Source organism: Rhodococcus sp. WWJCD1 (assembly GCF_002258735.1).
In the GTDB taxonomy this organism is placed as follows: domain Bacteria; phylum Actinomycetota; class Actinomycetes; order Mycobacteriales; family Mycobacteriaceae; genus Rhodococcoides.
The window spans coordinates 57,390-172,119 of the sequence record NZ_NOXY01000031.1 but is presented as its reverse complement, the minus strand read 5'-3'; the positions used below and the strand labels follow the sequence as shown (position 1 = coordinate 172,119).

Here is a 114,730-nt window from a genome sequence, read left to right as displayed (position 1 = left end):
CCGTCCACTGGTTTCAATCTGATCGGACGTGTGCGCACCAGAGCCGTCGGATCGAGGTATTCGCGGCCCCGCCTGATGCCCCAGTGCAGACATGCGGACGAGCAGCCCTCGTGTCCGGACGCCAGTGAACCCAGCACCGTTCCGCGGCGGACCCGGGTTCCTGCTGTAACCGAGGCCGTCACCGGCTCGTACGTCGATCGCAGTCTTCCCGGATGGTCCACCGACACGACGGGTTTTCCCGCGACCGAACCGGCGAAGACCACCGTGCCGTCGGCCACCGCCAGTACCGATCGGCCCTCCTCGGCGGCCAGGTCGACACCGCGGTGTCCGGGAAGCCAATTCTGGTCGGGGCGGTCGAACGGGGTGACGATTCGGGGCTTCGGTTGCAGCGGCCAGGCGAAGTCGCCCGGGGCGGCCGATGCCACCGCCGTCGAGAGCGAGAGGGCGACCACGACGCCGATCGACGATGCTCGTAGTGCGAGACGAATGTTCACCCGTCGACCATCTCCCGAATCCGAGCACACAAACGACAGCGAACGTCGATTGTGGACGGCGGACTTGTTTGTCCACAGGTAGCGGAATCTCTTGACAGTCGAGCCTGGTTATGACGGGGGGCGCGGCAGGTCTACACTCGTCGATGCGGCCTGTGCGTGCACGGGTCGACTTCGCGCGTCCGCTTTCTTCGCATCGACTGCCACGGCAGAACTACCGATACGAGAACCGGTTGTCGGCGGTCCTGAGGATCCTCGAGATCCGCAGGTCCGGCAACTCCAGCGGCCGCCAGGGCAGAGGTCACCGACACTCTGCGTCAACCGCACCATCGAAAGAGAGTTCTTCAGCCATGGCTGTAGTAACAATGAAGCAGCTGCTCGACAGCGGCACACACTTCGGACACCAGACCCGTCGCTGGAACCCGAAGATGAAGCGATTCATCTTCACCGACCGCAACGGCATCTACATCATCGACTTGCAGCAGACTCTGACCTTCATCGACAAGGCCTACGAGTTCGTCAAAGAGACCGTCGCCCACAATGGCACGGTTCTGTTCGTCGGAACCAAGAAGCAGGCACAGGAGTCCATCGCCGCTGAGGCGACCCGTGTGGGCATGCCCTACGTGAACCAGCGCTGGCTCGGTGGCATGCTCACCAACTTCCAGACGGTGCACAAGCGTCTGCTCCGCCTCAAGGAGCTCGAGGCCATGGAGCAGACCGGTGGCTTCGAGGGACGCACCAAGAAGGAAATCCTCATGCTCACGCGTGAGATGACCAAGCTCGACCGCACCCTCGGTGGCATCCGGGACATGGCCAAGGTTCCGTCGGCCATCTGGATCGTCGACACCAACAAGGAGCACCTCGCCGTTGCCGAGGCTCGCAAGTTGAACATCCCGGTCATCGCGATCCTCGACACCAACTGCGATCCCGACGTGGTCGACTACCCGATCCCGGGCAACGACGACGCGATCCGTTCCGCTGCGCTGCTGACCAAGGTCGTCGCATCCGCAGTCGCCGAGGGCGTGCAGGCGCGAGCAGGTCAGAACACTGCATCCGACGCCAAGCCCGAGGTCGGCGCAGGCGAGCCCCTCGCCGAATGGGAGCTCGAGCAGCTCCAGCAGGCGTCACCGGCAGCCGACGCACCGGCAACCGAGGCTGCGGCAGCAGAGGAAGCTCCGGCAACCGACGCTCCCGCTGCAGAGGCTCCGGCAGCAGAGGAAGCACCGGCCGCTCAGGCTTGATCGAATTCGGTCCCGGTTCACCGAAGTGGGGTGGGCCGGGGCCGCTTCGGTGTGTCAGGGTGGTCGTCGCGTCAGCTCTGAAGTGAGCCCGTCGATCACGCCCTGAGAACAGCATTTTTCGTCAACGCCCGTAACCAGACTTTGAGGAGGCTCGCCCACGATGGCGAACTACACTGCCGCCGACGTCAAGCGGCTCCGTGAGCTCACCGGCTCCGGAATGATGGACTGCAAGAACGCGCTCGCCGAGAACGACGGCGACTACGACAAGGCCGTCGAGTACCTGCGTATCAAGGGTGCCAAGGACGTCGGCAAGCGCGCCGAGCGCAACACCGCCGAGGGCCTCGTCGTCGCCGAGGGTGGCGTGCTCGTCGAGATCAACTCCGAGACCGATTTCGTGGCCAAGAACGACGAGTTCCAGACGTTCGCCGCGTCCGTCGCGTCGACGGCTGCAGCAGGCAAGCCGGCCGATGTCGACGCACTCAAGGCGCTCGACCTGAACGGCAAGACCGTCGAGACGGCCCTGAACGAGTTGTCGGCCAAGATCGGCGAGAAGCTGGAAATTCGCCGCGTCGTGTCCTACGACGGCCACACCGCGACGTACCTGCACAAGCGCAGCGCGGACCTGCCGCCTGCCGTCGGCGTGCTGGTCGAATACACCGGTGACGGCGACGCCGCAGGCGATGCCGCTCGCGCGGCCGCCATGCAGATCGCCGCGCTCAAGGCCAAGTACGTCAGCCGTGACGAGGTCCCCGAGGATCTGGTTGCGGCCGAGCGTCGCATCGCCGAAGAGACCGCTCGCGAAGAAGGCAAGCCGGAGCAGGCTCTGCCGAAGATCGTGGAAGGTCGCGTCAACGGATTCTTCAAGGACGTCGTTCTCACCGAGCAGAAGTCGGTGCAGGACGGCAACAAGACCGTGAAGGCCATTCTCGACGAGGCCGGCGTGACCATCACCCGCTTCTCTCGATTCGAGGTCGGCGCCAGCTAGTCTGCGCACCTGTCGGTCGAGGCGATGCCGTTCATTCGATTCCATCGAGTGGGCGGCATCGTTCGTGCGCAGGGCAGGTGGGTGTGCAGGTCGGAGCCGTGTCCACCGATCGGGTGTCGATAGGGCAGGATGATCGGTGAGTAAACCGTAGTGTTCGACGAGTACCGAGGAGAGCTATGACCGATCCGGCCCCTGACCGTCCCGGGTTCCGACGTGTGATGCTCAAACTGGGTGGGGAGATGTTCGGTGGCGGCCAAGTGGGGCTCGACCCGGATGTCGTGAACAACGTTGCCGAACAGATCGCCGAGGTGGTGGCCACCGGAGTTCAGGTCGCCGTGGTGATCGGTGGCGGAAACTTCTTCCGTGGTGCCGAACTGCAGCAGCGCGGAATGGATCGATCTCGCTCGGACTACATGGGCATGCTCGGCACGGTCATGAATTGCCTTGCGCTGCAGGATTTCCTGGAAAAGCAGGGAGTGGCAACCAGGGTGCAGACGGCAATCACCATGGGCCAGGTCGCGGAGCCGTACTTACCACTACGCGCGCGCAGGCACCTGGAGAAGGGCCGCGTCGTGATCTTCGGGGCCGGGATGGGGATGCCGTACTTCTCCACCGACACCACGGCCGCACAGCGCGCTCTGGAAATCGGAGCCGAGGTGCTGCTGATGGCAAAGGGCGTCGACGGCGTCTACTCGGCCGATCCGCGTCTGGACCCCGACGCGACGATGTTCGACACGATCACTCACCGCGAAGCGATCGAGCAGGGACTCAAAGTCGCCGACGCGACTGCCTTCAGCCTCTGCATGGACAACCAGATGCCGATGTTGGTGTTCAATTTGTTGGTTCAAGGAAACATTGCTCGCGCCGTGGCGGGCGAGAAGATCGGCACGCTGGTCACGTCGTGAACGTCACCGACAAGACCGCGGGTGAATCGAGAACGAAGACGATGGAGGACAGATCGTGATTGACGAAGCGCTCTTCGACGCCGAAGAGAAGATGGAAAAGGCCGTATCGGTTGCACGTGACGATCTGTCCTCGATCCGTACCGGGCGTGCCAACCCCGGAATGTTCTCGCGCATCGTCATCGAGTACTACGGAGCGCCGACGCCGATCACTCAGCTGGCGAGCATCAGCGTTCCGGAAGCTCGTCTGGTCGTGATCAAGCCGTACGAGTCGAATCAGCTGGGGCCGATCGAAACTGCGATCCGCAACTCGGACCTCGGGGTGAACCCCACGAACGACGGCAACCTGATTCGTATCGGTGTGCCGCAGTTGACCGAGGAACGCCGCCGCGAATTCGTCAAGCAGGCGAAGGGCAAGGGCGAGGACGCGAAGGTCTCCATTCGCAACGTTCGCCGCAAGACGATGGAAGAGCTCAAGCGGATCCAGAAGGACGGCGAAGCGGGCGAGGACGACGTCGTACGCGCGGAAAACGAGCTCGACAAGACGACCGCCAAGTACACCGCGTCGGTGGACGAACTCGTCAAGCGCAAAGAGGGCGAGTTGATGGAGGTCTGACCTCCGAGAGGAATGGCTTTCACGACGGCAGACGATGAATCGCGAGGAGTTGACGACAGTGGTGGGACCGGATCGGCAGGAGGGCAGCGGTACGCCCGCTGCCTCGTCCGGGGTCGCTGCCGCGAAGTCCGCCGGGAAAGCCGGCCGTAATCTGCCTGCCGCGATCGGCGTCGGCGGCAGTTTGGGTATCGGGTTGATTCTCGTGCTCGTGTTCGTCCCGCTGGTGTGGATCGGAGTCGTCGCGGTTGCATTGGCCGTCGCGACGTACGAGGTATCCAAGCGGCTCCGTGAGGGCGGTGTGCTGGTTCCGCGCATCCCGCTGATTCTCGGCGGTCAGGCCATGATCTGGCTGGGCTGGCCGTTCGGTGCCGTCGGAGTACTCAGTGCCGCGGTGGGCACCGTTGTGGTCTGCATGGTGTGGCTGTTACTCCGTCAGGGGTTCGGCACCGCACCGAAGAATTACCTCGAAGAACTCTCGGTCACCGTTCTGGTGGCCTGTTGGTTACCGCTCCTGGCCTCGTTCGCCGTTCTGATGGTTCTGCAGGACAACGGTGCCGGCCGCATCCTGGTGTTCGTCATCGGCGTCGTCTGTTCGGATGTCGGCGGTTACATCGCCGGCGTGTTGTTCGGCAAACACCCGATGGCACCGGCGATCAGCCCGAAGAAGTCCTGGGAGGGGCTCGTCGGGTCGCTCATCTTCTGCGTCATCGGTTGCCTGCTGACGGTGACCCTGATCCTCGAGGCGAACTCGATGATCGGTGTGTTGCTGGGAGTCGTGCTGGTCGTCACGGGCACCCTGGGCGACCTCATCGAATCGCAGGTCAAGCGCGACCTGAGAATCAAGGACATGGGCTCGTTGCTGCCCGGGCACGGCGGCATCATGGACCGACTCGACTCGCTGCTGCCGTCGGCGTTCGTTGCCTGGCTCGTCTTCACCGTCTTGCTCTGAAACGACTCGATCGGACGATGCGCGCAGATCGCGGCGGGGTGATACCCAGTCCCAACATCTGGCACTGGCCACACTTGTACGAGGCAGAGAACCGTGCTCAAGATGTCGACGGTGCCGTGTTCGAGGCAATCAGGTCGGTCGCGAACTGGGCGTCCAAGGCAGTTGTCGACGTGGGCTGCGGAAGCGGATTTCACCTTCCGATCTTTGCCGCCGACGCCGCCGATGTGCTGGGCGTGGAGCCGCACGAACCGCTTGCGGCCGCGGCGAGATCGCGGGTGGCCGGCCTCCCGAACGTCGATGTGAAGGTCGGTCGAGCAGATTCGCTACCCGTCGCCGATGGGAGCATCGACCTCGTTCATGCCCGCACGGCGTACTTCTTCGGCCCCGGCTGCGGTCCGGGTATTCGCGAGGCGATGCGCGTCCTCCGGCCCGGCGGCGCACTGGTCGTGGTCGACCTCGACGCGACGGCGTCGCCGTACGGTGACTGGATGCGTGCGGATCTTCCGCAGTACGATCCTGCGGCCGTCGAGGCATTCTTCGATGCGCAGGGGTTCGAGCTGCTTCGCGTCGGCACCAGATGGGCGTTTCCCGACCGTCGGACCTTGCGCGAGGTAATGGGAATCGAGTTCTCCCCGCGAGTAGCGCGTATGGCAGCACGGGAGGTCGACGGACTCGCTCTGGATGTGCGCTATCGCATCCACGTTCGGTGCAAACCGGCGGGAGTCGAATTGCGCTGAGGTGGGCCCGCGCACCTCAGCGCCGGGTGATCAGGACGCGCCGGAGATTCCGAAAACCTCGGCGAGTTCGCTGATCTTGAGCGCCTTCGCCAGCCGAGGCAGGTCGCTACCGTCTTTGACGTGGGCACCGTCGGCGCCGAGAGCATCGATCACGTCGCGTGCCCAGGACACGTCCGTGGGTGAGGGTGCCAATTCGCGGTTGACGATGGCCACCTGATCGGTGTGCATGCACAGTTTGCCTGCCATGCCCATCGACAGCGTCAAGGCTGCATCGCGTCCGAGGATGCTGTCGTTCGCGGTCAACGTCGGACCGTCGATGGGTCCGGGCAGTCGTGCCACCCGTGAGGAGACGACCAGGCGCGAGCGGGGGTAGGCCATGGCCAGTGGATCGTCACTCATACCGGTGTCGCGTCGGAAGTCGCCGCTGCCGAAAGCGAGACGGAAGGTCGAATCCGCGCGGGCGATCTCGGTAGCCGCTTCGAGGCCCATGGCCGACTCGACCAACGCCAGAATCGGGGTACCGGGCGCCAGGCGGGCCGCGGTTGCCTCGACCTGGCCACCGCTTTCGGTCTTGGCGAGCATGACGCCGACCAGACCGGGGAGACCGGACAACGCGGCGAGATCGTCGGCCCAGTACGGGGTCGTTGCATCGTTGATGCGCACCCATGCGGAATTGCCCTGGCTCAGCCACTGAACAACAGCCTCGCGTGCGGCGGGCTTCTTGGCCGGAGCGACGGCGTCCTCGATGTCGAGGATGACGGCATCGACTCCCGACGCGACTGCATCGCCGAAGGTGTCGGGCTTGGTTGCGGGCACCAGCAGCCAGGAGCGCGCGCGGTCGGGGGCAACGCCGGATGCCACTGGTGTCTCCATGAAAGTTGTCACGTCATGCTCCTCGAGTGAAGTGGGGCACCCACAGCCTGATCGATTCAGTGAGTCAGCGCCAGCTTCTGTACATAGTGTTCACGAGCCGCGCTACTTCTTTTTCGCGGAGCGCCGTACCTGAAGGATTCGAGCCCCTCCCACCATGGCCATCACCAGTGCGCCCGCGATCGCGGCCAGCAACATGCTGATGCCGAGCGGAAGATCGAGCTGCCACGCGAAGATCTGCACGGTGACCGAGTCGAGGTTCTGCACGATGAACACGAGAAGAATGACCAGAACCACGGCTCCCACCACGAGGCCGGTCCACAGGGCAGCGGTGCGAGTGTGGGCGATGTCGTTCGAGGCGGCGGCCTGCCGCTCGGGAACGAACTCCGGATCGGGCGCCGAGTGACCGTCCGAATCCGGGGTGGTGATCGGAGCGAGGTCGCCCGAGGCCCTGTGTTCGCCGGGGAGGCCCGCGCTCGACTTGTCGAGCGATGTCTCGTGACTGTCTTCAGCTCTGGTGGCCATGTCGATGATCCTTCCGCACGTGGAGGTCGAATGCACGCGCATCCGGCCACGTCGCCAGTACCCGTCGCACAACGGTCGGAAACCGACGCGAATAGGACTGCGAGGCAAACGGGTGGACAATGGAGGCATGAGTGAGGCCGCCGACGCAACGAACACCTCGACCGAGCAGAAGAGACCGAATCTTCCCTTGGTCTTCACTGCGCCGCGCCGGGGCATGCCGTCGCGTCACCTCGCCGACCTGGACAAAGAGGGCCTCCGGGAGGCGGTGAAGGCGCTCGGACTGCCTGCGTTCCGGGCGGATCAGCTGGCGCGCCACTACTACGCGCGGCTCGAAGCCGACACCACCAAGATGACCGACCTTCCGGCCGAGGCTCGCGAGAAGGTCGGTGCCGATCTCTTCCCCACGTTGCTGACGCCGATCAAGCACCTGGCATGTGACGACGGTGACACTCGAAAGACCCTGTGGAAGGCCAACGACGGGACGTTGCTCGAGAGCGTTCTGATGCGATACCCGGATCGGGCGACTCTGTGCATCTCCAGTCAGGCCGGGTGCGGAATGGCCTGTCCTTTCTGTGCGACCGGCCAGGCCGGTCTGACGAGAAACCTGTCGACCGCCGAGATCGTCGACCAGGTCCGTTCGGCTGCGGCCGATCTGCGTGACGGCGTGGTTCACGGCGGCGAAGGCCGACTGTCGAACGTGGTGTTCATGGGGATGGGCGAGCCGCTGGCCAACTACAAACGCGTCGTCGCTGCAGTGCGCAAGATCGTCTCACCGGCACCCGACGGTCTGGGACTCTCCCAACGTTCGGTCACCGTGTCGACGGTCGGTCTGGCTCCGGCCATTCGCAAGTTGGCCGACGAGGGATTGTCCGTCACGTTGGCTGTGTCCTTGCACACGCCCGACGACGAGCTTCGCGACACGTTGGTTCCGGTCAACAACCGGTGGTCGGTGGCGGAGGTTCTCTCCGCCGCTCGGTACTACGCCGATCAGACCGGTCGACGCGTCTCGATCGAGTACGCGATGATCCGGGACGTCAACGATCAGCCTTGGCGAGCGGACATGTTGGGCAAGAAGCTGCACAAGGCGCTCGGATCCCGGGTTCACGTGAACCTGATCCCGCTCAATCCGACTCCGGGCAGCGAGTGGGATGCCAGCCCGAAGCCGGTGGAGCGAGAATTCGTCAGACGAGTGATTGCGCAGGGTGTCTCGTGCACGGTGCGCGACACCCGTGGCCAGGAGATCGCCGCGGCGTGCGGTCAGCTGGCAGCCGAGAACTGACCGGCAGCTAGCGGGGCTTGCGGCGAACGATCACGTCACGCACGACCAGTCCGACCAGACCGACGGCGAATCCGATCAGCCACAGGTCCTCGACCTTGCCGGTGTGGTTGCCGATGATCATGAAGAGCAGGAACGCGGCGACGACGATGGCGGCCACTCGCATCGCACGGTTCGACTCGCCACTCCATCCCCACTCGGCGGACGGCACGTCCGGAACCTCGTGACGGGTATCGACGACCTGGTCGTACGAAGCGGTTTCCAGTTCGTTGTTTGCCACCGGTCGGTCCTCTCGAGTGATGATTCACGTTGACGTGCGCACGAGGCGTCGAGGCTGCCGCGTTGCGACAATATTGGCATACGACCGCCCGTCGTAGCCATCAGGGTTGCGCTCACCCGGCGCGAGTATCTACTTCGGTGAGAGACTGCCTCGGTGACGTCCGAGCGCCTTCCGCACCCGCTGACCCAGTTTCCGCTGAGCTACCCCCGTGACATGGTCGGGTACGGCCGAACACCACCGGATGCCCAGTGGCCGGGAGAGGCGAACATCGCCGTCCAATTCGTCCTCAATTACGAGGAGGGCGCGGAGAACAATGTGCTCGACGGCGACACCAAGTCCGAGACGTTCCTGTCGGAAATGATCGGGGCACAAGCGTTTCCGAACCGTCACATGAGCATGGAGTCCCTGTACGAGTACGGATCCAGGGCAGGTGTGTGGCGAGTACTGCGAGCATTCGAGAAACGAGATCTACCTCTGACGGTGTTCGCCGTCGCGAAAGCCATGGAGCGAAATCCGGAAGTGGTTGCCGCGCTGGCAGAGCTGGGCCACGAGATCGCCTGCCACGGCCTGCGGTGGCTGTCCTATCAGCAGATCGACGAGAACGTCGAGCGCGAGCACATGGCCGAGGCCGTGGCGATCCTGACGGAGCTGACCGGCTCGGCCCCGCTGGGGTGGTACACCGGCCGCGATTCACCGAACACGCGATCACTCGTCGTCGAGCACGGCGGATTCGTGTACGACTCCGATTCCTACGCCGACGACCTGCCGTACTGGGAGAAGGTGTCCACGGGCAATGGGGCGGTCGATCACCTGGTGGTGCCGTACACCCTCGACACCAACGACATGCGATTCGCCTCACCGGGAGGCTTCTCGACCGGGGACGAGTTCTTCGCACATCTTCGGGACGCGTTCGACGTGCTCTATGCCGAAGGCGAGCACGGCAGCCCCAAGATGCTCTCGGTCGGATTGCACTGTCGACTGGTCGGCAGGCCGGCTCGTATCGCGGCCCTCGAACGGTTTCTCGATCACGTGCAATCCCACGAGAAAGTATGGGTCGCCAAGCGAATCGACATCGCCGAGCACTGGCGCGCCGTACACCCGCCCGGCTCCTGACTCAGCGCGGCGAACGGCAGGCCTTCGCCAGCGCAGTCAGATACCGGTCGGTGAACAGAGCCTGGACGCGCCTTCCCACCGGGCCGCCGAGCCTGGTGTACCAGCGGCCGGGGCTCGAGAACGCGGTGATGTGAGCGGTGACGGTTCCGTCCGCGGGGGAGTAGTCGACGTGGAACAGCTCCTCCCCGGACTCGGGATGTCCGTCGAGTGTGCCGTAGGCGAAGCCCTGTCGGTTGGCCTCGTCGATGACGTAGACGACCTTGCACGGGATACGGATCGGACCGAGCGTGAGAACGACCACCGCGTCGGGAACGGCGGAATCTTCGCTCGAATGGATCTTCAGACCGGCACCGCGATGCATGTCCCACCGCATCAGGGCATCCGCTGCGGCCAGGAAGTCGTCGAGCCCCGACCCGACCACTCGCGACCTCTCGACGTAGTGGTAACCCGCTGGGAAGGGTCCCTTCGTCGCCCCCACATCGGTGTAGTTGAACGATGCTGCGCTGTACTTCGAGACGTCCATGCCTTCCACCCTGCCAGCATCGGCGGAGCGCATAGGGGTTTCTCAGGCTCGGTAGGCAACAATGGACCGGTGCCAGACCATAGTGAGCGAACGACCACCTCGGATCGCCCCGAGCCGATTCGGGTGCTGCTGCTGGGGAGTACCGGTTCGATCGGCACCCAAGCGCTCGACGTCATCGCAGCCAACCCGGATCGCTTCGTTGTGGTCGGTCTCGCAGCGGGCGGCGGAAACATCGACCTGCTTCGTCGTCAGATCGCCGAAACCGGTGCCCAGCGTGTCGCAGTCGCCGACTCGGACGCCGCCGCCGCACTCGATTTTCCCGGAACACTCAGTGGGCCACGGGCAGTCACCGAGCTCGTCGAGACGACTCCGGCTGACGTCGTGCTCAATGCGCTGGTGGGTTCGCTCGGTCTCGAACCGACGCTCGCGGCGCTGAAAACCGGTGCCCGGCTCGCATTGGCCAACAAGGAATCACTGGTGGCGGGCGGCGAGCTCGTACTGGCCGCTGCCGCCCCCGGGCAAATCGTGCCGGTCGACTCGGAGCACTCCGCCTTGGCGCAGTGCCTACGAAGCGGCACCCGCAGCGAGGTGGATCGGTTGATCCTGACTGCGTCGGGTGGACCGTTCCGAGGGTGGACCGAGACCGAACTGAAGTCGGTCACCCCGAAGCAGGCCGCGGCCCATCCCACCTGGTCGATGGGTCCGATGAACACCTTGAACTCGGCGACCCTGGTGAACAAGGGGCTCGAGTTGATCGAGGCGCATCTGCTCTTCGGAGTGCCCTACGACAAGATCGACGTGACCGTTCACCGGCAATCCATCGTGCATTCCATGGTCACGTTCGTCGATGGCTCCACCATCGCCCAGGCCAGCCCGCCGGACATGAAGCTGCCGATCGGTCTGGCGCTCGGGTGGCCCGATCGGGTGCCCGATGTCGCTCGCGCACTCGACTTCACCTCGGCGTTCTCCTGGGACTTCGAGCCGCTGGACGATCGAGTGTTTCCCGCCGTACAGCTCGCACGCGAGGCCGGCATTCTGGGTGGTTGCACGACTGCGGTGTACAACGCGTCCAACGAGATCGCGGCGGAGGCATTCTTGGCCGGGCACATCGAATTCCCGCAAATCGTGCACACGGTACGCGCGGTGGTCGACGACGGCAGGGCGGACTGGTCTGCGGTGCCGACTACCGTGGACGATGTTCTCGCGGCGGATTCCTGGGCTCGCGCACATGCGCGTGAGCTCCTGAAGCAGAAGGGCCTCTGACTCACATGGTGTTCGCACTCGGCGTCGTGCTGTTCGCCATCGGCATCGGTGTGTCGATCGCACTGCACGAGGCAGGACACATGTGGACCGCAAAAGCGCTCGGCATGAAGGTCCGTAGGTATTACATCGGTTTCGGTCCCAAGATTTTCTCCTTCCGGCGCGGCGAGACCGAGTACGGCCTCAAGGCGATTCCAGCCGGAGGATTCTGCGACATCGCCGGAATGACGGCGATCGACGAGCTCGCACCCGACGAAGTCGAGCGAGCCATGTATCGCCAGAAGACGTGGAAGCGGATCGTCGTCATGGTCGGCGGCATCGCGATGAACTTCGTGCTCGGCATCGTGCTGGTGTACGCGTTGGTGCTCGGCTGGGGCACCCCGGATCGGGTGACGCCGCCGACCGTCCAGGTCAGCGGTGTCGTGTGCATCGCACCCTCGCAAACCGAGGACGGCGAACTCGCGCCGTGCTCGGGAGCGAGCCCGGCTGAGCAAGCGGGGCTCCGTAAGGGCGACGTGGTCACCGCAGTGAACGGCGAGCCGGTGCAGTACTGGTCCGAGGTCGTCGAAACTGTGCAGGCGTCGTCGGGGCCGTTGGATCTGACCGTCGAGCGAGACGGTTCGTCGCTGGACCTGACTATCCCGGTGACCGAGGTTCAGCGCTACGTCACCGATCCGGACACCGGAGCCAAGGAGTCCACGACCGTAGGCGCGGTCGGCGTCAGCGGTTCCACGATCGCGCCGCCGAATGTTCGGTACAACCCGATCGAGGCGGTACCCGAGACGTTCGTCTTCACCGGCGACATCTTCGTCCAGACCGGCAAAGCGCTCGTGCAGCTTCCCACCAAGGTGCAGGCGCTGTGGGAGTCGATCTTCGGTGGCGAACGTGGCCTCGACACCCCGATGAGCGTCGTGGGTGCGAGCGTGATCGGAGGTCAGGCCGCCGAGAACGACAACTGGGCAACCTTCGTGGGACTGCTCGCCTCGTTGAACTTCTTCCTCGGAGCGTTCAACATCGTTCCGTTGTTGCCGCTCGACGGTGGACACATCGCCGTGACCATCTACGAGCGCATCCGCAACATCTTCCGCAACCGCCGCGGCCTACCCGACGGCGCTCCGGTGGACTACATGAAACTCATGCCGGTCACCTACGTGGTCATCGTCGTTTTCATCGGGTTCTCCTTGTTGACGCTCACGGCGGACATCGTCAACCCCATTCAGATCTATCAGTAGACTCGTCAGTCGTAGCTAGGAAAGAAGGCCACTGTGACCGTGTCAGTCGGATTGGGAATGCCGGCACCGCCGGTGCCCGTGCTCGCGCCACGTCGAAAGACCAGGCAGCTCCAGGTCGGCACGGTGGGAGTGGGTAGTGACAGCCCCATCTCGGTGCAGTCCATGTGCACCACCAAGACTCACGACATCAACGCCACGCTGCAGCAGATCGCCGAGCTGACGGCGTCGGGCTGCGACATCGTGCGTGTGGCGTGCCCCACACAGGACGACGCCGATGCGCTGTCGATCATCGCCAAGAAGAGCCAGATCCCGGTGATCGCCGACATCCACTTTCAGCCCAAGTACATCTTCGCCGCTATCGATGCGGGCTGCGCCGCGGTCCGCGTCAATCCCGGCAACATCAAGGAATTCGACGGTCGCGTCAAGGAAGTCGCCAAGGCCGCAGGCGATGCGAACATCCCGATCCGCATCGGTGTGAACGCTGGATCCCTCGATCCCCGCCTGATGAAGAAGTACGGCAAGGCCACTCCCGAGGCACTCGTCGAGTCGGCGCTGTGGGAGGCCGGACTGTTCGAAGAACACGGATTCGGCGATATCAAGATCTCCGTCAAGCACAACGACCCTGTCGTGATGGTCGCCGCGTACGAGCAGCTCGCCGCGCAGTGCGACTACCCGCTGCACCTCGGCGTCACCGAGGCCGGGCCCGCGTTCCAGGGGACCATCAAGTCCGCAGTCGCCTTCGGTGCGTTGCTGTCCAAGGGGATCGGCGACACCATTCGCGTCTCCTTGTCGGCACCGCCTGCGGAGGAGATCAAGGTGGGCAACCAGATTCTGCAGTCCTTCAATCTCCGCCCCCGCAAGCTCGAGATCGTCTCGTGCCCGTCCTGTGGGCGTGCGCAGGTCGACGTCTACACCCTCGCCGACGAGGTCACTGCGGGCCTCGAAGGCATGGAGATCCCGCTGCGCGTTGCCGTGATGGGCTGCGTCGTCAACGGACCGGGCGAGGCGCGTGACGCTGATCTGGGCGTGGCATCGGGCAACGGCAAGGGCCAGATCTTCGTCAAGGGCAAGGTCATCAAGACCGTGCCCGAGGCGCAGATAGTGGAGACCTTGATCGAGGAAGCAATGCGCATCGCCGAGGAATTCGAGAAGGACGAGTCTGCAGACGGTGGCGCTCCGGTGGTGACCGTCAGCTGAGCAGGACGAACCCGGTCGTCATCCGGTTTGTCGCACTGCCACCGGGGGAACACGTTCTCTGGAATGATTCGGTGCACGCTCGGTCGATGTGTACGCGGTAGGTGGGTCAGGAGGTCGGTAGGTGCTCAAGCTCCTCGGTGCGAAGCCTCTCGGTAATCGAGACACCGCACACGTGCTGCGCGTGCTCGACGCCGACCCGGTCGCGACCTGCATGGTTGCCGCCCGGGTGCAAGAATCCGGACTGGATCCCAGGTCGTTTCACGGTGAGATGTGGAGTAGGGGCGGCCCGGACGAATCGTTGTGCTTCTACGGAGCGAACCTCGTCCCACTGCTCGGATCGGGCGACGACCTCCGGTCGTTCGCAGACCGTGCGTGCCGCGGCCCCCGATTGTGTTCCTCGCTGGTCGGGCGGGCCGAACTGACGCTGCCGCTGTGGGAGATGCTCGAGACCGACTGGGGCCCCGCCCGGGAGGTCCGCGGTGAGCAACCACTGCTGGCCACGTCGGTGCGCTCGTCTTTGCCACCCGATCCTCAGGTCCGTCTCGTTCGACCCGACGAGCTCGACGTGTATCTCACTGCGGCCGTCGCCATGTTCATCGAGGAAGTCGGAGTCGACCCCCGGCAGAACGACGGCGGCCGTGGATACAGACGCCGGATCTCGAGTCTCATTGCGGCGCAGCGCGCCTGGGCTCGATTCGAGGACGGCCGAGTGGTGTTCAAGGCCGAGATCGGATCGCAGTCGGCGACGGTGGGCCAGATTCAGGGCGTGTGGGTACACCCCGACCGGCGTGGACACGGTCTCGGTGCGTCCGGTACCGCCGCAGTGGTCGACTCGGTCGTTCGTCAGGGCCGCACCGCCAGCCTGTACGTCAACAGCTTCAACTACGTCGCCCGGCGGGCGTACGCGAAAATCGGGCTGACTCAGGTGGCAACCTTCACCACGGTATTGCTCGATTAGCTTGTCGCGAACCGCGTTTCGTTGCCATCGGTCAGGGGTGCGCCCTATTACGATGGGGCGCAATGAGATCACGTGGTGCAACCGAGATGCGGTATCGAGTCGGCGTGGTGCTGGCGATCGGAGCCGTGGTTGCTGCCTCGCTCACCGGGTGTACCCCGAAGCCCGACGGCCCGGAGCCCGCGGCCCAGGCATTTCTTGCCGCCTTCGAGTCCAATGACATCGCAGCCGCCGCAGCGGACACCGACAAGCCTGATGCTGCCGCCACCGCACTGACCGAGGCGTGGACCAATCTGCAGGCCGAGTCCTTGGACGCGCAGACGACGTCGGTGCAGGTCGACGGAGATACCGCCACAGTCGGTTACACGTACACGTGGCAGCTGCCGAAGGACCGGGTGTGGACCTACGACGGTCAGCTGAACATGGGGCGCAGCGAGGGCGACTGGGTGGTGCGCTGGACGGCGTCGGACATCCATCCCAAGCTCGGAGACACTCAAACCATGTCGCTGCGCTCGACGGCGGCCCCGAGGGCCCGCGTCAACGAGCGTTCCGGAACCGACGTTCTGGTGCCCGGTGTCGTGCATCGAATCAAGTTCGACGCAGCGAATGCGAACAATGTGGTGGCATCGGCGACTGCGCTGTCGACGCTGCTGACTCCGTTCGACGCGTCGATCACGGCTCAGTCCATCGTGGAGTCGGCCACCTCGGTCGACGGCGACTATCCGGTGGCGTTGCTGCGTGAGAGCGACTTTCAGCCCATCTCGGCCGCGCTCACCGAGATTCCCGGTGTCACGGCATCCGACGAGTCGGATCTGGTGTCCACCGACCCCACGTTCGCGCCGGATCTGGTGGGTCAGGTCAAGAAGGCCGTCATCGACGAGGTCGACGGTCAGGCGGGCTGGAGCGTGGTGACCAGCAACCGCAACGGCGTCGACGTCGACGTTCTGACCGATACTCCGCCGCAGCCCGCTCCATCCTTCTCGATCAGCCTCGATCGCAATATCCAGGTCGCGGCGCAGCGAGCAGTGAACGCGCGCACCGAGCAGGCGATGACGGTGGTCATTCAACCGTCGACGGGTGCGATCCTGGCGGTAGCGCAGAACCCGGCTGCCGACCGGGACGGACCGGTGGCGTCCGCCGGTCTCTACCCGCCCGGATCGACGTTCAAGATCATCACCGCCGGCGCTGCCATTTCGAGCGGACTGGCGACCCCGGGCAGTACCGTTCCGTGTCCGGGTCGCATCGAGATCGGCGAGCGCAGTGTGCCCAACTACAACGAGTTCGCGCTCGGCGACGTGACGATGAGTACCGCGTTCACTCGATCGTGCAACACCTCGTTCGCGAAACTGGCCAGCGAGATGTCGCCCGACGCGTTGACCGTCGCGGCATCTCAGTTCGGCGTCGGCCCGGATTACGACGTCGTCGGGCTGCCGACCGACTCGGGTTCGGTGCCCCCGGCGGACGAGCTCGTCCAACGGACCGAGGACGGCTTCGGGCAGGGCAAGGTGGTCGTCTCCACCTTCGGCATGGCCTTGGCCGCGGCGACGGTGGCCCACGGTTCGACTCCGGTGCCGAACCTGTTGGTGGGACGCGACACGGTGATCACCGGTGATCACCCGCCGATCGAACCGGCGATGGTCGACGGACTACGCGGGATGATGCGATCGGTGGTCACCAGCGGTACGGCCGAGCGCATCGCAGACCAGGGTGAGGTCTACGGAAAGACCGGTGAGGCCGAGGTCGAGGGCGGCTCGCACTCGTGGTTCGTCGGCTATCGAGGCGACATTGCGTTCGCCACGCTCGTGGTGCGCGGGGGCAGCTCGGACAACGCTGTCGCGGTGACCCGGGAGATGTTCGAGCAGCTGCCGCCGGGGTACTGAGAGCGACCGGCCGGTGCGGCGGGTCAGGACGTCACGATGCCCAGCCGACGGCACGCTACCACGGCTTCGTATCGGGTATGCGACTCGGTTTTTCGCATCACGCTCCGCAGGTACGACTTGACCGTTTCGGCACCGATCGACAGGCGCTGTGCAACCTCGATGTTGGTGCAGCCCAACGCAACCTGTGAGATCACGTCGATTTCGCGTGGTGTCAACAGGGGTGGAGACTGCGGTACGGTGCCGTCCGGCTGTATCTCTGTGGACGACACTCCCTGGCCGAGGGTCGCTGCCATGCGAGCAGTGACCAGATCGAGTCTGCGCCGGATCTTCTCGTCACCCACGGACCGAGCGAGATCGGCCAGCTCCTCGTGAACGCTGCGCAGTTCGGCGGCCCGCGACAGGTCCGATTCGACAATCGAACGGGTGGTCGCCAGTAGACGAACCCTGCGGTCGACCTCGTCGCGAACGGCGATCTCCTGCCCGAGGCGTCGCGCGGCTGCCGTCATGATGTCGCCGACGCGATCGCCGAGCGGGCCTCGCTCGCGTACCGCGGCATACATCACTATCCGAGCGACTCCCGCCACCACCACAGGCATCGCGAGGATCGATTTGAGGCCTTCGCCGAGCACCGGTCGATCGAAGTGATGGGTGATCGACATGGACGATCCGTAATCGCTCACGGCTGCCGGTCTGCGCTGCTCCATGACGCGTCCACCGAGGCCCGACCGGGGTGGGATGGCGAGTCCGTCGAGACCACGGGTGCGGGTGCCCTGGAACTCGCTCAGATACAGAGTCTCCGAAGAGACTTCGCCGCCGAACACGACGGGCACATTCGACGTTGCCGCCACCTGGCGTAGTTCGGCGCGCAGAGCGTCGCCGTCACGAGGGCGCAGCAGATTCGAATGAACCATGGTCCTTCCCTCCTTCGAGTCGGCAATCAGCGTCGGCAGTCGGCATTGAACGTGACCCAGATCATATCCGCTCGAGAGAACGATGATTCGATTGCCCGGGCATCCTGCGCTGGGCGGAGTGTCGGTACGGGGCCGACTACTCTGGGGCACATGTCTGTGACCGCCGAGAGCAAGCCCCGTCAGCCACTCGTACCAGGCGTCGTATCGCCCGTCCTCGCGGTGCCCAAGTCGATCGAGCGGCCCGAGTATGCGTGGAAGTCGACTGTCGCCGAAGGCAGCGAACCGTGGGTGCAGACTCCCGAGGTCATCGAGAAGATGCGGGTGGCATCGAAGATTGCGGCCAGGGCCCTACAGGAAGCGGGCCGGGCGGTGGCACCGGGAGTGACGACCGACGAGCTCGACCGCATCGCTCACGAGTACATGATCGATCACGGCGCATACCCGTCGACGTTGGGCTACAAGGGTTTTCCGAAGTCGTGCTGCACCTCGCTCAACGAGGTCATCTGTCACGGCATCCCCGACTCGACGGTGATCGAGGACGGCGACATCGTCAACATCGACGTCACCGCGTACATCGACGGAGTACACGGCGATACCAACGCAACGTTTTTGGCCGGCAACGTCTCCGAGGAGGCCCGCCTACTCGTCGAGCGCACGCACGAGGCCACCATGCGGGCCATCAAGGCCGTCAAGCCGGGTCGCGCACTGAACGTGGTGGGCCGCGTCATCGAGTCGTATGCGCACCGGTTCGGGTACGGAGTGGTCGAGGATTTCACCGGACACGGCATCGGTACCACCTTCCACAACGGTCTCGTCGTTCTGCACTACGACCAGCCGTCGGTGGACACCGTCATCGAGCCGGGAATGACCTTCACGATCGAACCGATGATCAACCTGGGCACGATCAACGCCGAGATTTGGGACGACGGCTGGACGGTGGTCACACACGACAAGAAGTGGACCGCGCAGTTCGAGCACACCCTTGTGGTCACCGAGACGGGCAGCGAGATTCTGACCCTGCCGTGAGCGGAGCCCGCGGAGTGAACAGAAAACCAATGCCGTGAGCGGAGCCTGCGGAGTGAACAGAAAAAAACGAATGCCGTGAGTCTGAAAGGTGCCCTGCTGGTTGCAGGGACGACGTCGGATGCTGGTAAGAGCGTGTTGGTTGCCGGTCTGTGTCGCATGTTGGCGAGACGGGGCGTGCGAGTGGCTCCGTTCAAGGCGCAGAACATGTCCAACAATTCGGTGGTCACGCTCGACGGCGGTGAGATCGGTCGGGCGCAGGCGATGCAGGCGGCGGCCTGCGGCCTCGAGCCGAGTGTCCGCTTCAATCCGGTGTTGCTCAAACCAGGAAGCGACCGGACCTCGCAGTTGGTGGTGCGCGGGCGCGCGGTGGCGCAAGTGAGTGCGAGCAACTACATCGAGCATCGGACAGCGCTGCGAACCGTGGTGGCCGACGAGCTGGCCTCTCTGCGTGCAGAATTCGATGTGGTGATCTGCGAGGGAGCGGGTTCGCCCGCCGAGATCAATCTGCGTGCAACCGATTTGGCCAATATGGGACTGGCGACGGCGGCTGCTCTGCCGGTGATCGTGGTGGGCGACATCGACCGCGGGGGAGTGCTCGCCCACCTGTTCGGCACTGTTGCCGTGCTGTCTCCGGAAGATCAGGCGCTCGTCGCGGGATTCGTGATCAACAAGTTTCGAGGCGATCCGGCGCTGTTGGCACCTGGTCTCGATCAGTTGCGTGCACTGACCGGGCGGCCGACGTACGGAGTCGTTCCGTTCGCGGACGGATTGTGGATGGATGCGGAGGATTCCCTCGGTACGGTTGCCGACGCTCCGGTGGGCAGGCCGCGTCCTCCCGTCGGGTCCCAGTGGCTACGGGTGGCGGCGGTGCGGTTGCCGAGAATCTCCAATACGACCGATGTCGAGGCGCTGGCGTGCGAGCCCGGAGTGTCGGTGCACTGGGTCACCGAGCCCTCTCGGCTCGACGATGTGGATCTGGTGGTCGTCCCCGGCAGCAAGTCCACGGTGTCGGATCTGGAGTGGTTGCGGCGCAGCGGTCTTGCTCGTGCCATTTCCGAGCGCGCCGCCGCGGGTCGGCCGGTTCTGGGTATCTGCGGCGGATACCAGATGCTCGGTCGAACCATCTCGGACGCGGTGGAGTCGGGTGTCGGTGTCGTCGAGGGGCTGGGTCTGCTCGATCTCGATATCGAGTTCGCAGCCGACAAGGTACTCGCGCAGGTGACGGGTCGGGCACAGCGGTTCAGCGCACATTCTTTGTCCGGGTACGAGATTCATCATGGACGAGTTGTTCGTAGCGGGGACGATGCACTGCTGACTGCAGCGTCGGGTGTTCGCGAGGGCAGTGTGCGTGGCAGCGTCGTCGGAACTCACTGGCACGGCCTTCTCGAGTCCGACGATTTCAGACGATCCTTCCTTGCCTGGGTAGCGGCGAAGTCGGGTCGCGAGGGATTTCTGGTGGCCCCTGCTACGTCGGTCGCGGCACTGCGGGAGCAGCAGTTGGACCTGCTGGCCGATCTTGTGGAAGATAACCTCGACGTCGACGCCGTACTCGATCTTATCGAGCACGGCGTCGACCCTGCGTTGAAAAAGATTGTCACGCAGTTGCTTTGAGAAGTCCGACCCAGCTGGCTGCGGACAGCACCGCGGTGATGATCAAGGGGATGATCACGAGCAGCAGGATGCGTGGGGTGTCGGTGAAGAAGCTTCCGACGTTGGGCCACCAATTCTGCCAGGTCACGAGTACCGAGCCGCCGCCGAAGAGCACGAGCGCACCGAGTCCGAGGGTGAACAGGCCATTGGTGCGGTAGCGCCGGTAGACGACGCCGATGAATGCGCCGATCCCGCCGATCAACAGCAATCCGGTCACCAGAGTTGCCCACTGTAGAACTTCGTTGTCGGTCGCATAGCGGGCGAGGCCGAACATGCGAAGCTTCTTCCCGAAGCCTCCCGTCGCGGCCTCGACTACCGACAACAGGTACACGATGGTGCCGATCGCGACCGATTGTGTGATACCCACGAGAGCTGTGGCACTGAGGAATTCGCGCCGTGTGACACTCAGGCCGAGCGCGTACGGAAAGCATTGTGTGATAGCGGTGATATAGAACGCGATCCCGAATCCGTACACGGAGAACACTCCACCGGTGAAGGTGAACTCGGATTCGTTCACGGGAACCACGAGGAAGATGCCGTACGTGATCACGAAGACGACCGCGAGAATTCCCAGTGGCCACGCGAATGTGGTTGCCCAGGAGGTGTTGTGGATTCGAGCGACGTTCAGTATTCGTTTCATGACGCTGCCTCCTCGCTTGCGACATTGGTGCGTTCGATGATCAACTGCTGCAATGGAATTGCTTCGATAGTGAGCCCCGCTGCGGCACCGTCCGATTTTTGTCTGTCGGTGAGTCGGCCGTCGATCGTCGCCCGCGCGCTGGCTCCGAGGCTGGTTCGGTGCAGAGTTCTGTGTCCCGAGATGAACGAGTCGACCGCCTTGGCGGGACCGGTGATCTCGAATGCGCCCTCGCGCAGCGCATCCGAGTCGGCGTCGAGCACGATTCTGCCCTTGTCGATGAGGATCACGTGTTCGATCAGATCACTGACCTCGTCGATCAAATGGGTGGACAGGATCACTGTCCTGGGATTCTCGGCGTAGTCGGCCAGCAATCTGTCGTAGAACATGTGACGCGAGACCGCGTCCAGGCCCAAGTAGGGCTCGTCGAAAAAGGTCAGTGGTGCACGCGACGCGAGTCCGATGACGATTCCGAGAGCCGACGTCATTCCTCGCGAGAGCTTCTTGATCTTGCGGCCCAGGGGCAGGTCGAAGTCCCGCAGTAATTCGGCCGCGAAGTCGTCGTCCCAGTGCGGAAGAATGTGGGATGCCTGCGAGATGGCGTTCTTCACCTTCAGATCGTCCGGATACTTCTGGCTTTCCTTGACGAAGCACACGTGACTCAGGGCATGTGGGTTCTCCCACGGCCGCTGTCCGAGTACCGACACTTCGCCGGCGCTCTGGCGCATCTGCGCGGTCATCATCTGCATGACGGTGGTCTTGCCCGCGCCGTTGCGGCCGAGAAAGCCGTAGATCTTGTTCCGTTCTATCTCGAAACTGACATCGTCGACAGCGGTGAACGTGCCGAACTTCTTGGTCAGGTGAGTGGCCGACGCGGCGATGGTGCCGGGTTCGCCGATCGAGCCGAGAGTGTGGACGCTCATCGTGCTGCCTCCCAGTTGTCGAGCATGGTCTTGAGTTCGTCGACGGTCATGCCGAGCTTGCGTGCCTCGGTGACCAACGGATCGATGTACTGACGGGCGAAGAGGTCGCGGCGACGGAACCGGAGAGCGTCGCGAGCCCCTGTGGTGACGAACATGCCGATTCCTCGCTTCTTGTAGACGACGCCGTCGGCGACGAGTTTGGCGAGCCCCTTGCCCGCGGTTGCCGGATTGATTCGATGGAACGCGGCGAGCTCGTTCGTCGAAGGGACCTGCTCTTCCTCGGCCAACGATCCGTCGATGATGGAGTTCTCGACGAGCTCGGCGATCTGCAAGAAGATCGGCCTGCCCTCGTCCATCAGAACTGCCGCCGATGCGTGGAGGTTGATTGCCTCACTGGTTCATTACTCATGTAACTAACCATAGAACCGATGCGGAGCATGCGCAAGAGGCAGTACCGTCGTCGTCATGGAGTTCACGCATGTGAGTGCTGCGGGCGGGCAATGTTCGGTGCGAGTGGCGGGCCCCGACAGCAGGCACGCCGTCCTGTTGCTTCCCGACGCAGGTGATCCGGTGGATGTGTACGACGCAGTCAGTGAACGGCTGCACAACTCGGATCTGAAAACCGTTGCGCTGGAAAGCATCGACGGCGTGAGCGACGAGGCCATCCTGGCTGTTCTCGACGAGCTGAAGCTCTCGTGGGTGCACCTCGTCGGCAGCGGCGCGGGCGCAGAACCTGCGTGGACGCTGGCCGCGAAAACCTTCGGACGGTTCGCCAGCCTGATCGCGGTGAACCGTTGCCACCCCGCAATCGCGGACGAGCAGGGCACCGTCCGCGCGGCGGATTGCCCCCCTGTCGAGCTACCGACGACATTGCTCGTCGGGTCCTCGTTGGGTCGCGCATCCGCCGACGCGAGTGGCCGGTTCGTCTACTCGGATTTCCGAGTGGTTCAGCTCGACGGGGCCCGGAACATCCCCGTCGACGCATCGGCCGAGCTGGCCACCGAGATCGTGCTCCGCACCAGTCCCTGGTAGACGGTCGAAATTACAGTTCGAGACCGAGCAGAGCGTTCTCGACCACCTCGGGCAGTCCTGGATGAATCCAGTACTGGCCCCGAGCCATGTCCTGGGCAGACAACCCGAAGCTCATGGCCTGGATGAGTGGCTGAATCACCGTGGGTGCCTGTGCGCCGATGATGTGAGCTCCGAGGATCTTGCCGGTCCCCTTTTCGGCAATGATCTTGCACAGACCTTCGCTGTCCTCCATCGCCCAGCCGTAGGCGACGTCGCCGTAGTTCTGCACTTTGACGGTGATGTCCAACCCCGCGTCGCGGGCTTGTTCCTCGGTCATGCCCACCTCGGCGATCTGTGGATCGGTGAACACCGCCGCAGGAACGAACCGATGGTCGTACTCGCGCAGTGTCGAGGTGTCGCCGTGCCACGCGTCCTGCAGCAGGTTGTACTGCACGGCCCGAGCTTCCTGGTTGGCCACGTGCTTGAGCTGGTAAGGGGACGAGACGTCGCCGAGTGCGAACACTCCCTCGGCCGTGGTGCGGCCGAATTCGTCCACCACGATGCGGCCCTCGTCATCGAGCTCGATGCCTGCCGTGCCCAGATCGAGTCTGTCTCCGTTCGGTTCCCGGCCCACGGCGACGAGAAACGCGTCGCCCAGGACCTTGGTGCCGTCGGCCAGTTCGACGCCGTGCAGCGTCCCCTCGGTCACAGCACGGGTCTCGCCGGCGTCGAGATGGACGTCCCACTTGGCGCGCGCCAGTTCGGTGAAGCGCTTGGAGATATCGGCGTCGAGCGCGCGTAGGAGCCCGTCCTTCCTGGCGACGATCGAGACCTTGGACCCGAGGGCCGAGAACACGTGCGCGAATTCTGCTGCGATGTAACCGGATCCGAGAATCACCAGATGCTCGGGAAGCTCCGGCAGTCGCATCACGTCACTGTTGGTGTGATAGGAGACACCCGAATCGGCAATGGCCTGTGGCACCGTCGGACGTGACCCGGCCGCAATGACAACCTGGTCGGCGGTGATGACGGTGCCGGTGCCGGTGTCGATCGTGCGGGGGCCGACGAACGTCGCGTGGCCCTCGAACAACGTGACGTTGGGGCTGCCCTCGGCGCGGTATCGCTTACCGCCCTCGGAGATGGGGTCGATCCGTCCGAAGACGCGGTCGACGATGTCCCGCCAGCGCACCGCGTCGACGTGGGCGTCGACTCCGTACTTCGCCGAGTCTCGCACCGTCCGAGCGACTTCGGCTGCATAGACGAACATCTTGGTGGGGATGCACCCGACGTTGAGGCACGTGCCACCGAACGTGGAATTCTCCTCGAGCAGAGCGATCTTCTTGTTGTCGAAGCGTGAATCGGCGATCGAGTTTCCCGATCCGGAGCCGATGATCGCGATGTCGAAATGCTCGGTCATGAAATGTGCCCGCTCTCGCTGTGGTCCTTGCCCGACGCATGGTCGGTGCTCTCTCCTCGGTGCAACCACTCGAGCCATTCGTCCATTTCCTCGAATGCCCGTACCCGTGGGCCCTCGGTGGACAGAAACACGTCGTGGCGGGCTCCCTCGATGGGCACGATCGTCGTACGGTCGCCCAGGCAACCGGCCCACCGCGCGATCTGTCGAACGTCCAGAACGGCATCCGCGGCGTCGACGGCCGAGCTGTAACGGCGGGAGAAGTGCGTCACCTTCGACCGAAGAATCAGCGAGGGAATGCCGATGTCGAGGCCCCGGTGCAGCTCGGCGTGTCCGTGGCGGACAGCGCGAATCCACCCGAAGGTGATGGGAAAGCCCGCGAGCGGTTTCCAGTCGAGGTCGTAGTCCCATTCGCCGTTCTCCGACGCAGCGAGCGACAGCCCGTATGTGTCGAGCCCGCTACCGGGGACCTGCGTCTTGGATCGGAATCGGCCGATCACATCGATCGCTGCGGTGCCGACACTGCGAATGGCGGGTGGGCCCTGCAGGTCGAACCACGGGCTGTTGAGAACGACTCCTGCCAAGCCCGATCCGGCCGACCCGCCTTCCTGACGGTTGAGGCGGTTCAGCCACAGGGGGAGAACGAGGCCGCCCGTGGAGTGCGCCATCAGCAGCACCGAGGCGTCCGCGCGCTCGGCTCGTACCAGGCTCAGTGCTTCGTTCAACTCGGCGTCGTACATCGCCAGATCGGTCACGAAATGCGCAGTCTGGCCCTCGCGGCGCGAACGCCCGCACTTACGCAGGTCGAGGGCGTAGAACGCGTATCCCTTCGCCGCGAAGTGCTCGGCGATGTGTCGCTGGAAGAAGTAGTCGGTGAAACCGTGAACGTAGATCACCGCACGCTCGAAGTTCGAGGCACCGGACGGTTGATACCGCACCAGAGTGGCCTCGACCTGCCCCTCTCCGTCCGGATCGTCACCGAGTGGAATGGTCGTCTGTTCGTAGCCGTCGCCGAGGACGTCGGGCACCCAGGTAGTCACAGATCACAACTGTAGTGGGCGCCGTGAGCGGCGTCCGAGGAGCACAATCGAGAGCAGGTTGACGTGGTGTCCGATGGGGTAGGCCCAGCTAGTAACCTGACCGCATCGGGTGAATAGCCCTCTACAGCAGAGTTCTCCGGTCGAGACCTCCACAGACAAGGAAGTCGATTCTCCAGTGTCCAAAGAAGAGCAGGGTAAGCGGATCAAGACCGACGTCGTTCTGGTCGGTGCCGGAATCATGAGCGCCACCCTCGGTGCGCTGCTCCGTCAGCTCGAGCCGAACTGGTCGATCGACGTCTACGAGCGCCTCGATGCTGCCGCGGCCGAGAGCAGCGACGCGTGGAACAACGCGGGTACCGGCCACTCGGCACTGTGCGAGTTGAACTACACGCCGCAGAACAAGGACGGCAGCGTCGACATCGCCAAGGCGCTCAACGTCAACGAGCAGTTTCAGGTCTCGCGTCAGTTCTGGGCCCACGGTATCGAGACCGGCGTGCTCTCCGACGCCAAGAACTTCATCAACCCCATTCCGCACGTGAGCTTCGTGCACGGAGCAGACAACGCGAAGTACCTGCGCGCGCGGTACGAGGCGCTCGTCGGCAACCCGCTGTTCGCCGGAATGGAGTTCATCGATTCCAAGGACGAGTTCTCGGCGCGACTGCCGTTGATGGCGAAGGGCCGCGACTTCTCCGATCCGGTAGCGCTGAACTGGAGCCAGGAGGGCACCGACGTCGACTTCGGCGCACTTACCAAGCAGCTGCTCAACTACCTCTCGTCCGCGGGCGGCACCGTGCACTTCGGCCACGATGTGCGCAACATCACCAAGCAGTCCGACGGCACGTGGGACGTCAAGGTCGCAAACCAGCGGACCGGAGCCAAGAAGACCGTCAACGCCAAGTTCGTGTTCGTCGGCGCAGGCGGCGGAGCACTGCACCTGCTGCAGAAGTCCGGCATCGCGGAGATCAAGGGATTCGGCGGCTTCCCGGTCAGCGGCGAGTGGCTGCGGTGCACCAACCCCGAACTGATCGAGCAGCATTCGGCCAAGGTGTACGGCAAGGCCTCGGTGGGCGCGCCTCCCATGTCCGTGCCGCACCTCGACACTCGGGTGATCAACGGTGAGCAGGGTCTGCTGTTCGGCCCGTACGCCGGCTGGTCGCCCAAGTTCCTCAAGCAGGGCAAGATCACCGACCTGCCCGGCTCGGTCAAGCCCGGCAACCTGATGTCGATGCTCGGCGTCGGTGTGACCGAACTCGGGCTCGTCAAGTACCTCGTCAGCGAGCTGGCGCAGTCGCAGGCGGATCGGGTGGAGACTCTGCGAGAGTTCGCCCCCTCGGTCATCGGTAAGGACTGGGAGCTCGTCACCGCAGGTCAGCGAGTGCAGGTCATCCGCAAGAAGGGCCGCGGCGGTGTGCTCGAGTTCGGCACCGCTGTGGTCAACGCTGCGGACGGCACGATTGCCGGATTGCTCGGTGCCTCGCCCGGTGCGTCCACCGCCGTCCCGGCCATGCTGGACGTGCTCCAGCGGTGCTTCGGCGACAAGTACGACGCGTGGCAGCCCAAGCTCAAGGAAATGGTCCCGTCGCTGGGGGTCAAGCTGGCCCAGAACAGCTCGTTGTTCGACGAGGTCTGGGCCTGGACCTCGAAGACACTGGAGCTGGAAAACTCGCGTGAGCTCGCACAGCCCACGGGTGTGTGATAGCAAAAGGTATGAATACGCAAGCAGCAGCTCTCAAACGATCATGGGCACTAGACCTGTCCAACAACACGTTGTACGACCTGTTGAAGCTGCGTGTCGAGGTGTTCGTGGTCGAGCAGGCATGTGCTTATCCGGAGTTGGACGGGCGTGACCTGCTGACCGAGACACGACACTTCTGGCTCGAACGAGACGGCGAGGTGGTGTGCACGCTCCGTCTGCTCGAGGAGCACGACGACGGGGAGAAGGCCTTCCGCATCGGTCGCCTGTGCACCCAGCGCTCGGCCCGAGGGCAGGGCCACACCACGCGGATCCTGCGGGCCGCGCTGGCCGAGGTCGGCTCCGCGCCGTGCCGCATCAATGCTCAGAGCTACCTCGTCGACATGTATGCCAAGCACGGCTTCCTGCCCGACGGTGAGGAAGTTCTCGAGGACGGTATTCCGCACACCCCGATGCGTCGGGGCGGCGGCACCGCCTGGAGCGAGGCCTGACCTTCCGCATTACTCGACAATCGGTGAGGTCGTTCCGCAGGCTCCACTCCCGGAACGAATGCCACACACGGACCTACCGTGTGTGGCATTCGTTCGTTCGGCGGTAGTGTTCCGTTCGAAGTCGGTTGCGGAGAAGTCCTGTACGAATCAGGCGCGGTCCCGCCACTGTGTTCAGGAGTTTCTTCGAGTAAGCAGATTCTCCTGTCAGCCAGATCGCCGCCCGGCTTCGCGTTTTTCTACCGAACGCCCGGCGCGGAACTCCGGGCACGAAGGGACATAGCTGTGCAGCAAGGTGGAAGTGTTCCCGAACCGGGATATCCGTTCAGTGCGATCGTCGGTCAGGACCAACTGCGCCTGTCGTTGATTCTGTGCGCCGTGCATCCCGGCATCGGCGGTGTGCTGGTCCGCGGCGAGAAGGGCACCGCCAAATCGACGGTGGTGCGTGCGCTCGCGACGCTGCTGCCGGCAGTGGACGACGAGGACGGATCCCGACCGGCAAAGCTCGTCGAGCTTCCGGTGGGAGCCACCGAGGATCGAGTGGTCGGGTCCATCGACCTCGAAAAGGTGCTGCGTGACGGCGAACGCGCCTTCCAGCCCGGCCTGCTCGCAGCTGCGCACCGCGGAGTTCTCTACGTCGACGAAGTGAATCTGCTGCACGATCATCTGGTCGACGTACTGCTCGACGCGGCCGCAATGGGCCGCGTACACGTCGAGCGCGACGGTGTATCACATTCGCACCCAGCACAATTCGTCTTGGTCGGCACGATGAACCCCGAGGAGGGTGAGCTGCGACCGCAGCTGCTCGACCGGTTCGGTCTCGCAGTGGACGTGACGGCCTCGCGCGATGTGGATGTTCGGATGAACGTCGTCCGCCGCCGGATGAACTACGAGCGCGATCCGCACGCGTTCGCGGCCCAATTTCGCGACGACGACATCGCGGTGGCCGAGCAGATTCTGGCCGCCCGGAAGATCCTCGACGATGTGGAGTTGAGCGACAAGGAACTTCGGCGCATCGCTGCGTTGTGCGCGTCGTTCGACGTCGACGGCATGCGCGCCGATCTGGTGCTGGCACGCACTGCGTCCGCCCACGCCGCGTGGCGGGGCGCGAGCGAGGTGGCAGAGGAAGACGTACGGGTCGCTGCAGAACTGGCGCTACCGCATCGGCGTCGACGCGACCCGTTCGACGAGCCGGGCATCGACGACAAGCAGTTGGACGACGCCATGCGCGACGCCGCGGAACAGGCAGAGCAGCAACCGGATCCAGATCCAGACCCGACGCCCGACGGCGACGGGGGAGCGCCGGTGCCGGACAGTGCCGAAGGGACCGAGCGTTCGGAGTCGTCCCCGTCGTCGCCCGACACCGAGACCTCGGGCACCCCTGAGCCACAGCCCTCTGGAACGGGCAAGAACAAGCAGGCAGGAACTCCGGGTGCCCAGTTCAAGGCCCGGCTGCTCGAGGTTCCCGGAGTAGGAGAGGGCGCGCCGGGTCGACGCTCGCGGTCACGCTCCTCGCACGGGCGGTCGGTGCGGCCCACTGTCGAGCGAGGCAAAGGCCTGCATCTGATCGGCACGTTGTTCGCCGCCGCCGAGCATCAGGTCGTCCGCGGCCGTACCTCCGGCCGGCTGAAGCTCGAGCCTGCAGATCTTCGGGGCGCGATCAAGGAGGGGCGCGAGGGCAACTTGATCGTCTTCGTCGTCGATGCCTCGGGATCGATGGCTGCACGAGATCGACTCTCGGCGGTGACCGGTGCGGTGCTGTCACTGTTGCGCGATGCGTATCAACGCCGTGACAAGGTCGCCGTCATCACCGTGCGCGGCAAGGAAGCCGAGACGGTATTGCCGCCCACGTCTTCGGTGGATGTGGCCGTGACGCGGTTGCGCAACATGAAGACCGGTGGTCGGTCTCCGTTGGCGCAGGGATTTCTGAAGGCGCGGGATCTGGTTCTGCGAGAACGGGTTCGAGACCCGCTGCGCCGCGCGCTGGTGGTTGCGCTGACCGACGGCCGAGCGACCGGAGGTACCGACCCTGTCGGCCGAGCGCGCATTGCCGCAGGACGTATCGCGTCGGACAAGATCGCCTCGGTCGTCGTCGACTGCGAATCGGGAATGGTCCGTCTCGGCCTGGCCGCCGATTTCGCAGCCCGTCTCGGTGGTGGCTACGTGGCGCTGGAGGATCTGTCGGCCGAACAGGTCACCGCCGTCGTCCGCGCAGCGGCGTAGGGGCGCGCGATGCCTCAGGGTGTACCCGCTCCCGGCACCGTTCCGCAGGACGGACTCACGACGCGTCAGCGCCGCAATCTGCCCGTCCTCGCCGTTCATACCGGCCCGGGCAAGGGGAAATCGACCGCTGCGTTCGGCATGGCGTTGCGGGCGTGGAACCAAGGGTTCGACGTCGGAGTGTTCCAGTTCGTCAAGAGTGCCAAGTGGAAAGTCGGCGAGGAAGCAGCGTTCAGGACTCTCGGCGACCTGCACGAGAGCACCGGTGTCGGCGGAGCCGTCGAGTGGCACAAGATGGGCGAGGGCTGGTCGTGGACTCGAAAGAAGGGCAGCGACGTCGACCACGCCGAGGCGGCAGCAGAGGGCTGGCGGGAGATCGCCCGGCGGATGGAGCAGGAGTCACACCGCTTCTACGTGTTGGACGAGTTCACCTACCCGCTCAAGTGGGGTTGGGTCGATGTCGCGGAGGTGGTCGAGGTTCTGACCCATCGACCGGGCAACCAACACGTCGTCATCACCGGACGGGATGCGCCCCGTGAGCTGATCGAGGCCGCGGATCTCGTCACCGAGATGGCCAAGGTCAAGCACCCGATGGATGCCGGCCGCAAAGGACAGCGAGGCATCGAATGGTGACTCCGTCGTGCCCCGCCGTGGTCATTGCGGCCCCCGCTTCGGGCAGCGGAAAGACGACGGTGGCCACCGGGCTGATGGGCGCACTACGTGCTGCCGGCCGAAAGGTCGCACCGTTCAAGGTGGGTCCGGATTACATCGACCCCGGCTATCACGGTCTGGCGGCCGGGCTGCCCGGACGCAATCTCGATGCGGTCATGGTGGGTGCCGATCGAATCGGGCCTCTCTTTCGGCACGGCAGCCGGGGCTGCGACATCGCGGTCGTCGAAGGAGTCATGGGACTGTTCGACGGCAAGATCGACATGACCGGCCCCGGGGAGGCGTCCGCCGAGGGATCGACCGCACGGGTGGCGGCGATGCTCGGTGCCCCGGTCATTCTTGTGGTCGATGCCCGCGGCCACAGTCAGTCGCTCGCGGCTGTGCTGCACGGGTTCTCGACGTTCGACCCCAGCGTCCGCATCGGCGGGGTGATCCTCAACCGGGTCGGCAGCGAACGCCACGAGGATGTGCTGCGTCGAGCGTGTGAGCGGGTGGGTGTGCCGGTGCTCGGCGCGTTGCCGAGAATGAGCGAATTGGTTGTGCCGTCACGACATCTGGGCCTGATCACCGCCGTCGAGCACGGTGGTGCCGCCACCGATGCGGTCGACGCGATGAGCGCGCTGGTGGCGCAGTTCGTCGATGTAGAGGCAGTGAGCGCCTTGGCTCGCTCGTCGATACTCGCGCCGGAGTGGGATCCGGTAGACGAGGTTCGTAGGTCCGAAGGATCGCCGGTCGTCGCGGTGGCAGGTGGTCCAGCATTCACCTTCGGCTACACCGAGCATGTGGAACTTCTGCGCGCAGCCGGGGCCGACGTCGCTGTGTTCGACCCACTTCGCGACGGATTGCCCACCGGTACAGCAGCAGTCGTGCTGCCCGGTGGATTCCCGGAGGAACACGCTGCCGCGCTGGCAGCGAACGAACTGTTGCTGACCGACATCAGGACGGCCGCGGCCAGGGGTCTGCCCGTTCACGCAGAATGCGCCGGATTGCTCTATCTGGCGACACAATTGGACGGTCATGCAATGGCAGGCGTCATCGACGTCGACGCGGAATTCGGGAACACGCTCACTCTCGGGTATCGAGACGCGGTCGCCCTCGAGGCGTCGTCTCTGTTCGACGCGGGAACCCGTGTCACCGGCCACGAGTTCCATCGCACGAAGCTCGTCGCAGTGCGCGAGCCCGCCCCGGCGGCCTGGGGTTGGCATCGGCAGCGACCGGACGGCAGAACCGCCGCTCGCGAAGGCTTCGTCCGCGGCGGAGTGCACGCGTCCTACCTGCACACACACGCTGCGGGCAATCCCGAGTCCATCACTCGATTCGTTTCCGCCGCAGTCGATTACGCGCGCGTCTAGGGCTCGTCGACGATGCGGGTCGTGGTCGGAATCGGTGCCCGGTCGGGTGTTGGGGCCGACGAGATCGTGCGCGTGATCTCGACCGTCCTGCAACCGAATTGGCGCGTCGAGGCCATCGCCTCGATCGACCGGAAAGCGGATCTGGTGGCGGCGGTGGCGTCGAGCATGGGGGTTCGGGGGGTGACCTACTCGGCCGATGAACTGTCGACCGTCGTCACGCCCACCGTGTCGGTCCGAGTGCTGCGTGCCGTCGGAAGTGCCAGCGTCGCCGAAGCAGCGGCACTGCTGGCCGGCGGTTCGACGGAGTTGACGGTACCCAGGTTCGGTCTGGACGGTGTCACCGTTGCCGTTGTCGAGCTCTGCCTTGACGGTGGACAGGGGGGTCGGGCCATCCTGTAGGTATGACCGAGACGATGAAAGCCGTTGCCTACACCCGCTCGCTCCCGATCGACGATCCCGCCAGCCTCACCGATGTGGTTGTCGACGTGCCGAGCGTGCGACCGAGGGACATATTGGTAGATGTCAGAGCCGTGTCGGTGAACCCGGTGGACGTCAAGGTCCGCGCAGGCAACGACCCGCACGGCGAACCGAAAGTCCTCGGGTTCGACGCGGCCGGTGTTGTGCGTGCCGTCGGTGCCGACGTCTCACTGTTCACCCCGGGCGACGAGGTCTACTACGCGGGCGACCTCGGCAGACCCGGGACCGACTCGGAGTTGCATGCGGTGGACGAACGGATCGTGGCGAAGAAGCCGACCACTCTCGATTTCGCAGAGGCCGCGGCGTTGCCACTCACTGCGATCACTGCCTGGGAAGGATTGTTCGACAAACTCCGCATCACTGCCGAGTCCACCGGCACGTTGCTGATGGTGGGGGCCACCGGTGGCGTCGGATCTCTGGTGCTGCAATTTCTTCGGGTTCTCGCTCCCCGAGTGAGGGTGATCGCGACAGCAGCGGACGAGGATGCGGAGAAGTGGGTCCGTTCTCTCGGCGCAGCCGAGGTGGTGAACCATCGGCGCGATCTTCGGGGCGACGTACGTCGAGTCGCTCCGGACGGCATCGACTACGTGTTCACTGCTCATTCCTCCGGCCAGGTCGAGATCTATGCGGACCTGTTGACGCCGTTCGGCCAGATTGTGGCAATCGACGATCCCGAGACCCTCGATGTTCTCCCGCTCAAGACGAAGGCGATCTCGTGGCACTGGGAGTTCATGTTCGCGCGTCCGATGCACGACGCTTCGGATCTTGTTCGCCAGCACGAGTTGTTGACCAGGGTGGCCGAGCTCGTCGACGCGGGTGCGGTGCGGACAACTGTCACGACTGTCCTGTCTCCTATCGATGCCGAGCAGCTGCGCGAAGCGCATCGGTTGGTCGAGACCGGGCACGTACGGGGAAAGGTCGTGGTGGCGGCCCGCTCGTGAGGACCGATCCGCGCCACTGACTGGCGAAAGCGGGCCGACGCAGGCAATGTGGATCCAATGACTTCCGACAGCCTTGTCCTGCTCGGCCCGATCGTCCGGTACGTCGGCACCGAGACCGCGACCCTGTGGTTCGAGATGGCCGAAGCGTCGACCGTAACGGTCGTCACCGATGCCGGCGTCCGCGCGGCGGAACGCACGTGGGGTGTCCACGGCCACCACTACGCGCTGGTTCCACTCGAAGGCCTGCCCGCCAATTCCGCGGTCTATTACGAGGTGTTCGTCGATGAGCGCAAGGTCTGGCCGCGTGAAGGCCACACTGCGGCCATCCACACTGTCGACGCCCAGGGACCCGTCACATTGGCCTTCGGATCGTGCCGGCGAGGTGACAACTACAGCGAGGAATCTCTGAAGCAGATCGGAGCCGACGCGTTGGCCGGACTGGGCAACGCCTTGATCGAGGAGGATCCGAGTCGGTGGCCGCAGGCATTGCTGCTTCTCGGTGATCAGGTCTACGCCGACGACCCGTCGCCCGAGATCGTCGAACGGCTGCAGGCTCGGCGTCGATCCGGCGAGGGCCCGCGGAGTGCCGTCGGAACCGACGCGGAGAACGAGATCTGCGACTTCGAGGAGTACTCGTGGCTGTACAGGGAGTCGTGGGGACTGGAGCCGGTACGGACACTGATGGCGAGCATCCCGTCGTGCATGATCCTCGACGACCACGATCTGCGGGACGATTGGAATTCGTCCGCGTCCTGGCGTCGGGACATCGAAACTCGGCCGTGGTGGAACGATCGCGTGATCGGCGCGTACTCGTCGTACTGGGTGTACCAGCACCTGGGCAATCTGTCGCCGAAGGAATTGGCGCAGGACGAGATGTACGCCGCGGTCCGGTCCGCTGCCAGTGACGCGGATCGCGAGAAGTTGTTGGCCGATTTTGCATTACGGATCGACCGCAATCCCGAGACGGGGCGCTGGAGCTTCTACCGCGATTTCGGTGACACGCGTCTGATCATGATCGATTCGCGGTGCTCGCGAAATCTGGATCCGAACAACCGAGAGATGGTGGACGAGAAGGAGTGGGCGTGGGTACGCGAGCGCGCGCTCGAAGCCACTCCGCGACACCTGCTGTTCGGTTCTTCGCTGCCCTACCTCATGCTGCCCGCTCTGCACTACCTGGAACAGTGGAACGAGGCTGTGGCGCAGGGGAGTTGGGGTTCCATGCCGGCGAAGGTGGCCGAGAAGATGCGGATCGGCCTCGACCTCGAACACTGGGCGGCGTTCACCAATTCGTTCAACGACATGGCGGCGTTGACGCGTGAGCTCTCCCGCGGTGAGAACAAGCCTGCGTCCATCATGTGGCTGTCCGGCGACGTGCACTGCTCCTACGTGGCGAACGCGAACTTCGGTGTCGGTGGGCGAGATGTGCCTGCCACCTATCAACTGACCATGTCTCCGTTCCGCAATCCGCTCGATCTCCCTATCCGCGCGGTCAACAAGCTGGCCATCAAACGTCCAGCAGCTCGGATCCTGTCGAAACTCGCTCGAGCTGCGCACGTGGGCCCCTCGGGAGTCGAATGGGAAGCGGAGGCGGGACCGTGGTTCGACAACGGCGTCATGTTGCTGACCCTGCACGGTGATTCGGCGCGGTTGCAGGTGCGCCATGCTCACGTCGACGATGCCGGTGAGCAGGTTCTGACCGAGACGTCGACCCTGGCCCTCGCCTAGAGAAGACTTGGCCCTCGCCTGAAGATACGGGCGCAGTGGTAAACGATTGGCCATCGCGGTGCCGATGAGGTTGGCTGGTTCGTTGTGGCCCACCTCGAACTCAACGACATCGTGTATTTCCTGCCCGACGGCAGGCAGCTGTTGAACGGAGTCGGATTTCGAGTGGGCGACGGTGCCAAGACGGCATTGATCGGCCCGAACGGAACCGGCAAGACGACGCTGACGCGGATCATCGCCGGCGACGAGACCGCCGACGAGGGTTCGGTGTCGAGTTCCGGCTCGCTCGGAGTGATGCGACAGTTCGTCGGCCAGTTGCGCGACGACTCGACCGTGCGCGACCTGCTGCTCTCGGTTGCGTCGCCGGCCGTCCGCGCGGCGGCTGCGGCACTCGACGACGCCGAGAACACGATGATCGAGATCGACGACGAGAAGACCCAGATGAAGTACGCCCAGGCACTGTCGGATTGGGGTGACGTCGGCGGTTACGATCTCGAGCCGTTCTGGGACAAGGTCACCACCGCCGCACTTGGCATGCCGTTCGACCGGGCCAAGTGGCGTGCCGCATCGACGCTCAGTGGCGGTGAACAGAAGCGTCTGGTGCTCGAAGCACTCTTCGCCGGGCCCGACAACCTGTTGCTGCTCGACGAGCCGGACAACTACCTCGACGTGCCGGGCAAGCGTTGGCTCGAGGCGACCATTCGCGACTCGGACAAGTCGGTGCTGTTCATCAGCCACGATCGTGAGCTGATCGCCAACGCTGCGAATCGGATCGTCACCCTCGAACCGGGAGTGAGCGGTGCTACGTCCTGGGTGCACGGTGGGGGATTCGCGACCTATCACGCCGCCCGCGAGGACCGGAATGCTCGGCTCGACGAATTGCGGCGGCGGTGGGACGAGGAACTGGTCAAACTTCGTGCGCTGGTGTTGCGACTGCGTGAGAAGGCGAAGTTCAACGACGGGGTGGCCGCCCGATACCACGCGTCCCAGACCCGTTTGGCCAAGTTCGAAGAGGCCGGACCCCCGGAGGCGGTGCCGCTGAAGCAGCACGTCACCGTTCGACTACGAGGCGGTCGGACGGCCAAACGAGCGCTGGTGTGCACTGCTCTGGAACTGACCGGTCTGATGAAGCCCTTCGACACCGAAATCTGGTATGGAGACCGCGTTGCGGTGTTGGGGTCCAACGGTTCCGGCAAATCGCACTTTCTGCGGCTGCTCGCCAACGGTGGCACCGATCCGGAGAAGGAGCACGAGCCGGTCCAGGAACTGGCACTCGACCCGGTGCCCCATACCGGCACGGCGGTCCTCGGTGCGCGCGTGCGTCCGGGACTGTTCGCGCAGACACACACTCGCCCGGACCTTGCGGGCAACACGTTGCTCGACATCTTGCACATGGGCAACGAACACCGTGACGGCATGGGGCGGGAGGCCGCGGGCCGGGCACTGGACCGCTACGGTCTGGCCCGTGCTGCCGAGCAGTCCTACGACAATCTCTCGGGCGGTCAACAGGCCCGCGTGCAGATCCTGCTTCTCGAACTCTCGGGCGCAACGCTGTTGCTGTTGGACGAGCCGACCGACAACCTCGACCTCATGTCCGCCGACGCCCTGGAGGACGCGATCGCGGCGTTCGAAGGCACGGTGATCGCGGTCACTCACGACCGCTGGTTCGCCCGCAGTTTCGACCGATTTCTGGTGTTCGGCAGTACCGGGCAGGCTTACGAATCCGGTGAGCCCGTATGGGACGAAAAGCGAGTGCAGCGCGCGCGGTAGCGTTTCTTCCCGTGAACGCGACTGACTCTCCCTATCTGGTCGGCCTGAATCTGGACGGTCGACGCGTCGTCGTGGTCGGAGGCGGCACCGTCGCGCAGCGCCGATTGCCGCTGCTCATCTCCTCCGGCGCCGTGGTGCACGTGATCACTCGCGAGGCCACGCCTGCTGTCGAGGCCATGGCGACCGCGGGCCAGGTGACGCTCGAGTTGCGCGACTACCGCGAGGGTGACCTCGCCGACGCCTGGTACGCCATCGCCTGCACGGACGAGGCCGACACCAATGTCGCCATCGTCGCCGAGGCCACCGCGTCCAAGATCTTCTGCGTCCGAGCCGACATCGCCAAGGACGGAACGGCGGTCACTCCGGCCTCGGCCGAGTGGGACGGCCTGACCCTCGGTGTGCTCGCGGGCGGCGAGCATCGGCGTTCCGCGGCGGTGCGCAACGCGGTGATCGAGGCCCTGCAGTCCGGGGTCGTCGCCGACTCGGCCCACGCGCCGATGACCGGCGTCGCGCTGGTCGGTGGAGGACCGGGCGACCCGGATCTCATCACTGTCCGGGGCCGCAGACTGCTTGCCTACGCGGACGTCGTGGTGGCAGATCGCCTTGCTCCCCCCGAGCTGCTCGCCGAACTGGGTCCGCATGTCGAGGTCATCGACGCCTCGAAGATTCCGTACGGCCGTGCCATGGCGCAGGAAGCGATCAATCGGGCATTGATCGACGGTGCGAAAGCGGGCAAGTTCGTCGTTCGGCTCAAGGGCGGCGACCCCTATGTGTTCGGCAGAGGATACGAGGAGCTCGAAGCCCTCGCTGCCGAGGGAATCCCGGTGACCGTGGTACCCGGCATCACCAGTGCCATCTCGGTGCCTTCGTCCGCAGGCATCCCGGTGACGCATCGCGCCGTCACCCACGAGTTCGTGGTCGTCAGCGGCCATGTTGCACCCGATCACCCCGATTCGCTGGTCGACTGGGACGCCCTCGCCAAGCTCAAGGGCACGATCGTGCTGCTGATGGCCGTCGAGCGGATCGGGAAGTTCGCCGAGGTGCTCGTCGCCGGTGGACGGCCGTCCGACACCCCGGTCATCGTTGTGCAGGAGGGCACCATGCGTACGCAGCGTGAAGTTCGGGCGGACCTGAGCACCGTTGCCGAGGCCGTTCGTGAAGCAGGGATCAGGCCTCCTGCCATCGTCGTTATCGGGACCGTTGCCGGTTTCTCCGTGAACGCCGGTAACGTGAACGCTCGTGCCTGAGTCATCGATGTCCCAGACCTCCGCCACCGAGATCAAATATCCGGTGACGACCCGAGCGTTCGGGATGGCGATCATCGTCCTGAGTGGCCTGCAGCTGATGGTGGTGCTCGACGGCACCGTCGCCAACCTGGCCCTGGCACCCCTGCAGGCCGATCTCGGGCTGTCCGACGCCGGCCGCAACTGGGTGCTGACGTCGTACGCTCTGGCGTTCGGCGGACTGATGCTGCTCGGCGGCAGGCTCGGCGATGCATTCGGGCGCAAGAAGATGTTCCTGGCCGGTGTGGTGCTGTTCACGATCGCGTCGCTGTTGTGCGGTCTCGCGGTCAACGAAGCCACGCTCGTCGCTGCCAGGGCCCTGCAAGGGGTCGGGGCCGCGGTGGCGTCGCCCACGGCGTTTGCGCTGGTGGCTACCACCTTCGCGCCCGGCCCGGTGCGCAATCAAGCCATTGCGATCTACGCGGCCATGACGGGTGTCGGCTCCATTGCCGGGCTCATCATCGGCGGCGCGTTGACCGAGGTGTCCTGGCGCTGGATCTTCCTGATCAACGTGCCGATCGGCGTGGTCATCGTGGTGCTTGCGGTCGTGTCGCTGCAGGAGACGGTGGGCGCAAAATTGCCCCTCGACGTTCCCGGCGCGATTCTGGCCACACTGGGTTGCACCGGCGTGGTCCTGGCCTTGAGCGAGGGCACCGAACTGGGCTGGACCAACCCGATCGTCATCGTCTCGCTGATCGCGGGGTTGCTCTTCCTCGGACTGTTCCTGCTGGTCGAGCGTCGTGCCGACAATCCGCTGCTGCCGTTTTCGCTGTTCCGCAACCGGGATCGGGTCGCGACCTTCGTGGCCATCTTCTTCGCCGGCGGCGTGATGTTCTGCCTCGCCGCGTACGTGGCCCTGTTCGTCCAGGACATCCTGGGATACAGCCCGCTTCATGCCGGTCTGGCGTTCGTGCCGTTCGCCTTCGGACTCGGTGCCGCGGCGTTCCTGGCCTCGCAACTGGTGACCCGAATCGCTCCCCGCTGGTTGATTCTGAGCGGTGCCGTCATCATGGTCGGCTGGCTCATGGTGTCGGTCACGACGATGAACGCGGACTCGTCGTATTTCCCCGGACTGTTCTTTCCCGTCATCGGCATCGGCTTCGGTGTCGGCCTGACGGTGGTGCCGCTACCGCTGTGCGCTATCGCCGGGGTGAGCCCCACCGAGATCGGGCCGTTGACGGCGATTTCCCTGGTTGCCCAAACCCTCGGTGGCCCGTTGGCCCTGGCCGTCATCGGAGCGCTGGTCACCTCGCGCACCATCTCGCTGGGCGGAATCTCCGGGCCCGCGACACTGATGAACGAGAGCCAACTCGATGCACTGAGCTCGGGCTACATGTTCGCTTTGTTCTGCTGCGCCGTCTGCGCCGTGATAGCCGGCTTCGCGGCCCTCTTCATCCGATTCACCCCGCAGCAGGTCGCCCAGGCCCAGGCAGCTCAGGAAGACGCCCAGAATGGCTGACGAGCAGGGCTGATCACACGCCGAGAACAGCCTTGGCGATGAGGAAATACACGATCAGACCCGTTGCGTCGCAGAAGGTCGAGATGAACGGCGTCGAGAACACAGCCGGATCGACGCCGATCTTCTTGGCAACCAACGGCATGGCACCGCCGACGGTGGCCGCAATGGTGCAGATCGACAGCAGAGTGGTTCCGATGACGACCCCGAGGTGCCAGTCGTAGACGAGTCCTGTGATGGCGAAGCCGAGGGTGCCGAGCATCGCACCCATGGTCGCGCCGACCCGAACCTCTCGAAACAGCACTGCGGCAATGTCGCGCGGACGGACGTCGCCCAACGCGAGGGCTCGGGTGACAGTGGTCGCTGCCTGCGAGCCCGTGTTGCCTCCGGTCCCGGTCAACAGAGGGATGAACAGGGCGAGAGTGACCACGGCGGCAAGAGCATGCTCGAAGATCTCGAGTACCTGCACCGTGAGAATTGCCGACAATGCCAGGACCAGTAGCCACACCACACGGGAGCGAACGATGGCGAGCACCGGCGTGGACAGGTAGGGACGCCGTAGTGGCTCCGAGCCGCCTGCCCGGGCGGCATCCTCGTCCTCTGCCTCCTCGAGGATGCGCGCGGACTGCTCGAGAGTGAGAATGCCGATCAGCCGTTCCTCGGAATCGACGACCACCACCGCGGGACTCCGGTGCTCGAAGCACAGCCGGGACGCGATCTCGGCGGACGAGTCCGCCTTGACCACCGGGTGATCCGAGTACAGATCGCCCACCGGGGTCGTCGGTGCCGCGGTCGCCAGGTCGGCAAGAGTCACCACACCGACCAGCGTGCGGTGCTGGTCGGTGATCGGTAGGAGGTAGACCGATTCGGCATCCGCGCCGGTACGACGAACGGCATCGAGTGCCTCGACCACCGTGGTATCGGAGTGCACGCGTACGTATTCGGGGCTCATCCGCCGACCGACCGATCCACGGTCGTAGCCCAACATGGGTGCCGTCAGCGCTCGCTCCGCGGCGGACAGTCCGCTCATCATCCGGTGCGCGACATTGGACGGAAGTTCGTCGAGCAGTTCGACTCGGTCGTCCGGGTCGAGGTCCTCGAACAGCGCGATGACGTCGTCGCTACGCAGGCTCTCGAACAACTCGCTGCGCACCGTGGCGTCGAACCGCTCGAACACCGACACCGCCTCGTCCTTGGGCAGTAGGCGAAAGAGCACCGCGCGGCGAGCGGAGTCGACTCGCTCGAGTATCCGCACCGCGTCGGTGGTCGACACACCTGCCATCAACGTCGACAGCGCGGCCATGTTGCGCTCGGAGAGCAATTCCGAGGTTCTTGTCATGATGTCGTCGAGAGTGTCGGGCACAGAATCATTTTGCCTTGCGGACCGGCAGTGACATCACACCTCAGCGCGAGAGGTCGGCCCGATCCGCAGCCGCCTGGCCCGAGTCCCAGCCCTCCGCGTCCAGACGCGGACCGCGCATCGGCTTCGCCGTCGGGAACAATCGATCGAACTCGGCCTCCACTGCGACCGTTTGCGCCGCCAGTATCGGTAGTAGATCACCGGAGTCGTGGCGCGCCTCCTCGAGTGCGTGCGCATCGGCGTCGGTCAAGCGATCTCCGACTCGGATCGCATATGCGTACAGGAAGGCCTTACCGAAGGCAGCCGAGCCGGCTTTCTTGCGCTTCTTCGCTTCCGGCGAATGACCGAGGGCGCGGGTTGCCTGGACCAGCAGGGAGGTGAACAGCAATTCGGTCTGTTCCACGTCCACCGGGGCACCCACCAGGGTTGCGACGGCGAACTCGGAGTCCCAGATCGCCTTGACGCGGTTGGCAGTTCCGACGACATGCAGCAGTTGCGCCTTGGCTGGGGCATGGGGGCCGTCGACATGTACCCGTCGGCCGTGAATGTCGATGTGTCCCTGGGAGAGCAGCATGGTGTCGATCGAGTAGCGCGTCATCAGCTCCTGCGCCTTGGCCGTCAACGTCTCGGCTTCCTCCTCGAAGTCCGTGGCGTCGGCTTTGGCCAACAGGCCACGAATCTTGCTCAGCATCTTGGTGTTCGGTGAGTCGGGGCCGGCGACACCCGACACCGTGGGACGAGTGCGCGGCCACTGGGACGGCTTGGGGCCGAGCTGAGGCCACCGGGGGAGTGTCTGCCATTGACCGAGCAGGGTCAGCACGTCGAGCCACTGATCACTGGCGGCGATGTAGTCGGACTTGCCGGAGGAGGTGAGGTATGCCGTCAGGAAGTCGGGGGTGGACTCGACCCTCGTCGCAACTTTCGGGAACTGCTCGCAGATCGACGACATCTGATCCACCCAGTCCTGTGGGGCCCGTGAATCCGCATCGGTGAGATCGGCTTGATGGAGTAGTGCCGCCGCCGCGAGGGTGGTCACGGCCATCGTGTGCTGACGCCGCACCACGTGCACCAGATCCAACGGCTGCCAACCGTTTTCGTACAGGGTCTCGATCATGTTCGTCAGTGCCAGAGAGCCGAGTGCGGTCGCGTCCATCGACACCAGCCGATCGGCCACGTCGTCGGCGACGCGTTGGCTCTTGGTCTTGCCCACGGACGCGTCGGCTCCCGTGCGGAGCAGACCGGGGACATCGCTCATTCGGTGAGCACGATCAGTTCGGTCGTCGACGCCACTTCGACTCGAAGCCCCGCTTTCGATGCCACGCGTGCAACGGCTTTCACATCCTTGGGCTCGGCGGTGGTCAGGGTCAATGCGCGTGCCAACAGTCCCTTGTGATGCTTGTTGAAGTGGCTCACCACCGATCGGCTGCCGTCGGGCTTCTCGGTGAGCACCGTAGCGGTGATCGCGCCGGGAACGGGACCGAGCTGTTGATAGGTGCCGGAGCGGAGGTCGACGACGATGCCCTCGTCCTCGGCGAGGATCGCGTCGGACAGTTCCGGCTTCCAATGCGATCGCAGTGTGCCGAAGTCGGGAATCGTCGATCCGCCGGAGAGCCGGTACGACGGAATCGGATCGGACGCCCGGACGGCCCCGAACAGCGCCGATCCGATCCACAGTCTCGCGTGTGCTCGGGCGCGACCGGCCCTGGTGAACGACGGCGCATCGAGTGCGTCGTAGAGCACGCCGGTGTACCGCTGCAGGGCGGGCGTGGTGGGGGAGGTCCACAATCGGGCGTTGCGTTCGATCTCGTCGACCTGGGTGGGACCGAGGCCGAGCGCCGTGATGGAGGCGTCGACGTCGCCGGACAACTCGACCAGGGCATCGGCGAGCTTTCTGCGAAGGGGCAACAACGACGGCAACGCCAATCGGTCCAGATCGAGGGGTGCTCCGGAACCGCCGTCGGACTTCGTCTCGGAGGGAGGAAGGAGAATCAGCACGGTAGTCAAGGCTACTCACTGCACGGCCACCTGCTCACAGGTGCTGCGCAACCGACTAGTCTGACAACCCGTGATCACCCGTCTTTCGCAGTTGTTCCTCCGTACCCTTCGCGACGACCCGGCCGACGCCGAGGTCGACAGCCACAAGCTGTTGGTTCGCGCCGGCTACGTTCGTCGTATCGCGCCGGGTGTCTACTCGTGGCTTCCCCTCGGTTTGCGGGTCCTTCGCCAGGTCGAGCGCGTGGTACGCGAGGAGATGAACGCCATCGGTGCGCAGGAGATCTCGCTGCCCGCCCTGCTGCCGCGCGAGCCCTACGAGACCACGAATCGGTGGACCGAGTACGGCGACGCACTGTTCCGGTTGCAGGACCGCAAGGGCAACGACATGCTGCTGGGGCCCACCCACGAAGAGCTGTTCGCGCTGACGGTGAAGGCCGAGTACAACTCCTACAAGGATCTTCCGGTCACGCTGTACCAGATCCAGACCAAGTACCGCGACGAGGAGCGTCCCCGCGCAGGCATTCTGCGCGGGCGTGAATTCGTCATGAAGGACTCGTACTCCTTCGATATGGACGAGGACGGACTGAAGAAGTCCTACGCCGCCCACCGTGAGGCCTACCAGCGTATCTTCGCCAGGCTCGGCGTCTCCTACGTCATCGTCGCTGCGACGTCCGGTGCCATGGGCGGCAGTGCATCCGAGGAATTTCTCGCCGAGAGCGACATCGGCGAAGACACGTACGTTCGATGCGTCGAGTCGGGTTACGCGGCCAACGTCGAGGCCGTCACGACACCGGCACCCGAGCCGCTCCCCATCGAGGGGCAGCCGGCTGCAGTCGACTACGAAACGGGCGATACCCCGACCATCGCGACTCTGGTCGAGTGGGCCAACGGTGCCGATCTGGGCCGTACCGTCACCGGGGCCGACACTCTCAAGAACATTCTGCTCAAGGTTCGTAATGCCGAGGGGGAGTGGGAGTTGCTCGCCGTCGGGCTGCCCGGCGACCGCGAGGTGGACGAGAAGCGGCTCGAAGCATCGCTCGAACCCGCCGAGTTCGCCTTGCTGACCGACGCGGACTTCGCGGCCAATCCGTTCCTGGTCAAGGGGTACATCGGACCGCGCGCGTTGCAGGCCAACGGTGTTCGCTATCTCGTTGATCCGAGGGTCGTCGACGGGACGTCGTGGATCACCGGCGCGGATGTCAAGGGCAAGCATGTGGTGAACCTCGTGGCCGGTCGTGACTTCGTTCCCGACGGCACCATCGAAGCGGCCGAGGTACGCGACGGTGACATGTCTCCCGACGGTCGTGGTCCGCTCGTCAGTGCCCGCGGGATCGAGATCGGACACATCTTCCAGCTCGGCTACAAGTACACCGACGCGTTCTCGGTCGATGTCCTCGGCGAGGCCGGTAAGCCCGTCCGCCTGGTGCAGGGTTCCTACGGCGTCGGTGTCTCGCGTCTGGTCGCTGTGATCGCCGAGCAGATGCACGACGACAAGGGCCTGCGGTGGCCGTCGGAGGTAGCGCCTGCCGATGTTCATCTGGTGATCGCGAACAAGGACGACGCTGCGCGCGCCGGTGCGGAATCCATTGCAACGCAACTGGATACGCAGGGAATAGAGGTACTGTTCGACGATCGCAAGGCGTCGCCGGGAGTGAAGTTCAAGGACTCGGAACTGATCGGCGTTCCGCTCGTGGTCGTTCTCGGCCGCGGCTGGGCCGACGGCAAGGTCGAGATCCGCGACCGCTTCTCCGGTGAGAGTCGCGAACTGGACATCGATTCGGCGGTCGAGGAGATCGTGAAGGCCGTGCGGCACACCCCGTAGGACTTCTCTCGCGATCTTTCTGCGCGGTCGTTTACCCCGCTGGTAGCTTCGGGGCAACGACTAGGAGAGGTCACACCGTGGCTCAGTATGCGCTGTTCGATCCGACGACTTTCGACCCGGCCGAGCTCGACGAAGACTCTCGCCGACAGCTGCGCGCACTGATCGAGTGGTTCGAGAGCCGCGGTAAAGGCAGGCTGCTGGCGGACGATCTCGACAGCGTCTGGCCCGCAGACTTTCTGGAATTCGTCGCCGAGCAGAAGTTGTTCGCGACGTTCTCCACACCCGCCGCGTACGCCGACGGATTGCCGAACACACGATGGGACGCCGCGCGCAACGCTGCGCTCAGCGAGATTCTCGGGTTCTACGGTCTTGCGTACTGGTACACCTGGCAGGTCACCGTCCTCGGGCTCGGGCCGATCTGGATGAGTGCGAACGACGACGCCAAGCGCCGTGCCGCAGCCGAGTTGGACCGCGGCGGAGTCATGGCCTTCGGCTTGTCCGAGCGGGCACACGGTGCCGACGTGTATTCCACCGACATGCTGTTGACGCCCTCGGCCGACGACCCCGACCTCGAGTTCACCGCGTCGGGGGAGAAGTACTACATCGGAAACGGCAACGTGGCCGGGATGGTGTCGGTGTTCGGTCGGCGCACCGATATCGAGGGACCGGATTCGTACGTGTTCTTCGTAGCCGACAGCGCGCATCCCGCGTATCAGTTGCGCGAGAGTGTCGTGCACGGCCAGATGTACGTCAGTACGTTCTCGCTGGAGAGCTACCCCGTCCGTGGGCAGGACATCCTGCATACCGGTGCCGATGCCTTCTCGGCGGCACTCAACACGGTGAACGTCGGCAAGTTCAATCTCTGCACCGGTTCGGTCGGCATCTGCGAGCATGCGTTCTACGAGGCGATCACACATGCGAACAACAGAATTCTCTACGGAAATCGCGTCACCGATTTTCCGCACGTGCGCAGCGCATTCGTCGACGGTTACTCGCGTCTGATCGCGATGAAACTCTTCAGCGCCCGCGCGGTGGACTACTTCCGCGCTGCCGGACCCGAGGACCGGCGCTACCTGCTGTTCAATCCGATGACGAAGGCAAAGGTCACCTCGGAGGGCGAAACCGTCGTTCGGCTGTTGCACGACGTCATCGCAGCCAAGGGGTACGAGAAGAATACCTACTTCCGTGAGGCCGCCCAGCTGATCGGAACGCTTCCCAAGCTCGAGGGCACCGTGCACGTCAACGTTGCGCTGATGCTCAAGTTCATGCCGGCGTACATGTTCTCGCCCACCGACTACCCCGACGTCGGCACCCGAACCGAGCCGGTCGACGACAGTTTCTTCTTCGCTCAAGGCCCGGCCAGAGGCGCGAGCTCGGTGCGGTTCCACGACTGGAATCCGGTGTACCAGAAGCACTCCGGTATCCCCAATGTCGGACGGTTCTACGAGCAGGCGCAGGCGTTCAGGTCGTTTCTCGCCGAGTGCGCGCCCGACGAAGCGCAGCAGAAGGACCTCGATTTTCTACTCGTGGTGGGCCACCTGTTCTCGCTCGTCGTCTACGGCCACCTCCTGCTCGAGCAGGCCGACGAGATCTCGAACGAGATGATGGACCAGATCTTCGATTTCCAGATCAGGGACTTCTCCGGCTATGCCGTCGCGCTGTACGGGAAGCCGTCGTCGACCGCTGCGCAACAACAGTGGGCTCTGGATTCGATTCGTAAACCGGTGGTCGACGGCCACCGTTTCGAGACGGTGTGGAACGAGGTCGTCTCGTACGACGGTCGGTACGAGATGCGTCCCTAGCCTTCAGAGCAGTCCGGGATCGGCTGGAACGAGCTTGGTTCCGAACGCGCACATCGTCATCTCGTGCAGTCCAGCGCTGTCCTCCGGATGCTCCGGTGCCTGCATCGATATCAAGACATTGAGCAGCATTCCGTGCGCGATGAATTGCCGAGCCTGATCTTCCGAACACCCGGTCCCGTTGCGGATCTGGCTGTAGATCGCGCCCATTCCTTCTCGTGCCTGACGGCCGATCTCGGGTACCGACCCTGCGCCGAACCCGTGCATCATGACCATCAGCAGGTCGCGATCGGCCACCAGATCGGCGTAGGCACCGCCGAGGTCGGCCCAGGTCTCGTCGTCTGCTGGGTCCAGGGGCCCCGAGGCCAGCACCGCGTCGAATGCCGTCATGATGCCGTCGATGGAGCGTTGGAAGACCAGCCGAAACAATTCGACTTTGGTTCCGAACATCCGGACCACGTACGGCTGCGACACGCCCGCTTCCTTCGCCACTGCATCGGTACTCGTTCCGGCAAAGCCCCCGCGTGCGAACGCACGTGTTGCGGCGTCGAGGACGAGTTCTCGACGGTCGGCCGCGTCCATCCGGGTTGCTCTGGGCTTGGGCGTGGGAGTGTCGGACATGTTGACAGGTTATCAGTCGATAACTTACGGTCGTTCGTAAGTAATCATTCGATGCTTACAAACTCGAGACGGGACGTTCGCCGTGACCGCTACAGCCTCTCCGCCTGCACATCATCCTGTCGCTCGGTCGATTCCGGTGTGGCTCGGAATCCTCGCGGCTTCCCTACCGATGTTCATGGCAACACTCGACAATCTGGTGATGACCAGCGCGCTGCCGGTCATTCAGCAGGATCTGAACGCGTCGGTCGGCCAGCTGCAGTGGTTCCTCAACGCCTACACCCTGAGCTTCGCCACGTTCATGCTCACCGCGGCGACGCTCGGTGACAGGTGGGGCAGACGGGCGGTGTTCCTCGGTGGCATCGCGATCTTCACCGTCGCCTCGGTGGCCAGTGCACTCGCCACGAGCCCGGCCATGCTCATCGCGGCGCGGGCTGTGCAGGGCGTAGGTGCTGCCGCGATCATGCCGTTGTCGTTGACCCTGCTGGCCGCGGTGGTACCGATGGGCAAGCGCGCCATGGCAATCGGGATCTGGGGCGGAGTCTCCGGCCTCGGTGTGGCCCTGGGGCCGGTCGTCGGTGGAGCCGTCGTCGACGGCATCTCCTGGCAGGCGATCTTCTGGATCAACGTTCCAGTGGCACTGGTTGCAGTACCGCTCGCCTACACAGCGCTGAAAGAATCGACGGGACGGACCCAGCCGCTCGATCTGCTCGGTGTGCTGCTTGCCGGCGGTGGCGTCTTCCTGTTGGTGTGGGCGGTGGTTCACGGCAACGACGACGGATGGGCGTCGACCACAGTGCTCAGCAGTGCCATCGGGTCTGCGGTGTTGCTCGTCGCGTTCGTCGCGCGAGCGTCTCGCACCCGGTATTCCGTACTGCCGTTGGCGCTGTTCCGATCACGCAGTTTCACCCTCGCCAACGTCATCGGAATCACGTTCTCGCTCGGCATGTTCGGAGCTGTGTTCCTTCTTGCGCAGTACCTGCAGATAGTCATGCACTACACACCGTTCCAGGCAGGCCTGCGTACGCTGCCCTGGACCGCAGCGCCGATGGTGGTCGCGCCGATTGCGGGCCTGTTGGCGGAGCGCGTCGGGCTCCGTGGATTGCTGGTCAGCGGCTTGGCGCTGCAGTCGGTGTCGCTGGTGTGGATGGCTCTGATCCTCGGGCCCGACACCGAGTACCTGTCCATGGTCCCGGCGCTGCTCATGGCCGGCGTGGGCATGGGCCTGACGTTCGCGCCGTCCGCGACGGCAGTGTTGCGAGACATGAAGGTCGACGATCACGCCACGGCGAGCAGCGCGAACTCCACGATGCGCGAAGTGGGTATCGCGCTGGGGATCGCGGTGCTGACAGCCGTGTTCATCGGTAACGGCGGATCGTTGACGCCCACCGGCTACACCGACGCTCTGGCACCGGCCCTACTCGTCGGCGCAGGAGCAGTCGGGATCGGACTGGTCGCGGCACTGTTCATGCCGGGTCGTTCCGCCGCTGGGGCGGAGGCCGTCACGGTCGACCGGGAAATGCCGTCGACGACGGTGTGACTCCCAGGATCTGTTGCCACGTCGCGAGCCGAACCGCGGCGTCGGTCAACGCCTGGACTCCCATCTCGCGCGTACCGCCGGACTGGCTGCGTTCGATCAGCGAACGCCACGCCACACACGTGTCGATCTCGGCCTGGGCAGCCAACCGAGTGGCCGAGATCGCGTCGGTTACCGGAAACGGTGATGCGTATGCAGGATCGGGGAGGGGGACGGCGACACTGGCTGCCTGGAGCGCGTCGATGGTTGCGTCTCTGCGTGCACGATGGGCAGCAGTGTTCGTTGCGACCAGGTCGGCGCGCGTGGGGTTGGAGAACGCCGCGACGACGCCGTAGGCGAATACCGCCGCGTACTCGGCTTCGAGGGCGTCGACCAGACCTTGCTGTTCCGGACCGAGATCGCTCATGCCAGCACCACCAGAGCCGACACTGTGCACGACGCACTGATCGAACCGAGAAGACCGGCCCGATAACCGCTTTCGTTTCGAGCCGCGTCCGCTGCATTGCGAGCGGACGTGGTCAACATCTCCCGCACCGCCGCGATGTCCGGTGGCGGAGCCGGGGGAGCGACGGTGGTCGTGCTGGCTGACGTGGAGGTGTCGGTCGTTGCACCGGTGGCGCGGGCGATCTCGGTGTCGAGCGCATCGGCGTGCTCTGTCCGCTGAGCCGCAACGACTCCGAGCGCAGCTGCGTAGTCGGGAATCGCGGTCGCTGCCGCTGTGGCATCCGTTGCGTCGCTACGGGCAGCACGCAGCTGTGCGGTCAGAGAATCGAGCGCGGGGCCGGAGATCTCGTCCTGGGCGCAAGCCGCAACGGTGGAGACGGTGGCCGCAGACAGGGCTGCGGCACCGGCGAGTCGGAACAACCCGCGGCGACTGAGCGCAAAGGGGGCGATCGGCGTGGGCACCCCGACATCGTGCCAGACCGCAGCGCCTGCACGTGCCATGCCCGCGTGTCGTGACGGCGTGCGTGGTCACGAGCAGTGTCTGCGGGGCGGTACTCTGTTGGTTCGGCAAACGCAGTCCGGCTGCCGCTCGTCGGACCGCCCACAACTACACACGAGGAGTTCGCGACATGCCTGTTCCGTCCAAGGAGAGGGTTGTCGAACTACTCGCCGACCTCGTTCGAGAACGGGGCTACGACCTCGAAGACGTGAACGTCGTCGCAGCAGGCAAGCACAGCGCGGTGCGCATCATGGTCGATCGAGAAGAGGGCATCGACCTGGACGCGCTCCCGGAGCTGAGCCGAGAGATCTCCGACGCCTTCGATGCGGTGACGGATTTCGGTGAAGCGCCGTACACGCTCGAAGTCACCACTCCCGGAATCGACCGGCCCCTGACCGAGCCGCGGCATTGGCGTCGGGCCCGCGGACGCAAGGTGCGCATCGAGTTGGCCGAGAGCAAGCTGGACGGTCGGGTCGGTCTACTCGACGGAGATTCGGTCACCGTGGTGACCAAGGAGAAGGGCGTGCTGTCCACGCGGTCGATAGTTCTGACAGACGTCGTGAAAGCTGTTGTACAGGTGGAATTTTCAAGGCCCACCGCCGAGGAGATGGACTTGGCGGGTGGCGTGGTCGGCAGCAGGCCCTCGCCTGCGAACACCGACGAAATCGTGGATGTGGAAGCACCGGAAGAAGGGTCGAACAAGTGAATATCGACATTGCCGCACTGCGGGCGATCGAGGCGGACAAGGGAATTCCGATCGAGATGGTGATCTCGACTATCCAGACCGCGTTGTTGACCGCCTACCGGCACACCGAGGGGCACCAGTCCAACGCGTGGATCGATGTCGATCGCAAGACCGGATCCGTTCGCGTGATGGCCAAGGAAATCGACGCCGACGGCAACGTGATCTCCGAGTGGGACGACACCCCGGAGGGCTTCGGGCGTATCGCAGCCACCACCGCGCGCCAGGTCATTCTGCAGCGCCTGCGCGACGCCGAGCACGAGCGGTCGTTCGGTGAGTACTCCACTCACGAGGGTGAGATCGTCAACGGCGTCATCCAGCGCGACACGCGCGCCAACGCCAAGGGCACCGTCATCGTGCGCATCGGCAGCGACGCCAACGGGGCCGACGGACTCCTGCCTCCCGCCGAGCAGGTTCCCGGTGAAACGTACGAACACGGCGAACGCATCAAGTGCTACGTCGTCGGAGTCGCTCGGGGCAACCGGGGCCCGCAGATCACACTCTCACGCACCCATCCGAATCTGGTGCGCAAATTGTTCGCCCTCGAGGTACCCGAGATCGCCGACGGTTCCGTGGACATCGTGGCGGTCGCACGCGAGTCGGGTCATCGGTCGAAGATCGCTGTCGCCTCCACGGTGTCGGGCCTCAATGCCAAAGGTGCCTGTATCGGACCGATGGGGCAGCGGGTGCGGAACGTGATGAGTGAACTGGCGGGCGAGAAGATCGACATCATCGATTTCGACGAGGACCCGGCCACGTTCGTCGGGAATGCGCTCTCACCGTCCAAGGTTGTCTCTGTGACGGTCGTGGATGCTGCTGCTCGCGCGGCTCGTGTGGTGGTTCCGGAGTACCAGCTCTCTCTTGCGATCGGCAAGGAAGGACAGAACGCTCGACTGGCTGCTCGACTGACCGGTTGGCGTATCGATATCCGCAGCGATGCGGCGGCACCCGAGACGACCAGCGCATAGGGCCGGAATGCGGAGTTCGAGGCAATACAGCGGTAGAGTGGTCGATGGTTCGGTAACGAAGTCTCTTCCCAGAAGCATGAACGCGAGTATCCGGTTGTGAAAGCCCGGCCGATTCGTACATGCGTCGGGTGCAGGGAGCGAGTTCCGGCCGCCGATCTGTTGAGGATCGTGGTTCGAGAAGCTGGTTCGCACGAATTCGCTCTCGTCCCCGACATCCGGCATTCGATGTCCGGCCGTGGTGCGTGGTTGCACTACAGCCGAGAATGCCTGCACAATGCGGAGCGACGCCGAGTTTTCGGTCGTGCGTTTCGGATATCGGGAAATGTGGAATCGTCCGCAGTGGCAGCCGTGCTCGAAGAGCACGGCCCACTACCGGCCGAGGATACGACAAGAGCAACACCCGTCGACAAGAACAGGCAACAGCACTGATGAGCACACCGTGAAGCACCAACGATGAACGTCCATCGGAGATAACCCGAGGTCGTGCGGGCACCAAGCCTCGCTCGGCCTCTCAGTGAGGAGAGCAGTGGCAGGCAAGGCCCGCGTGCACGAGTTGGCAAAAGAACTCGGTGTCACCAGTAAGGAACTACTCGCACGGCTCAAAGAGCAGGGTGAGTTCGTCAAGTCCGCATCATCCACAGTCGAGGCCCCGGTGGCCCGTCGACTTCGTGAGTCCTTCCCGTCCGAGAACGCGGACGCGTCGGCACCCGCCGCAGCAGCACCCAACGGTCGCGCAGCGGCCGATCGCGCCGCCAGCAGCACCGCGAAGCCGGGCGCAGCGAAGCCCGGTGGACCCCGTCCGGGCCCCAAGCCTGCACCCCGCCAGGCAGAGCCGGAAGCACCCGCAGCTCCGGTAGCACAGGAACCCGTCGAAGCAGCTCCGGCTGCACCCGCTGTTCCGGCACCGGCCGCGCCCGCCGCGCAGCCCGCTGCTCCGGTCGAGCAGGCTCCGGCCGCGTCGGCCGACACCGCCGACGCAACCCAGGCCCCGGCAGCACCCAAGCCCGCAGGTCCCGGCCCCAAGCCAGGCCCCAAGGCTCCGCGTGTCGGCAACAACCCCTACTCCTCGGCCCCCGTGGAACGACCGGCTCCTCGGCCGGCTCCCGGAGCCCCGCGTCCCGGCGGCGGACGTCCCGCGCCCGGACAGGGTGGGCCTCGTCCCGCCACACCGTCGGCCGGCAGCCGTCCGGCTCCCGGTCAGGGTGGGCCTCGTCCCGCTCCGGGCCAGGCCGGACCTCGTCCGAGCCCGGGCTCGATGCCTCCTCGCCCCAATCCGGGTGCGATGCCGACCCGTTCGGCTCGTCCGGGACCCGCAGCAGGACGCCCCGGTCGCCCCGGTGGCGCACCGGGCGGACGTCCGGGTGGCGGCGGCGGCGGTGGCTACCGCGGCGGTGGCGCTCCGGGTGCTCCCGGTGGTGCCCCCGCAGGCGGCGCTCCCGCAGGCGGCTTCCGTGGCCGTCCCGGCGGCGGTGGCCGTCCCGGTCAGCGCGGCGCAGCAGCAGGTGCATTCGGTCGTCCCGGCGGAGCAGTTCGTCGTGGCCGTAAGTCGAAGCGGGCGAAACGCGCCGAGTACGAGAGCATGCAGGCTCCCGCAGTCGGCGGCGTCAGGCTGCCCCGCGGCAACGGCGAGACCATTCGTCTCGCCCGCGGCGCTTCGCTGTCGGACTTCGCGGACAAGATCGACGCGAACCCGGCCGCACTGGTGCAGGCCCTGTTCAACCTCGGCGAGATGGTCACTGCGACGCAGTCGGTCAACGACGAGACGCTGGAGCTGCTCGGCGGCGAGATGAACTACGTCGTTCAGGTCGTCAGCCCCGAGGACGAAGATCGTGAACTGCTCGACTCGTTCGACCTCACCTACGGCGAGGACGCCGGCGGCGAGGACGATCTCGAACAGCGTCCCCCGGTGGTCACCGTCATGGGCCACGTCGACCACGGCAAGACTCGACTGCTGGACTCGATTCGTAACACCACGGTGCGCGAAGGCGAAGCAGGCGGCATCACGCAGCACATCGGTGCATACCAGGTGTTGACCGAGCTCGAGGGCAACGAACGTCTCGTGACGTTCATCGACACCCCCGGTCACGAGGCCTTCACGGCCATGCGTGCCCGTGGTGCCAAGGCCACCGACCTCGCGATCCTGGTGGTTGCAGCCGACGACGGCGTCATGCCGCAGACGGTGGAAGCCATCAACCACGCCCAGGCGGCCGATGTGCCGATCGTGGTTGCGGTCAACAAGATCGACAAGGAAGGCGCGAACCCGGACAAGATCCGGCAGCAGCTGACCGAATACGGTCTGGTCGCCGAGGAATACGGCGGCGAGACCATGTTCGTCGACATCTCCGCCAAGCAGGGCACCAACATCGATGCCCTTCTCGAAGCGGTGCTGCTGACGGCCGACGCGTCGCTCGATCTACGCGCCAACCCGGACATGGACGCTCAGGGTGTTGCCATCGAGGCCCACCTCGACCGTGGTCGTGGGCCGGTCGCGACCGTGCTCATCGCCCGCGGAACGCTGCGTGTCGGTGACTCGATCGTTGCCGGTGACGCGTACGGACGCGTCCGCCGAATGGTCGACGAGCACGGCGAGGACGTCACCGAGGCGTTGCCGTCCCGGCCCGTTCAGGTCATCGGCTTCACGTCGGTGCCCGGTGCAGGTGACAACCTTCTGGTCGTCGACGAGGACCGGATCGCCCGTCAGATCGCCGATCGTCGGAATGCACGCAAGCGGAACGCGCTCGCAGCCAAGAGCCGTAAGCGCATCAGCCTCGACGATCTCGATGCAGCTCTGAAGGAGACTTCGCAGCTCAACTTGATCCTCAAGGGTGACAACTCGGGAACCGTCGAGGCTCTCGAAGAGGCGCTGCTCGGGATCCAGATCGACGACGAGGTCGAACTGCGGGTCATCGACCGCGGTGTCGGTGGCGTCACGGAGACCAACGTCAACCTGGCGTCGGCATCCAACGCGATCATCATCGGCTTCAACGTTCGAGCGGAGGGCAAAGCCACCGAGCTGGCCAACCGCGAAGGCGTCGACATCCGGTACTACTCGGTGATCTACCAGGCGATCGACGAGATCGAGAAGGCCCTCAAGGGCATGCTCAAGCCGGTGTACGAGGAGGTTGCCCTCGGGCAGGCCGAGATCCGCGCGCTGTTCCGTTCCTCCAAGGTCGGAAACATCGCCGGTTGCCTCGTCACCTCCGGTACGATCCGTCGCAACGCGAAGGCACGACTCATCCGAGACAGTGCCGTTGTTGCGGAAACCGTCACGATCTCCTCGCTCCGCCGCGAGAAGGACGACGCGACGGAGGTCCGTGAGGGATACGAGTGTGGTTTGACGGTGACGTACTCCGACATCAAGGTGGGCGATGTCATCGAGGCGTACGAACTCCGTGAAAAGCCGCGCGACTAGAACAGATGCGGAGCCGTTCGGCTCCGCATCCGGTCGCGTCGGCTCGGTGGTGAAGCCAGGGGAGTGACACTGCGCTCCGACTTTCGAGCCGGTGGTGGTACGACAGTTGTACCGCCACCGGCTTTGTCGTCGGAGCCGATCGAAGGACGTCAGCGTGTATCTGGGTGCTCTGGAGTTGGACGTGTTGTTGGGGGACGTACGTTCGCTGGCCGAGAAGCGGTCGATGATGGAACCGGTACTGGGTGATCTGCAAAGGCTGGGAGTGTCGGCTGCGGAAACCGGTGAACGAGAACGTATTCGACGGTCGTTGCTGGGAGTCGCGGCCGCTGGTACCGATGTGGACCTGCTGCACGACAAGCTGGACGAATGCGAACGGCACGTCGCCGAACGCCACGATCTGGAATTGTTGGCAGTACGTCGGAGAATATTCGGACCCGAGGATTGATTCGGGAAGTCCTGTCGAGCACTGTTCGGCAGGCGTGTACATCGCAGCCGCCGGGACGTCGCACTTCGGTCGACGTCCGGCCATGAAAGAGGAGTGTGATTGTCGTGGTGGATCAGGCCAGGGCTCGTAAGTTGTCCAAGCGAATCGCTGCCATCGTTGCGACGGCGATCGATCACGAGATCAAAGATCCGCGGCTCGCGTTCGTGACCATCACCGACACCAAAGTCACCGCTGACCTGCACGACGCCACGGTGTACTACACCGTGATGGGTGAAGACCTCGATACTCCGCCCGACCTGCAGGCTGCCGCGGCAGGACTGGAGAAGGCCAAGGGTGTGCTGCGCTCGAAGGTCGGAGCCGGAACGGGTGTGCGGTACACACCGACCTTGACGTTCGTGACCGACACGGTGCCCGACACCGCGCGCCACATGGAAGACCTTCTCGAACGCGCCCGCGTGGCCGACGAGGAACTGGCCCGTGCGCGTGCGAACGCCAAACCTGCCGGAGACCCGGACCCGTACAAAGCTCCGCGCGAAGTCGCAGACTTGGATGGTCATTCCGCAGGCTCCACTCCTGCAGACGTCGAGCCGGCCGAAGCCGACTGACATGTCCGATGGTTCGGGGGCAGAGTCGCAGCAGGACGAGGATCTGGCGCGGGCGATCGAGATGCTCGAACGTGCATCCTCGGTGACCGTTCTGTGCCACGTGCAGCCCGACGCAGACACGATCGGTAGCGGGCTGGCGCTCGGCTCGGTACTCGAACGTCGTGGCACCGATGTGCAAGTGGCCTTCGCAGCGCCGGCTTTTCTGCCCGAGTCGATGAACGAGCTGCCCGGCCGGCACCTGCTGGTCGACGCCGACAAGGTGGCCGACACGGTGGATCTGGTCGTCACGGTCGACGCCGGAAGTCGGGGCCGGCTGGGGTCGTTGGGTGACCGGCTCGATTCTGCGTCGACCAGCCTCGTCATCGATCATCACCGCAGCAACACCCGATTCGGAACGGTCAACGTGGTGCATGCGTCAGCGGAGTCGACGACTGCTGTGATCGCGCGGCTGTTCGACCAGTGGGGTGTCGAGATCGACGCCGATCTGGCGCACCTGCTGTTCGCCGGCCTGGTCACCGACACCGGTTCGTTCCGATGGGTTCGCCCGGGTTCGCATCTGCTGGCCGAGCGACTGCTGGCGACGGGGATCGACGGCGCACACATCGCGCGCAAGCTGCTCGATACTCACCCGTTCGAGTGGCTGCCGATGCTCGGGTCGGTGCTCGGTTCGGCATCGTTGATTCCCGAGGCGGCCGACGGGCGCGGGTTGGTGTACGCGGTCATCCGCAGTGAAGACGCGGCCGGATTGCGGTCGGAAGAGATCGAGAGTGTCATCGACATCGTCCGCACCACGTCCGAAGCCGAAGTGGCTGCCGTGCTCAAGCAGCAGGACTTCGGCACGGTCTGGGTGGTGTCGTTGCGGTCCAAGACCGAGGTGGATGTGTCGGCGGTGGCGTGTGCCCTCGGAGGTGGCGGACACCGCAACGCGGCCGGCTACACCGCGACCGGTGAACTCGGCGATGTGATCGACGCTCTGCGCGGAGCCTTGTCCACGTCGTGAGTTCCTCGCCGGTCACTGCTCGTCGAATACTCGGCTTGTCCCTTCCCTCTCTCGGCGTCCTCGCCGCAGAGCCTCTCTACCTGTTGTTCGATGCCGCGGTGGTCGGCCGACTCGGCGCTCTGGCGCTCGCCGGCTTGGCAATCGGTGGTTTGGTACTCGCACAGGTCAGCACCCAGTTGACCTTCCTGTCCTATGGCACGACTGCCCGAGCCGCTCGTATGCACGGTGCCGGGCGCGAACACGACGCCGTAGGCGAGGGGGTTCAAGCAACCTGGTTGGCATTCGGGCTCGGGGTCGTCATCGTGGCGGTCGTGCAACTCGCGGCCGAGCCGGTGGTGTCGGTGTTGACCGGAGGTGGCGACATCGCCGCCGAGGCGATCGCGTGGCTGCGCATCGCGCTGTTGGGTGTGCCGTTCATCCTGATCTCGTTGGCCGGAAACGGGTGGATGCGCGGTGTTCAGAACACCGTGACACCGCTACGTTTCGTTGTGCTCGGCTTCGGTGTGTCGGCGGTACTGTGCCCGCTTCTGGTTCACGGGTTGTTCGGATTCCCACGATTGGAGCTGGTCGGATCGGCTGTGGCCAACGTGATCGGTCAGGGCGTCGCCGGTGCATTGTTCGTCGTCGCGGTGGTTCGAGAAAGCACCGAACTGCGTCCGCGATGGTCGGTGATGCGTGCGCAGTTGGTACTCGGTCGCGATCTCATCGTGCGCAGCCTCGCGTTTCAGGCCTGCTTCCTCTCTGCAGCCGCGGTCGCGTCGAGATTCGGGGCCGCCTCGGTCGCCGCGAACCAGGTGGTGCTGCACATGTGGAACCTGGTGTCACTCATGCTCGATTCGTTGGCAATTGCCGCGCAGACCCTCGTCGGGGCTGCGTTGGGTGCCGGCCGAACCGAGGATGCGCGCGCACTGGCATGGCGCTTGACGGCATGGTCGACCGTATTCGCTGTGGTCCTGGCCGGTGTGTTCGCCGTCGGGCGTTCGTTCGTCCCAGGCCTGTTCACCACCGATGCGTCGGTCGTCGATCAGATGCATGCGATCTGGTGGATCCTCGTGGCGATCATTCCCATTGCCGGCGTGGTGTTCGCGTTGGACGGAGTGCTGCTCGGCAGTGGCGATGCAGCGTTCCTGCGGAACGCCACCATGGCATGTGCCGTCGTGGGGTTCCTGCCGTTCATCTGGTCCGCTCTGGTCTTCGACTGGGGCTTGGTGGGGATCTGGATCGGACTCGGTGTTTTCGTCGCCTTGCGCATGCTCGCGGTGGCCGGACGAGTGCTGTCCGGTAAGTGGCTGGTGATCGGCAGCGATCGTCAATTACGACGGTGACGGCAACGCGGGATGCAGAGCAACTTCGAGGCTCTTCACCACGAAATACACGCTGCGCCCCGGCTCGAGCCCCAGATCGGAGACCGCTGCGGGGGTGATGTCGGCGGCCATTCCGGGCGAGCCGTCGGGATGCGGACGAGATCGGACGCGAATGCCGGAGCCCTGCACCTCCATCTCGTCGATCACGACCTCGAAAACGTTCCGTGGGCTGGCATGGGGGGCTGTCGGGTGCACCGAGACAGCGGCGGGGGAGAAGACCGCGACCAGCGACGTCCCGGTGACGTGTTGCCCTGATCCGTGGACCGTCAAGCCCCAGCTCGTGGTCAGTGCGGTCGTGCCGTCGGCGTCGGCCGCACGGCCGGAGAGCAGGTTGACTCCGGCGATTCGGGCACCGAATTCGCTTCGGGGAGCCGCGAGTACCTCGGCAACCGAGCCCCGCTCCACCACGCGCCCGCCGTCGACGATCGCGACGGAATCGGCCAACGCGACGACGTCGAGCAGATCGTGGGTGACGATCAGCGCCGTGCGGGACCTGTCGCGCACTACCGATCGCAGCACTCTGCGGAGCGCCGGTGCTGTCTCGACGTCCAACGCCGCAAGGGGTTCGTCGAGCAGCAGTAGTCGAGGATCGGCGGCAAGAGCGCGTGCGATCGCTATGCGTTGGGCTTGGCCACCGGACAATTGGTCCGGGCGACGGTCGGCCAGATGAGAGGCTCCTACCGCGGCCAGCCACGTATCGGCCACAGTCTTCGAGGACGCTCGGCTCTCACCCGCGCTCCGCGGCGCGAAGGCGACGTTCGTTCGAGCGTCCATGTGGGGAAACAGGAGTGCGTCCTGCGCGAGAGTGGCAACACCTCGCGCGTGGATCGGAACGAAGGTCTTCGACGAGGTGTCGGTCAACGTGTCCTCGCCGAGTCGGACGATGCCGTCGTCGGGCACCACCGACCCCGACACCAGCTCCAGCAGTGTGGATTTGCCGGCCCCGTTGGGGCCGAGGACGGCGACCGTTTCACCCTCTTCGACGTCGAGTTCGATGTCGACGCCGCGGACATCGACAGTGGCGCGAACGTGCAGCGAGCTCACAGCGAACCCGACGATCGAGTACCGCGCGCGGTGACGACGACGACGGCAGCAACCAGGATCAGCACCAGCGACAGCGCCACCGCGGCATCGGGATCGGCCTCGCGCTGTAGATAGATCTCCAGCGGCAGGGTTCGGGTGACTCCTTCGAGCGAGCCCGCGAAGGTCAAGGTCGCTCCGAATTCGCCGAGTGCGCGTGCGAACGCGAGAACGGTACCGGATATCAATCCAGGCAAGATCAAGGGAACGGTGACGCGGCGTAGAACAGTGGTCGGCGTTGCCCCCAGAGTCGCCGCAACCACGTCGTAGCGACTTCCGGCCGTACGCAGTGCGCCTTCGACGCTCACGACGAGAAACGGCAGCGACACGAACACCTGCGCCAACACGACGGCGGAGGTGGTGAACGCGATTCGGATTCCGAACGCTTCGAGATGTTCGCCGAGCAGGCCTTGACGGCCGAATGTGTAGAGCAACGCGATACCGCCGACCACCGGAGGCAGGACCAGAGGGAGTACGACCAGGGAGCGGAGTACCGACAGGCCACGAACAGTGCTGCGGGAGAGCACGATTGCCATCGGTACACCCAGCAGCACGCACATCACCGTACTGGCTGTGGCCGTCTTCAGGCTCAGGACCAGCGCTGCGACCGCAGACTCCGAGGTGACGAGACCGACGAAGTTCGACCAGTCGATGCGGGTGAACATCGCGGCAAGGGGTGCCACGACGACCAGCGCGCCGACGGTCGCCGGAACGAAGATCCACAGCGGTACCCCTACCGCCGATCGCCCGCCATCGGCGACGCGTACGGTCACGGAGCGGCGAAGCCGGCTCGGGCGAGGACGTCTCGGCCGACCGGTCCGGTGACGAACTCGGCGAACGCGCGAGCGGTGGCGTCGTTCTCGGACCCATTCATTGTCGCAACCGGATAGGTGTTGACGGCTTCGCTCGATTCCGCGAACGGCACTGCTGTCACGGAGTCACCCGACCCTGCTGCGTCTGTGACGTACACCAGCCCGGCATCGGCTTGACCCGACGTGACTTTGCCCAGTACATCGGTGACCGACGATTCCTCGCTCACCGCCGGGATGTCCGTGCCGGTCGCGGCTTCCACGGCTGCCGTCGCCGCACCGCACGGCACCTGAGGTGCACAGATCACCGTCAGAATGTCGGGGTTCGCCAGATCGGCGAACGACGTGATGCGATCCGGGTTGCCCGGCGCGGTGACGATGGTCAGGGTGTTCGAGGCGAAGTCGACGGGATCACCTGCCACCACGCCGGCGTCGACCGCCTTCGTCATGTTCTTCGTATCCGCGGAGGCGAAGACATCGGCGGGTGCACCGGAGATCAGCTGCGTGGCCAGATCGGAGGATCCGGCGAAGCTGAACTCGACCGAGGTGCCGGGGTGCTCGGCCTCGAAGCGCGTACCCAGTTCGGTGAACGTCGCTCGCAGGGATGCTGCGGCGAAGACGGTGATGTCACCCCCGACGGTATTGCCGGTCGCGGCCGGATCGGAGGCACCGGATTCGGATGCCCTGTCGCATCCGGTGAGGACAAGAGTGACGGCAACGAGAGCCACGAATGCCGGTCTGAGTGTCTGCACTGAAATCTCCTGCGATCTAGGGTGTCTCGACGATGACCGTGGTGGCCTTGACGACCGCGACGGTCACCTTGCCCGGCTCCAGTCCGAGTTCACGAACGGACTCGGTACTCATCAGGGACACGATGGAAAAGGGCCCACACTGCATGGTGACCTCGCTCATCACCGTGTCCGAGACGACCCCGGTGACGAGCCCGACCAGTCGGTTGCGGGCAGAACTGCCGCCGGAGGCCACTTCGGGTGGGGGCGCGGCATGCTGGCGGGCATAAGCGGCGAGGTCACTGCCGGCGATCACCTTGCGCCCTGTCTCGTCCTCGAACGAGGCGAGTGTGCCGCCGTCGATCCACCTCCGCACGGTGTCGTCACTGACGCCGAGCAGTGCGGCAGCGTCTCGAATGCGGACCGGAGGCACCGTCATCGCGACACCCGCGCTGTCTTGGTCGTCCGCAAAAAAGTCATGAAAGGCACCATATACCCGAATCTGCGGTGACGACGAGCGGATTGCCTCCAGTGCGGCCGGGACCGTCGGTCATGACGGGAGCTACCGCTTCACCCCGCCTGGATGCGCCGCGGAATCTCCGTGGAGGATTGAGCGTTGATACGTTCTCGGACGGTTCGGCGACTCGACGTCGACGGCCGAACGGATCGGAAGGGGTCATCAGTGGCAGCGAAGCTGTGGGCAGTGAGCGACATTCACGTCGGACATCGGGGCAACAAGCCCGTCACCGAGGACATCTTCCCCGAGTCTCCCGACGACTGGCTGATCGTGGCCGGTGACGTGTCGGAGAAGACCGACGACATCAAGTGGGCGCTCGAACTGCTGCGCAGTCGTTTCGCGAAGGTCATCTGGGTTCCCGGAAACCACGAGCTGTGGACGACGGTGAAAGATCCCGTCCAGATCCACGGAGCAGCCCGATACGAGTACTTGGTCAACCTGTGCCGTGAGATCGACGTCGTCACTCCGGAGGATCCGTACCTGCTGTGGGAGGGAGAGGGTGGTCCGGCGACGATAGTGCCGATGTTTCTGCTGTACGACTACACCTTCCTGCCGCAGGGAGCTCGGGACAAGGAGCACGGGCTGGCGATCGCGCGAGAGAAGAACGTCGTCGCCACGGACGAATTTCTGCTGTCCTCGCAGCCGTATGCCACGCGGGATGCGTGGTGCCATGCGCGCATCGACGCCACTCGTGACCGGCTCGATGCCCTCGATACAACCGTTCCCACGGTGCTGATCAACCACTTTCCGATGGTCCGTCAGCCGACCGAGGTGCTCTTCTACCCGGAGTTCGCGCTGTGGTGCGGGTCGACTCTCACGGCGGATTGGCACACGAGGTACAACGCGATCTGCTCGGTGTACGGGCACCTGCACATTCCGCGTACCACCTACTACGACGGCGTTCGCTTCGAGGAGGTGTCGGTGGGCTACCCGCGCGAGTGGCAGCGCCGTGGACTGCCGAAGAACGTTCTGCGGCAAATTCTTCCGGTTCCCGAGTATCCGCCGGGGTCGTTGAACAAATGGGGCGGGCACTTCACCGTGACTCCCGAGATGGAAGCAGAAGTAGAGAAGATGAGGGCGGGCAAGTGATCGAATCCATACTTCCGAACGGTGTGGTCTCGGCCGAACTGTTCGTCGACCCACCGGATTTGGTGCCCCATCCACTCGAAGCCCCGTTGGTCGCCAAGGCTGTGGACAAGCGCAAGCGTGAGTTCACCTCGGCTCGGCACTGTGCTCGAGTGGCGATGGGAAAGCTGGGCGTGGAGCCCGCACCGATCATGCGAGGCAAATCCGGTGCGCCACAGTGGCCGAAGGGTGTGGTCGGATCGTTGACGCACTGCGACGGTTATCGCGGTGCCGTATTGGCCTATTCGATGCAGGTGCGATCGGTCGGCATCGACGCCGAGCCGCACGGGCCTCTACCCGACGGTGTGCTGGAGGCGGTGAGCCTCGAGGCAGAGCGAGACTGGCTCGCGACCGCGGGCCGCGAGGACGTGCACTGGGATCGAGTGTTGTTCTGCGCCAAGGAAGCGACGTACAAGGCCTGGGAGCCGTTGACCGGACGGTGGCTCGGTTTCGAGGACGCGCACATCACCTTCGAGCGCACCGGCTCCGGTGACGACATCTCCGGGACGTTCAGATCCGAACTGCTGGTGCCCGGCGATACCGTCTCCGGGCCTCCTCTGACGTCGTTCGACGGTCGATGGATGGTGGCCAACGGACTGGTGATGACGGCAATCTCGGTGATGTGACGACCGGCTGGTCGCGCCTGGCACAATGCTCTCTTGTGAGTGCTCGCGAAAAGATTTCGTCCGGTCTCGTCGGTGCCGGCTTATTGGTGGTCGACAAAGGACCGGGCGTGACGAGTCACGATGTCGTGGCGTCGTGTCGAAAACTGTTGCGCACCAGAAAGGTCGGCCATGCGGGAACTCTCGACCCCATGGCGACCGGAGTGCTGGTGCTCGGTGTGGAGCGGGCGACCAAGATGCTCGGACTGCTCTCACTGACCACCAAGTCGTACACCGCGACGGTGCGGCTCGGCCGCAGTACGACGACAGACGACGCCGAGGGTGACGTTCTGGCGGATGTCTCGGCCTCGCACCTCTCCGATTCGGACATCGCGACCGCGATCTCGGCGTTGACCGGTGACATCGAGCAGGTGCCGTCGAGTGTCAGTGCCATCAAGGTCGACGGACAGCGAGCGCACAAGCTGTCTCGAGCCGGCGAGGAGTTCACCCTTGCCGCCCGGAACGTCAGTGTCACCCGATTCGATGTGACGGCCAGGCGTGATGTCGTCGAACACGAAGCCACCTTCGTCGACCTCGATGTGGAGGTGGAGTGCACGTCGGGGACGTACGTGCGCGCGCTGGCGCGAGATCTCGGTGCGGCGCTGGGCGTCGGCGGTCACCTGACCGTGCTGCGCCGCACACGCGTCGGTCCCTTCACCCTCGAGCATGCCCGGACGCTCGAGGAGTTGGCCGAGGACCCGGCCGTCAGTCTCGATATCGACGAGGCCGCACGCACCGCTTTTCCGCACCGGCAGATCGATGCGGGCGAGGCGGAATCGCTGAGTCAGGGCCGCTGGCTGGATCCGATCGGAATCGATGGGGTGTACGCGGCCGTCGATCCGACCGGTCACACCATCGCTCTGCTTCAGGAGAAGGGCAAGCGCGCCAGTTCGGTCATGGTCGTGCGGCCCGCGACCTTGCGCGGGCACTGAACCGGCCCGGCAATCAGTTCGCGGGAACCATCCAGATCGCCTCGGCGGCGCGATGGCCCAGGTCGATGGAGTCCGTGGCATCGTCCCGCGCGAGTTCGATGGCAACCGTGCCGGCGTAGTCACGTCGTTCGATCACCGTGATCGGCAGGTCGAGCGTGATACCGACCGAATCGAAGTAGCGAAGCATCGCAGGATCGGAGTCGGAGATTCTGGCGACTCGGCCGGACTGTCCGTCGAGGTACTCGCTCAGGCGGGTCGCGGACGGAGTCTCGATCGCACCGTCGACCGACGGAATCGGATCTCCGTGCGGATCGCGTTCGGGGTGGCCCAATTTGGCGTCGATCCGGTCCATCATCAGGTCCGAGACGGCGTGTTCGAGAATCTCCGCCTCGTCGTGCACTTCGTCCCAGCCGTAGCCCAGTTCGCGGACTAGATAGGTCTCGATCAGCCGGTGCCGACGCACCATGCCGATGGCAGCCAGGCGACCCTTCTCGGTCAGTGAGATGGCTCCGTAGCGGGCGTGGTCGACCATGCCCTGATCGGCGAGCTTGCGAATCGCCTCGGACACCGTCGAGGCGGAGACGCCGATGCGCTCGGAGAGCATCTTGGTGCTGACGGAGTCCTCGCTCCATTCGCTGGCCGTCCAGATGACCTTGAGATAGTCCTGCGCAACCGCGGACAGCTGGACGCCCTCGTCGGCCGGTGCGGGATCGGTTCTTTGTTGCGCCACGCCGCCGAGCTTAGGCAATCCAATGGAAAAAGACATCTCACCCGGCCGGAGCAGCCGGCACCTGTCGGCGTTGTCGCAGGGCGCGGACGACGATGCCCTGTGATGGGCTCAGCAGGTAGGCAAGCACGAAGACGAGTCCCTGGGTGAGCACGACGCTGCCTCCCGAGGACACGTCGAGGTAGAAGCTGGCATAGATCCCCACCAGCGCGCACCCCACCGAGATCAGCGGTGCCAGCACGAGCATGCGGCCGAAGCTGTGTGTGAGCAGGTACGCCGACGCGCCGGGAGTGATGAGCATCGCGACGACGAGAATCACTCCGACGGCCTGGAGTGCAACCACGGTGGTCAGCGCCAGCAGGGTCAGCATCACGGCCGAGATCACCGTGGGATTGATTCCGACGGCGCGTGCCTGGGTGCGGTCGAAGGCGAAGAGCGTGAAGTCGCGACGCTTGACGATCATGACGGTCAGCGCGATTCCACCCAGGACGAACACCTGCACCATGTCGGCCTGAGAGACGCCCAGCAGATTGCCGAACAGGATGTGATTGAGGTCGATCTGGCTGGGAAACTTCGAGATCAGGACGACGCCGAGCGCGAACAAGGTGGTGAAGACGACGCCGATCGCAGCGTCCTCCTTGACGATGGTGGTGTTGCGGACGACTCCGATGGCACCGACCGCGATGAGAGCGAACAGCAGCGCTCCGATCGCGAACGGTGCACCGAGCAGATACGACAACGCGACACCGGGCAGAACGGCGTGCGAGACCGCGTCGCCCATCAGAGACCAGCCGATGAGGACGAGCCAACAGCTCAGCACCGCGCACACGATCGAGGCGGTGACTGTCACCAGGAGCGCGCGTTGCATGAAAGTGTATTCGAGTGGGTCCACGAGAAAGTCGATCACGTACACGGTTCAGCTCGCTTCCGAGGTTCGGGCCGGTCGTGGAGTGCCTGCGCCCAGCTCGTCGATCCTCGTCGGATCTATGCCGAATGCCAGAGCGAGGTTCTCGGGGCGAAGTACCTCGACCGGACTGCCGTGCATCAGCACCCGCTGTTGGAGCAGGATCGCCTCGTCGCACAGGTCCGGCAGGGCATGCAGATCATGGGTGGACACGAGAACCGATGCACCGTCTGCTGCGAGTTCGCGCAGCAGCCGGGTAATGGTTGCCTCGGTCTTCTTGTCCACTCCGGCGAAAGGCTCGTCGAGCAACAGCAAAGACGCCTCCTGGGCAATGGCGCGGGCAACGAACGCGCGCTTGCGTTGGCCACCCGAGAGCTGGCCGATCTGTCGGTTCGCGAGATCGGCGAGGTCGACGCGCTGCAGGGCCTCGTCGACGGCGCGCCGATCGGCCGCTCGAGGAGTACGGAGAAGATTCTGCTTTCCGTATCGGCCCATCATCACCACGTCTCGCACACTGATCGGGAACGTCCAGTCGACCGATTCCGCCTGGGGCACATAGCTGACAGTGCCTGCTTTGCGCGCCTGGGCGGGGTCGCCGCCGAACACGGTGATCGAGCCGGAGTTGGGCTTGACCACGCCCATGACGGCCTTGAACAGCGTCGACTTGCCCGATCCGTTCATGCCGACCAACCCGCACACCCGCCCTGGTGCGAGCGTGAGGCTGGCATCGACGAGAGCCACGACGTCGCGGTATCGCACGTTGACGGTGTCGACCGTCAGCGCTGCTCCGTTCTCGTGCGGGGCCCTGTCGTGCTGGGTCCCAGTCTTCCGGGTCATTGTTCTCCTACCAGTGCGTCGGCGATCAACCGTGCGTCGTAGCGCAGTAGATCCAGGTATGTGGGTACGGGGCCGGACGCATCGCTCAGCGAGTCGACGTACAGCTTTCCCCCGAATCGAGCGCCGGTGTCCTCGGCGACCTGCAGCTGCGCCTTGTCCGAGACGGTCGACTCGCAGAACACGGCGGGTACAGCGTTGTCGCGAACGAAATCGATGGTGCGCACCACCTGCTTCGGCGTTCCTTCCTGCTCGGCGTTGACCGGCCACAGGTAGGCCTCCTGCAAGTCGAAGTCACGGGCCAGATAGCCGAAGGCACCTTCACAGGTGACGAGTGCACGCTGACGTTCGGGCAGTGCGGAGAGGTCGGCGTCGAGTTCGGTACCGACCTCGCGGAGTTGTCCGATGTACGCGACCGCGTTCGCTCGGTAGTCGTCGGTGTTGGCGGGGTCGAGTGCGACGAACGCGTCGGCGATGTTCTGCACGTAGGTCTCGGCGACGACCGGCGACATCCAGGCGTGTGGGTTCGCCTTTCCCGCGTAGGCATCGTCGCGAATGTAGACCGGCTCCACGTCCGCACTCACTACGGCGTGCGGTGCGGGAACACGTTCGACGAACTTCGCGAACCATGATTCGAGTCCGAGTCCGTTGTCCAGGATCAGCTCGGCCTGCTCGGCAGTGCGGAGGTCTCCCGGGGTCGGCTCGTAGCCGTGAATCTCCGCACCGGGTTTTGTGATCGATTCCACTCGCAGGTGTTCACCGGCGACGTTCGCGGCCATGTCGGCGAGGACGGTGAACGTCGTCAGTACGAGCGGTCTGCCGTCGTCGAGTGCAGTCGGATCGTCGTCGCCCACGGCGCGGGCACAGCTGGTCGACGCCACGACCAGGAGACCGGCCACCACCCAGCTCACGACGACGCGTCGAGTGCGAAATCCACTCGTGCGAAGAAAAAAGTTAGGCACCCCGAAATATTTACCGTGGGGATACCTTTTTGTCCATACCTGCCATGTGCGACACGCCTGGCCGAGAGTGACCGAGCGGCCGTCGGGCCGTAGGCTTCGCGGTGTGCAGAGATGGCGAGGTCTCGACGATGTACCTGCCGACTGGGGTCGGTGCGTGCTCACGATCGGCGTCTTCGACGGCGTTCATCGCGGACACGCGCAACTGATCGGCCGAGCGGTGGCCGCTGCGAAGAAGCGCGGCGTTCCCAGCGTGCTCATGACGTTCGATCCTCACCCGATGGAAGTCGTGCGGCCGGGGAGTCACCCTGCTCAGTTGACGACCCTGACGAGGCGAGCCGAACTCGCCGAGGAACTGGGAATCGACGTGTTCTGTGTCATGCCGTTCACGCCCGAGCTGATGAAACTGACCCCCGAGCGATACGTCCACGAGATCCTGATCGAACGCCTGCACGTTGCCGAAGTGGTCGTAGGCGAGAACTTCACCTACGGGAAGAAGGCACTCGGTACCGTCCCGATGCTGCGCAAGATCGGCGAACGGTCCGGATTCGCAGTCGACGGAGTCAACCTGCTCGCCGAGCACGCCGTGACGTTCTCCTCGACGTACATCAGATCGTGCGTGGACGCCGGTGATGTCGCTGCAGCCACTGCCGCGCTCGGGCGACCGCACCGCGTCGAGGGTGTCGTTGTGCACGGTGACGGCCGAGGTCGCCAAATGGGTTATCCGACAGCCAATGTCGCGCCGCCCATGTACTCCGCCATTCCCGCCGACGGCGTCTACGCGGCATGGTTCACCGTGCTGGGGCCGGGTCCGATCATGGGGACGGTCACGCCGGGGGAGCGACATCCTGCCGCGGTGTCGGTGGGCACCAATCCCACGTTCTCGGGTCGTACCAGGACTGTCGAGGCGTTCGTGCTCGACGGTGAGGCCGACCTGTACGGGCAGCATGTGGCGGTCGATTTCGTCGAGCGGCTGCGCGGGATGGAGAAATTCGATTCGATGGAAGCGCTCGTGGAGGAAATGGGCCGCGACGCCGATCGTGCCCGCTCCATTCTGGCGACGAGCACAGCCTGATAGGCTGTCCCCTCGGTGCTCGCTGCGGTCCGCGGCGGCTGTACCGGCTTCGATCCCGCTCGTTCGTTCGGCGGGACGCGTTGCTTCCTTTCACGCGGACGTCATTGATCAGGAGTAGTACCAGTGGCATTGACCACCGAACAGAAGAAGGCCGTTCTCGGCGAGTACGGCTTGCACCCCACCGACACGGGCTCGCCCGAGGCGCAGGTTGCAATGCTCACCAAGCGCATCGTCGACTTGACCGAGCACCTCAAGATGCACAAGCACGATCACCACTCCCGCCGCGGCCTGTTGCTGCTGGTCGGACGTCGTCGTCGTCTGCTCAAGTACATCGCCAAGGTCGACGTCACCCGCTACCGCTCGCTCATCGAGCGTCTGGGTCTGCGTCGATAATTCGCATCGACGCGAGGTTGTCACCGATGCACGGTTCGACGCGCCGGTGTACACCGGACTCGCAGCAATAGTGCAGTAGCCAACGAGGCAGTGCTTAGACTGTTCCTCGTTGGCTATCTGTGTTTGTACCGCAAGAACAGTTTCGCCAGCACGAGAAAGCGGATGCACGGCATCCGCACACCGCCGTGTATGCCTGTCACGCCGTGGTGACGGTCTTCGGTAGTGGCCTTTCGGATACGAGATCCGGTGGGCTTCGATCGATGGCCGCCTCCGCGCAGCCGCGTCCCGAGAGATCTCGGAGATGGACGGCACAGGTATGCCGCCACAGCCAGGAGGGCTCGTGGTGTGTCCACGCGGGCACGGCAAAGACGAGAGGACGAGAACAGAACACATGTCGGAAACCACAACCTTGGACGTCGAAGAAGGCGTCTACGAAGCCACTGCGATCATCGACAACGGCACGTTCGGCAAGCGGACCATCCGCTTCGAGACCGGCCGCCTCGCACAGCAGGCCGCTGGCGCAGTCGCCGCGTACCTCGACGAGGACACCATGCTGCTGTCGGCAACGACCGCAGGCAAGCACCCCCGTGAGGGATTCGATTTCTTCCCGTTGACGGTCGACGTCGAAGAGCGCATGTACGCCGCGGGCCGGATCCCCGGATCGTTCTTCCGTCGTGAGGGCCGTCCGTCCACCGACGCCATCCTCACCTGCCGCCTGATCGACCGGCCGCTGCGTCCGACGTTCGTCGACGGACTGCGCAACGAGATCCAGGTCGTCATCACCGTCCTGAGCCTCAACCCCGCCGATCTGTACGACGTCGTCGCGATCAACGCGGCATCGGCCTCGACTCAGATCGCCGGCCTGCCGTTCTCCGGCCCGATCGGTGGCGTTCGCGTCGCACTGATCGACAAGCAGTGGGTCGCCTTCCCGACCAACGAGCAGCTCGAGAAGGCCGTGTTCAACATGGTCGTCGCGGGTCGCATCGTCTCCGGCTCCGGTGCCGACGCAGATGTCGCCATCATGATGGTCGAAGCCGAGGCCACCGAGAACGTCATCGAGCTCATCGAGGGTGGCGCTACCGCCCCCAACGAAGCAGTCGTCGCCGAGGGCCTCGAGGCTTCGAAGCCCTTCATCGCTGCCCTGTGCACCGCACAGCAGGAGCTCGCGTCCAAGGCCGCCAAGCCCACCGGCGACTACCCGGTCTTCCCGGCGTACCAGTCGGACGTCTTCGAGGCCGTCGAGAACGCCGCGAAGATCCCGCTGAACGAGGCGCTGACCATTGCAGGCAAGGCCGAGCGCGAGAGCAAGCTCGACGAGGTCAAGGCTCAGGTTCTCACCTCGGTCGGAGACAGCTTCGCCGGCCGGGAGAAGGAGATCGGTGCCGCATTCCGTGCACTGACCAAGAAGTCGGTTCGCCAGCGCATCCTCACCGACCACTTCCGTATCGACGGTCGCGGCATCACCGACATCCGGTCGCTGTCCGCCGAGGTCGCGATCATCCCGCGTACCCACGGATCGGCTCTCTTCGAGCGCGGCGAGACCCAGATCCTGGGCGTCACCACCCTCGACATGGTCAAGATGGCGCAGCAGGTCGATTCGCTCGGGCCCGAGACGTCCAAGCGCTACATGCACCATTACAACTTCCCGCCGTACTCCACCGGTGAGACCGGCCGCGTCGGTTCGCCGAAGCGTCGCGAGATCGGTCACGGCGCGCTCGCCGAGCGCGCTCTGCTGCCGGTTCTGCCCAGCCAGGCAGAGTTCCCGTACGCCATCCGCCAGGTCTCCGAGGCACTGAGCTCGAACGGCTCGACCTCGATGGGCTCGGTCTGCGCCTCGACCCTGTCGCTGCTCAATGCCGGTGTGCCGTTGCGTGCCCCGGTTGCGGGTATCGCCATGGGCCTCGTGTCCGACGAGGTCGACGGCGAGACCCGTTACGTCGCCCTCACCGACATCCTCGGTGCCGAGGATGCGTTCGGCGACATGGACTTCAAGGTCGCCGGAACCAAGGACTTCGTCACGGCGCTGCAGCTCGACACCAAGCTCGACGGCATCCCCTCCAAGGTGCTCGCCGGCGCGCTGTCGCAGGCCAAGGATGCTCGCACGACGATCCTCGAGGTCATGGCCGAGGCCATCGACACCCCGGACGAGATGAGCCCGTACGCACCTCGCGTCACCGCGATCAAGGTGCCGGTCGACAAGATCGGCGAGGTCATCGGGCCCAAGGGCAAGATGATCAACTCCATCACCGAGCAGACCGGTGCCAACATCTCGATCGAAGATGACGGCACTGTCTACGTCGGTGCGGCGGACGGCCCGTCCGCACAGGCCGCGATCGACATGATCAACGCCATCGCCAACCCGCAGCTGCCGAAGGTCGGCGAGCGATTCCTCGGAACCGTCGTCAAGACAACGGCTTTCGGTGCGTTCGTCTCGCTGCTCCCGGGCCGCGACGGACTGGTGCACATCTCGAAGCTCGGTAACGGCAAGCGCATCAACAAGGTCGAGGACGTCGTGAGCGTCGGATCCAAGTTGCGCGTCGAGATCGCCGATATCGACAACCGCGGCAAGATCAGCCTCGTTCCCGTCGAAGACGACAACGCAGCTGCTCCTGCCGACGCTCCCGAGGCACCCGCCGAGGCCAGCGCTGAGTAAGAAGCAACCGAGCCGAACGGTACGTCCCCTCGGGTCGTACCGTTCGGCCGTTACGGACAACGTCGCCATCGATGCCGGCGTGCAACGCACGACTCTGCCCGGCGGGCTTCGGGTCGTCACCGAGTTCGTTCCCGGCGTTCGCTCGGCGTCGGTCGGAGTGTGGGTCGGAGTGGGCTCACGCGACGAGCAACCGAGTGTTGCCGGAGCCGCGCACTTCCTCGAACATCTGCTGTTCAAGTCGACGCCGACGCGCAGTGCGCTCGAGATCGCCCAGGTGATGGACGGTGTCGGGGGAGAGCTGAACGCATTCACCTCCAAGGAGAGCACGTGTTTCTATGCGCACGTGCTCGACGAGGACGTGGCACTCGCCATCGATTTGGTCAGCGATGTGGTGCTTCGCGGTCGGTGTAGATCGGCGGATGTGGACGTCGAGCGGCAGGTGGTTCTCGAAGAGATCTCCATGCGCGACGACGATCCCGAGGATCTGCTGGGAGATGCCTTCCTGGAAGCGATGTTCGGTGATCACCCCATCGGGCGTCCGATCATCGGATCCGTCGAATCCATCGAATCGATGACCCGTTCCCAACTGCACTCGTTTCACGTTCGCCGCTACACCCCGCAGCGCATGGTCGTGGCGGTCGCAGGCAACGTCGATCACAAGCAGATCGTCTCGCTCGTGCGCCGCGCATTCTCCGGCCATCTGGAGAAGGGTGCGCGGCCGGCCGAAAGGCGCGGTGGCACAGCACGATTACGCAACGCTCCCACGTTGAGCCTGACCACCCGTGAGAGCGAGCAGGCGCATCTGTGCCTGGGTGTGCGGGCGTTCGGTCGACACGAAGGGCATCGCTGGGCGTTGTCCGTGCTCAATTCGGCTGTCGGCGGTGGGCTCAGTTCTCGCCTGTTCCAGGAGATCAGGGAAGAGCGCGGACTGGCTTACTCGGTGTACTCCTCGGTGGACACGTTTGCCGACAGCGGTGCGTTCTCGGTGTACGCGGGATGCCAGCCGGATAACCTCGGCGAGGTCACCACGGTGATTCGTGAGGTCTTGGCCAAGGTTGCGGCCGAGGGCATCACCGATGCGGAGTGTGCTCGCGCGAAGGGCTCGTTGCGCGGCGGACTGGTTCTGGGCCTGGAAGATTCGGGCTCCCGGATGAACCGTATCGGTCGTAGCGAACTGAACTACGGCAATCACCGCGACATCACCGACACGCTCTCGCGTATCGACAGCGTCGGCAACGACGAGGTGCGCGAGGTCGCCGCCGTGCTGCTCGATCGTCCGTTCGGTGCCGCGGTGGTCGGTCCGTACAAGAACGCTCGTCAGTTGCCGGCATCGGTCAGGTCCCTGGTTCGCTAGCGTCTGCGATCACGTCGCGCACTGCACAGCGGATCAGGTCCGGCACTGCCGAGGTGTCAGTGATCGGTTCGAATGCTCGGGTGGAGTGCAGCGCGGCTATTCCGTGCACGGAGGTCCACAGTCTCATCGCTGTGAACTGTGGATTTTCCGGCGCGACGGTGCCGAGTGTCGAGGTGAGTGCTTCGAAGAGGGGGCGCGACTGTTGTCGCAGATTCTCACCGGAGCCGGCGAGCAGGTCGTGTCGAAAGATGAGAGCGAACATCGCCGGGCGCTGCGCTGCGAATTGCACGTACGCGTGCGCCATCGCATCCACAGCATCTCTGGGTGAATCCGACTGTTGTGCAGCAGAATTCAGCGCGGTCCCGAGATCGACGAGGCCGACTCGGGCCACGGCCGCGGCGAGTGCGCTCAGCGTCGGAAAGTACCGCCTGGGAGCGCCGTGAGAGACGCCGGCCTCGCGAGTGACCGCTCTGATGGTCAACCCTTCCGGTCCCTCGCTGTCGAGTAGGCGTACACCCGCGTCGATCAGCCGCGTCCGAAGGTTGTCTGGCACGTAGACATTGTCTACTCTCGGCCGTGACGATGTCCAGCCGAGAGGATCGATCGATGTGGTATCTGCTCTTCAAATATGTGTTGATCGGCCCGATTCTCCGAATCCTCGGACGCCCGTCGGTGGTCGGTGGAGGCAATCTCCCGACGACGGGACCGGTGATCATCGCCGGCAACCACCTCACGGTCGTCGACTCGTTCTTTCTCGTCCTCCTGGTTCGTCGCCGGGTCACGTTCATCGCCAAGAGCGAGTACTTCACCGGCCGGGGAATCAAGGGCGCGGCGCTTCGTTGGTTCTACAGCGCGACTGGTCAGGTTCCCGTCGACCGCCGCGGGGCGGATGCTTCTGCTCCGGCGCTCGATGCTGCGAAAAACATTCTGCGACAACGGAAGGTGTGGGCGGTGTACCCGGAAGGGACGCGATCTCCCGACGGCCGGTTGTACAAGGGCAAGACCGGGCTGGCGAGAGTGGCGATCGAGACCGGAGCGCCCGTAGTGCCGGTGGTGATGCACGGGACGCTCGGAGTCAACCCGGTGGGTTCGAGGATGTGGCGTCCGGGAAAGGTGCGCATGGTCGTCGGCGAACCATTGGATTTCACGAGATACGCAGGGGGAGAGAACAGTAGAGCCATTCTGCGGGCTACCACCGATGAGGTGATGGCAGCGCTGGCGACCCTGTCGGGGCAGGAGTACGTCGACGTGTACGCCGCGACGGTCAAGGACGCGGCATGACCTCGGACGCGCACGCACGCGGCAGAACAGTCCTCGTGACCGGTGTCGGTCGGCGGGAGGGAATCGGTTTCGCCATCACCCGCCGGCTGTTGCGTGACGAGAGCACCCGCGTCTTTGCGCACTCGTGCGACGGCTACGACATCACCGAGCCGTGGGGAGCCGGCACACCGGGAGCACAGGAGGTGTTGGCCGAGTTGTCCACCGCCACCGACAGGCTCGGCCACCTCGACATCGATTTCGTGGATCCGGCGGCACCGGCAACCCTGTTCGACGCGGCGGAATCCACGCTCGGCAGCATCGATTCTCTGGTGGTCAACCATGCGCGGTCGCAGCTGGGTGATCTGGGTTCGATGACGGCGGAATCGCTCGACCGGACGTGGGCGGTGAATGTGCGAGCGTCTCTGCTTCTGGTGCAGGAATTCGCGCGGCGCTACGTCGATCATCCCTATGGTGGTCGCGTCGTACTGTTCACCTCTGGCCAGGACCAGGGGCCCATGCCGACAGAGATTCCTTACGCGGTGAGCAAGGGTGCCATCGCGTCGATCACCCCGACCCTGGCCGATGCGGTGATCGAGCAAGGCATCACGGTCAACACGATCAATCCGGGTCCCACCGATACCGGCTGGGCCAGCGCAGATCTGAGCGAATTCGTAGAGCGTCACATGCCGCGCGGTCGGTGGAACTCACCGGAAGAGGCCGCCGCCGTCGTGGCGATGTTGCTCTCGCCCGATTCGGGTTCGATCACCGGTCAGGTCATCGGGGCCGAAGGCGGATTCCGACGCTTCACGCCGTGATGGCGGCCGGTGCGCCGGTTACAGCTTCTTCTTGCCCAGCAACAACTTCCACGGCACCAAGGCCGATTCGAGCTGGACCGACAGGCTCATCTTGGATTCGCCCTCGCTACGCTCCTCGAACGTGATCGGCACCTCGGCGAGAGTGAGGCCGTGCTTGACGGTCCGGTAGTTCATCTCGACCTGGAACGCGTACCCGTTGCTCTCGACCGACGCCACATCGATGGTGCGCAGGGTGCGTGCGTGCCATGCTTTGAATCCTGCTGTCGCGTCCTTGACGCCGAGTCGCAGAATCGTGTTGACGTAGAAGTTCGCCCAGGCCGACAGCGCTTTGCGGTGCCAGGGCCAATCTGCGGCAACGGCACCGCCGGGAACGTATCGCGATCCGAGAACCACGGCCGCATCGGTGGTGTTCAGCTTGTCGATCATCGCCGGGATCACCTCGGTGGGGTGCGAGAGATCGGCATCCATCTGGATCACGATGTCCGCGCCTTCGTCGAGAGCCCGCGTCATACCCGCGACGTATGCGCGGCCGAGTCCGTTCTTCTCGGTGCGGTGGAGAACACTGATGTCGAGAGGGCCGTCGATGGCCAGTTTGTCGGCAATGTCGCCGGTGCCGTCGGGTGAATTGTCGTCGACGACCAGCACGCCGAGCCCCTCCACCTTCAACCCGGCGAGCAACTCGACGAGCTTGGGAAGGTTCTCGCGCTCGTTGTACGTCGGTACAACGACGGTGGTCTTCGGGGCGACTCGTTCCGTACTCACCACCGTATGATCCGTGATCAGGGGTCCCGATCCAAATATCGGACATAATCGGCCGTGTCGGCTCGGCGATTCAGCTCTCTGTCGAACCCGCGATCGTCCGTCGACGAGTTGCGTCGACGAACATTCCGTCGCGCAGAATCGGAACGCAGCCACTCGAGCCGGTCTCGGCGGCGATCACCACGTCCTCGGGATGCCCCATCGCGTTCAATTCCTGTCCGGACGCGCATCGCAGCAGCTCGGAGGCCACATCCTGCTTCACGGCCCGCCACGCCGCTGCTGCCGCCACCGCCTCCGCAGACGCGTCGGCTGCTCCGGAATCGAGAAGTTCGGCGATGACCGCACCCGCTCCCCACAGGTCCTCGACTGCGGGACGAAGTGATGCGTCGGGCCACCGTTCACCTGACGCTATGACGGCAATCACGGCGGTCGGGTTCTCGGCACGTATCCACGTCGCGACCGCCGCGGCATTTCTCAACGATGCGCCTATGAACAGCCCGGCCCGGCTCGCGAGTTCGTAGGCGATGGTGGAGCCGTTGGGTGACGGCAACACCAGACGGGCTGGTGGTGGAGTGTTTCGGATACTGGCCGGGCACAGGCTGATCCGGCCCGGAGAGCCTGCCGATCGGCCGACGGCGAGGACTGCGTCGAACTCCTCGGCCAGCTGCGAAGCTCGGTCGTCGCGCCATCGGCACGGAATCACGTCGATACCCGCATCCATCGCCACCGTCAGCGTCGTCGTGAACGACAGGACGTCGACGATCACGGCGATGTCCGCCCCGTCGACGATGGAATCGGCCCCCGAGAGACCCCACTCGAATCTGACTCCGTGCGCGCGCTGGGACAGTCCGGGATCGACAGGCATTGCCGAACGGTAACAAAGCAGGCGACGGTGCTACCTTCGGCGCGTAATCGAGTGGGGGAGCCGAAGATGCAGTTGGAGCTGGATACGAAGGTGATCGTCCTCGCGGCCGGTCTTCTGTTGCTGTGGGCTCTGGGGTTGGGGGTGCTGAAATATCGCCAGATGTCGACCTCGGCGGACGGGACGGCGCATCGATACGTCGACATCGCCCACCGAGCGGCGCTGATGTACTCGTTCGCCGCGCTGGTGCTGGCAGTCCTGGCGCACTTCAGTGCCTGGCCGGTTCCGGTCGATCTGACCGCGGCATCGGTGGTGTTGCTGTTCTTCGTGGGCGCGATCGCCGGATACACCGTGCACGGTATTCGGCGTGACACCGAGAACCAGTTCGTCCACCCGGTCGCGGGAACTCACGTGTTCATGGTGGCGCTGATCATCGGCGAAATCGGAGGAACTGCCGTGTTGGTGAGCGGCTTCGCAGTGGGGCAGTTCCGCCCGATCTGAGGACCGTGTGACGACAGCTACTACCGGGGGTCGAGGTAGAGCTCGGCGGTCTCGGTGGCCACCGCAGAGACTGCGGCGGCCAGTTCGGGCTCCAGGTCGAGTGCCCGGGTGAGACCTTCGCCGCGAAGGCCCTGTGACCGAAGGAGCTCCCAGGCCTGTTCGACGAGCCGAACCGAGGTGGGATGATCCAATTCGGGGCGGTTGGACCGCAGTGCTGTCGCAGCCCAATCTGCGTCGAACGTCCCGTTGGGTGGACCGAACACACGCTCACCGGACGAATAGCTTTTCGGCTCCATGCTCCGACGCTAGCAGGATCGACAGTCGGCGCAATCGTGACCGAATCGCGTCGAAGCACCACTACCGAACCGAACGGTTTCTTCGGTACGGTACGGCGATGCACGAAGGTCACCGCAGCGAGCCGGCCGCGTCCTTGGCGGCCTGGCCACTACTGGTCGTCCTGCTCGCCGGCTGCTCCGGTGCCGACGTCACCACCGGGATCGACGAGGTCTCGGCCGGCACGAACTACACCACGGTCACGGGTTCTCTGGATGTCGGAGATCCGTTCGCTGTTCCGGGTCCCACCGCCGCTCCGACGGCCGTCATTCCCTACGTCGACGAGCTTCCTCCAAGTCTCGAAGGTGCCCGTTACCCGGGAATGTCGCCGGTCGGTGTCACCGATGTCGTGTTCGTAGGGGCTTCGGCCGTCGAATATCGGCTGGCAGGCAACGGTCCGGTGTCGTACACCGTGAGGTACGTCGACGAGGCGGTGCGGTACGGCACGAGTGAACCCGTCGCGGTGCCCGGGAAATCGGTAGTGCAGGTCGACCTGTCGGGCACATCGACGGAATCCGACGACAGCGTGGCGGATTATGCCGGGCCGGAACGAATTCGCAACGATGCAGGTTCCGCCGTGGTCTCGGTCGACTTTCTGGCCGATCCCGGCGGAATCTCGCAGTCGTTCATCGGTGTGGGTACCGATCGACCCGAGTTCACGGTGACCACCACGGAAAATCCCGCCGCGGTGGTCGTCACCATCGCATCCTGATCGACACTGTGAACGTCGAATGCACTTCCGCCCCGGCTGTTTCGGCCCCTCCTCGTCGGCCGCGCGGTAGCATCGCCGGTGTGTCCGACGCCACTGCGAGAGAGAATCGACCAGCTCGTGTGCGGGTGCTCGTCTACAGCAGCAACGCCGAGACTCGCGCTCAGGTGGAGTCTGCAGTGGGAACTCGACCGGATCCGGCGCTCGGCGAGATCGACTACGTGGACGTCGCTACGGCGGCCGTCGTCATCGAGCACTTGGATGCGGGCGGAGTCGACTTGGTCATCCTCGACGGTGAGTCCTCCCCGGTCGGGGGCCTCGGCCTGGCGAAGCAGCTCAAGGACGAGATCGACCCGTGCCCGCCGGTGCTGGTTCTCATCGGACGCCCCGACGACAGATGGTTGGCAGACTGGTCACGCGCCGAGGCTGCTGTTCCCCATCCGCTCGATCCGATTCGGCTGGGACGGGCAGTGGTCGATCTGTTGAGGCAGCACTCGGTACGCGTCGGTGCCCCGGTCTCTCGATCGCGGTAGGTCAGACCGTCTTTTCCGATGCGGGCACCGTCAGCACGAACCGGTGGATCGAGCCGGCGATGACAGCTCCGAGCACGGGAAAGACTACGAACACCCACAGTTGTGACAGGGCAGGACCGCCGGCGACGAGGGCTGGGCCGAAGGACCGAGCAGGGTTGACCGAGGTCGAATCGATTCCGATGCCAAGCAGGTGGACCACGGTCAGGGTCAGGCCGATCGGGATGCCGGCCGCCACGACGGGGTGAACGGTGGGGGCCGTGGTGGCCAGTACGACGAGGACGAGCAGGCCGGTCGCGATCGTCTCGAACACCGCTACCGACGCCAGCCCGTATTCTCCGGGCGAGGAGGTGCCGAATCCATTGGTGCCCAGACCGTCCGACGACATGTCGTATCCGGGACGGCCGGACGCGACGAACAGCACGATCAGCGCGCCGATCACTGCACCGACGGCCTGGGCGGCGATGTAGAACACAGCCTTGATCGGGGTGATGGCGCGAGCTATGAGGGCTCCGATCGTCACGGCCGGGTTGATGTGGCAGCCGGAGATCGGGCCGATCGCGTAGACGAGGGCGAGCAAGGTGAGCCCGAACGCCAGTGCGATGCCAGGGGTCCCGACGGTGTCTCCGGCGATGACGGCAGTGCCGACACCGAAAATGACCAGCAGGGCAGTGCCGAGTCCCTCAGCGGCGAGCGCTGAGACGGAAATCGACTTCATCGTGTCTCCTTCGTGATGTCGGCAGCCCGGGTCGGGCGGCCGGAAATGTTCGCAGATTGGTCGTCACCCGTGGAATGGACCGCATGTGAAGGTCACGTGATATAGGTCACACTCATGAACGGGGCCGGAGGCTGCGCGGCCCATGCGCGTCAACGGTTTACGAAACTGGACTGCTCGAAATCCCGCGAGATCCGTACCGAACCCATACTGTGTGGTTCAGGTCACATTGGTACGGTCGTCGCATTTACCTCGCGTCGGCGCGGACGTCGATCGAGGGAGCGGATGCCCGAATGAACGCCTACGTTCCGATTCTCGTTCTCGGTGTCATTGCGATCGCGTTCGCGGTGTTCTCGGTGATGGTCGGCACCATGGTGGGGCCCGCGCGATACAACCGCGCCAAATTCGACGCCTACGAATGCGGTATCGAGCCGACGATGCATGCGCCTACGGGCCAACGATTTCCGGTGAAGTTCTACCTGACCGCGATGCTGTTCATCATCTTCGACATCGAGATCGTCTTTCTCTATCCGTGGGCGGTCCACCTCGACGTGTTGGGAGCATTCGGGCTCGTCGCCATGGCGCTGTTCGTCGTCAACGTGTCGGTCGCCTACATCTACGAATGGCGGCGAGGCGGACTCGGTTGGGACTGATTCGACGAAGAACGGTGCTTGTTCTCAATTCTGCGAAAGCGAAAGAGCGTGATCGATGGGACTCGAAGAGAAGCTACCCAGTGGATTTCTGCTGACCACCGTCGAAGGGTTGGCCGGATACGCCCGTAAGGGTTCGCTGTGGCCGGCCACATTCGGTCTCGCGTGCTGCGCGATCGAAATGATGGCCACTACGTCCGGTCGGTTCGACCTCGCCCGATTCGGTATGGAAGCGTTTCGCGCATCTCCGCGCCAAGCGGATCTGATGATCGTGGCGGGGCGCGTCAGCCAGAAGATGGGTCCGGTGCTGCGGCAGGTGTACGACCAGATGGCCGAACCCAAATGGGTGCTGGCCATGGGGGTCTGCGCGTCCTCGGGCGGAATGTTCAACAATTACGCGGTGGTCCAAGGCGTCGACCACATCGTTCCCGTCGACATCTATCTGCCGGGTTGCCCGCCGCGGCCGGAGATGTTGCTCAACGCAATTCTGGAGCTGCACAAGAAGATTCAGGAAATGCCGCTCGGCGTCAATCGAGAGCAGGTGCGCGCGGCAGCCGAAGCCGCGGCGCTGTCGTCCACCCCGACGATCGATCTCAAAGGCCTGCTGCGATGACCGCGCACGGACCCCGCGGGATGTTCGGTGTCCAGGGCACCGGTGACACATCCGGTTACGGCCGACTGCAGCCTCCGGTCGCAGCGATCGACACCGCCGTGCGGCCCTACGGCGGCTACTTCGATGCAGTGGTCGACCGGCTGGCCGCGGTTCTCGAAGCCGGTGCTGTGTCGTACGAGGACGCAGTCGAACGCGTGGTGATCCATCGGGGCGAGTTGACCGCGCATCTCACGAGAGAACACGTCTGCGCGGTGGCCCGTGCGCTGCGTGACGACGAGGAGCTCCGATTCGAGTTGTGTACGGGCGCGTCGGGTGTGCACTACCCGGATCAGGTCGGCCGCGAATTGCATGTGGTCTATCACCTCGTCTCCATCACACACGGACGTCGCCTGCGACTCGAAGTCGCCGTGCCCGATGCAGATCCGCACACGCCCTCGCTCTGCGGGGTGTATCCCACCAACGACTGGCACGAACGCGAGGTCTACGACTTCTTCGGCATCGTGTTCGACGGTCACCCTGCACTGACGCGTATCGAGATGCCCGACGACTGGGTCGGTCACCCGCAACGCAAGGACTATCCGCTGGGTGGAATTCCCATCGAGTACAAGGGCGCTCGGGTCGCGCCCCCGAACGAGCGCAGGTCGTACAACTGATGAGCGCAACAGACGAAACCATCTACGCGGTATCGGGCCAGGACTGGGACGACGTCGTCGAACTGGCCCGCGGGTCCGGCACCGAACGGATCGTGGTGAACATGGGTCCGCAACACCCGTCCACCCACGGGGTACTGCGGTTGATCCTCGAGATCGAGGGCGAGACCGTCACCGAGGCTCGATGCGGGATCGGCTACCTGCACACCGGAATCGAGAAGAACCTCGAGTATCGCAATTGGACCCAGGGCGTCACGTTCGTCACCCGTATGGATTACCTGTCGCCGTTCTTCAACGAGACGGCGTACTGCCTCGGCGTGGAAAAGCTGCTCGACATCACCGACGACATTCCCGAGCGCGCGACGGTGATCCGGGTGATGCTGATGGAGCTGAATCGAATTTCGTCCCACTTGGTTGCATTGGCAACGGGCGGAATGGAATTGGGTGCGGTAACAGCGATGCTGTTCGGCTTCCGTGAGCGAGAACTGATCCTCGACGTCTTCGAGGCCATCACCGGGCTCCGGATGAATCACGCCTACATCCGTCCGGGAGGGCTGTCTCAGGATCTCCCGGACGATGCGATCGAGAAGGTGCGCGAGCTTCTCCGGGTGCTGCCCGGACGCCTTCGAGATCTCGAACTCATGCTCAACGACAACCCGATCTGGAAGGCCAGAACCGAGAACGTCGGCTACCTGGACCTGACCGGATGCATGGCCCTCGGCGTCACCGGCCCGGTGCTTCGATCGACCGGACTGCCCTACGATCTGCGCCGCGCCGATCCCTACTGCGGATACGACAGCTACGAGTTCGACGTGGTGACCGACACCGGAAGCGACTGTTACGGGCGCTATCTGATCCGGGTCGAGGAGATGAAGGAGTCACTCAAGATCGTCGAACAGACCCTCGATCGCCTCCGTCCGGGGCCCGTCGTCATCGACGACAAGAAGATCGCCTGGCCTGCCGATCTGGTGTCGGGACCCGATGGCCTCGGCAACTCGCAGGATCACGTGCGCACCATCATGAACACCTCGATGGAATCACTGATCCACCACTTCAAACTGGTGACCGAGGGGATGCGAGTCCCGGCCGGGCAGGTGCTGTCGTCGGTGGAGTCACCTCGCGGTGAGCTGGGCGTACACATCGTCAGCGACGGCGGGACACGGCCGTACCGAGTGCATTTCAGAGACCCTTCCTTCACCAATCTGCAGGCAGTGGCCGCGATGTGCGAGGGCGGCATGATCTCCGACGTCATCGCCGCGGTCGCCAGTATCGACCCGGTGATGGGTGGGGTGGACCGATGACCGCGCAGCCGCACTCGGAGCCGGTGCTGATTCAACTCGGAGCCCGCCCGGACGAGGCGGTGCAACTGGCCGGCCGCGGTGCACGAACGTCGTATGCCCCCGAGGTGCTCGCCCGGCTGCACGCCGACGCCGCCATCGTTGTCGCGCGCTATCCGCAGGCCAGATCGGCACTGCTGCCGTTGTTGCACCTCGTGCAATCCGAGGACGGCTTCCTCACCCCCGCAGGAATCGAATTCTGTTCCGACGTACTCGAACTCACCGGTGCGGAGGTCACTGCCGTCGCAACGTTCTATTCGATGTACCGCCGCGAGCCCACGGGGACGTACCGCGTCGGCGTGTGCACCAATACCCTGTGCGCCGTCATGGGCGGCGACGCCATCATGGACACCCTGCGCGACCACCTCGACATCGAGCATGGCGAGACGACCGCCGACGGCACCATCACTCTCGAACACATCGAATGCAACGCCGCGTGCGACTACGCACCGGTGATGATGGTCAATTGGGAGTTCTTCGACAACAGCACCCCGTCGTCTGCGCGGGATCTGGTCGATGCACTTCGATCCGGTGCTCAGGTCACCCCGACGCGTGGAGCGCCACTGTGCACGTTTCGTGAGACCGAACGAATTCTCGCCGGATTTCCCGATGACCGCCCCGAGGCGGTCGAATCATCCGGTGGCGCAGGCGAAGCCACTCTCACCGGTCTGCGCTACGCCCGAGAGCACGCGATGTCTGCTCCCGAGGTCGCATCGAATCGGGACTACGGGCACCCCGATGTCGAGACCCCCGATGTCGGAGCCGAAGCAGTAGCGGAGACGGTGCGAGACAAGCCTGCGCCGGCGCCCTCGGCCACCGTGCCACCACAGCCGAACACCACCGAGACCGATCCATCGACGAAGGGGGAGTGACATGGCCCTGACGCCGGTCTTGAGCGAGTTCTGGGACGAGAAGGACTCGTGGACTCTCGACACCTACCGAAGTCACGACGGATACGCGGGGCTCGAGAAGGCCCTCGCGATGGACCCCGACGACCTCATCGCCTTCGTCAAGGAATCCGGCCTACGTGGCAGGGGTGGTGCGGGCTTTCCTACCGGAACGAAGTGGAGCTTCATACCCCAGAACGACGGCAAAGAGCACTATCTGGTGGTCAATGCCGACGAGTCCGAGCCGGGTACCTGCAAGGACATGCCGCTGCTGATGGCGAGTCCGCATACGCTGATCGAGGGAATCGTGATCGCCGCGTACGCAATTCGTGCATCCCACGCCTTCGTATACGTCCGAGGTGAAGTGGTGCCGGTGCTGCGCAGGCTGCAGGCCGCAGTCGCCGAGGCCTACGCAGCGGGCTATCTGGGAAAGGGTGTTCTCGGATCGAGTTTCGACCTCGAGTTGGTGATCCACGCCGGAGCCGGTGCGTACATCTGCGGCGAGGAGACAGCCCTGCTGGATTCGTTGGAGGGTCGGCGGGGGCAACCTCGGCTGCGGCCACCGTTCCCCGCAGTGGCGGGCCTGTACGCGCGTCCGACCGTGGTGAACAACGTCGAATCGATCGCCAGCGTTCCAGTGATCCTGCGCAAGGGAATCGAGTGGTTCCGGTCGATGGGCAGCGAGAAGTCGCCCGGATTCACGCTGTATTCCATCTCTGGCCACGTCTGCCGTCCGGGCCAGTACGAGGCACCGCTGGGAATCACGCTGCGGGAGTTGCTCGGCTACGCGGGCGGGATCAGACCGGGACACGAACTGAAGTTCTGGACGCCGGGAGGATCCTCGACACCGATGTTCACCGGCGACCATCTCGATGTCCCACTCGACTACGAGGGCGTCGGTGCCGCCGGATCGATGTTGGGTACCAAGGCACTGCAGATCTTCGACGACACGACATGTGTGGTGCGAGCGGTGTTGCGGTGGACCGAGTTCTACGCACACGAATCCTGCGGCAAATGCACACCGTGCCGGGAGGGGACCTACTGGCTGGTGCAGATCCTCAGGCGCCTCGACGGTGGTACCGGTACCGAGGGTGACCTGGCCACTCTGCTCGACATCGCGGACGGCATCGCCGGAAAGTCCTTCTGCGCGTTGGGAGACGGTGCCGCCAGCCCCATCGTGTCCTCACTGAAGTACTTCCGCGACGAATACATCCGTCACGTCACCGAGCAGGGATGCCCATTCGACCCGCACCGATCGACCCTGATGGCAGAGGAGCTGACGTCATGACTGCACCGACACCCGGTCGTTCCGCTGGCTCCACTCCTGCTAGCCCCGATCAGTCGGTCACCGGGGTAGAGATGGTGACGTTGACCATCGACGACCACGAGGTCAGTGTTCCCAAGGGCACATTGGTGATTCGCGCTGCCGAGTTGATGGGAGTGCAGATTCCGCGTTTCTGCGATCATCCGCTGCTCGATCCGGTGGGGGCCTGCCGGCAATGTCTGGTCGATGTCGAGGGGCAACGCAAGCCGTTGGCGTCCTGTACGACGACGGTGGCCGACGGCATGGTCGTGCGTACTCAGGTGACATCGGAGGTCGCGGACAAGGCACAGCGCGGGGTCATGGAGTTGTTGCTCATCAACCACCCCCTCGATTGCCCGGTGTGCGACAAGGGCGGTGAATGTCCACTGCAGAACCAGGCAATGGCTGCGGGCCGCACCGAGTCCAGGTTCACCGAGACCAAACGTACCTATCCCAAGCCGATTCCGCTGTCGGCCGAGGTTCTGCTCGATCGGGAACGTTGTGTGCTGTGCGCTCGGTGCACTCGCTTCGCGGCTCAGGTTGCCGGAGATCCGTCCATCGAGTTGCTCGAACGAGGTGCGGTGCAGCAGGTGGGCATCTTCGGTAACGAACCGTTCGACTCCTACTTCTCGGGAAATACCGTCCAGATCTGCCCGGTGGGGGCACTGACGAACACCGAGTATCGGTTCCGAGCCCGACCCTACGACCTGACCTCGTCGCCGAGCGTGTGCGAGCACTGTGCAGGAGGTTGCGCTCAACGTACCGACCACCGACGCGGCAAGGTTCTTCGACGTCTGGCGGGAGACGATCCCCAGGTCAACGAGGAATGGAACTGTGACAAGGGCCGCTGGGCGTTCCATTACGCCACCGAGCCGGACCGCATCACCGCCCCGATGATCCGAGACGAGTCGGGCGCTTTGATCGAGACGTCGTGGTCGGCTGCACTGGCGGCCGCAGCAGCCGGATTGGCCGCGTCCATCGGTCGTGCCGCGGTACTCGTGGGCGGAAGATCGACCCTCGAAGACTCCTACGCGTACGCCAAGTTCGCTCGAACGGTTCTGCACACCAACGATATCGACTTTCGCAACCGTAGTCACAGCGCAGAGGAAGCCGACTTCCTGGCCGGTCGAATCGCAGGGACCGGGTTGGGAGTCACCTATACCGACCTCGAAAATGCGCCCGTGGTGGTGTTGGTCGGCTTCGAGCCCGAAGAAGAATCGCCTCTGGTGTTCCTGAGACTGCGCAAGGCGCACCGTACTCGGGGTCTGGTGGTGGCTTCGATCGCGCCCTGGGCCAGTCGAGGTCTACGCAAACTCGATGGTGTTCTGCTGCAATCGGTTCCAGGCGACGAGCCACACTGGCTCGACGCATTGCACGTCGGCGATCGAGGCACCGAATCCATTGCCCAACTCCTCCGCGAGCCCGGATCGATCGTTCTCGTCGGAGAGCGGCTCGGCGCAGTCTCCGGCGGACTGTCCGCAGCGTCGAAGTTGGCCGACGACACCGGAGCGCAGTTGGCGTGGATTCCGCGACGTGCCGGAGAACGCGGCGCGCTCGACGCCGGCACACTGCCGAATGTGCTGCCGGGCGGGCGGCCTGTGGCCGATGCGTCGGCGCGCGCCGAGGTGGCAGCCCTGTGGGGAGTGGCAGAACTACCCGCTGACTCCGGTCGCGATACCGCCGCGATACTGGCGGACGCCGGTCCCGATCGCGTTCTGATCACTGCTGGAATCGACCCGCACGATCTACCCGATCCGCGCGCCGCGCTCGACGCAGTGGATCGATCGGCGTTCGTGGTCAGTCTCGAACTTCGACACAGCGCGGTCACCGAACGCGCCGACGTGGTGTTCCCGGTGGCACCGGTAGTCGACAAACAGGGAACCTTCGTGGACTGGGAGGGAAGACCGCGCGCATTCGACACTGCACTCGGGGCAGGCGCGGTACTGCCCGATCAGCGCGTTCTCGATGCCATCGCCGAACAGATGGGGGTCGAGCTGTTGCTGCCCGACGCGGCTGCAGCTCGCGGTGAGCTGGCCCGTCTGGGTGGCTGGAACGGATCGCGGATCGCCGTGGCCCGAGTGCGTCCGCGCGCCGAAACGCCGTCGCTCGCGCCCGGGGAGGCGATTCTGGCGACGTGGCGGATGCTCATCGATTCGGGGCGGATGCAGGACGGCGAGGTCGATCTCGCGAAGACCGGTCGCCCACCTACGGTCCGACTGTCCGCTGCGACTGCGTCGACGATCGAGGCGATCGACGGTGATCGGGTGAGTGTCGAGACGGACGGTGGCTCGATCACGTTGCCGCTGAAAGTAACCGATCTACCCGACAACGTGGTGTGGGTACCGATGAACTCGCCCGGTTCCTCGGTGTACCGCTCACTCGGCGCGGAGTCGGGTGCGGTGGTCAGGCTGCGCAGGGCGGAGCCTACACAGATGGTGGAGCCACGCGAAAGTGAGGCATTGTGATCGTCTCCGCGCCGACCGATCTGTCGATGTTCGGCACCGACCCGTGGTGGTTGGTGATCGGCAAGGCCTTGGCGGTCTTCGTATTCTTGGTTCTCACACCGCTCGTTGCGATCTATGCCGAACGCAAAATCATGGCGTGGATGCAGATGCGCGTCGGGCCCAATCGGGTCGGTCCGTGGGGACTGTTGCAGTCGCTGATGGACGGGATCAAGCTTGCTCTGAAAGAGGGAATCACTCCGACCGGCGTCGACAAGCCCATTTACATTCTGGCTCCCATCATTTCGGTGGTCCCTGCCTTCATGGCGTTTGCGGTGATTCCGTTCGGGCCCGAGGTGTCGGTGTTCGGTACCACGACTCCGCTGCAGATGACCGACCTGCCGGTGGGGGTTCTGTACATCCTCGCGGTCACCTCGGTGGGTGTGTACGGAATCGTCCTGGCCGGCTGGGCGTCGAATTCGACATATCCGTTGCTGGGTGCACTGCGTTCGACGGCGCAGGTCATTTCCTACGAGGTTGCGATGGGCCTGTCGTTCGCTGCGGTATTCCTGTACGCGGGGACCATGTCGACGTCCGGAATCGTTGCTGCGCAACAGAACACCTGGTACGTGCTCTTGCTCTTGCCGTCGTTCCTGGTGTACGTGACGGCGATGGTCGGTGAAACCAACCGCGCTCCTTTCGACTTGCCCGAGGCCGAAGGGGAACTGGTGGGCGGGTTCCACACCGAATACTCCTCCTTGCGATTCGCGATGTTCATGCTTGCCGAGTACATCAACATGGTCACGGTGTCGGCGCTCGCGACCACGTTGTTCCTGGGCGGCTGGCGGGCTCCGATTCCGTTGAGTCTGTGGAGCGGTGCCAATTCGGGATGGTGGCCGGTGCTGTGGTTCGTCGTCAAGGTGTGGGTGTTCCTGTTCGTCTTCATCTGGTTGCGGTCGACGTTGCCGAGGCTGCGGTACGACCAATTCATGAACTTCGGCTGGAAGATCCTCATTCCCGTCGCCCTGATCTGGGTGATGGTGATCGCGACGGTGCGCGTACTCGGTGCCGGTAGGTACGACGTGCCTCTGGTCACGTTCGTCGTGTCGATGATCTTCGCGGTCGCCGTTCTGGGTTCTCTGCTGCTCATGCTGCGAAGGCGCGCAGGTGTCCGGAACCTTCCGCCTCCGCCGCCCACCGAAGAATTCGATGCCGCGGCAGGCGGATTCCCGATTCCTCCCATCCCCAAGCAGGGCGCGACGATTGCGAGCCGGCACGCCGGAGCGCGGTCACACCCGGCCCGGTCACAGAAGGAGAACGCCGATGCCTGAATTCCTCGGTCCCATCGCCGGATTCGGTGTCACCTTCGCCACGATGTTCAAGAAACCCGAGACCGAGCTGTATCCGGAGGAGAAGAAACCGACCGAGGTTCGGTACCACGGTCGGCATCAGCTCAACCGCTACGCCGACGGCCTCGAGAAGTGCATCGGCTGCGAGCTCTGCGCGTGGGCCTGTCCGGCCGACGCGATCTACGTCGAAGGAGCCGACAACACCGAGACCGAGCGATTCTCGCCGGGCGAGCGGTACGGCGGGGTCTACCAGATCAACTATCTTCGATGCATCGGCTGCGGATTGTGTGTGGAGGCCTGTCCCACAAGGGCTCTGACGATGACCAACGAATACGAGCTCGCCGGTGACAACCGAGCCGACCTGATCTACGAGAAGGATTCACTGCTGGCACCGCTGGAGCCGGACATGGTGGCACCACCGCACGCGATGGCACCGGGGCGTTCGGCCGAGGACTACTACCGCGGCACCGTCACCGGTGTCGAGAGCGAGGCCGACACCGATCGCGGTCCGGTTCGATGACTGCCACAGTGCAGCTCGCCCTCCAGGCAACGTCCACCGGTGAGGCCGTGCAGTTCTGGACCCTCGGTGTCGTTGCGGTCCTCGGCGCTCTGGGTGTGGTGATGAGCACGAAAGCTGTCTATTCTGCACTGTTTCTCGCCGCAACCATGGTGGTGCTCGCAACCTTCTACATGGCGCAGGGGGCGCTGTTCCTCGGTGTCGTGCAGATAGTCGTCTACACCGGCGCGGTCATGATGCTGTTTCTGTTCGTCCTGATGCTCGTCGGGGTCGACACCTCGGAGTCGTTGACCGAGACATTGCGAGGGCACCGTATCGCGGCCGTCGTCATCGGAATCGGCTTCGGGCTGTTGATCATCGGGGTGCTGCTGCGCGACTCGGCACGCGCCGGTCGACTCGATTTCGTCGGGCTCGACGCGGCCAACTCCACCGGAAACGTCGAAGGCCTGGCCGAGCTGATCTTCGTCGAGTACGTATGGGCGTTCGAGCTGACCGGAGCGCTGTTGATCACGGCCACCATCGGGGCGATGATCCTGGCGCACCGGGAGGCTCTGGGACCGGTGAAGGGTCAACGCGAGATGTCGCAGGACCGATTCCGCGACGGCTCCCGGGTGACGCCGCTACCGAGCCCCGGTGTGTTCGCCCGTCACAACGGCGTGGATCGCCGCGCTCTGCTGCCGGACGGAAGCGAGTCGGAGTCTTCCGTCAACGCCCTGTTCGCCGATCGACGGAGCCAGTACAAGGTGGACGGGGGTGACGACCGATGAATCCCGAGAACTACCTCTATCTGTCGGTTCTGCTGTTCACGATCGGCGCGGCGGGAGTCATCGTCAGGCGCAACGCCATCATCGTGTTCATGTGCATCGAATTGATGCTCAACGCAGTCAATCTCGCGTTCGTCACGTTCTCGCGCATGCACGGCAATCTCGACGGCCAGTTGTTCGCGTTCTTCACCATGGTGGTCGCTGCTGCCGAGGTGGTGGTGGGCCTGGCGATCATCATGGCCATCTTCCGTTCTCGTCGCTCGATCTCGATGGACGAGAACTCTCTGATGAAGAACTGACGGGGGAGCAGAAACGATGTCGATCCTGTGGCTTCTCCCGGCTCTGCCGGCGTTCGGCGCGGCCGTCCTGCTGCTCGGTGGCCGGCGTTGCAATCCGTGGGGGCACCTGGCTGCGACGGCAGCAGCGGTGTCGTCGTTCGTGGTTGCAGCACTGGTGTTCGCCTCGATGCTCGGGCGTGACGAGTCGAACAGAGCGGTCACGGAGACTCTGTTCCGCTGGGTTCCCGTCGACGAATTGCAGGTCGACTTCGGACTGCGCGCCGATCAGCTGTCGATCTGTTTCGTCCTGTTGATCACCGGAGTCGGGTCGCTCATTCACGTGTACTCGATCGGATACATGAGCCACGACGCAGAGCGTCGGCGCTTCTTCGCGTACCTCAATCTGTTTCTCGCTGCCATGCTGCTGCTGGTGCTGGCCGACAACTTCCTCGGCCTGTATCTGGGGTGGGAGGGTGTCGGCCTGGCGTCGTACCTGCTCATCGGATTCTGGCAACACAAGCCGTCGGCCGCTTCGGCAGCTCGAAAAGCGTTCGTGGTCAACCGCGTCGGCGATATCGGCCTGGCCATCGCCCTGATGATCATGTTCGTGAACTTCGGATCGGTGCAATACGACGTGGTGTTCGCCGGAATCGGGGATGCGAGTGAATCGGTGGCCACCGCGATGGCGCTGATGTTGCTGCTGGCCGCCTGTGGGAAGTCGGCGCAGATGCCGCTGCAGTCGTGGCTCGGCGACGCCATGGAGGGCCCCACTCCGGTCTCCGCACTCATTCACGCGGCGACGATGGTCACCGCCGGGGTGTATCTCATCGTCCGATCCGGACCGGTGTTCGAGGCGTCGCCGGCCGCCCGTGCAGCGACCGTCACGGTTGGTGCGGTGACATTGCTGTTCGGTGCCGTGATCGGTTGTGCGAAAGACGACATCAAGAAGGCGCTCGCGGCCTCGACTATGAGTCAGATCGGGTACATGGTGCTCGCGGCCGGACTCGGCCCGTCCGGCTACGCCTTCGCGATCGTGCTGTTGCTCTCGCACGGGTTCTTCAAGGCAGGCTTGTTCCTGGGTGCCGGCTCGGTGATGCACGCGATGAACGACGAGACCGACATGCGACGGTTCGGCGGGCTCCGCGCCGCGATGCCGATCACGTTCGTCACGTTCGGTCTCGGCTACCTCGCCATCATCGGAGTACCGCCCTTCTCCGGCTTCTTCGCCAAGGATCCGATCATCGAGGTCGCGTTCGCGGCGGGGGGAGCGGCAGGTGTGGTGCTCGGCTTCGTGACGTTGCTCGGTGCAGGTCTGACGGCCTTCTACATGACTCGAGTGATGCTGATGACGTTCTTCGGCCCGAAACGGTGGGCAGCGCAGGCACATCCGCACGAGGCGTCGGCGACGATGACGGCTCCCATGATTCTGTTGGCCGTGGGCTCGGTGGCATCGGGAGCTTTCCTCGCGGTGGGTGGACGCCTCGAGAGCTGGCTGGAACCGGTGGTGGGATCGGCGCACGAGGAGCACGCGATTCCTGCCTGGGTCGTCACTGTCGCAGTTCTGGCAGTGGTACTCGTGGGCGCAGGCGTCGCTTACCGGAAGTACATCGCCCGAGACGTTCCCCCGACCCCACCCGAGGACGTATCGGTGCTGACCAGAGCCGCACGCGCCGATCTGTACGGCGACGCCTTCAACGAGGCAGCATTCATGCGACCCGGTCAGAAGCTCACGAGCACAATGGTATACGCCGATACAGCTGGTATCGACGCGGTCGTGGATGGGGTGGGGAGATCGATCGGCGGAGTGTCGAGTCGATCCAGGGGGCTCCAGACCGGTTTCGTACGGTCCTATGCGTTGGCGATGTTCGCCGGGGCCGTTCTCGTCGTGCTGATGGTGGTGGTCCTGTGACGATCCCCTGGTTGACCGTCCTGTGGGTTCTGCCGGTACTCGGCGCGATCGTCGTCGCCCTGGTGCCGGCGGATCGTCCGACGATCGCGCGTGGTGTCGCCGTGGGTTTCGCCACCGGCACACTCGCGGTGTCGGTGGTACTCGCGGTCGCGTTCGACTCCGGTGGCGATCGATACCAGTTCCTCGAAGACCATTCCTGGATAGCGGCATTCGGTGCGCGCTACACGCTCGGCCTCGACGGAATCGGTCTCGTGCTGGTGTTGCTCACCACCGTCCTGACCCCACTGCTCCTCGTTGCGGGCTGGAACGACGGCAGCCGCGTGGCGAACTACGGTTCGCGCCGGGTCTCGCACACCTACATGGCGTTGATCCTGGTGGTCGAGTCCATGGTGATCGTCTCGTTCCTCGCCTTGGACGTACTGCTGTTCTACATCTTCTTCGAGGCGATGCTGATTCCGATGTACTTCCTCATCGGTGGTTTCGGCGGTGTTCAGCGCACGCGCGCCGCGGTGAAGTTCCTGCTGTACAACCTGTTCGGTGGCCTGGTGATGTTGGCTGCCGTCATCGGGTTGTACGTCGTCACCGCCAGGGCGGGTGGCCCGTTCGACGGCGGTACGTTCGATCTACGGACGATCGCGGATGCGGCGGCATCGGGCGGGCTCGGCGTGGATCCGGTAGTGCTGAACGCGTTGTTCCTCGGTTTCATGCTTGCGTTCGCGATCAAGGCGCCCCTGTGGCCGTTCCACACGTGGTTACCCGACGCCGCAGTGCAGTCCACCCCCGCAACGGCGGTGCTGATGATGTCGGTGGTGGACAAGGTCGGCACCTTCGCGATGTTGCGCTTCTGTCTCGAGCTCTTCCCCGAGTCGTCGCAGACGTTCGCCCCGTGGATCATCACGCTCGCTGTGATCGGCATCGTGTACGGCGCGATACTGGCGATCGGTCAGACCGACATGATGAGACTCATTGCCTACACCTCTATTTCGCACTTCGGTTTCATCATCCTCGGCATCTTCGCGATGACCGGTCAGAGTCAGGCCGGTGCGACGCTGTACATGGTCAACCATGGAATCTCCACCGCCGCATTGTTCTTGATCGCAGGCTTTCTCGTGTCCCGTCGTGGTTCTCGGGCGATCGCCGACTACGGCGGCGTCCAGAAGGTCGCGCCGGTTCTCGCCGGAACGTTTCTGATATCTGGTCTGGCCACGCTCTCCCTACCCGGTCTTGCCCCGTTCATCAGTGAATTCCTGGTGTTGATCGGCACATTCGGTCGATACGGCGTCGCCGCGATCGTGGCCACCGGTGCGCTCGTGCTGTCGGCGATCTACATTCTCTGGCTCTATCAGCGGGTGATGACGGGGCCGGTCCGAGAGGGCAGCGAGAAGATCTCCGATCTCGTTCCCCGTGAGGCGTTGGTGGTGGTCCCGTTGCTCGCGTTGCTGATCGTGTTCGGGGTGTACCCGAAACCGGCACTCGATGTCATCACTCCGGCAGTGCAATCCACGATCGTCGACAGTGCAGGAGGTCAACGATGACCACTCCCGAGGTGCAGTACGGACTGCTGTCGCCCATGTTGATCGTCTTCGGTGTCGCGGTTCTCGGGGTCCTCGTCGAAGCGTTCGTGCCGATGCGGGCACGTCGTGGGGTCCATCTCGGCCTTGCGCTGGCCGGTTTGGTGGCGGCTCTCGCGGCCGTTCTCGGGCTGGCGGGCACCGAGGCATATGCGATGAACGGGGCCGTGGCCATCGACGGCCCGACGCTGTTTCTGCAGGGAACCATTGTGCTGGTGGCAATCCCGGCCGTCGCTTTGCTGGCGGTGCGCACAGTCGCCGTCACCGGGGCCGGAACCGAGCGCCGTATCGATTCGTTCACTCCGCAGGCCTCGACCACTCCGGGCAGCGTCGCGGAGAAGGAGGCCATCGACGCAGGCGTTGCCCAGACGGAGGTCTTTCCACTGGCGATGTTCGCGATCGGCGGCATGCTGTTGTTTCCGGCGTCCACCGATCTGCTGACGATGTTCGTCGCGCTGGAGGTACTGTCTCTGCCGCTGTATCTCCTGTGTGGTCTGGCCCGGCGACGGCGGCTGCTCTCCCAGGAAGCGGCGCTGAAATACTTTCTCCTCGGCGCATTCTCGTCCGCGTTCTTCCTGTTCGGAGTCGCGTTCCTGTACGGCTATGCCGGTACCGTCGGATTGGACGGCATTGCCGACGCCATCGCCGCAGACGGTCAGGGCAGATCGCTCGCGCTGATCGGAACCGCACTGCTGGCTGTGGGTTTGTTGTTCAAAGTCGGTGCGGTGCCCTTTCATTCGTGGATTCCAGATGTCTACCAGGGTGCCCCCACGCCGGTGACCGCACTGATGGCCACGGTGACCAAGGTCGCGGCGTTCGGTGCGATTCTGCGAATCTTCGGAATGGCACTGCCCGGTCTCGAGTCGAGTTGGCGGCCGATGCTGTGGGTGGTCGCCATCGCGACGATGGTGCTCGGTTCGGTTGTCGCGGTAACGCAGACCGACGTCAAACGCATGCTGGCCTACTCGTCCGTGGCGCACACCGGGTTCATCCTCACCGGAGTGACCGCGCTGGGTAATTCAGGTGATGTGGGTGATTCGGGTGTCTCGGCCACGATGTTCTACCTGCTTGCTTACGCCTTCAGCACGTTGGGTGGATTCGCCGTCATCGGTCTGGCCCGAGACGAACGTGGTGAGGTGGGCGACCTGGAGCGGTGGGCCGGTGTCGGTCGACGCTCACCGCTCGTTGCCGCAGTGTTCGGATTGTTCTTGCTCTCGTTCGCCGGTATCCCGCTCACCAGCGGCTTCATCGGCAAGTTCGCGGTGTTCAGCGCGGCCTCGGGTGCCGGGGGAGCAGCATTGGTCGTGGTCGGTGTGGTGTGCAGCGCGATCGCGGCGTTCTTCTACGTGAGAGTGATAGTGCTGATGTTCTTCACCGATCCCACCGACCGGACCGTCACAATGGTGCGGCCTACCGCGTCGGTGTCATGTGCGATCGGGGTCTCGGTGGTCGTCACCGTGGCACTGGGAGTCTTTCCTCAGCCCGTTCTCGATATCGCCACGCGAGCGGGGAACTTCCTCTAGCTCGTACGGGCCTACTTCGCAGACTTCATTCGCTGCTTCCAGGTGTGTGAGCCTGTGCCGATCGGGATTCCACCGATGGCTCCAGCAAGGCCGAACGCCGGCATGTTGACGTAGATCGATTCACTGTTCTGTGCTGTCGCCGTATAGGTTTCGTGCCATACCCCGACATGGCCGGTCGCAGCGACCGATCGGTTGAAGGCGCGCCAGGCGGGCGCATGAGGTGCGTCGGGATCGGAGGCGAATCGCGTCAGGTCTTCCGCGTTGCGCCAATAGCTGACCAGCATGGTGGTGCGGCCCAACCAGGAGTGGTAGCCGAGCAGTCCGGAGGCGGGATCCTGCTCGAGATGGCTGAGCATCCGCGGCATCGCGCGCACCGCGGGAAGCCAGGAGCGAACGGCAAGGGGATTGTTGATGCGCATTCCGATGAGGAAGACCGTGACGGTGTCGCGGTCGGCGTCGACCGTGCGGCGGCCGTCGATGATGGGTTGCATGACGTGTTCCCGTCTGTTCGAGGGATCGTACATTTATGTGACACTGTTATAAAACACTGTTGTGGTAAGTTTCGCAAGTGGCGAGACCCAGAATTCACGATGCGGAACTACGCACCCGGCTACTCGAGGCCGCGGCGGAAAGCGTTGCCCAACACGGCGTCGACTCGCTGTCTCTCCGTAAGCTGGCTGCCGCGCAGGGCACCTCGACCACGGCGATCTATTCGCTGTTCGGTGGTCGTGCCGAATTGCTGGTGGCCCTGTTCGCTGCATCGTTCTCGAGTTTCGGTGACGTGCAGCGCAGCGTGCCCGTCACCGGCGACCCCGAGGTCGATCTACGCGAACTCGGCGTTGCCTACCGGCATTGGGCTCTGCACAACCCGCATCTGTACGCGGTGATGTTCGGCGGCGTACTCGGTTCGGTCGATGTATCCGGAGAGGCGCAACTCGCCGCCGCAGCGATGGACCCGCTTCGGGCCGCGGTAGCGCGCGCCGTCGCGGCCGGCACCATGAGCGGCGCATCGGTCGACTTGATCAGCCATTCGTTCTGGGCGATCGTGCACGGGTTGGTGTCGCTGGAGTTGGCGATGCCAACGAAACCCGACGACGAGGTTCGTCGTGCGATGTTCGACGCCGGTACGGAGTCGGTGCTACGGGGGTGGACGCGTCAGTAGGTGCGCGGTATCCCGAGGATCTTGGTGGCGTCGACGGTCATGCCCAACCGTGCCGTTGGAGCGAGCGCAGGAAGATCCGGGAGATCGTCGGGAGTGGCTGTCGCAGCACCGATCACGTCGGCACCGGCGATCTCGAAATCGGAGATCGCTCGCCGAAGATGGCTGGGAGTTGTTGCGAGCAAGAGATTCTCAGCACCTATCTCTGCAGCCAGCGAGGTGGCGCGCTGCGCGTTCTGTACCGTCGAATTCGCGGTGGCCTCGGTATGAATGCGGTCGTCCGCGATCGCGTTGTCGATCAGCCACTTCTTCATCGCTTCGGCCTCGCTGATGCCGCTCTGCGGATTTCCACCGGTGACGATGACGGGCGACTCGGGGGAACGCTCTGCCACCGCGACGGCGGAGCGCAGCCGCTCGACCAACTCCGGGGCCATACTGCCGTCGCTGTTCAGGCCGAGACCGAGCACCACGATCGCGGTACGCGGTCCGTCGGTCGTCGGCGCGAAGTCGATCGTCCGGGTCGCGGCGTCGTCGATGACGGCGATGGCTCGATCGACAGCGTCTGCGAGCCCAGGGGACAGGGTGCGTAGACGGGCCGAGTGCTGCGCACGCGCGGCGGCATCATCGGTTGCGTTGGCATAGAACGTCTGCAGCGCTGCCACATTGGCATCGTTCGGTGCCGCGGCCGCAACGGCATCCAGCGAAGCGAAACCGGCGTCGTATCGGCCCTTGACCAGAGCATTCTGTGCATCGTTGTACTGCTGCGCATCGGCGGAACGTGGTGCGTCTGCAACCGTTGTGACCTGGGTCGACGGGTCGGGCTGAGCCATCGCCGCGCCCATGCCCGTGCCGAGGGCAAGAGCAGCCGCACAGGTGACAACGGCAACGCGAATCGTCGGTTGTGCTCGGCCGGATCGCACTGTCGGTAGCCCTCCTGAGCGGTGACAAGTTTCCGCCACCCTAGCTCAGTTCGGTACCAGTGTGACTGGTGTGATCCAAGTTTCTGAAGTTACATCGATGTACTTCTGAGCAGGCCGTATCCGGCCGTCACAGGGTGACGGGGGCGCGTCCGCGATCGGCCGGTTCGATGGTCACCTCGGCGTCGGGAAGGAAAACCCGCTCGGTCGTGGTGGTTCCGTCGACGCCGTCGGTCACCGTCACCGCAACGTTCTCGGCAACCTGTCCGGCGCTTTCGATGAACCCGGTCGCGACACCCTCCTCGATGAGGAGATGATCACCCACCAACAGAAGAAGCTCGTCCGCCGTCACCGTTCGCCTGCCGCCCACATCTTCGATAGTCATGAACCCCACCGTAATGCGAATTGTCCGAATGGGTCGTTCCTCGGGCTCCACACTTTGTTTCGGGCGGGTCTGTCCGCAGTGCTCGACAATTGCAGTATGACCTTCACAGCGCCCACGCCCGATCCCGTCGACGGTCCGCTCGTCGGTGACGACAGACCGATGCTCGAAGGAGTGCTGCGCTGGCATAGAGCCACGTTGCTGAACATCTGCGCCGGTGCCGATGCCGAACAGCTTGCGCGCCGTCCTTTCTCGCACTCGACGGTCTCCCTTCTCGGACTCGTCCGTCACCTCGCGAAGGTCGAACGCATCTGGTTTCGAGAGCGACTGGCTTCGATGTCGTTCGACCCGATGTACGACGCCGCGTTGGGTAAGGACTCCGACTTCCTGGGAGCGGCGGCATCGGGTGCCGAGTCGGACTTCGCGCGATTCGCTGCCGAGTGTGCTGCCTCGGACGTGGTCGCTGCCCGACACTCGTTCGAGGATCCGGTCGACTTTCGAGGCGGACCGATGTCACTGAGGATGGTCTACGTGCACATGATCGGCGAATATGCGCGGCACAACGGGCATGCGGACATCATCCGCGAGCAGATCGATGGAGTCACCGGCCGCTGAGGGCATACCGTAGACACACGATCAGGCCCACACACGGAAGAAGGTGTCGAGTGACCGACTCCGATGCAGGATTCGATCCGACCGCATTGCGCCCCTCGTTGTTCGTCGACGGGCAGTGGCTGGGGTCCGGTGACGGTGGGACCCGCGACATCGTCGATCCATCCAACGGCAGCACGGTGGCCGTCGTGGACGAGGCCACGCCCGACGACGCTTTGCGCGCGGTGGCAGCGGCGCGGTCCGCGTTCGACGACGGGCCGTGGCGCTCGGTGACGGTGGGTGAGCGCAGTGATCTGCTCAATCGCATCGCAGACTTGCTCCAACGGGACAAGGCGAAGTTGGCGCACATCGAGACCCTCGATACCGGAAAGACGTTCGGCGAGAGTGAGATCGACATCGACGACGTCACGTCGGTGTTCCGCTTCTATGCCGATCTCGCTGTGGTGCAGGCGGATCGACTGATCGATGTCGACCGGCCCGAAATTCTCAGCCGCGTGGTACACGAGCCGATCGGTGTGTGCGTCATGATCGCACCGTGGAACTACCCGCTGCTGCAGATCTCGTGGAAGATCGCCCCGGCGCTTGCGGCCGGTTGCACGATGGTACTCAAACCGAGCGAAGTGACCCCACTGAGCACCATCGCATTCACCAAGCTGGTCGAGGAAGCAGGAGTACCTGCGGGTGTGGTCAATCTGCTGCAGGGGAGCGGCGCGGTTCTCGGAGATGCGCTCACCCGAAACCGTGACGTCGATTTCATTTCCTTCACCGGTGGGCTGGCGACAGGCAGACATATCCTGGCCGCTGCCGCCGAGAACGTCACCAAGGTAGCCGTCGAACTCGGCGGTAAGAATCCACACATCGTGTTCGCCGACGCGGTGGCCGACGAGCAGTCGTTCGCCGACTCGGTCGACAACGTGCTGACCGGGGTGTTTCTGCATTCCGGTCAGGTGTGTTCGGCCGGAACACGACTGATCGTCGAGGAATCGGTGGCCGACCGTTTCGTGGCCGCCGTGGCAGAGCGCGCGAAGACCATCGTGATGGGTCCGGGTATGGACCCGGCCAGCGAGACCGGACCGCTCGTGTCGCAGGCGCAACGCGAGAAGATCGAAGGATTCGTCGCGGGTGGCATCGAAGAGGGTGCAACGCTGGTCATCGGTGGAACGAAACCGGACGATCCCGCTCTGGAGAAGGGTAGCTATTTTCTGCCCACGATTTTCGATCATTGCGATCGGTCCATGAATATCGTGCAGGAGGAGACATTCGGGCCCATACTCACTGTGGAGCGCTTCGACACCGAGGCCGAAGCGCTGCTGCTGGGCAACGATACGAATTACGGTCTCGCTGCGGGAGTTCGGACGTCCGACGCCGCGCGAGGCGAAAGAATGGTGCGTGGGCTACGCCATGGAACGGTGTGGCTCAACGATTTCGGTGTCTACACGGCGGGCGCGGAATGGGGCGGCTTCAAACAGTCCGGGAACGGCCGTGAACTCGGTCCGTCCGGTATGTCCGAATATCAAGAAGCGAAGCATATTTGGCACAACACCTCACCTACAGCGGCGGGGTGGTTCGGTACCCGATAGTGCACGATGGGAAAGGCCAGGAACATGGCATTACTGAACGACAGCTCGAGCGGAATGGACGATTTCGGGTACAAGGAATCGCTCGACCGCAGTCTCGGGAAATTCGCCAGCTTCGCCGCCGGCGTCAGCTACATCTCGATCCTCACCGGCACGTTCCAGCTGTTCTACTTCGGTTTCGGCACCGCCGGTCCGGCGTACCTGTGGTCATGGCCTGCAGTCTTCGTGGGCCAACTCTGCGTAGCACTGTGCTTCATGGAGTTGGCCGCGAAGTATCCGGTGGCGGGATCGGTGTACAACTGGGCGAAGCTGTTGGGCCGCAGGATCGTCGGTTGGTCGGCGGGCTGGTTGATGCTCACGGCATCGATCGTGACGCTGGCCGCCGTTGCCCTCGCTCTGCAGCTGAATCTGCCACGTATCTGGAGCGGGTTCCAGATCATCGGTGACGGCTCGGGCGACACCGACTTCGCGGCCAACGCAGTGCTGCTCGGTGCGATTCTGATTGCGATCACCACCACGATCAACGCGCTCGGCGTTCGGCTGATGGCGATGATCAACAGTGCGGGTGTGTTCATCGAACTCATTGCGGCCGTCCTCATCGCGATCCTGCTCGCCGCCAACATCACTCGGGGGCCCGAGGTGTTCTTCTCCTCCAACGGCTACGGTGCCGGTGAGAGCGGCGGTTACCTCGGTGCCTTCCTGGTCGCGTCGCTGGCGTCGGGTTACGTCATGTACGGATTCGACACCGCGAGCTCGCTCGGCGAGGAAACCGTCGAACCTCGGCGCACCGCCCCCAAAGCGATCTTGCGCGCCATCCTCGCCTCGTTCGTCATCGGCGGAGCCATCCTGGTGTTCGCCGTCATGGCCGCGCCGGACCTGAACGATCCTTCCCTCGGCAGCCCCGACGGCAGCCTGCAGTCCATCGTCGAATCGGTGATGTGGGGCCCGCTGGGCACCGTCTTCCTCATCTGCATCGTCATCGCCGTCTTCGTCTGCTCACTGGCCGTGCACACCGCGGCGATTCGGCTCACGTTCGCCATGGCGCGAGACAACGCGTTGCCCTTCGGCGAGAGTCTGGCCAAGGTGAATCCGAAGACCCAGACCCCGGTGGTGCCCGCGGTGACCATCGGCGTGCTGGCCATCGTCATTCTCGTCGTCAACATCGGTCAGCCGCAGATCTTCACGGTCCTGACCTCGATCGCGATCATCATGATCTACCTCGCGTATCTGATGGTGACCGGGCCGCTGTTGGTCAAACGAGTGAAGGGTGAGTGGCCGCCGGCAGATCTGAAGCCCGGCGGGTACTTCACGATGGGCAGGTGGGGCCTGCCGGTCAACATCGCGGCAGTGGTGTGGGGCGCAGGGATGGCGATCAACCTCGCGTGGCCGCGCGAAGCCGTGTACGGAACCCCCTGGTACAACACGTTCGGCGCATTCGTCTACATCGGCGGCATCCTGGGCGTCGGCCTGTTGTGGTACGCAATCAAGGGGCGCAAGCACATCGGCACTCTGAAATCACATGCCTCCACGGGCAACTAGAAGGAGCGTGCAGTGACAGACACCCAGTTCGATTACGTCGTCGCAGGTGGCGGGACGGCGGGGTGTGTCCTCGCTGCGCGGCTGAGCGAGGACCCCTCCGTCAGTGTCTGCCTCGTCGAAGCAGGTCCGACCGACGTCGGCGACAAGGCAATTCTCGAATTGGCGGAGTGGATGCATCTGCTCGACTCCGGCTACGACTGGGACTATCCCGTCGAACCGCAGGAGCGCGGCAACAGCTTCATGCGGCACGCGCGGGCAAAAGTGCTCGGCGGTTGCTCGTCGCACAACTCCTGCATCGCCTTTCACCCGCCTGCGGAAACCCTCGACGATTGGGCCGCGGCCGGTGCGACGGGCTGGGGCGCGTCGGACATCCTTCCGTTCGTCGCGCGCGTGGAGAACAACGACACCGGCCGCGGTCACGACGGGCCCGTGCGGATACGCGACGTGCCACCGAACGATCCGTGCGGTGCGGCAGTGCTCGAATCGGCCGCCGGGATAGGTCTTCCCACGGTCGCATTCAACCGCGGAACGCCTGTACTCAACGGTGCGGGTTGGTTTCAGATCAATGCGGGTGAGGACGGCTCGCGTATGTCGACCTCGCATGCGTACCTGCACCCGATCATCGGATCGCGGCCCAACCTCGAGGTGCGCACCGACTGCTGGATCAGCGAGATTCTGATCGACGATTCACTGACCGCGACGGGTGTGCGGTACCAACGTCCCGACCTGACCGGCTACGACACCGTCTCGGCGCGTCGCGAGGTGATCGTCACCGCCGGTGCCATCGACACGCCGAAGTTGTTGATGCTCTCCGGAATCGGACCGGCGGCACAGCTGCAGGAGATGGGAATCACCGTTCGGGTCGATTCACCCGGAGTGGGCGAGAACCTCGACGACCACGTCGAAGGACTGGTGTTCTGGGAGGCGTCCAAGCCGATGGTCACCACATCCTCGCAGTGGTGGGAAATCGGGGTTTTCGCGCAGACCGACTCGTCGCTGAACTATCCCGACGTCATGATGCATTACGGCAGTGTTCCGTTCGACATGAACACCCTCCGCTGGGGCTATCCGACCACCGACAACGGCTTCTGTCTGACGCCCAACGTGACCCAGGGGCGCTCGCGTGGCACGGTTCGATTGCGCAGCAGAGACTTTCGTGATCGGGCAAAGGTGGATCCGCGCTACTTCACAGACCCGGACGGCCACGACGACGCGGTGATGCTTGCCGGTCTGAAACTGGCCCGTTCTATTGCCGCAGACGGTCCACTGTCGGAATGGATCGAACGCGAACTCGCACCCGGGCCCGAGGCCGTGACCGACGAGGACCTGCTCGACTACGTGCACAAGACGCACAACACGGTCTATCACCCGGCCGGAACTGCTCGGATGGGATCGGTGGACGACGCCATGGCCGTTCTCGATCCGGAGCTTCGCGTCAAGGGAATTTCGCGTCTGCGCGTCGTCGACGCGTCGGCGATGCCGAAGCTGCCCTACGTCAATCCCAACATCACGGTGATGACGATGGCGGAGAAGTGCGCCGACCTGATCCGTGGAGGATAGATCGGCGCTGGCCGACTTTCTCGGCAGGTATCCACCGTTCCAGGGCGCGCCGCCGGCTGTGCTGGCCGAGATGGCCGCAGCAGCCGTCGAACGCGAGTACGGCAGTGGTGCATGGGTTGTGGACCGTTCACCGATGGATGCCTCGGCCGATGCCGACATCGTGTGGGTGGTGCGTACCGGGCGTGTGGTGATCACGCACCCGGACGACACCTCGCGCACCGACGTTCCCATCGACACGATAGGTCCCGGTGGGGTATTCGGATTCTCGGCGCTGCTCTCGGGTGGCACCGTCGAATTCTGTGCGCGCGCTACCGAACCGAGTGTCGTTCTGCAGTTGCCCGGTGCGCTGGTTCGGCCGTTGTTCGCAACGCCCACCGGTCTGGCGTTCCTGGCCGATGCCGTCAACTCCTCTTCTGCATACCGTGGGGGACCGGTGGAGGGCAGCGCCGGCCGGACCGTCGGTGAATTGGTCTCTGCGCCTGCGGTGTTCACCTCCGCCGGTACTACTGTTCGAGATGCCGTCCGGCACATGACCGAGCAGGGCAGCTCGTATGTCCTTGTTCCGCTGCGAGGGTCGCGCCACGGCATCTTCACCGATCGAGACCTCCGAGTTCGAGTGGTGGCCGCCGGGATCGGCGTCGATACTCCCATCGAGAAGGTGATGACGTCGCCCGCCGAGACCGTCACGGCGGACCGACTTGCCGGCACCGTCCTGATGGACATGCTCGAGCTGGGGCTGCGGCACATGCCCGTGCTGTCCGATCGGGGCGAAGTTCTCGGTGTCGTCGAGGATTCCGATCTGCATGCTGCGTCCACCCGGCGTAGCTTCGTGGTCCGCCGGGCAGTGACGTCCGCAGCGACCACCGCCGAACTCGCCGACGCAGGAAAGCTCGTCCCGCGCTTGGTGGTGGATCTGTTCCGAGGCGGCACCGACGCCATGGCGGTCAGCGCGATCCTGTCCGTCGTGGTCGACAGCCTCGTCCGCCGTGCCGTCGAGATCGAATGGTCGGCGCGGCCGGAAGTGCCGCGCGACCGGTTCGCCTGGATCACCCTCGGCAGTGTGGCGCGTCGGGAAGCCATGCCGTCCTCGGACGTCGACAGTGCATTGACCTGGTCCGACACCACCGCGGACCCCGGCACGCGAGGGACATCGAACGCGGTGCCGCGAACCCGCGACGAGGCGCTGATGGACTTGGCCGCCCGCGTGCACGTGAGCCTGGACGGTGCCGGACTGCCGTCGGACACCAACGGCGCGGTCGCGAGTTCGCCCCGATTCGCACGCTCGGCCGGGCAGTGGGAAAGGGCCGCAGCTCACTGGCTCAGCAACCCCTTCGGTGACCGTGGCAATCCGGCAGAAGACTCCGGCCTGATCATGTCCTCACTGATGATCGACGGAAGAGTGGTGTGGGGCCCGAGGACACTGCACACCGTGCCGGAGGCCTATCGCCGACTCCTGGTCGATCACCCGGACGGATTGCGGTTGCAACTGCGTGACGCGTTGGCGGGCCGGGCCCGGCTGCGCTCGCTGCGAGACGTGCTGGCCAGGCGCGGCGGCACGTTCGACCTCAAGGCTCACGCTTTGACACCCATCGTCAACCTCGCTCGCTGGGGTGGGCTCTCGGTCGGCATGGCCTCCGCCTCGACCCCCGCACGACTCGCGGCAGCGTCGGGCAACGGAATGCTTTCCGACGACGACGTATCGGTGCTCACCGAAGTGTTCGCTCTGCTTCAACGCTTACGGCTGGCGCATCAGATCGATCAGATCACCGCCGGCCACCGGCCCGGTGACGTGCTGGTCATGGCCGATCTGTCACCCCTGGAGCGCAGTCTGCTCACCGACGGAGTCCGAGAGATCGCCGCGGTGCAACGCCGGGTCGGATATCTGGCCGCCAATGTCGGCGTGCATCGCTGACCGCCAACCACCAGACTGTGTGCCGTGACCACCAATCCCGTGAGCGTTCCTACCCCGTCCACCGTCGAGCACTCTCGGTTGGCGGAATCACCCGGCGTCAGCGGCCCGTGGCGTCAGTGGGGGCCGTACCTGGCAGGACGGCAGTGGGGCACGGTGCGCGAGGACTACTCGGAGGACGGAAACGCCTGGGCGTCGTTCCCGTTCGATCAGGCGCACAAGCGGGCCTACCGCTGGGGTGAGGACGGCATCGGCGGAATCTGCGATCGCTTCGGGTTCCTCAATTTTTCGTTCGCGCTGTGGAATCGCAAAGACCCGATTCTCAAGGAACGGCTGTTCGGTCTGGCCAACGAGGAGGGCAATCACGGCGAGGACGTCAAGGAGTACTTCTGGGCGGTCGACGGAACACCGACGCACAGCTGGATGCAGTGGCTCTACCGCTATCCGCACGCGGAATATCCCTATGCCCAACTGAGGGAAGAGAATGCCCGACGCGGCCGTGACGACCGCGAGTACGAGTTGGCAGACACCGGCATTCTCGACGAGAACAGATTCTTCGACGTCCAGGTCACATACGCGAAGGCCTCACCCGACGACATCTGCATCACCATTTCCATCACCAACAACGGCCCCGAGTCGGCGTCGGTCGATCTGCTGCCGCACCTGTGGTTGCGCAACACGTGGTCCTGGGGACGCGACGACCGCGGCGGTGTCCTGGATCGGCTGACCCCACCGGACCTGCTGGCCGGCGGCCTCGAGGCCATCGCCGTCGACCACGGGTTTCTGGGGCGCTACTACCTCAGCGCCGAGGGCACGCCTGCAGTTCTTTTCTGCGACAACGAAACCAACGCCGAGGCACTGTGGGGCCAGGAGAACCTGTCGGCCTATCCCAAGGATGGAATCGGACGGCGAGTCGTCGACGGCGACGTCGATGCCGTCAACCCCGAGCAGACCGGAACGAAGGCTGCATTCTGGTATCGGTTCGACGACATCGCGCCCGGGGCAACGGAATCGGTGAAACTGCGCCTGTCGCCCAACCGGCCGGACGAGCAGACGTTCGGGACCGGATTCGACGCGGTCAACATCGATCGCCGAGTGGAGGCGGACGAGTTCTACGGCGCAGTGATCGGTGCCGAGCTCACCGACACCGACCGGCACGTGGCACGGCGCGCCTACGCCGGACTGTTGTGGACGAAGCAGCTCTACCGGTACGACGTCGAAGAATGGATCGAAGGCGACAAGGTGGGGGCACCGGCCCCGGGGTCGAGGCAGGACCCGGGCGGTCGTAATGCGCACTGGCGGCACCTCGCGCTGGCCGATGTGATTTCGATGCCCGACGAGTGGGAGTACCCCTGGTTCGCGGCCTGGGACTTGGCCTTTCATGCGATTCCGCTGGCGCACGTGGACGCCGATTTCGCCAAGGAACAGTTGGTTCTGATGTGCCGAGAATGGGCCATGCACCCCAACGGTCAACTGCCCGCGTACGAATGGGAGTTCGGCGACGTCAATCCACCCGTGCATGCGTGGGCTGCGTGGCACGTCTACCGCATCGACGGTTATCGCGACCGCGAATTTCTGGTTCGGGTGTTCACCAAGCTGCTGCTCAACTTCGCCTGGTGGGTCAACCGCAAGGACTCCGAGGGGTCGAACATCTTCGAGGGTGGATTCCTCGGAATGGACAACATCGGATTGTTCAACCGATCCGCACCGCTGCCCCCGGGGTTCCGACTCGAGCAGTCCGACGCGACGAGTTGGATGGCGTTCTACTGCCAGCAGATGTTCAAGATCGCCCTGGAGCTCGCGCGGCACGACAGCGCCTGGGACGACGTCGCAACCAAGTTCTTCTCGCACTTCCTCTCGATTGCGAAAGCGGTCAATTCGTTCGGTTCGCAGCATATTTCGTTGTGGCACGAGGAGGACGGGTTCTTCTACGACGTCCTCGTCCAGCCCGAGGGCGACGCGGTGCCGATGCGCGTCCGGTCCATGGTCGGTCTGCTGCCCATCCTCGGTGCCACCGAGATTCCGCCGTGGGTCGAGGAAGAATGCCCCGATCTCACCGCCCGCCTTCGGTGGATCCAGCGTCGGCGACCCGAGATGGTCAGTCCGCTGTTGGCGCGGCGTGAGGGCGGTGAGGTGCGAATGTTGCTCACGCTCGTCCAGCCCGAGCGGCTGAAGCGAATACTCGCGCGCATGTTCGATTCCGAAGAGTTTCTGTCGCAGTTCGGAATTCGATCGCTCTCGGCCTCGTACCGCGAACCGGTCACTTTCGACGTCGACGGCCGCAGCCTGTCCATCGAGTACGAACCGGGGGAGTCTCGCACCGGAATGTTCGGCGGCAATTCCAATTGGCGAGGTCCGGTGTGGTTCCCCGTCAACGTGCTGCTGGCCGACAAGCTTCGCGCCTACGGTCGGTACTACGGCGACTCGTTCACCATCGAGATCCCCACCGGCTCGGGCAATCATCGCACCCTCACCGACGCGGCGGATCTGATCGACAACGGTCTCGCCGGCCTGTTCCGGCCGGTGGACGGCAAGCGGCCTGCGGACGGCAATCGCATCGAGTCCAGTGCCGACCCACTGTGGAGCGAGCATCCCAGTTTCAACGAGTACTTCGACGGAGACACCGGCGAGGGACTCGGGGCAACGCACCAAACCGGGTGGACAGCGCTGGTTGCGCACCTGCTCAGGCCACGTTTGCCGCTGTGAGGGCCTACGGCCCATGTGCACGGAAACTCGTAGCCCACTACGAAGTTCCACGCACATGCGGCGCAGCCGCATAGTCTGGCGGGATGAAGATTCGCGGCGCAGTACTCGAAGAAATCGGCCGATCTCGTCCCTTCGCGGACTCGCATCCCATTACCGTCTCCGACCTCGAGCTCGGCTCGCCGGGCGACGGTGAACTGCTGATCAGAATCGAAGCCGCGGGGCTGTGCCACTCGGACCTGTCGGTGGTCGACGGCAATCGCGTTCGTCCGGTCCCGATGCTGCTCGGCCACGAGGCCGCGGGCCGCGTCGAGGAAGTGGGCGCGGGCGTCGACGACATCGCAGTCGGGACCCGCGTGGTGATGACCTTCCTGCCGCGCTGTGGTGAGTGCGCCGGGTGCGCCACCGACGGCCAGATGCCGTGCATCATCGGCAGTGCGTCGAACAATGCCGGGACATTGCTCGGCGGCGGCATCAAATTGCACCGTGACGGGGACGAGGTCAAGCATCACCTCGGAGTCTCCGGATTCGCCACCCACGCCGTGGTGAGTCGAAAGTCCGTGGTTCCGGTCGAGGACGACATCCCGGCCGATATCGCCGCCGTCCTCGGTTGTGCGGTATTGACCGGCGGCGGGGCGGTGCTCAACGCCGGAACTCCGAAGCCCGGGCAGTCGGTGATGGTGGTCGGCCTCGGCGGAGTGGGCATGGCGGCGGTCCTGACGGCTGTATCGGTCGGTGCCGGTGAGGTGATCGGTGTCGACGGCGTGCCGGACAAGCTGTCCACCGCGACCGATCTCGGTGCGACACAGGTCTACTCGCCCGCCGAGGTTGCGGAGAAAGGCATCAAGGCCGACATCGTGATCGAGGCTGCAGGTAATGCCCGCGCCTTCGAGACTGCAGTCGCAGCAACCGCTCCCGGAGGAAAGACCATCACCGTCGGACTTCCCGCACCCGACGCACGGTCGTCCATCTCGCCCTTGGGCCTGGTGGCGGAAGCGCGCACGATCATCGGCAGCTACCTGGGCTCCGCCGTCCCGGCGCGCGATATTCCCACGTACGCCCAGATGTGGCGTGAGGGTCGGCTTCCCGTCGAGAAGCTGATCTCCTCGCGTATCACGTTGGACGAGATCAACCGCGGCATGGACGAATTGGCCGACGGTAACGCGATCCGTCAGGTCATCGTCTTCGACTGAGCATCAGCTCTGCGAGGCCGTGGCCACCCAACGGCCACGTTGCTTCGAGATCTCGATGGGATGATCGAAACAGACACTGATGTTCTCCGTGGTCAGCACAGTGTCGACAGACCCTTGCGCCTGTACTTTTCCGTTGCGGACCAAGAGCGCGTGCGTGGTCGAGACCGGAATTTCCTCGAGGTGGTGCGTCACCAGGATGCTCGCCAGGTTCGGGTGCTCGGCCCGCAGCGAATCGAGCGCACTCAGGAGTTGTTCGCGGGCAGCGAGATCGAGTCCGGTGGCGGGTTCGTCGAGCAGCAACACGGCAGGGTCGGGGAGCAGGGCGCGCGCGATGAGCGCTCGGCCGCGTTCTCCCTGCGAGAGCGTGTGCCATGACGCGTCGGTGCGATGGGCGACACCGAGGGACTCGATCAGCCGGTGAGCGCGGGCGATCTCGTTCTCGGTGGCCGACCACCTCGGGATCAGGTCGGGAGTGTTGGTCAGCCCGGTCAGCACCACCTGGAACAACGTCAGCGGAGCGTCGATCCTCAGCCGTGGATCGACGTGGCCGATGTGCGTGCGCAATTCCCGCATGTCCACCCGGCCGAGGCGATGACCCAGAACGTGCACGGCACCGTGGGTGGGATGGACGACGGCACCCAGCAAGCTGAGCAGGGTGCTCTTGCCGGCGCCGTTTGCACCGAGCAACACCCAATGCTCGCCCTCGTCGACCCTCATCGTTGCGTCGCTGAGCAGGTATCGGCCCCCGCGAACCAGATCGACTCGGTCGGCGAACAGAACAGTGGACGTCACCGGACGACCGTAGCTGCCGGTGCGGACCACGGGGAAAGTAGGCTCTGAGGTCGGTAGGGCCTCGAGACGACGAAGAAACGAGTGTGGGTACGACGTGAGTGCAACGGCACCTGTTCGAGTAGGGGTACTGGGATCGCGAGGCAAGGTCGGGCAGGCTATTTGCGCAGCCGTCGAGGCAGCCGACGACCTCGAGCTCGTGGCAACCGTCGACCAAGGCGATCCGCTGGCGAACCTGGTAGACAGCGGTGCCCAGGTGGTCGTGGATTTCACCCACCCCGATGTGGTGATGGACAACCTGCAGTTCCTGATCGAGCACGGCATCCATGCCGTAGTCGGCACCACCGGTTTCGACGAGCCGCGGCTCGAACAAGTCCGTGAATGGCTGGCCGGATCACCGGAAACGGGAGTGCTGATCGCCCCCAACTTCGCCATCGGTGCAGTGTTGTCGATGCGCTTCGCTCAGCAGGCCGCTCGGTTCTTCGACTCGGTCGAGGTGATCGAACTGCATCACCCCAACAAGGCCGACGCGCCGTCGGGCACGGCGTATCGCACTGCTGCGCTGATCGCCGAAGCACGCGCCGCCGCAGGCACTGCGCCCAGCCCCGATGCGACGACGACCGAACTGGACGGCGCACGCGGTGCGGATGTCGACGGAGTGCGTGTGCATTCGATCAGGCTCGCGGGACTCGTTGCGCATCAAGAGGTTCTGCTGGGGACACAGGGCGAGACGCTGAGTATCCGACACGACTCGTTGGACCGAACGTCGTTCGCTCCGGGCGTGCTCCTCGGAGTCCGAGAGATCGCAGCCCGACCGGGGCTGACTGTCGGCCTCGACCCGCTACTGGATCTGTGAGCTGATCGACTGTGAACAAAGCGACCAAAGTCGTCGCCATCATCGCGGTGATGGTGCTGATCCTCGGCTTCTACTTCTTCCTGCTCGGCCAGCGCGGAGTGACGCTGATCCAGAACGGCGGGGTAGCCAGTATCGCTCTGGGGATCGGGGTCATCCTCCTGCCGATCGTCGGGTTGTGGATCGTGTGGGCGACGCTCAAAGCGGGCTTCGACCATCAGCGGCTGGCATCACGCATGCGGGAGGAAGGCCTCGAACTCGACGTCGACGACCTTCCTCGGATGCCGTCGGGACGAATCGAACGCGATGCCGCCGACGAGCTGTTCCAGCAGATCAAGGCCGAGTGGGAAAAGGATCCCGACAACTGGCGCAGCTCGTACCGGCTTGCGCGGGCCTACGACTATGCGGGCGATCGTGGGCGAGCTCGCGAGACCATGAAACGCGCGGTGGCACTGGAACGCGCAGAGAGCTGACGGGCGATGCCGCGCACTCTGCTGGTCGTTCATCACACTCCGAGCCCGCTCACTCGCGAGTTGTTGGAGGCCGTTCTCGCCGGTGCGCGTGATCCCGAGATCACAGGGGTGGACGTACGCAGCGTTCCGGCCCTGGGGGCAACAGTTCCGGATGTGCTCGATGCCGACGGTTTCCTCTTCGGCACACCCGCCAATTTCGGATACATGAGCGGGGCGCTCAAGCACTTCTTCGACACCGTCTACTACCCGTGCCTGGACGCCGTCGCCGGAAAGCCCTATGGCGCATGGATTCACGGCAACAACGACACCGTGGGTGCTGCACGCGGCGTCGAGACCATCGCGTCGGGCTGGGGATTGGAGAAGGTGTTCGGCACCCTCCACCTCGCCGACGGGGGTAAGGCGGCTCGCGAGCGCTGCTACGAACTGGGCGGCACGGTCTCGGCCGGACTGTCCGACTGACGGTTACCCGGATCGACGCAGCTGGCAGATGCGCTGAGGTCTGTTCTGAAGAGCTACTGACTCAGTCGGAATCGGCGGGGGACTGGGGTCGCAGAATGTCGTCGGCCGGGATCGACAGCGGAATCTCCAGAAGTCGTTCCGGCCAACTCGGGTACGCGGGTCTGATCCACACTCGGTTGTCGTCGAGTTGCGTCATCAATACCCGACGCCACTGCCAATCATCCTGCGGCGTGAGGAGATCGGTCTCGAGCTGCAGAGGCAGCGGAGCTTTTGTCCAGTGCGGCCACGACAGTGACGCCAGTCCGCGTTCTTCCAGGGCGGCAATCGCGTACTCCAACGACACACCCTGCGCAACAGTGATTCCCACCGGATTGACGGCATCGACCAGGTACCCCTCGTCGTGTTCGTCGTGTTCGTCGCGCGGAGTCGATCCACTCGAGCTGTGTGCGACAGTCCACCCGATCACCTCGCCGTCCGAGGCTCGCTTCACCGGCAATCTGCTACGCCACCGTTCGATATCCACTGTCCCTAGATTACGCGGCCCCGAGGATGCCCGGCGCGATGTAGTGAGTTCGGTGAAGAAACTATGTCCGATTGTGAGCAGGCAGGGCTGTGCCCGTGTTTGACTGCAGGGGATAGTTGATATTTGTACCGCTCTCGATACCAAGGGATTTCGATGACCCTCCCCATTCTCGACCGCTCCAGAATCGTTGCTACGCCCGAGTGGAGTCGCTGGTTGATACCGCCGGCAGCACTGTCTATCCACCTCGCGATCGGGTCTGCATACGCATGGAGCGTGTTCAAGAACGCGATCTCGCAGCCCGACGCCCTGGGACTCAGCGGAACCGTCACTGCTATTCCGTTCCAGCTCGCCATCGTGATGCTCGGCCTGTCGGCCGCCATCTTCGGGACCAGAGTGGAGAAGAACGGTCCCCGCTGGGCGATGGCCGTCTCTCTGGTCTTTTTCGTATCCGGACTGCTCATCTCCGCACTCGGCATGGCACTCGGCCAGTTCTGGCTGGTGATATTCGGGTACGGGTTCGTCGGCGGTATCGGCCTCGGAATCGGATACATCTCGCCCGTGTCGACGCTGATGAAGTGGTTCCCGGACAGGCCGGGAATGGCCACCGGTATCGCCATCATGGGCTTCGGCGGCGGTGCACTCATCGCGTCACCCCTCACCAGCCAACTGATGGTGAACTTCGGCGGCTTCAACGACGGTTCGATAGCCAAGACGTTCCTGACGCTCGGCGTCGGGTACGCGGTGTTCATGGCGCTGGGCGTCGCGTTGATCAGAGTGCCGGCCGAAGGATGGACGCCGGCCGGATGGACCCCGCCGGCGTCGTCGGCGATGATTTCCACGCACAACGTGTCGGCCGCGAACGCTGTCAAGACTCCGCAGTTCTGGTTGTTGTGGGTTGTGCTGTGTTTCAACGTCACTGCCGGTATCGGAATCCTCGAGCGAGGCTCGGGTATCTATCAGGACTTCTTTCCCGACGCCACCTCGCCGGAGTCTCTGGCTGCTGCGGCAGCCGGTTTCGTTGCCTTCCTCTCGTTGACGAACATGATCGGACGGTTCGTCTGGTCGTCGGTCTCCGATGCGGTGGGCCGCAAGAACATCTACCGGATGTACTTGGGCGTCGGCGCGTTGCTCTACCTGTACATCGCACTGTTCACCAATACGAACAAGATCCTCTTCATGGTGTCGGCACTGTTGATCCTGTCGTTCTACGGCGCGGGATTCGCAACCGTTCCGGCCTACCTCAAGGACCTTTTCGGCACGTACCAGGTGGGCGCAATCCACGGACGACTGCTCACCGCATGGTCGGTGGCAGGTGTTCTCGGGCCATTGATCGTCAACGCCATTGCCGACGCCGGAGAGTCGGGAACCACCGGCCGGTACCTCCCGGCCTTCTACGTGATGATCGGATTGTTGGTCGTCGGGTTCCTGGCGAACGAAGCCATCAAACCGGTGGCGTCGAAATTCCACGAATCCGATCCGGCTGCACCCGCCGATTCGACGACCTCGACAGGAGCCAAGGCATGACCACCGCGCGAATGCAGGGAACGATGGTGATCGCATGGTTGTGGGTGTCCGTGCCGTTCGCCTACGGACTGTACGAGCTGATCCTCAAAGCGAAGAACCTCTTCAGCACCTGACCCACCGTGTCGGTGGGTCGTGACAGGGTGGCCCGATGCGAGACATGAGCGCTGCGATGGCGCGACGCACTGCTTTGGCCGCCCAAGGTCTGGCTTCGCGTCGTAGCAGGAGCGCCCCGGCCGGCCGAGCGGCAGTACACGCCGCGATCGACACCACCGGGTTGTTGCAGATCGACTCGGTGTCGGTGGTGGTGCGCGCGCACTACGCGCCGGTGTTCAGCCGCGTCGGCGCCTACGATAGAAAGATCGTCGACGACGCCGCATGGACCGACACCAATCGACGCCCCAGGCGGTTGGTCGAATACTGGGCGCACGAGGCAGCCTTGCTGCCGGTGGAGGACTGGCCGCTGATGCGGTGGCGCATGGAGTTGTATCGACACGGTCGATGGGGCGGAGCCGCCCGCATTCTCGACCGTGAGCCGACGTTGGTGGACGATGTTCTCGCCGTGATCGGAGAGCACGGCGCGGCCAGCGCGGGTGAGATAGAGAAGCATCTGGACGTCGAGAAGCCCGGGCGAAAAGGTCCCTGGTGGGATCGAAGCGACGTCAAGGTCGTCTGCGAGCAACTCTTCGCTGCCGGCGTGGTGAGCGTGCCGGCACGTTCCGGATTCGTTCGGCAGTACGAACGCAGCGAACGGGTGCTTTCCGAAGCCGTGCTGCACAGGCGCGTCGAAGAATCGGATGCGGTGCGGGCGCTGATCGAAAAATCTTCTCGCGCACTGGGAATCGGTACCGAGCCGGATCTGCGAGATTACTATCGGCTCTCCCAGAAGCAGTCCAAGGCCGCGATCGCCGACCTGGTCGAGGACGGCGTTCTCGAGCAGGTGTCGGTCCGAGGGTGGAATGCGCAGGCCTACATGCATCGAGACGCCAGAACACCGCGAACCGCAACCGCGGCCGCCCTGTTGTGCCCGTTCGATCCGATGATCTTCTTCAGGCCTCGGGTGGAGCGGATCTTCGGGTTTCACTACCGCATCGAGATCTACACCCCGCAGCACAAGCGGATTCACGGCTACTACGTTTTTCCCTTCTTGCTCGACGGCCACTTGGTGGCACGCGTCGACCTGAAAGCGGTGCGAGCGCAATCCGAAC

The 114,730-nt window shown here is 64.5% G+C and carries 113 protein-coding genes (2 of these 113 only partly in view); 78 read left to right on the top strand and 35 right to left on the bottom strand.

The annotated features are described in order from the left end of the window. Window positions 1-494 carry the 5' portion of a M23 family metallopeptidase gene (locus CH286_RS23835; protein ID WP_094610550.1) on the bottom strand. 13 nt of this gene lie to the left of the window's left edge, so the window shows 494 of its 507 coding nt (coding positions 1-494); the start codon lies at window positions 492-494; its stop codon lies off the left edge, out of view. A 347-nt stretch (window positions 495-841) separates the two neighbouring features. On the opposite strand from CH286_RS23835, the gene rpsB reads away from it, so the two are divergent. The 6 genes from rpsB (at window position 842) to CH286_RS23805 (ending at window position 5,921) form a co-directional block, all read left to right on the top strand. Further along, entirely contained in the window at window positions 842-1,732 is an 891-nt protein-coding gene (rpsB, locus tag CH286_RS23830; protein WP_094610549.1) for a 30S ribosomal protein S2, read from the top strand. Between the two features lie 160 nt (window positions 1,733-1,892). Beyond that, window positions 1,893-2,717: a translation elongation factor Ts gene (gene tsf, locus CH286_RS23825; protein WP_032403190.1), complete on the top strand. Its 825-nt coding sequence runs from the start codon at window positions 1,893-1,895 to the stop codon at window positions 2,715-2,717. 176 nt (window positions 2,718-2,893) lie between these two features. Continuing rightward, window positions 2,894-3,622, top strand: a complete 729-nt coding sequence (gene pyrH, locus CH286_RS23820) for a UMP kinase (protein ID WP_032377051.1) — start codon at window positions 2,894-2,896, stop codon at window positions 3,620-3,622. A 55-nt stretch (window positions 3,623-3,677) separates the two neighbouring features. Next, window positions 3,678-4,235, top strand: a complete 558-nt coding sequence (frr, locus tag CH286_RS23815; RefSeq protein ID WP_027496705.1) for a ribosome recycling factor — start codon at window positions 3,678-3,680, stop codon at window positions 4,233-4,235. 34 nt (window positions 4,236-4,269) lie between these two features. Continuing rightward, window positions 4,270-5,184 (top strand): phosphatidate cytidylyltransferase, encoded by a 915-nt coding sequence (locus CH286_RS23810; RefSeq protein ID WP_032377052.1) that lies wholly within the window; start codon window positions 4,270-4,272, stop codon window positions 5,182-5,184. Between the two features lie 17 nt (window positions 5,185-5,201). Next, window positions 5,202-5,921, top strand: coding sequence for a class I SAM-dependent methyltransferase (locus CH286_RS23805; protein WP_094610548.1), 720 nt, complete (start codon window positions 5,202-5,204; stop codon window positions 5,919-5,921). Between the two features lie 30 nt (window positions 5,922-5,951). On the opposite strand, the gene CH286_RS23800 is transcribed toward CH286_RS23805, so the two are convergent. Both CH286_RS23800 and CH286_RS23795 read right to left on the bottom strand, forming a co-directional pair. After that, on the bottom strand, window positions 5,952-6,794 hold the full coding sequence (locus CH286_RS23800; protein ID WP_032403192.1) for an HpcH/HpaI aldolase/citrate lyase family protein: 843 nt from the start codon (window positions 6,792-6,794) through the stop codon (window positions 5,952-5,954). A 102-nt stretch (window positions 6,795-6,896) separates the two neighbouring features. Beyond that, on the bottom strand, window positions 6,897-7,316 hold the full coding sequence (locus CH286_RS23795; RefSeq protein ID WP_032403193.1) for a LapA family protein: 420 nt from the start codon (window positions 7,314-7,316) through the stop codon (window positions 6,897-6,899). Between the two features lie 127 nt (window positions 7,317-7,443). Between CH286_RS23795 and rlmN the strand changes: the two genes are divergently transcribed. Further along, window positions 7,444-8,595, top strand: coding sequence for a 23S rRNA (adenine(2503)-C(2))-methyltransferase RlmN (gene rlmN / locus CH286_RS23790; protein WP_052058493.1), 1,152 nt, complete (start codon window positions 7,444-7,446; stop codon window positions 8,593-8,595). A 7-nt stretch (window positions 8,596-8,602) separates the two neighbouring features. On the opposite strand, the gene CH286_RS23785 is transcribed toward rlmN, so the two are convergent. Continuing rightward, window positions 8,603-8,872: a DUF2631 domain-containing protein gene (locus tag CH286_RS23785; protein WP_094610547.1), complete on the bottom strand. Its 270-nt coding sequence runs from the start codon at window positions 8,870-8,872 to the stop codon at window positions 8,603-8,605. 213 nt (window positions 8,873-9,085) lie between these two features. Here CH286_RS23785 and puuE point away from each other — a divergent pair, with 213 nt between their 5' ends. Continuing rightward, window positions 9,086-9,985 (top strand): allantoinase PuuE, encoded by a 900-nt coding sequence (puuE, locus tag CH286_RS23780; RefSeq protein WP_032403600.1) that lies wholly within the window; start codon window positions 9,086-9,088, stop codon window positions 9,983-9,985. A gap of 1 nt (window position 9,986) precedes the next feature. Here the strand turns inward: puuE and CH286_RS23775 are convergent, their stop codons facing one another. Further along, entirely contained in the window at window positions 9,987-10,508 is a 522-nt protein-coding gene (locus tag CH286_RS23775; RefSeq protein WP_052058472.1) for a DUF1990 family protein, read from the bottom strand. A gap of 69 nt (window positions 10,509-10,577) precedes the next feature. Here CH286_RS23775 and dxr point away from each other — a divergent pair, with 69 nt between their 5' ends. The 5 genes from dxr to CH286_RS23750 all read left to right on the top strand — a co-directional run bounded on the left by dxr (window position 10,578) and on the right by CH286_RS23750 (window position 17,032). Further along, window positions 10,578-11,771: a 1-deoxy-D-xylulose-5-phosphate reductoisomerase gene (gene dxr / locus CH286_RS23770; RefSeq protein WP_255182754.1), complete on the top strand. Its 1,194-nt coding sequence runs from the start codon at window positions 10,578-10,580 to the stop codon at window positions 11,769-11,771. A 5-nt stretch (window positions 11,772-11,776) separates the two neighbouring features. Beyond that, entirely contained in the window at window positions 11,777-13,000 is a 1,224-nt protein-coding gene (locus tag CH286_RS23765; RefSeq protein WP_094610545.1) for a M50 family metallopeptidase, read from the top strand. Between the two features lie 33 nt (window positions 13,001-13,033). After that, window positions 13,034-14,197: a flavodoxin-dependent (E)-4-hydroxy-3-methylbut-2-enyl-diphosphate synthase gene (gene ispG, locus CH286_RS23760; protein ID WP_170944836.1), complete on the top strand. Its 1,164-nt coding sequence runs from the start codon at window positions 13,034-13,036 to the stop codon at window positions 14,195-14,197. A 121-nt stretch (window positions 14,198-14,318) separates the two neighbouring features. After that, complete coding sequence (locus tag CH286_RS23755; RefSeq protein WP_032403196.1) at window positions 14,319-15,155, top strand: GNAT family N-acetyltransferase; 837 nt, start codon at window positions 14,319-14,321, stop codon at window positions 15,153-15,155. 86 nt (window positions 15,156-15,241) lie between these two features. Further along, window positions 15,242-17,032, top strand: a complete 1,791-nt coding sequence (locus CH286_RS23750) for a penicillin-binding transpeptidase domain-containing protein (RefSeq protein ID WP_094610640.1) — start codon at window positions 15,242-15,244, stop codon at window positions 17,030-17,032. 23 nt (window positions 17,033-17,055) lie between these two features. Here the strand turns inward: CH286_RS23750 and CH286_RS23745 are convergent, their stop codons facing one another. After that, window positions 17,056-17,943, bottom strand: coding sequence for a LuxR C-terminal-related transcriptional regulator (locus tag CH286_RS23745; protein ID WP_094610544.1), 888 nt, complete (start codon window positions 17,941-17,943; stop codon window positions 17,056-17,058). Between the two features lie 150 nt (window positions 17,944-18,093). On the opposite strand from CH286_RS23745, the gene map reads away from it, so the two are divergent. Together map and CH286_RS23735 are read left to right on the top strand one after the other, a co-directional pair. Next, window positions 18,094-18,969 carry a type I methionyl aminopeptidase gene (gene map / locus CH286_RS23740; RefSeq protein ID WP_094610543.1) on the top strand — a complete coding sequence of 292 codons (876 nt, stop codon included), beginning with the start codon at window positions 18,094-18,096 and terminating at the stop codon, window positions 18,967-18,969. An 81-nt stretch (window positions 18,970-19,050) separates the two neighbouring features. Beyond that, window positions 19,051-20,580: a cobyric acid synthase gene (locus CH286_RS23735; protein WP_094610639.1), complete on the top strand. Its 1,530-nt coding sequence runs from the start codon at window positions 19,051-19,053 to the stop codon at window positions 20,578-20,580. Here CH286_RS23735 and CH286_RS23730 read toward each other — a convergent pair. The 3 genes from CH286_RS23730 to CH286_RS23720 are packed head-to-tail and all read right to left on the bottom strand — an operon-like array spanning window position 20,564 to window position 22,538. Next, window positions 20,564-21,259 (bottom strand): ABC transporter permease, encoded by a 696-nt coding sequence (locus CH286_RS23730; RefSeq protein ID WP_032403198.1) that lies wholly within the window; start codon window positions 21,257-21,259, stop codon window positions 20,564-20,566. The genes CH286_RS23735 and CH286_RS23730 overlap by 17 nt on opposite strands. Then, complete coding sequence (locus CH286_RS23725; RefSeq protein ID WP_037151420.1) at window positions 21,256-22,179, bottom strand: ABC transporter ATP-binding protein; 924 nt, start codon at window positions 22,177-22,179, stop codon at window positions 21,256-21,258. The genes CH286_RS23730 and CH286_RS23725 overlap by 4 nt, the downstream gene beginning before the upstream one ends. Then, entirely contained in the window at window positions 22,176-22,538 is a 363-nt protein-coding gene (locus CH286_RS23720) for a GntR family transcriptional regulator (protein WP_027496722.1), read from the bottom strand. Before CH286_RS23720 ends, CH286_RS23725 begins: the two co-directional genes overlap by 4 nt. 106 nt (window positions 22,539-22,644) lie before the next feature. Between CH286_RS23720 and CH286_RS23715 the strand changes: the two genes are divergently transcribed. Continuing rightward, entirely contained in the window at window positions 22,645-23,211 is a 567-nt protein-coding gene (locus tag CH286_RS23715; protein WP_094610542.1) for an alpha/beta fold hydrolase, read from the top strand. Between the two features lie 10 nt (window positions 23,212-23,221). Here CH286_RS23715 and mtr read toward each other — a convergent pair whose 3' ends face one another. Together mtr and CH286_RS23705 are read right to left on the bottom strand one after the other, a co-directional pair. Further along, window positions 23,222-24,607 (bottom strand): mycothione reductase, encoded by a 1,386-nt coding sequence (gene mtr / locus CH286_RS23710; protein WP_094610541.1) that lies wholly within the window; start codon window positions 24,605-24,607, stop codon window positions 23,222-23,224. Then, entirely contained in the window at window positions 24,604-25,644 is a 1,041-nt protein-coding gene (locus tag CH286_RS23705) for an alpha/beta hydrolase (protein WP_176458330.1), read from the bottom strand. The genes mtr and CH286_RS23705 overlap by 4 nt, the downstream gene beginning before the upstream one ends. A gap of 175 nt (window positions 25,645-25,819) precedes the next feature. On the opposite strand from CH286_RS23705, the gene mqo reads away from it, so the two are divergent. The 11 genes from mqo (at window position 25,820) to CH286_RS23650 (ending at window position 39,718) form a co-directional block, all read left to right on the top strand. Beyond that, window positions 25,820-27,340, top strand: a complete 1,521-nt coding sequence (mqo, locus tag CH286_RS23700; RefSeq protein ID WP_032403204.1) for a malate dehydrogenase (quinone) — start codon at window positions 25,820-25,822, stop codon at window positions 27,338-27,340. Between the two features lie 11 nt (window positions 27,341-27,351). Then, window positions 27,352-27,828: a GNAT family N-acetyltransferase gene (locus CH286_RS23695; protein ID WP_032377066.1), complete on the top strand. Its 477-nt coding sequence runs from the start codon at window positions 27,352-27,354 to the stop codon at window positions 27,826-27,828. A gap of 276 nt (window positions 27,829-28,104) precedes the next feature. Continuing rightward, on the top strand, window positions 28,105-30,048 hold the full coding sequence (locus CH286_RS23690; RefSeq protein WP_080737274.1) for a magnesium chelatase subunit D family protein: 1,944 nt from the start codon (window positions 28,105-28,107) through the stop codon (window positions 30,046-30,048). 9 nt (window positions 30,049-30,057) lie between these two features. Further along, complete coding sequence (cobO, locus tag CH286_RS23685; protein WP_037151431.1) at window positions 30,058-30,678, top strand: cob(I)yrinic acid a,c-diamide adenosyltransferase; 621 nt, start codon at window positions 30,058-30,060, stop codon at window positions 30,676-30,678. Then, entirely contained in the window at window positions 30,672-32,066 is a 1,395-nt protein-coding gene (locus CH286_RS23680) for a cobyrinate a,c-diamide synthase (RefSeq protein ID WP_037151433.1), read from the top strand. The genes cobO and CH286_RS23680 overlap by 7 nt, the downstream gene beginning before the upstream one ends. A gap of 12 nt (window positions 32,067-32,078) precedes the next feature. After that, a complete protein-coding gene (locus tag CH286_RS23675; RefSeq protein WP_094610540.1) occupies window positions 32,079-32,465 on the top strand; it encodes a cobalamin biosynthesis protein in 387 nt (128 codons plus the stop codon). Between the two features lie 2 nt (window positions 32,466-32,467). Beyond that, entirely contained in the window at window positions 32,468-33,484 is a 1,017-nt protein-coding gene (locus tag CH286_RS23670; protein WP_094610539.1) for a zinc-binding alcohol dehydrogenase family protein, read from the top strand. A 57-nt stretch (window positions 33,485-33,541) separates the two neighbouring features. Continuing rightward, on the top strand, window positions 33,542-35,209 hold the full coding sequence (locus tag CH286_RS23665) for a DUF7800 domain-containing protein (RefSeq protein WP_032403209.1): 1,668 nt from the start codon (window positions 33,542-33,544) through the stop codon (window positions 35,207-35,209). Window positions 35,210-35,293: 84 nt separating this feature from the next. Beyond that, a complete protein-coding gene (locus CH286_RS23660) occupies window positions 35,294-36,976 on the top strand; it encodes an ATP-binding cassette domain-containing protein (RefSeq protein ID WP_032403210.1) in 1,683 nt (560 codons plus the stop codon). A gap of 11 nt (window positions 36,977-36,987) precedes the next feature. Continuing rightward, window positions 36,988-38,223, top strand: a complete 1,236-nt coding sequence (cobA, locus tag CH286_RS23655) for a uroporphyrinogen-III C-methyltransferase (protein ID WP_032403606.1) — start codon at window positions 36,988-36,990, stop codon at window positions 38,221-38,223. A gap of 7 nt (window positions 38,224-38,230) precedes the next feature. Next, window positions 38,231-39,718 (top strand): MFS transporter, encoded by a 1,488-nt coding sequence (locus CH286_RS23650; protein WP_094610537.1) that lies wholly within the window; start codon window positions 38,231-38,233, stop codon window positions 39,716-39,718. A 13-nt stretch (window positions 39,719-39,731) separates the two neighbouring features. Here the strand turns inward: CH286_RS23650 and mgtE are convergent, their stop codons facing one another. From mgtE to yaaA, 3 genes are read right to left on the bottom strand one after another with little or no spacing between them, the layout of a single operon-like run. Continuing rightward, window positions 39,732-41,078, bottom strand: a complete 1,347-nt coding sequence (gene mgtE / locus CH286_RS23645) for a magnesium transporter (RefSeq protein ID WP_094610536.1) — start codon at window positions 41,076-41,078, stop codon at window positions 39,732-39,734. Window positions 41,079-41,118: 40 nt separating this feature from the next. After that, entirely contained in the window at window positions 41,119-42,330 is a 1,212-nt protein-coding gene (locus CH286_RS23640; RefSeq protein ID WP_032403212.1) for a DUF2786 domain-containing protein, read from the bottom strand. After that, the gene (yaaA, locus tag CH286_RS23635; RefSeq protein WP_032403213.1) at window positions 42,327-43,070 is read right to left on the bottom strand and encodes a peroxide stress protein YaaA; all 744 of its coding nucleotides are present in this window, start codon (window positions 43,068-43,070) and stop codon (window positions 42,327-42,329) included. The genes CH286_RS23640 and yaaA overlap by 4 nt, the downstream gene beginning before the upstream one ends. 70 nt (window positions 43,071-43,140) lie before the next feature. Between yaaA and CH286_RS23630 the strand changes: the two genes are divergently transcribed. Then, entirely contained in the window at window positions 43,141-44,892 is a 1,752-nt protein-coding gene (locus CH286_RS23630; protein ID WP_094610535.1) for a proline--tRNA ligase, read from the top strand. Between the two features lie 77 nt (window positions 44,893-44,969). Continuing rightward, entirely contained in the window at window positions 44,970-46,694 is a 1,725-nt protein-coding gene (locus CH286_RS23625; RefSeq protein WP_032403215.1) for an acyl-CoA dehydrogenase family protein, read from the top strand. Between the two features lie 3 nt (window positions 46,695-46,697). Here CH286_RS23625 and CH286_RS23620 read toward each other — a convergent pair whose 3' ends face one another. Then, on the bottom strand, window positions 46,698-47,312 hold the full coding sequence (locus CH286_RS23620; RefSeq protein WP_032403216.1) for a TetR/AcrR family transcriptional regulator: 615 nt from the start codon (window positions 47,310-47,312) through the stop codon (window positions 46,698-46,700). 82 nt (window positions 47,313-47,394) lie between these two features. Between CH286_RS23620 and CH286_RS23615 the strand changes: the two genes are divergently transcribed. Next, complete coding sequence (locus tag CH286_RS23615; protein ID WP_249305471.1) at window positions 47,395-48,849, top strand: MFS transporter; 1,455 nt, start codon at window positions 47,395-47,397, stop codon at window positions 48,847-48,849. On the opposite strand, the gene CH286_RS23610 is transcribed toward CH286_RS23615, so the two are convergent. Both CH286_RS23610 and CH286_RS23605 read right to left on the bottom strand, forming a co-directional pair. Beyond that, complete coding sequence (locus CH286_RS23610) at window positions 48,812-49,252, bottom strand: ferritin-like domain-containing protein (protein WP_032403217.1); 441 nt, start codon at window positions 49,250-49,252, stop codon at window positions 48,812-48,814. The two genes, CH286_RS23615 and CH286_RS23610, sit on opposite strands and share 38 nt — an antisense overlap. After that, window positions 49,249-49,791, bottom strand: a complete 543-nt coding sequence (locus CH286_RS23605) for a hypothetical protein (RefSeq protein ID WP_249305469.1) — start codon at window positions 49,789-49,791, stop codon at window positions 49,249-49,251. Before CH286_RS23605 ends, CH286_RS23610 begins: the two co-directional genes overlap by 4 nt. Window positions 49,792-49,919: 128 nt before the next feature. On the opposite strand from CH286_RS23605, the gene rimP reads away from it, so the two are divergent. The 8 genes from rimP to CH286_RS23565 all read left to right on the top strand — a co-directional run bounded on the left by rimP (window position 49,920) and on the right by CH286_RS23565 (window position 58,286). Beyond that, window positions 49,920-50,495, top strand: a complete 576-nt coding sequence (rimP, locus tag CH286_RS23600) for a ribosome maturation factor RimP (RefSeq protein ID WP_032378206.1) — start codon at window positions 49,920-49,922, stop codon at window positions 50,493-50,495. After that, window positions 50,492-51,499, top strand: coding sequence for a transcription termination factor NusA (nusA, locus tag CH286_RS23595; RefSeq protein ID WP_032377079.1), 1,008 nt, complete (start codon window positions 50,492-50,494; stop codon window positions 51,497-51,499). Before rimP ends, nusA begins: the two co-directional genes overlap by 4 nt. A 96-nt stretch (window positions 51,500-51,595) precedes the next feature. After that, window positions 51,596-51,928, top strand: coding sequence for a YlxR family protein (locus CH286_RS23590; RefSeq protein ID WP_176458329.1), 333 nt, complete (start codon window positions 51,596-51,598; stop codon window positions 51,926-51,928). A 97-nt stretch (window positions 51,929-52,025) separates the two neighbouring features. Next, window positions 52,026-54,911, top strand: a complete 2,886-nt coding sequence (gene infB, locus CH286_RS23585) for a translation initiation factor IF-2 (RefSeq protein WP_094610534.1) — start codon at window positions 52,026-52,028, stop codon at window positions 54,909-54,911. A gap of 154 nt (window positions 54,912-55,065) precedes the next feature. Continuing rightward, window positions 55,066-55,356 (top strand): DUF503 domain-containing protein, encoded by a 291-nt coding sequence (locus CH286_RS23580; protein WP_032377081.1) that lies wholly within the window; start codon window positions 55,066-55,068, stop codon window positions 55,354-55,356. Window positions 55,357-55,460: 104 nt separating this feature from the next. Then, entirely contained in the window at window positions 55,461-55,961 is a 501-nt protein-coding gene (gene rbfA / locus CH286_RS23575; protein WP_052058494.1) for a 30S ribosome-binding factor RbfA, read from the top strand. Between the two features lies 1 nt (window position 55,962). Further along, window positions 55,963-56,961, top strand: a complete 999-nt coding sequence (locus CH286_RS23570; RefSeq protein ID WP_094610533.1) for a DHH family phosphoesterase — start codon at window positions 55,963-55,965, stop codon at window positions 56,959-56,961. Continuing rightward, window positions 56,958-58,286, top strand: a complete 1,329-nt coding sequence (locus CH286_RS23565; protein ID WP_094610532.1) for an MATE family efflux transporter — start codon at window positions 56,958-56,960, stop codon at window positions 58,284-58,286. Before CH286_RS23570 ends, CH286_RS23565 begins: the two co-directional genes overlap by 4 nt. Here the strand turns inward: CH286_RS23565 and CH286_RS23560 are convergent. From CH286_RS23560 to CH286_RS23545, 4 genes are read right to left on the bottom strand one after another with little or no spacing between them, the layout of a single operon-like run. After that, on the bottom strand, window positions 58,275-59,369 hold the full coding sequence (locus CH286_RS23560) for a sulfate/molybdate ABC transporter ATP-binding protein (protein ID WP_094610531.1): 1,095 nt from the start codon (window positions 59,367-59,369) through the stop codon (window positions 58,275-58,277). The genes CH286_RS23565 and CH286_RS23560 overlap by 12 nt on opposite strands. Then, window positions 59,366-60,178, bottom strand: coding sequence for an ABC transporter permease (locus CH286_RS23555; protein WP_094610530.1), 813 nt, complete (start codon window positions 60,176-60,178; stop codon window positions 59,366-59,368). Before CH286_RS23555 ends, CH286_RS23560 begins: the two co-directional genes overlap by 4 nt. Next, a complete protein-coding gene (gene modA / locus CH286_RS23550) occupies window positions 60,175-60,966 on the bottom strand; it encodes a molybdate ABC transporter substrate-binding protein (RefSeq protein ID WP_176458328.1) in 792 nt (263 codons plus the stop codon). Before modA ends, CH286_RS23555 begins: the two co-directional genes overlap by 4 nt. 16 nt (window positions 60,967-60,982) lie before the next feature. Further along, window positions 60,983-61,381: a TOBE domain-containing protein gene (locus CH286_RS23545; RefSeq protein ID WP_032403224.1), complete on the bottom strand. Its 399-nt coding sequence runs from the start codon at window positions 61,379-61,381 to the stop codon at window positions 60,983-60,985. A gap of 243 nt (window positions 61,382-61,624) precedes the next feature. Here CH286_RS23545 and CH286_RS23540 point away from each other — a divergent pair, with 243 nt between their 5' ends. The 3 genes from CH286_RS23540 to truB are packed head-to-tail and all read left to right on the top strand — an operon-like array spanning window position 61,625 to window position 64,178. Continuing rightward, entirely contained in the window at window positions 61,625-62,548 is a 924-nt protein-coding gene (locus CH286_RS23540; protein WP_094610529.1) for a metallophosphoesterase family protein, read from the top strand. After that, window positions 62,545-63,210, top strand: a complete 666-nt coding sequence (npt, locus tag CH286_RS23535; protein ID WP_032403226.1) for a 4'-phosphopantetheinyl transferase Npt — start codon at window positions 62,545-62,547, stop codon at window positions 63,208-63,210. Before CH286_RS23540 ends, npt begins: the two co-directional genes overlap by 4 nt. A gap of 35 nt (window positions 63,211-63,245) precedes the next feature. Then, window positions 63,246-64,178 (top strand): tRNA pseudouridine(55) synthase TruB, encoded by a 933-nt coding sequence (gene truB, locus CH286_RS23530; protein ID WP_094610633.1) that lies wholly within the window; start codon window positions 63,246-63,248, stop codon window positions 64,176-64,178. Between the two features lie 13 nt (window positions 64,179-64,191). Here truB and CH286_RS23525 read toward each other — a convergent pair whose 3' ends face one another. From CH286_RS23525 to CH286_RS23510, 4 genes are read right to left on the bottom strand one after another with little or no spacing between them, the layout of a single operon-like run. Then, the gene (locus tag CH286_RS23525) at window positions 64,192-64,926 is read right to left on the bottom strand and encodes a metal-dependent transcriptional regulator (protein ID WP_032378212.1); all 735 of its coding nucleotides are present in this window, start codon (window positions 64,924-64,926) and stop codon (window positions 64,192-64,194) included. A 19-nt stretch (window positions 64,927-64,945) separates the two neighbouring features. Next, entirely contained in the window at window positions 64,946-65,818 is an 873-nt protein-coding gene (locus CH286_RS23520; protein WP_037173976.1) for a metal ABC transporter permease, read from the bottom strand. Between the two features lie 3 nt (window positions 65,819-65,821). Next, window positions 65,822-66,646 (bottom strand): metal ABC transporter ATP-binding protein, encoded by an 825-nt coding sequence (locus CH286_RS23515; RefSeq protein ID WP_052058479.1) that lies wholly within the window; start codon window positions 66,644-66,646, stop codon window positions 65,822-65,824. Continuing rightward, complete coding sequence (locus tag CH286_RS23510) at window positions 66,643-67,554, bottom strand: metal ABC transporter substrate-binding protein (protein WP_094610527.1); 912 nt, start codon at window positions 67,552-67,554, stop codon at window positions 66,643-66,645. The genes CH286_RS23515 and CH286_RS23510 overlap by 4 nt, the downstream gene beginning before the upstream one ends. 154 nt (window positions 67,555-67,708) lie before the next feature. Between CH286_RS23510 and CH286_RS23505 the strand changes: the two genes are divergently transcribed. The 4 genes from CH286_RS23505 to CH286_RS23490 all read left to right on the top strand — a co-directional run bounded on the left by CH286_RS23505 (window position 67,709) and on the right by CH286_RS23490 (window position 73,077). Then, a complete protein-coding gene (locus tag CH286_RS23505) occupies window positions 67,709-68,677 on the top strand; it encodes a bifunctional riboflavin kinase/FAD synthetase (protein WP_170944831.1) in 969 nt (322 codons plus the stop codon). Window positions 68,678-68,800: 123 nt separating this feature from the next. Next, window positions 68,801-69,070, top strand: a complete 270-nt coding sequence (gene rpsO / locus CH286_RS23500; protein ID WP_027496764.1) for a 30S ribosomal protein S15 — start codon at window positions 68,801-68,803, stop codon at window positions 69,068-69,070. Window positions 69,071-69,461: 391 nt separating this feature from the next. Continuing rightward, window positions 69,462-71,723 carry a polyribonucleotide nucleotidyltransferase gene (locus tag CH286_RS23495; protein ID WP_094610526.1) on the top strand — a complete coding sequence of 754 codons (2,262 nt, stop codon included), beginning with the start codon at window positions 69,462-69,464 and terminating at the stop codon, window positions 71,721-71,723. Window positions 71,724-71,790: 67 nt separating this feature from the next. Continuing rightward, window positions 71,791-73,077 carry a M16 family metallopeptidase gene (locus CH286_RS23490; protein WP_255182763.1) on the top strand — a complete coding sequence of 429 codons (1,287 nt, stop codon included), beginning with the start codon at window positions 71,791-71,793 and terminating at the stop codon, window positions 73,075-73,077. On the opposite strand, the gene CH286_RS23485 is transcribed toward CH286_RS23490, so the two are convergent. Then, on the bottom strand, window positions 73,058-73,630 hold the full coding sequence (locus tag CH286_RS23485; RefSeq protein ID WP_094610525.1) for a TetR/AcrR family transcriptional regulator: 573 nt from the start codon (window positions 73,628-73,630) through the stop codon (window positions 73,058-73,060). The genes CH286_RS23490 and CH286_RS23485 overlap by 20 nt on opposite strands. Before the next feature lie 53 nt (window positions 73,631-73,683). Here CH286_RS23485 and CH286_RS23480 point away from each other — a divergent pair, with 53 nt between their 5' ends. Both CH286_RS23480 and CH286_RS23475 read left to right on the top strand, forming a co-directional pair. Further along, window positions 73,684-74,358 (top strand): lysophospholipid acyltransferase family protein, encoded by a 675-nt coding sequence (locus tag CH286_RS23480; protein ID WP_094610524.1) that lies wholly within the window; start codon window positions 73,684-73,686, stop codon window positions 74,356-74,358. Continuing rightward, window positions 74,355-75,152 carry an SDR family oxidoreductase gene (locus CH286_RS23475; protein WP_094610523.1) on the top strand — a complete coding sequence of 266 codons (798 nt, stop codon included), beginning with the start codon at window positions 74,355-74,357 and terminating at the stop codon, window positions 75,150-75,152. Before CH286_RS23480 ends, CH286_RS23475 begins: the two co-directional genes overlap by 4 nt. An 18-nt stretch (window positions 75,153-75,170) precedes the next feature. Here CH286_RS23475 and CH286_RS23470 read toward each other — a convergent pair whose 3' ends face one another. After that, complete coding sequence (locus tag CH286_RS23470; protein WP_032403616.1) at window positions 75,171-75,914, bottom strand: polyprenol monophosphomannose synthase; 744 nt, start codon at window positions 75,912-75,914, stop codon at window positions 75,171-75,173. A gap of 70 nt (window positions 75,915-75,984) precedes the next feature. Next, window positions 75,985-76,776, bottom strand: a complete 792-nt coding sequence (locus tag CH286_RS23465) for a 2-phosphosulfolactate phosphatase (protein ID WP_094610522.1) — start codon at window positions 76,774-76,776, stop codon at window positions 75,985-75,987. A gap of 66 nt (window positions 76,777-76,842) precedes the next feature. On the opposite strand from CH286_RS23465, the gene CH286_RS23460 reads away from it, so the two are divergent. Beyond that, window positions 76,843-77,274 carry a hypothetical protein gene (locus CH286_RS23460; RefSeq protein WP_032403234.1) on the top strand — a complete coding sequence of 144 codons (432 nt, stop codon included), beginning with the start codon at window positions 76,843-76,845 and terminating at the stop codon, window positions 77,272-77,274. A gap of 20 nt (window positions 77,275-77,294) precedes the next feature. Here CH286_RS23460 and CH286_RS23455 read toward each other — a convergent pair whose 3' ends face one another. Continuing rightward, window positions 77,295-77,570, bottom strand: coding sequence for a hypothetical protein (locus CH286_RS23455; protein WP_032377097.1), 276 nt, complete (start codon window positions 77,568-77,570; stop codon window positions 77,295-77,297). Between the two features lie 98 nt (window positions 77,571-77,668). Here CH286_RS23455 and CH286_RS23450 point away from each other — a divergent pair, with 98 nt between their 5' ends. Beyond that, window positions 77,669-78,319: an AMIN-like domain-containing (lipo)protein gene (locus CH286_RS23450; protein WP_094610521.1), complete on the top strand. Its 651-nt coding sequence runs from the start codon at window positions 77,669-77,671 to the stop codon at window positions 78,317-78,319. Window positions 78,320-78,399: 80 nt separating this feature from the next. Further along, window positions 78,400-78,849, top strand: a complete 450-nt coding sequence (locus CH286_RS23445; RefSeq protein ID WP_037151639.1) for a response regulator transcription factor — start codon at window positions 78,400-78,402, stop codon at window positions 78,847-78,849. Between the two features lies 1 nt (window position 78,850). On the opposite strand, the gene CH286_RS23440 is transcribed toward CH286_RS23445, so the two are convergent. Continuing rightward, on the bottom strand, window positions 78,851-79,564 hold the full coding sequence (locus tag CH286_RS23440) for an aquaporin (RefSeq protein ID WP_037151470.1): 714 nt from the start codon (window positions 79,562-79,564) through the stop codon (window positions 78,851-78,853). Between the two features lie 290 nt (window positions 79,565-79,854). On the opposite strand from CH286_RS23440, the gene CH286_RS23435 reads away from it, so the two are divergent. The 14 genes from CH286_RS23435 to nuoN are packed head-to-tail and all read left to right on the top strand — an operon-like array spanning window position 79,855 to window position 95,353. Next, window positions 79,855-80,214 carry an NADH-quinone oxidoreductase subunit A gene (locus CH286_RS23435; RefSeq protein WP_032403618.1) on the top strand — a complete coding sequence of 120 codons (360 nt, stop codon included), beginning with the start codon at window positions 79,855-79,857 and terminating at the stop codon, window positions 80,212-80,214. A gap of 55 nt (window positions 80,215-80,269) precedes the next feature. Further along, the gene (locus tag CH286_RS23430) at window positions 80,270-80,824 is read left to right on the top strand and encodes a NuoB/complex I 20 kDa subunit family protein (protein ID WP_037173966.1); all 555 of its coding nucleotides are present in this window, start codon (window positions 80,270-80,272) and stop codon (window positions 80,822-80,824) included. Then, the gene (locus CH286_RS23425; protein ID WP_094610520.1) at window positions 80,821-81,477 is read left to right on the top strand and encodes an NADH-quinone oxidoreductase subunit C; all 657 of its coding nucleotides are present in this window, start codon (window positions 80,821-80,823) and stop codon (window positions 81,475-81,477) included. The genes CH286_RS23430 and CH286_RS23425 overlap by 4 nt, the downstream gene beginning before the upstream one ends. Then, complete coding sequence (gene nuoD / locus CH286_RS23420) at window positions 81,477-82,775, top strand: NADH dehydrogenase (quinone) subunit D (protein WP_032377103.1); 1,299 nt, start codon at window positions 81,477-81,479, stop codon at window positions 82,773-82,775. Before CH286_RS23425 ends, nuoD begins: the two co-directional genes overlap by 1 nt. After that, window positions 82,772-83,683: an NADH-quinone oxidoreductase subunit NuoE gene (nuoE, locus tag CH286_RS23415; protein ID WP_094610519.1), complete on the top strand. Its 912-nt coding sequence runs from the start codon at window positions 82,772-82,774 to the stop codon at window positions 83,681-83,683. The genes nuoD and nuoE overlap by 4 nt, the downstream gene beginning before the upstream one ends. Window position 83,684: 1 nt before the next feature. Next, window positions 83,685-84,986 carry an NADH-quinone oxidoreductase subunit NuoF gene (nuoF, locus tag CH286_RS23410; protein WP_032377105.1) on the top strand — a complete coding sequence of 434 codons (1,302 nt, stop codon included), beginning with the start codon at window positions 83,685-83,687 and terminating at the stop codon, window positions 84,984-84,986. Then, a complete protein-coding gene (locus tag CH286_RS23405; protein ID WP_094610518.1) occupies window positions 84,983-87,466 on the top strand; it encodes an NADH-quinone oxidoreductase subunit G in 2,484 nt (827 codons plus the stop codon). Before nuoF ends, CH286_RS23405 begins: the two co-directional genes overlap by 4 nt. Window positions 87,467-87,492: 26 nt before the next feature. Then, window positions 87,493-88,773: an NADH-quinone oxidoreductase subunit NuoH gene (gene nuoH, locus CH286_RS23400; protein WP_094610631.1), complete on the top strand. Its 1,281-nt coding sequence runs from the start codon at window positions 87,493-87,495 to the stop codon at window positions 88,771-88,773. Beyond that, window positions 88,766-89,311, top strand: coding sequence for an NADH-quinone oxidoreductase subunit NuoI (gene nuoI / locus CH286_RS23395; RefSeq protein ID WP_037151486.1), 546 nt, complete (start codon window positions 88,766-88,768; stop codon window positions 89,309-89,311). Before nuoH ends, nuoI begins: the two co-directional genes overlap by 8 nt. Next, entirely contained in the window at window positions 89,308-90,075 is a 768-nt protein-coding gene (locus CH286_RS23390) for an NADH-quinone oxidoreductase subunit J (RefSeq protein ID WP_037151487.1), read from the top strand. Before nuoI ends, CH286_RS23390 begins: the two co-directional genes overlap by 4 nt. Continuing rightward, entirely contained in the window at window positions 90,072-90,371 is a 300-nt protein-coding gene (nuoK, locus tag CH286_RS23385) for an NADH-quinone oxidoreductase subunit NuoK (RefSeq protein ID WP_008717020.1), read from the top strand. The genes CH286_RS23390 and nuoK overlap by 4 nt, the downstream gene beginning before the upstream one ends. Window positions 90,372-90,387: 16 nt before the next feature. Continuing rightward, window positions 90,388-92,259 carry an NADH-quinone oxidoreductase subunit L gene (gene nuoL / locus CH286_RS23380; RefSeq protein WP_094610517.1) on the top strand — a complete coding sequence of 624 codons (1,872 nt, stop codon included), beginning with the start codon at window positions 90,388-90,390 and terminating at the stop codon, window positions 92,257-92,259. Next, window positions 92,256-93,794 (top strand): NADH-quinone oxidoreductase subunit M, encoded by a 1,539-nt coding sequence (locus CH286_RS23375; RefSeq protein WP_037151490.1) that lies wholly within the window; start codon window positions 92,256-92,258, stop codon window positions 93,792-93,794. Before nuoL ends, CH286_RS23375 begins: the two co-directional genes overlap by 4 nt. After that, window positions 93,791-95,353 carry an NADH-quinone oxidoreductase subunit NuoN gene (gene nuoN / locus CH286_RS23370; protein ID WP_094610516.1) on the top strand — a complete coding sequence of 521 codons (1,563 nt, stop codon included), beginning with the start codon at window positions 93,791-93,793 and terminating at the stop codon, window positions 95,351-95,353. The genes CH286_RS23375 and nuoN overlap by 4 nt, the downstream gene beginning before the upstream one ends. Before the next feature lie 11 nt (window positions 95,354-95,364). Here the strand turns inward: nuoN and CH286_RS23365 are convergent, their stop codons facing one another. Further along, the gene (locus CH286_RS23365; protein ID WP_255182752.1) at window positions 95,365-95,877 is read right to left on the bottom strand and encodes a DUF4188 domain-containing protein; all 513 of its coding nucleotides are present in this window, start codon (window positions 95,875-95,877) and stop codon (window positions 95,365-95,367) included. A 44-nt stretch (window positions 95,878-95,921) separates the two neighbouring features. Between CH286_RS23365 and CH286_RS23360 the strand changes: the two genes are divergently transcribed. Then, window positions 95,922-96,515, top strand: a complete 594-nt coding sequence (locus CH286_RS23360; RefSeq protein WP_037151495.1) for a TetR/AcrR family transcriptional regulator — start codon at window positions 95,922-95,924, stop codon at window positions 96,513-96,515. Here the strand turns inward: CH286_RS23360 and CH286_RS23355 are convergent. Beyond that, window positions 96,509-97,432, bottom strand: a complete 924-nt coding sequence (locus tag CH286_RS23355) for a YdcF family protein (RefSeq protein ID WP_094610514.1) — start codon at window positions 97,430-97,432, stop codon at window positions 96,509-96,511. The genes CH286_RS23360 and CH286_RS23355 overlap by 7 nt on opposite strands. A 127-nt stretch (window positions 97,433-97,559) precedes the next feature. Then, a complete protein-coding gene (locus CH286_RS23350; protein WP_032398387.1) occupies window positions 97,560-97,814 on the bottom strand; it encodes a hypothetical protein in 255 nt (84 codons plus the stop codon). A gap of 96 nt (window positions 97,815-97,910) precedes the next feature. Between CH286_RS23350 and CH286_RS23345 the strand changes: the two genes are divergently transcribed. The 7 genes from CH286_RS23345 (at window position 97,911) to CH286_RS23315 (ending at window position 108,904) form a co-directional block, all read left to right on the top strand. Next, complete coding sequence (locus CH286_RS23345) at window positions 97,911-98,426, top strand: DinB family protein (protein WP_094610512.1); 516 nt, start codon at window positions 97,911-97,913, stop codon at window positions 98,424-98,426. An 86-nt stretch (window positions 98,427-98,512) separates the two neighbouring features. Continuing rightward, window positions 98,513-100,003, top strand: a complete 1,491-nt coding sequence (locus tag CH286_RS23340) for an aldehyde dehydrogenase family protein (RefSeq protein ID WP_037151645.1) — start codon at window positions 98,513-98,515, stop codon at window positions 100,001-100,003. A 24-nt stretch (window positions 100,004-100,027) separates the two neighbouring features. Next, window positions 100,028-101,539, top strand: a complete 1,512-nt coding sequence (locus CH286_RS23335; protein ID WP_032403250.1) for an APC family permease — start codon at window positions 100,028-100,030, stop codon at window positions 101,537-101,539. 12 nt (window positions 101,540-101,551) lie between these two features. Continuing rightward, window positions 101,552-103,099: a GMC family oxidoreductase gene (locus CH286_RS23330; RefSeq protein WP_037151502.1), complete on the top strand. Its 1,548-nt coding sequence runs from the start codon at window positions 101,552-101,554 to the stop codon at window positions 103,097-103,099. 70 nt (window positions 103,100-103,169) lie between these two features. Further along, a complete protein-coding gene (locus CH286_RS23325) occupies window positions 103,170-105,011 on the top strand; it encodes a putative nucleotidyltransferase substrate binding domain-containing protein (RefSeq protein WP_094610630.1) in 1,842 nt (613 codons plus the stop codon). Between the two features lie 24 nt (window positions 105,012-105,035). Then, the gene (locus CH286_RS23320; RefSeq protein ID WP_230592481.1) at window positions 105,036-107,714 is read left to right on the top strand and encodes an MGH1-like glycoside hydrolase domain-containing protein; all 2,679 of its coding nucleotides are present in this window, start codon (window positions 105,036-105,038) and stop codon (window positions 107,712-107,714) included. An 83-nt stretch (window positions 107,715-107,797) separates the two neighbouring features. After that, complete coding sequence (locus tag CH286_RS23315; protein ID WP_037151507.1) at window positions 107,798-108,904, top strand: alcohol dehydrogenase catalytic domain-containing protein; 1,107 nt, start codon at window positions 107,798-107,800, stop codon at window positions 108,902-108,904. 3 nt (window positions 108,905-108,907) lie between these two features. Here CH286_RS23315 and CH286_RS23310 read toward each other — a convergent pair whose 3' ends face one another. Continuing rightward, window positions 108,908-109,696: an ABC transporter ATP-binding protein gene (locus tag CH286_RS23310; RefSeq protein WP_094610629.1), complete on the bottom strand. Its 789-nt coding sequence runs from the start codon at window positions 109,694-109,696 to the stop codon at window positions 108,908-108,910. A 94-nt stretch (window positions 109,697-109,790) separates the two neighbouring features. On the opposite strand from CH286_RS23310, the gene dapB reads away from it, so the two are divergent. Genes dapB through CH286_RS23295 form a run of 3 tightly spaced genes read left to right on the top strand, consistent with a single transcriptional unit; the run spans window position 109,791 to window position 111,478 of the window. Next, entirely contained in the window at window positions 109,791-110,549 is a 759-nt protein-coding gene (gene dapB / locus CH286_RS23305; protein WP_032403254.1) for a 4-hydroxy-tetrahydrodipicolinate reductase, read from the top strand. 50 nt (window positions 110,550-110,599) lie between these two features. Further along, window positions 110,600-111,019 (top strand): hypothetical protein, encoded by a 420-nt coding sequence (locus CH286_RS23300; protein ID WP_052058497.1) that lies wholly within the window; start codon window positions 110,600-110,602, stop codon window positions 111,017-111,019. Window positions 111,020-111,025: 6 nt separating this feature from the next. Beyond that, the gene (locus CH286_RS23295) at window positions 111,026-111,478 is read left to right on the top strand and encodes a flavodoxin family protein (RefSeq protein WP_032403256.1); all 453 of its coding nucleotides are present in this window, start codon (window positions 111,026-111,028) and stop codon (window positions 111,476-111,478) included. 61 nt (window positions 111,479-111,539) lie between these two features. On the opposite strand, the gene CH286_RS23290 is transcribed toward CH286_RS23295, so the two are convergent. Next, window positions 111,540-112,001, bottom strand: coding sequence for a hypothetical protein (locus tag CH286_RS23290; protein WP_094610511.1), 462 nt, complete (start codon window positions 111,999-112,001; stop codon window positions 111,540-111,542). A gap of 153 nt (window positions 112,002-112,154) precedes the next feature. Between CH286_RS23290 and CH286_RS23285 the strand changes: the two genes are divergently transcribed. The 3 genes in view from CH286_RS23285 to CH286_RS23280 are tightly spaced (at most 35 nt apart) and all read left to right on the top strand, a layout consistent with a single transcriptional unit that may run on beyond the window. Next, the gene (locus CH286_RS23285; protein ID WP_094610510.1) at window positions 112,155-113,525 is read left to right on the top strand and encodes an OFA family MFS transporter; all 1,371 of its coding nucleotides are present in this window, start codon (window positions 112,155-112,157) and stop codon (window positions 113,523-113,525) included. Next, a complete protein-coding gene (locus CH286_RS28470; RefSeq protein WP_420030340.1) occupies window positions 113,522-113,638 on the top strand; it encodes an MFS transporter small subunit in 117 nt (38 codons plus the stop codon). Before CH286_RS23285 ends, CH286_RS28470 begins: the two co-directional genes overlap by 4 nt. A gap of 35 nt (window positions 113,639-113,673) precedes the next feature. After that, window positions 113,674-114,730, top strand: the 5' portion of a protein-coding gene (locus tag CH286_RS23280; RefSeq protein WP_094610509.1) for a winged helix-turn-helix domain-containing protein. 152 nt of this gene lie beyond the right edge of the window; 1,057 of the gene's 1,209 nt are visible here — the first part of the coding sequence; its start codon is at window positions 113,674-113,676; its stop codon lies off the right edge, out of view.

Bases quoted from the DNA above. Each gene is read 5' to 3' on its own strand.
- rpsB (WP_094610549.1), top strand. From the start codon at position 842: ATGGCTGTAGTAACAATGAAGCAGCTGCTCGACAGCGGCACACACTTC.
- tsf (WP_032403190.1), top strand. From the start codon at position 1,893: ATGGCGAACTACACTGCCGCCGACGTCAAGCGGCTCCGTGAGCTCACC.
- pyrH (WP_032377051.1), top strand. From the start codon at position 2,894: ATGACCGATCCGGCCCCTGACCGTCCCGGGTTCCGACGTGTGATGCTC.
- CH286_RS23810 (WP_032377052.1), top strand. From the start codon at position 4,270: ATGAATCGCGAGGAGTTGACGACAGTGGTGGGACCGGATCGGCAGGAG.
- CH286_RS23805 (WP_094610548.1), top strand. From the start codon at position 5,202: ATGCGCGCAGATCGCGGCGGGGTGATACCCAGTCCCAACATCTGGCAC.
- CH286_RS23800 (WP_032403192.1), bottom strand. From the start codon at position 6,794: ATGGAGACACCAGTGGCATCCGGCGTTGCCCCCGACCGCGCGCGCTCC.
- CH286_RS23795 (WP_032403193.1), bottom strand. From the start codon at position 7,316: ATGGCCACCAGAGCTGAAGACAGTCACGAGACATCGCTCGACAAGTCG.
- rlmN (WP_052058493.1), top strand. From the start codon at position 7,444: ATGAGTGAGGCCGCCGACGCAACGAACACCTCGACCGAGCAGAAGAGA.
- puuE (WP_032403600.1), top strand. From the start codon at position 9,086: ATGGTCGGGTACGGCCGAACACCACCGGATGCCCAGTGGCCGGGAGAG.
- CH286_RS23775 (WP_052058472.1), bottom strand. From the start codon at position 10,508: ATGGACGTCTCGAAGTACAGCGCAGCATCGTTCAACTACACCGATGTG.
- CH286_RS23765 (WP_094610545.1), top strand. From the start codon at position 11,777: ATGGTGTTCGCACTCGGCGTCGTGCTGTTCGCCATCGGCATCGGTGTG.
- CH286_RS23750 (WP_094610640.1), top strand. From the start codon at position 15,242: ATGCGGTATCGAGTCGGCGTGGTGCTGGCGATCGGAGCCGTGGTTGCT.
- CH286_RS23745 (WP_094610544.1), bottom strand. From the start codon at position 17,943: ATGGTTCATTCGAATCTGCTGCGCCCTCGTGACGGCGACGCTCTGCGC.
- map (WP_094610543.1), top strand. From the start codon at position 18,094: ATGTCTGTGACCGCCGAGAGCAAGCCCCGTCAGCCACTCGTACCAGGC.
- CH286_RS23730 (WP_032403198.1), bottom strand. From the start codon at position 21,259: ATGAAACGAATACTGAACGTCGCTCGAATCCACAACACCTCCTGGGCA.
- CH286_RS23725 (WP_037151420.1), bottom strand. From the start codon at position 22,179: ATGAGCGTCCACACTCTCGGCTCGATCGGCGAACCCGGCACCATCGCC.
- CH286_RS23715 (WP_094610542.1), top strand. From the start codon at position 22,645: ATGGAGTTCACGCATGTGAGTGCTGCGGGCGGGCAATGTTCGGTGCGA.
- mtr (WP_094610541.1), bottom strand. From the start codon at position 24,607: ATGACCGAGCATTTCGACATCGCGATCATCGGCTCCGGATCGGGAAAC.
- CH286_RS23695 (WP_032377066.1), top strand. From the start codon at position 27,352: ATGAATACGCAAGCAGCAGCTCTCAAACGATCATGGGCACTAGACCTG.
- cobO (WP_037151431.1), top strand. From the start codon at position 30,058: ATGCCTCAGGGTGTACCCGCTCCCGGCACCGTTCCGCAGGACGGACTC.
- CH286_RS23680 (WP_037151433.1), top strand. From the start codon at position 30,672: ATGGTGACTCCGTCGTGCCCCGCCGTGGTCATTGCGGCCCCCGCTTCG.
- CH286_RS23675 (WP_094610540.1), top strand. From the start codon at position 32,079: ATGCGGGTCGTGGTCGGAATCGGTGCCCGGTCGGGTGTTGGGGCCGAC.
- CH286_RS23670 (WP_094610539.1), top strand. From the start codon at position 32,468: ATGACCGAGACGATGAAAGCCGTTGCCTACACCCGCTCGCTCCCGATC.
- CH286_RS23665 (WP_032403209.1), top strand. From the start codon at position 33,542: ATGACTTCCGACAGCCTTGTCCTGCTCGGCCCGATCGTCCGGTACGTC.
- CH286_RS23650 (WP_094610537.1), top strand. From the start codon at position 38,231: ATGTCCCAGACCTCCGCCACCGAGATCAAATATCCGGTGACGACCCGA.
- CH286_RS23640 (WP_032403212.1), bottom strand. From the start codon at position 42,330: ATGAGCGATGTCCCCGGTCTGCTCCGCACGGGAGCCGACGCGTCCGTG.
- CH286_RS23620 (WP_032403216.1), bottom strand. From the start codon at position 47,312: ATGTCCGACACTCCCACGCCCAAGCCCAGAGCAACCCGGATGGACGCG.
- CH286_RS23610 (WP_032403217.1), bottom strand. From the start codon at position 49,252: ATGAGCGATCTCGGTCCGGAACAGCAAGGTCTGGTCGACGCCCTCGAA.
- CH286_RS23605 (WP_249305469.1), bottom strand. From the start codon at position 49,791: ATGGCACGTGCAGGCGCTGCGGTCTGGCACGATGTCGGGGTGCCCACG.
- rimP (WP_032378206.1), top strand. From the start codon at position 49,920: ATGCCTGTTCCGTCCAAGGAGAGGGTTGTCGAACTACTCGCCGACCTC.
- CH286_RS23570 (WP_094610533.1), top strand. From the start codon at position 55,963: ATGTCCGATGGTTCGGGGGCAGAGTCGCAGCAGGACGAGGATCTGGCG.
- CH286_RS23545 (WP_032403224.1), bottom strand. From the start codon at position 61,381: ATGACGGTGCCTCCGGTCCGCATTCGAGACGCTGCCGCACTGCTCGGC.
- CH286_RS23515 (WP_052058479.1), bottom strand. From the start codon at position 66,646: ATGACCCGGAAGACTGGGACCCAGCACGACAGGGCCCCGCACGAGAAC.
- CH286_RS23495 (WP_094610526.1), top strand. From the start codon at position 69,462: ATGTCGGAAACCACAACCTTGGACGTCGAAGAAGGCGTCTACGAAGCC.
- CH286_RS23480 (WP_094610524.1), top strand. From the start codon at position 73,684: ATGTGGTATCTGCTCTTCAAATATGTGTTGATCGGCCCGATTCTCCGA.
- CH286_RS23475 (WP_094610523.1), top strand. From the start codon at position 74,355: ATGACCTCGGACGCGCACGCACGCGGCAGAACAGTCCTCGTGACCGGT.
- CH286_RS23465 (WP_094610522.1), bottom strand. From the start codon at position 76,776: ATGCCTGTCGATCCCGGACTGTCCCAGCGCGCGCACGGAGTCAGATTC.
- CH286_RS23460 (WP_032403234.1), top strand. From the start codon at position 76,843: ATGCAGTTGGAGCTGGATACGAAGGTGATCGTCCTCGCGGCCGGTCTT.
- CH286_RS23455 (WP_032377097.1), bottom strand. From the start codon at position 77,570: ATGGAGCCGAAAAGCTATTCGTCCGGTGAGCGTGTGTTCGGTCCACCC.
- CH286_RS23450 (WP_094610521.1), top strand. From the start codon at position 77,669: ATGCACGAAGGTCACCGCAGCGAGCCGGCCGCGTCCTTGGCGGCCTGG.
- CH286_RS23440 (WP_037151470.1), bottom strand. From the start codon at position 79,564: ATGAAGTCGATTTCCGTCTCAGCGCTCGCCGCTGAGGGACTCGGCACT.
- CH286_RS23435 (WP_032403618.1), top strand. From the start codon at position 79,855: ATGAACGCCTACGTTCCGATTCTCGTTCTCGGTGTCATTGCGATCGCG.
- CH286_RS23430 (WP_037173966.1), top strand. From the start codon at position 80,270: ATGGGACTCGAAGAGAAGCTACCCAGTGGATTTCTGCTGACCACCGTC.
- CH286_RS23425 (WP_094610520.1), top strand. From the start codon at position 80,821: ATGACCGCGCACGGACCCCGCGGGATGTTCGGTGTCCAGGGCACCGGT.
- nuoD (WP_032377103.1), top strand. From the start codon at position 81,477: ATGAGCGCAACAGACGAAACCATCTACGCGGTATCGGGCCAGGACTGG.
- nuoE (WP_094610519.1), top strand. From the start codon at position 82,772: ATGACCGCGCAGCCGCACTCGGAGCCGGTGCTGATTCAACTCGGAGCC.
- nuoF (WP_032377105.1), top strand. From the start codon at position 83,685: ATGGCCCTGACGCCGGTCTTGAGCGAGTTCTGGGACGAGAAGGACTCG.
- CH286_RS23405 (WP_094610518.1), top strand. From the start codon at position 84,983: ATGACTGCACCGACACCCGGTCGTTCCGCTGGCTCCACTCCTGCTAGC.
- nuoH (WP_094610631.1), top strand. From the start codon at position 87,493: ATGTTCGGCACCGACCCGTGGTGGTTGGTGATCGGCAAGGCCTTGGCG.
- nuoI (WP_037151486.1), top strand. From the start codon at position 88,766: ATGCCTGAATTCCTCGGTCCCATCGCCGGATTCGGTGTCACCTTCGCC.
- CH286_RS23390 (WP_037151487.1), top strand. From the start codon at position 89,308: ATGACTGCCACAGTGCAGCTCGCCCTCCAGGCAACGTCCACCGGTGAG.
- nuoK (WP_008717020.1), top strand. From the start codon at position 90,072: ATGAATCCCGAGAACTACCTCTATCTGTCGGTTCTGCTGTTCACGATC.
- nuoL (WP_094610517.1), top strand. From the start codon at position 90,388: ATGTCGATCCTGTGGCTTCTCCCGGCTCTGCCGGCGTTCGGCGCGGCC.
- nuoN (WP_094610516.1), top strand. From the start codon at position 93,791: ATGACCACTCCCGAGGTGCAGTACGGACTGCTGTCGCCCATGTTGATC.
- CH286_RS23365 (WP_255182752.1), bottom strand. From the start codon at position 95,877: ATGTACGATCCCTCGAACAGACGGGAACACGTCATGCAACCCATCATC.
- CH286_RS23350 (WP_032398387.1), bottom strand. From the start codon at position 97,814: ATGACTATCGAAGATGTGGGCGGCAGGCGAACGGTGACGGCGGACGAG.
- CH286_RS23345 (WP_094610512.1), top strand. From the start codon at position 97,911: ATGACCTTCACAGCGCCCACGCCCGATCCCGTCGACGGTCCGCTCGTC.
- CH286_RS23335 (WP_032403250.1), top strand. From the start codon at position 100,028: ATGGCATTACTGAACGACAGCTCGAGCGGAATGGACGATTTCGGGTAC.
- CH286_RS23325 (WP_094610630.1), top strand. From the start codon at position 103,170: ATGGCCGCAGCAGCCGTCGAACGCGAGTACGGCAGTGGTGCATGGGTT.
- CH286_RS23315 (WP_037151507.1), top strand. From the start codon at position 107,798: ATGAAGATTCGCGGCGCAGTACTCGAAGAAATCGGCCGATCTCGTCCC.
- CH286_RS23300 (WP_052058497.1), top strand. From the start codon at position 110,600: ATGGTGCTGATCCTCGGCTTCTACTTCTTCCTGCTCGGCCAGCGCGGA.
- CH286_RS23295 (WP_032403256.1), top strand. From the start codon at position 111,026: ATGCCGCGCACTCTGCTGGTCGTTCATCACACTCCGAGCCCGCTCACT.
- CH286_RS23285 (WP_094610510.1), top strand. From the start codon at position 112,155: ATGACCCTCCCCATTCTCGACCGCTCCAGAATCGTTGCTACGCCCGAG.
- CH286_RS28470 (WP_420030340.1), top strand. From the start codon at position 113,522: ATGACCACCGCGCGAATGCAGGGAACGATGGTGATCGCATGGTTGTGG.